General features: G+C 71.9%; 106 protein-coding genes, 4 pseudogenes and 1 riboswitch (1 of these 111 cut by a window edge). Of the genes and pseudogenes, 64 read left to right on the forward strand and 46 right to left on the reverse strand.

Annotated features, from left to right (window positions below; genetic code table 11):
- Nucleotides 1-50: 50 nt before the first annotated feature.
- Together yaaA and eda are read left to right on the forward strand one after the other, a co-directional pair.
- Complete coding sequence (yaaA, locus tag ACT2CW_RS40040; RefSeq protein WP_445520144.1) at nt 51-854, forward strand: peroxide stress protein YaaA; 804 nt, start codon at nt 51-53, stop codon at nt 852-854.
- A gap of 119 nt (nt 855-973) precedes the next feature.
- The gene (eda, locus tag ACT2CW_RS40045; RefSeq protein ID WP_445520145.1) at nt 974-1,678 is read left to right on the forward strand and encodes a bifunctional 4-hydroxy-2-oxoglutarate aldolase/2-dehydro-3-deoxy-phosphogluconate aldolase; all 705 of its coding nucleotides are present in this window, start codon (nt 974-976) and stop codon (nt 1,676-1,678) included.
- A gap of 31 nt (nt 1,679-1,709) precedes the next feature.
- On the opposite strand, the gene ACT2CW_RS40050 is transcribed toward eda, so the two are convergent.
- From ACT2CW_RS40050 to ACT2CW_RS40065, 4 genes are all read right to left on the reverse strand, one after another.
- The gene (locus ACT2CW_RS40050; protein ID WP_445520146.1) at nt 1,710-2,888 is read right to left on the reverse strand and encodes a bifunctional RNase H/acid phosphatase; all 1,179 of its coding nucleotides are present in this window, start codon (nt 2,886-2,888) and stop codon (nt 1,710-1,712) included.
- A gap of 4 nt (nt 2,889-2,892) precedes the next feature.
- Nucleotides 2,893-3,636 carry a zinc ribbon domain-containing protein gene (locus ACT2CW_RS40055; RefSeq protein ID WP_445520267.1) on the reverse strand — a complete coding sequence of 248 codons (744 nt, stop codon included), beginning with the start codon at nt 3,634-3,636 and terminating at the stop codon, nt 2,893-2,895.
- A 40-nt stretch (nt 3,637-3,676) separates the two neighbouring features.
- Nucleotides 3,677-4,525 (reverse strand): Nif3-like dinuclear metal center hexameric protein, encoded by an 849-nt coding sequence (locus ACT2CW_RS40060; protein ID WP_445520147.1) that lies wholly within the window; start codon nt 4,523-4,525, stop codon nt 3,677-3,679.
- Nucleotides 4,526-4,676: 151 nt separating this feature from the next.
- Nucleotides 4,677-5,711 carry an ABC transporter substrate-binding protein gene (locus tag ACT2CW_RS40065; protein WP_445520148.1) on the reverse strand — a complete coding sequence of 345 codons (1,035 nt, stop codon included), beginning with the start codon at nt 5,709-5,711 and terminating at the stop codon, nt 4,677-4,679.
- A gap of 241 nt (nt 5,712-5,952) precedes the next feature.
- Between ACT2CW_RS40065 and ACT2CW_RS40070 the strand changes: the two genes are divergently transcribed.
- Nucleotides 5,953-8,091, forward strand: coding sequence for a hypothetical protein (locus ACT2CW_RS40070; protein WP_445520149.1), 2,139 nt, complete (start codon nt 5,953-5,955; stop codon nt 8,089-8,091).
- A 133-nt stretch (nt 8,092-8,224) separates the two neighbouring features.
- On the forward strand, nt 8,225-8,386 hold the full coding sequence (locus tag ACT2CW_RS40075; protein ID WP_445520150.1) for a hypothetical protein: 162 nt from the start codon (nt 8,225-8,227) through the stop codon (nt 8,384-8,386).
- 98 nt (nt 8,387-8,484) lie between these two features.
- Here ACT2CW_RS40075 and ACT2CW_RS40080 read toward each other — a convergent pair whose 3' ends face one another.
- The 3 genes from ACT2CW_RS40080 to ACT2CW_RS40090 all read right to left on the reverse strand — a co-directional run bounded on the left by ACT2CW_RS40080 (nt 8,485) and on the right by ACT2CW_RS40090 (nt 11,540).
- On the reverse strand, nt 8,485-9,426 hold the full coding sequence (locus ACT2CW_RS40080) for a 3-oxoacyl-ACP reductase (protein WP_445520268.1): 942 nt from the start codon (nt 9,424-9,426) through the stop codon (nt 8,485-8,487).
- A complete protein-coding gene (locus ACT2CW_RS40085) occupies nt 9,423-10,508 on the reverse strand; it encodes a Zn-dependent alcohol dehydrogenase (protein ID WP_445520151.1) in 1,086 nt (361 codons plus the stop codon). Before ACT2CW_RS40085 ends, ACT2CW_RS40080 begins: the two co-directional genes overlap by 4 nt.
- Before the next feature lie 177 nt (nt 10,509-10,685).
- The gene (locus ACT2CW_RS40090) at nt 10,686-11,540 is read right to left on the reverse strand and encodes a MaoC/PaaZ C-terminal domain-containing protein (protein ID WP_210947432.1); all 855 of its coding nucleotides are present in this window, start codon (nt 11,538-11,540) and stop codon (nt 10,686-10,688) included.
- A 318-nt stretch (nt 11,541-11,858) separates the two neighbouring features.
- On the opposite strand from ACT2CW_RS40090, the gene ACT2CW_RS40095 reads away from it, so the two are divergent.
- Together ACT2CW_RS40095 and ACT2CW_RS40100 are read left to right on the forward strand one after the other, a co-directional pair.
- Nucleotides 11,859-13,094 carry a sensor histidine kinase gene (locus ACT2CW_RS40095; RefSeq protein ID WP_445520152.1) on the forward strand — a complete coding sequence of 412 codons (1,236 nt, stop codon included), beginning with the start codon at nt 11,859-11,861 and terminating at the stop codon, nt 13,092-13,094.
- Between the two features lie 68 nt (nt 13,095-13,162).
- The gene (locus tag ACT2CW_RS40100) at nt 13,163-13,768 is read left to right on the forward strand and encodes a response regulator transcription factor (protein WP_044582015.1); all 606 of its coding nucleotides are present in this window, start codon (nt 13,163-13,165) and stop codon (nt 13,766-13,768) included.
- Between the two features lie 5 nt (nt 13,769-13,773).
- Here ACT2CW_RS40100 and ACT2CW_RS40105 read toward each other — a convergent pair whose 3' ends face one another.
- Nucleotides 13,774-15,234 carry an MFS transporter gene (locus ACT2CW_RS40105; protein WP_414085186.1) on the reverse strand — a complete coding sequence of 487 codons (1,461 nt, stop codon included), beginning with the start codon at nt 15,232-15,234 and terminating at the stop codon, nt 13,774-13,776.
- 404 nt (nt 15,235-15,638) lie between these two features.
- Here ACT2CW_RS40105 and ACT2CW_RS40110 point away from each other — a divergent pair, with 404 nt between their 5' ends.
- The 5 genes from ACT2CW_RS40110 (at nt 15,639) to ACT2CW_RS40130 (ending at nt 20,216) form a co-directional block, all read left to right on the forward strand.
- A complete protein-coding gene (locus tag ACT2CW_RS40110; RefSeq protein ID WP_182470617.1) occupies nt 15,639-16,313 on the forward strand; it encodes a class I SAM-dependent methyltransferase in 675 nt (224 codons plus the stop codon).
- Between the two features lie 348 nt (nt 16,314-16,661).
- Complete coding sequence (locus tag ACT2CW_RS40115) at nt 16,662-17,615, forward strand: N-acetylmuramoyl-L-alanine amidase (RefSeq protein WP_445520153.1); 954 nt, start codon at nt 16,662-16,664, stop codon at nt 17,613-17,615.
- Nucleotides 17,616-17,777: 162 nt separating this feature from the next.
- Complete coding sequence (locus ACT2CW_RS40120; RefSeq protein WP_166483690.1) at nt 17,778-18,623, forward strand: DUF5336 domain-containing protein; 846 nt, start codon at nt 17,778-17,780, stop codon at nt 18,621-18,623.
- Between the two features lie 188 nt (nt 18,624-18,811).
- Nucleotides 18,812-19,822, forward strand: a complete 1,011-nt coding sequence (locus ACT2CW_RS40125) for an LLM class F420-dependent oxidoreductase (RefSeq protein WP_445520154.1) — start codon at nt 18,812-18,814, stop codon at nt 19,820-19,822.
- A 100-nt stretch (nt 19,823-19,922) separates the two neighbouring features.
- Nucleotides 19,923-20,216, forward strand: coding sequence for a hypothetical protein (locus tag ACT2CW_RS40130; RefSeq protein ID WP_037947102.1), 294 nt, complete (start codon nt 19,923-19,925; stop codon nt 20,214-20,216).
- Between the two features lie 236 nt (nt 20,217-20,452).
- Here ACT2CW_RS40130 and ACT2CW_RS40135 read toward each other — a convergent pair whose 3' ends face one another.
- The 3 genes from ACT2CW_RS40135 to ACT2CW_RS40145 form a co-directional block, all read right to left on the reverse strand.
- Nucleotides 20,453-21,565: a prenyltransferase gene (locus ACT2CW_RS40135; protein WP_432045307.1), complete on the reverse strand. Its 1,113-nt coding sequence runs from the start codon at nt 21,563-21,565 to the stop codon at nt 20,453-20,455.
- Nucleotides 21,562-22,296 (reverse strand): methyltransferase domain-containing protein, encoded by a 735-nt coding sequence (locus tag ACT2CW_RS40140; protein ID WP_445520155.1) that lies wholly within the window; start codon nt 22,294-22,296, stop codon nt 21,562-21,564. Before ACT2CW_RS40140 ends, ACT2CW_RS40135 begins: the two co-directional genes overlap by 4 nt.
- Before the next feature lie 91 nt (nt 22,297-22,387).
- Entirely contained in the window at nt 22,388-23,740 is a 1,353-nt protein-coding gene (locus ACT2CW_RS40145; protein ID WP_445520156.1) for a glycosyltransferase family 4 protein, read from the reverse strand.
- Between the two features lie 392 nt (nt 23,741-24,132).
- Between ACT2CW_RS40145 and ACT2CW_RS40150 the strand changes: the two genes are divergently transcribed.
- A complete protein-coding gene (locus ACT2CW_RS40150; protein ID WP_445520157.1) occupies nt 24,133-24,747 on the forward strand; it encodes a TetR family transcriptional regulator in 615 nt (204 codons plus the stop codon).
- Nucleotides 24,748-25,010: 263 nt separating this feature from the next.
- Complete coding sequence (locus ACT2CW_RS40155; RefSeq protein WP_182470612.1) at nt 25,011-25,631, forward strand: response regulator transcription factor; 621 nt, start codon at nt 25,011-25,013, stop codon at nt 25,629-25,631.
- A gap of 69 nt (nt 25,632-25,700) precedes the next feature.
- Here ACT2CW_RS40155 and ACT2CW_RS40160 read toward each other — a convergent pair whose 3' ends face one another.
- Nucleotides 25,701-25,934 (reverse strand): ferredoxin, encoded by a 234-nt coding sequence (locus tag ACT2CW_RS40160; RefSeq protein WP_164430484.1) that lies wholly within the window; start codon nt 25,932-25,934, stop codon nt 25,701-25,703.
- Complete coding sequence (locus tag ACT2CW_RS40165; RefSeq protein WP_445520158.1) at nt 25,934-27,400, reverse strand: aldehyde dehydrogenase; 1,467 nt, start codon at nt 27,398-27,400, stop codon at nt 25,934-25,936. The genes ACT2CW_RS40160 and ACT2CW_RS40165 overlap by 1 nt, the downstream gene beginning before the upstream one ends.
- 115 nt (nt 27,401-27,515) lie before the next feature.
- On the opposite strand from ACT2CW_RS40165, the gene ACT2CW_RS40170 reads away from it, so the two are divergent.
- From ACT2CW_RS40170 to ACT2CW_RS40205, 8 genes are all read left to right on the forward strand, one after another.
- Nucleotides 27,516-28,586, forward strand: a complete 1,071-nt coding sequence (locus ACT2CW_RS40170) for an MBL fold metallo-hydrolase (RefSeq protein WP_445520159.1) — start codon at nt 27,516-27,518, stop codon at nt 28,584-28,586.
- A gap of 102 nt (nt 28,587-28,688) precedes the next feature.
- The gene (locus ACT2CW_RS40175; RefSeq protein WP_445520160.1) at nt 28,689-30,203 is read left to right on the forward strand and encodes a cytochrome P450; all 1,515 of its coding nucleotides are present in this window, start codon (nt 28,689-28,691) and stop codon (nt 30,201-30,203) included.
- Nucleotides 30,204-30,268: 65 nt separating this feature from the next.
- Nucleotides 30,269-30,820 (forward strand): GNAT family N-acetyltransferase, encoded by a 552-nt coding sequence (locus ACT2CW_RS40180; protein ID WP_445520161.1) that lies wholly within the window; start codon nt 30,269-30,271, stop codon nt 30,818-30,820.
- Between the two features lie 56 nt (nt 30,821-30,876).
- Nucleotides 30,877-30,951, forward strand: a riboswitch (cobalamin riboswitch).
- A gap of 173 nt (nt 30,952-31,124) precedes the next feature.
- Nucleotides 31,125-32,444, forward strand: a complete 1,320-nt coding sequence (locus tag ACT2CW_RS40185; RefSeq protein WP_445520162.1) for a prenyltransferase/squalene oxidase repeat-containing protein — start codon at nt 31,125-31,127, stop codon at nt 32,442-32,444.
- Nucleotides 32,445-32,791: 347 nt separating this feature from the next.
- Complete coding sequence (locus tag ACT2CW_RS40190) at nt 32,792-33,403, forward strand: SCO2322 family protein (protein WP_445520269.1); 612 nt, start codon at nt 32,792-32,794, stop codon at nt 33,401-33,403.
- Between the two features lie 17 nt (nt 33,404-33,420).
- Nucleotides 33,421-34,821 carry a CbiQ family ECF transporter T component gene (locus ACT2CW_RS40195; RefSeq protein ID WP_445520163.1) on the forward strand — a complete coding sequence of 467 codons (1,401 nt, stop codon included), beginning with the start codon at nt 33,421-33,423 and terminating at the stop codon, nt 34,819-34,821.
- Entirely contained in the window at nt 34,818-36,446 is a 1,629-nt protein-coding gene (locus ACT2CW_RS40200) for an ABC transporter ATP-binding protein (RefSeq protein WP_445520164.1), read from the forward strand. Before ACT2CW_RS40195 ends, ACT2CW_RS40200 begins: the two co-directional genes overlap by 4 nt.
- Nucleotides 36,443-37,360: an ECF transporter S component gene (locus ACT2CW_RS40205; protein ID WP_445520165.1), complete on the forward strand. Its 918-nt coding sequence runs from the start codon at nt 36,443-36,445 to the stop codon at nt 37,358-37,360. Before ACT2CW_RS40200 ends, ACT2CW_RS40205 begins: the two co-directional genes overlap by 4 nt.
- Before the next feature lie 62 nt (nt 37,361-37,422).
- Here the strand turns inward: ACT2CW_RS40205 and ACT2CW_RS40210 are convergent, their stop codons facing one another.
- Nucleotides 37,423-37,989, reverse strand: coding sequence for a hypothetical protein (locus tag ACT2CW_RS40210; RefSeq protein WP_445520166.1), 567 nt, complete (start codon nt 37,987-37,989; stop codon nt 37,423-37,425).
- A 296-nt stretch (nt 37,990-38,285) separates the two neighbouring features.
- Nucleotides 38,286-39,455: a steroid 3-ketoacyl-CoA thiolase gene (locus tag ACT2CW_RS40215; protein ID WP_445520167.1), complete on the reverse strand. Its 1,170-nt coding sequence runs from the start codon at nt 39,453-39,455 to the stop codon at nt 38,286-38,288.
- Between the two features lie 250 nt (nt 39,456-39,705).
- Here ACT2CW_RS40215 and ACT2CW_RS40220 point away from each other — a divergent pair, with 250 nt between their 5' ends.
- Together ACT2CW_RS40220 and ACT2CW_RS40225 are read left to right on the forward strand one after the other, a co-directional pair.
- Nucleotides 39,706-40,938, forward strand: coding sequence for a cytochrome P450 (locus ACT2CW_RS40220; protein ID WP_037947136.1), 1,233 nt, complete (start codon nt 39,706-39,708; stop codon nt 40,936-40,938).
- An 83-nt stretch (nt 40,939-41,021) separates the two neighbouring features.
- Entirely contained in the window at nt 41,022-41,621 is a 600-nt protein-coding gene (locus ACT2CW_RS40225) for an HD domain-containing protein (protein ID WP_164430506.1), read from the forward strand.
- 47 nt (nt 41,622-41,668) lie between these two features.
- Here ACT2CW_RS40225 and ACT2CW_RS40230 read toward each other — a convergent pair whose 3' ends face one another.
- From ACT2CW_RS40230 to ACT2CW_RS40240, 3 genes are all read right to left on the reverse strand, one after another.
- Nucleotides 41,669-42,301 carry a superoxide dismutase family protein gene (locus ACT2CW_RS40230; RefSeq protein WP_445520168.1) on the reverse strand — a complete coding sequence of 211 codons (633 nt, stop codon included), beginning with the start codon at nt 42,299-42,301 and terminating at the stop codon, nt 41,669-41,671.
- Between the two features lie 99 nt (nt 42,302-42,400).
- Nucleotides 42,401-44,485 (reverse strand): bifunctional glycosyltransferase 87/phosphatase PAP2 family protein, encoded by a 2,085-nt coding sequence (locus ACT2CW_RS40235; protein WP_445520169.1) that lies wholly within the window; start codon nt 44,483-44,485, stop codon nt 42,401-42,403.
- Nucleotides 44,486-44,759: 274 nt separating this feature from the next.
- Nucleotides 44,760-45,572: an AraC family transcriptional regulator gene (locus ACT2CW_RS40240; protein WP_445520270.1), complete on the reverse strand. Its 813-nt coding sequence runs from the start codon at nt 45,570-45,572 to the stop codon at nt 44,760-44,762.
- A gap of 148 nt (nt 45,573-45,720) precedes the next feature.
- Here ACT2CW_RS40240 and ACT2CW_RS40245 point away from each other — a divergent pair, with 148 nt between their 5' ends.
- Nucleotides 45,721-46,131 (forward strand): DUF2000 family protein, encoded by a 411-nt coding sequence (locus tag ACT2CW_RS40245; protein WP_445520170.1) that lies wholly within the window; start codon nt 45,721-45,723, stop codon nt 46,129-46,131.
- Nucleotides 46,132-46,177: 46 nt separating this feature from the next.
- Here the strand turns inward: ACT2CW_RS40245 and ACT2CW_RS40250 are convergent, their stop codons facing one another.
- Complete coding sequence (locus tag ACT2CW_RS40250; RefSeq protein WP_445520171.1) at nt 46,178-47,098, reverse strand: AraC family transcriptional regulator; 921 nt, start codon at nt 47,096-47,098, stop codon at nt 46,178-46,180.
- Nucleotides 47,099-47,217: 119 nt separating this feature from the next.
- On the opposite strand from ACT2CW_RS40250, the gene ACT2CW_RS40255 reads away from it, so the two are divergent.
- Together ACT2CW_RS40255 and ACT2CW_RS40260 are read left to right on the forward strand one after the other, a co-directional pair.
- On the forward strand, nt 47,218-48,201 hold the full coding sequence (locus tag ACT2CW_RS40255) for a zinc-dependent alcohol dehydrogenase family protein (protein WP_445520172.1): 984 nt from the start codon (nt 47,218-47,220) through the stop codon (nt 48,199-48,201).
- Nucleotides 48,202-48,309: 108 nt separating this feature from the next.
- Complete coding sequence (locus ACT2CW_RS40260) at nt 48,310-48,639, forward strand: antibiotic biosynthesis monooxygenase family protein (RefSeq protein WP_164430520.1); 330 nt, start codon at nt 48,310-48,312, stop codon at nt 48,637-48,639.
- A gap of 120 nt (nt 48,640-48,759) precedes the next feature.
- Here the strand turns inward: ACT2CW_RS40260 and ACT2CW_RS40265 are convergent, their stop codons facing one another.
- Nucleotides 48,760-49,323: a flavoprotein gene (locus tag ACT2CW_RS40265; RefSeq protein WP_445520173.1), complete on the reverse strand. Its 564-nt coding sequence runs from the start codon at nt 49,321-49,323 to the stop codon at nt 48,760-48,762.
- A gap of 133 nt (nt 49,324-49,456) precedes the next feature.
- Between ACT2CW_RS40265 and ACT2CW_RS40270 the strand changes: the two genes are divergently transcribed.
- Entirely contained in the window at nt 49,457-50,641 is a 1,185-nt protein-coding gene (locus ACT2CW_RS40270; protein ID WP_445520174.1) for a helix-turn-helix domain-containing protein, read from the forward strand.
- A 282-nt stretch (nt 50,642-50,923) separates the two neighbouring features.
- Entirely contained in the window at nt 50,924-51,256 is a 333-nt protein-coding gene (locus ACT2CW_RS40275) for a hypothetical protein (RefSeq protein WP_445520175.1), read from the forward strand.
- 523 nt (nt 51,257-51,779) lie between these two features.
- On the opposite strand, the gene ACT2CW_RS40280 is transcribed toward ACT2CW_RS40275, so the two are convergent.
- The gene (locus tag ACT2CW_RS40280) at nt 51,780-52,802 is read right to left on the reverse strand and encodes an ArsR/SmtB family transcription factor (protein WP_445520176.1); all 1,023 of its coding nucleotides are present in this window, start codon (nt 52,800-52,802) and stop codon (nt 51,780-51,782) included.
- Between the two features lie 163 nt (nt 52,803-52,965).
- Between ACT2CW_RS40280 and ACT2CW_RS40285 the strand changes: the two genes are divergently transcribed.
- The 3 genes from ACT2CW_RS40285 (at nt 52,966) to ACT2CW_RS40295 (ending at nt 56,414) form a co-directional block, all read left to right on the forward strand.
- Entirely contained in the window at nt 52,966-53,340 is a 375-nt protein-coding gene (locus ACT2CW_RS40285) for a hypothetical protein (RefSeq protein ID WP_445520177.1), read from the forward strand.
- 1,176 nt (nt 53,341-54,516) lie between these two features.
- The gene (locus ACT2CW_RS40290; protein WP_445520178.1) at nt 54,517-55,425 is read left to right on the forward strand and encodes a zinc-binding dehydrogenase; all 909 of its coding nucleotides are present in this window, start codon (nt 54,517-54,519) and stop codon (nt 55,423-55,425) included.
- A 71-nt stretch (nt 55,426-55,496) separates the two neighbouring features.
- Entirely contained in the window at nt 55,497-56,414 is a 918-nt protein-coding gene (locus ACT2CW_RS40295) for a cupin domain-containing protein (protein WP_445520179.1), read from the forward strand.
- 72 nt (nt 56,415-56,486) lie between these two features.
- On the opposite strand, the gene ACT2CW_RS40300 is transcribed toward ACT2CW_RS40295, so the two are convergent.
- The 6 genes from ACT2CW_RS40300 to ACT2CW_RS40325 form a co-directional block, all read right to left on the reverse strand.
- Nucleotides 56,487-57,038 carry a GNAT family N-acetyltransferase gene (locus ACT2CW_RS40300; RefSeq protein WP_445520180.1) on the reverse strand — a complete coding sequence of 184 codons (552 nt, stop codon included), beginning with the start codon at nt 57,036-57,038 and terminating at the stop codon, nt 56,487-56,489.
- A complete protein-coding gene (locus tag ACT2CW_RS40305) occupies nt 57,035-57,592 on the reverse strand; it encodes a YciI family protein (RefSeq protein ID WP_445520181.1) in 558 nt (185 codons plus the stop codon). The genes ACT2CW_RS40300 and ACT2CW_RS40305 overlap by 4 nt, the downstream gene beginning before the upstream one ends.
- A gap of 68 nt (nt 57,593-57,660) precedes the next feature.
- The gene (locus tag ACT2CW_RS40310; protein ID WP_445520182.1) at nt 57,661-58,962 is read right to left on the reverse strand and encodes a sialidase family protein; all 1,302 of its coding nucleotides are present in this window, start codon (nt 58,960-58,962) and stop codon (nt 57,661-57,663) included.
- 179 nt (nt 58,963-59,141) lie between these two features.
- The gene (locus ACT2CW_RS40315; protein ID WP_445520183.1) at nt 59,142-60,497 is read right to left on the reverse strand and encodes a phosphatase PAP2 family protein; all 1,356 of its coding nucleotides are present in this window, start codon (nt 60,495-60,497) and stop codon (nt 59,142-59,144) included.
- 258 nt (nt 60,498-60,755) lie between these two features.
- Entirely contained in the window at nt 60,756-61,655 is a 900-nt protein-coding gene (locus ACT2CW_RS40320; protein WP_445520184.1) for a helix-turn-helix domain-containing protein, read from the reverse strand.
- Nucleotides 61,652-62,659, reverse strand: coding sequence for a hypothetical protein (locus ACT2CW_RS40325; protein WP_445520185.1), 1,008 nt, complete (start codon nt 62,657-62,659; stop codon nt 61,652-61,654). Before ACT2CW_RS40325 ends, ACT2CW_RS40320 begins: the two co-directional genes overlap by 4 nt.
- A 221-nt stretch (nt 62,660-62,880) precedes the next feature.
- Here ACT2CW_RS40325 and ACT2CW_RS40330 point away from each other — a divergent pair, with 221 nt between their 5' ends.
- From ACT2CW_RS40330 to thrS, 6 genes are all read left to right on the forward strand, one after another.
- The gene (locus tag ACT2CW_RS40330; protein WP_445520186.1) at nt 62,881-63,618 is read left to right on the forward strand and encodes a response regulator transcription factor; all 738 of its coding nucleotides are present in this window, start codon (nt 62,881-62,883) and stop codon (nt 63,616-63,618) included.
- On the forward strand, nt 63,615-64,394 hold the full coding sequence (locus ACT2CW_RS40335; protein ID WP_445520187.1) for a sensor histidine kinase: 780 nt from the start codon (nt 63,615-63,617) through the stop codon (nt 64,392-64,394). Before ACT2CW_RS40330 ends, ACT2CW_RS40335 begins: the two co-directional genes overlap by 4 nt.
- Before the next feature lie 170 nt (nt 64,395-64,564).
- Complete coding sequence (locus ACT2CW_RS40340; protein WP_445520188.1) at nt 64,565-65,809, forward strand: cytochrome P450; 1,245 nt, start codon at nt 64,565-64,567, stop codon at nt 65,807-65,809.
- A gap of 74 nt (nt 65,810-65,883) precedes the next feature.
- Nucleotides 65,884-66,081, forward strand: a complete 198-nt coding sequence (locus tag ACT2CW_RS40345; RefSeq protein ID WP_037947342.1) for a ferredoxin — start codon at nt 65,884-65,886, stop codon at nt 66,079-66,081.
- Nucleotides 66,078-67,268, forward strand: a complete 1,191-nt coding sequence (locus ACT2CW_RS40350; protein ID WP_445520189.1) for an NAD(P)/FAD-dependent oxidoreductase — start codon at nt 66,078-66,080, stop codon at nt 67,266-67,268. The genes ACT2CW_RS40345 and ACT2CW_RS40350 overlap by 4 nt, the downstream gene beginning before the upstream one ends.
- 221 nt (nt 67,269-67,489) lie before the next feature.
- Entirely contained in the window at nt 67,490-68,767 is a 1,278-nt protein-coding gene (gene thrS / locus ACT2CW_RS40355) for a threonine--tRNA ligase (RefSeq protein WP_445520190.1), read from the forward strand.
- A gap of 805 nt (nt 68,768-69,572) precedes the next feature.
- Here the strand turns inward: thrS and ACT2CW_RS40360 are convergent.
- The 3 genes from ACT2CW_RS40360 to ACT2CW_RS40370 all read right to left on the reverse strand — a co-directional run bounded on the left by ACT2CW_RS40360 (nt 69,573) and on the right by ACT2CW_RS40370 (nt 72,122).
- Nucleotides 69,573-70,718, reverse strand: coding sequence for a serine hydrolase domain-containing protein (locus ACT2CW_RS40360; RefSeq protein ID WP_445520191.1), 1,146 nt, complete (start codon nt 70,716-70,718; stop codon nt 69,573-69,575).
- 130 nt (nt 70,719-70,848) lie between these two features.
- Nucleotides 70,849-71,412 carry a hypothetical protein gene (locus tag ACT2CW_RS40365; protein ID WP_445520192.1) on the reverse strand — a complete coding sequence of 188 codons (564 nt, stop codon included), beginning with the start codon at nt 71,410-71,412 and terminating at the stop codon, nt 70,849-70,851.
- Nucleotides 71,406-72,122, reverse strand: coding sequence for a hypothetical protein (locus ACT2CW_RS40370; RefSeq protein WP_445520193.1), 717 nt, complete (start codon nt 72,120-72,122; stop codon nt 71,406-71,408). Before ACT2CW_RS40370 ends, ACT2CW_RS40365 begins: the two co-directional genes overlap by 7 nt.
- Nucleotides 72,123-72,248: 126 nt before the next feature.
- Here ACT2CW_RS40370 and ACT2CW_RS40375 point away from each other — a divergent pair, with 126 nt between their 5' ends.
- The gene (locus ACT2CW_RS40375) at nt 72,249-72,821 is read left to right on the forward strand and encodes a GNAT family N-acetyltransferase (RefSeq protein ID WP_445520194.1); all 573 of its coding nucleotides are present in this window, start codon (nt 72,249-72,251) and stop codon (nt 72,819-72,821) included.
- 21 nt (nt 72,822-72,842) lie between these two features.
- On the opposite strand, the gene ACT2CW_RS40380 is transcribed toward ACT2CW_RS40375, so the two are convergent.
- Nucleotides 72,843-74,981 (reverse strand): DHA2 family efflux MFS transporter permease subunit, encoded by a 2,139-nt coding sequence (locus tag ACT2CW_RS40380; RefSeq protein WP_445520195.1) that lies wholly within the window; start codon nt 74,979-74,981, stop codon nt 72,843-72,845.
- Nucleotides 74,982-75,145: 164 nt separating this feature from the next.
- Between ACT2CW_RS40380 and ACT2CW_RS40385 the strand changes: the two genes are divergently transcribed.
- Nucleotides 75,146-76,162 (forward strand): peptidoglycan-binding domain-containing protein, encoded by a 1,017-nt coding sequence (locus tag ACT2CW_RS40385; RefSeq protein WP_445520196.1) that lies wholly within the window; start codon nt 75,146-75,148, stop codon nt 76,160-76,162.
- Between the two features lie 156 nt (nt 76,163-76,318).
- Complete coding sequence (locus ACT2CW_RS40390) at nt 76,319-76,969, forward strand: HAD-IA family hydrolase (protein WP_445520197.1); 651 nt, start codon at nt 76,319-76,321, stop codon at nt 76,967-76,969.
- A 94-nt stretch (nt 76,970-77,063) separates the two neighbouring features.
- Here the strand turns inward: ACT2CW_RS40390 and ACT2CW_RS40395 are convergent, their stop codons facing one another.
- A complete protein-coding gene (locus ACT2CW_RS40395) occupies nt 77,064-77,645 on the reverse strand; it encodes a TMEM165/GDT1 family protein (RefSeq protein WP_037947190.1) in 582 nt (193 codons plus the stop codon).
- 1,276 nt (nt 77,646-78,921) lie between these two features.
- Between ACT2CW_RS40395 and ACT2CW_RS40400 the strand changes: the two genes are divergently transcribed.
- From ACT2CW_RS40400 to ACT2CW_RS40425, 6 genes are all read left to right on the forward strand, one after another.
- Nucleotides 78,922-79,581, forward strand: coding sequence for an HNH endonuclease family protein (locus ACT2CW_RS40400; RefSeq protein WP_445520198.1), 660 nt, complete (start codon nt 78,922-78,924; stop codon nt 79,579-79,581).
- A gap of 117 nt (nt 79,582-79,698) precedes the next feature.
- Nucleotides 79,699-81,459 (forward strand): alkaline phosphatase D family protein, encoded by a 1,761-nt coding sequence (locus ACT2CW_RS40405; RefSeq protein WP_445520199.1) that lies wholly within the window; start codon nt 79,699-79,701, stop codon nt 81,457-81,459.
- Between the two features lie 337 nt (nt 81,460-81,796).
- Complete coding sequence (locus tag ACT2CW_RS40410) at nt 81,797-83,863, forward strand: FAD/NAD(P)-binding protein (protein ID WP_445520200.1); 2,067 nt, start codon at nt 81,797-81,799, stop codon at nt 83,861-83,863.
- Nucleotides 83,864-84,003: 140 nt separating this feature from the next.
- The gene (locus ACT2CW_RS40415; RefSeq protein ID WP_445520201.1) at nt 84,004-84,483 is read left to right on the forward strand and encodes a DoxX family protein; all 480 of its coding nucleotides are present in this window, start codon (nt 84,004-84,006) and stop codon (nt 84,481-84,483) included.
- Between the two features lie 237 nt (nt 84,484-84,720).
- Nucleotides 84,721-85,410 carry a DedA family protein gene (locus ACT2CW_RS40420; protein ID WP_164430570.1) on the forward strand — a complete coding sequence of 230 codons (690 nt, stop codon included), beginning with the start codon at nt 84,721-84,723 and terminating at the stop codon, nt 85,408-85,410.
- Between the two features lie 84 nt (nt 85,411-85,494).
- Nucleotides 85,495-86,193, forward strand: coding sequence for a lytic transglycosylase domain-containing protein (locus tag ACT2CW_RS40425; RefSeq protein ID WP_164430572.1), 699 nt, complete (start codon nt 85,495-85,497; stop codon nt 86,191-86,193).
- Here the strand turns inward: ACT2CW_RS40425 and ACT2CW_RS40430 are convergent.
- Entirely contained in the window at nt 86,177-86,959 is a 783-nt protein-coding gene (locus ACT2CW_RS40430) for an alpha/beta fold hydrolase (RefSeq protein WP_445520202.1), read from the reverse strand. The genes ACT2CW_RS40425 and ACT2CW_RS40430 overlap by 17 nt on opposite strands.
- Nucleotides 86,960-87,127: 168 nt before the next feature.
- Nucleotides 87,128-87,403, reverse strand: a pseudogene (locus tag ACT2CW_RS40435) (coagulation factor 5/8 type domain-containing protein); the annotation flags it as partial.
- A 133-nt stretch (nt 87,404-87,536) separates the two neighbouring features.
- Between ACT2CW_RS40435 and ACT2CW_RS40440 the strand changes: the two are divergent.
- The 3 genes from ACT2CW_RS40440 to ACT2CW_RS40450 all read left to right on the forward strand — a co-directional run bounded on the left by ACT2CW_RS40440 (nt 87,537) and on the right by ACT2CW_RS40450 (nt 90,205).
- The gene (locus tag ACT2CW_RS40440) at nt 87,537-88,550 is read left to right on the forward strand and encodes an MASE1 domain-containing protein (RefSeq protein WP_445520203.1); all 1,014 of its coding nucleotides are present in this window, start codon (nt 87,537-87,539) and stop codon (nt 88,548-88,550) included.
- A gap of 118 nt (nt 88,551-88,668) precedes the next feature.
- On the forward strand, nt 88,669-89,343 hold the full coding sequence (locus ACT2CW_RS40445) for a histidine phosphatase family protein (protein ID WP_445520204.1): 675 nt from the start codon (nt 88,669-88,671) through the stop codon (nt 89,341-89,343).
- A 286-nt stretch (nt 89,344-89,629) separates the two neighbouring features.
- Entirely contained in the window at nt 89,630-90,205 is a 576-nt protein-coding gene (locus tag ACT2CW_RS40450; protein WP_445520205.1) for a helix-turn-helix domain-containing protein, read from the forward strand.
- Nucleotides 90,206-90,275: 70 nt separating this feature from the next.
- Here the strand turns inward: ACT2CW_RS40450 and ACT2CW_RS40455 are convergent, their stop codons facing one another.
- Nucleotides 90,276-90,881: a ClpP family protease gene (locus ACT2CW_RS40455; protein ID WP_138915896.1), complete on the reverse strand. Its 606-nt coding sequence runs from the start codon at nt 90,879-90,881 to the stop codon at nt 90,276-90,278.
- 1 nt (nt 90,882) lies between these two features.
- Nucleotides 90,883-91,536: a ClpP family protease gene (locus ACT2CW_RS40460; RefSeq protein WP_182470573.1), complete on the reverse strand. Its 654-nt coding sequence runs from the start codon at nt 91,534-91,536 to the stop codon at nt 90,883-90,885.
- A 335-nt stretch (nt 91,537-91,871) separates the two neighbouring features.
- Between ACT2CW_RS40460 and ACT2CW_RS40465 the strand changes: the two genes are divergently transcribed.
- A complete protein-coding gene (locus ACT2CW_RS40465; protein WP_445520206.1) occupies nt 91,872-92,480 on the forward strand; it encodes a restriction endonuclease in 609 nt (202 codons plus the stop codon).
- Complete coding sequence (locus ACT2CW_RS40470; RefSeq protein ID WP_445520271.1) at nt 92,477-92,590, forward strand: BBE domain-containing protein; 114 nt, start codon at nt 92,477-92,479, stop codon at nt 92,588-92,590. The genes ACT2CW_RS40465 and ACT2CW_RS40470 overlap by 4 nt, the downstream gene beginning before the upstream one ends.
- Nucleotides 92,591-92,644: 54 nt before the next feature.
- Here ACT2CW_RS40470 and ACT2CW_RS40475 read toward each other — a convergent pair whose 3' ends face one another.
- Nucleotides 92,645-93,373 (reverse strand): SDR family oxidoreductase, encoded by a 729-nt coding sequence (locus tag ACT2CW_RS40475; RefSeq protein ID WP_445520207.1) that lies wholly within the window; start codon nt 93,371-93,373, stop codon nt 92,645-92,647.
- 179 nt (nt 93,374-93,552) lie between these two features.
- On the opposite strand from ACT2CW_RS40475, the gene ACT2CW_RS40480 reads away from it, so the two are divergent.
- Nucleotides 93,553-94,029, forward strand: coding sequence for an RrF2 family transcriptional regulator (locus tag ACT2CW_RS40480; RefSeq protein WP_445520272.1), 477 nt, complete (start codon nt 93,553-93,555; stop codon nt 94,027-94,029).
- Nucleotides 94,030-94,040: 11 nt separating this feature from the next.
- Here the strand turns inward: ACT2CW_RS40480 and ACT2CW_RS40485 are convergent.
- A pseudogene (locus ACT2CW_RS40485) lies at nt 94,041-94,716 on the reverse strand (nitroreductase).
- A 144-nt stretch (nt 94,717-94,860) separates the two neighbouring features.
- On the opposite strand from ACT2CW_RS40485, the pseudogene ACT2CW_RS40490 reads away from it, so the two are divergent.
- Nucleotides 94,861-95,115 (forward strand): annotated as a pseudogene (locus tag ACT2CW_RS40490) (NAD(P)H-dependent oxidoreductase); the annotation flags it as partial.
- On the opposite strand, the gene ACT2CW_RS40495 reads toward ACT2CW_RS40490, so the two are convergent.
- Nucleotides 95,094-95,579 (reverse strand): MarR family winged helix-turn-helix transcriptional regulator, encoded by a 486-nt coding sequence (locus ACT2CW_RS40495; protein WP_445520208.1) that lies wholly within the window; start codon nt 95,577-95,579, stop codon nt 95,094-95,096. The pseudogene ACT2CW_RS40490 and the gene ACT2CW_RS40495 overlap by 22 nt on opposite strands.
- Nucleotides 95,580-95,844: 265 nt before the next feature.
- Entirely contained in the window at nt 95,845-96,690 is an 846-nt protein-coding gene (locus ACT2CW_RS40500) for a TetR/AcrR family transcriptional regulator (protein ID WP_445520209.1), read from the reverse strand.
- 109 nt (nt 96,691-96,799) lie between these two features.
- On the opposite strand from ACT2CW_RS40500, the gene ACT2CW_RS40505 reads away from it, so the two are divergent.
- From ACT2CW_RS40505 to ACT2CW_RS40515, 3 genes and pseudogenes are all read left to right on the forward strand, one after another.
- Nucleotides 96,800-97,942, forward strand: coding sequence for an FAD-dependent oxidoreductase (locus ACT2CW_RS40505; RefSeq protein WP_445520210.1), 1,143 nt, complete (start codon nt 96,800-96,802; stop codon nt 97,940-97,942).
- 174 nt (nt 97,943-98,116) lie between these two features.
- Nucleotides 98,117-98,200: pseudogene (locus ACT2CW_RS40510) on the forward strand (methionine biosynthesis protein MetW); the annotation flags it as partial.
- 71 nt (nt 98,201-98,271) lie between these two features.
- Nucleotides 98,272-98,700, forward strand: coding sequence for a hypothetical protein (locus tag ACT2CW_RS40515; RefSeq protein WP_445520275.1), 429 nt, complete (start codon nt 98,272-98,274; stop codon nt 98,698-98,700).
- On the opposite strand, the gene ACT2CW_RS40520 is transcribed toward ACT2CW_RS40515, so the two are convergent.
- Nucleotides 98,664-99,185 (reverse strand): cupin domain-containing protein, encoded by a 522-nt coding sequence (locus ACT2CW_RS40520; protein WP_445520273.1) that lies wholly within the window; start codon nt 99,183-99,185, stop codon nt 98,664-98,666. The two genes, ACT2CW_RS40515 and ACT2CW_RS40520, sit on opposite strands and share 37 nt — an antisense overlap.
- Nucleotides 99,186-99,437: 252 nt before the next feature.
- On the opposite strand from ACT2CW_RS40520, the gene ACT2CW_RS40525 reads away from it, so the two are divergent.
- Nucleotides 99,438-99,668 carry a cold-shock protein gene (locus ACT2CW_RS40525; RefSeq protein ID WP_164430594.1) on the forward strand — a complete coding sequence of 77 codons (231 nt, stop codon included), beginning with the start codon at nt 99,438-99,440 and terminating at the stop codon, nt 99,666-99,668.
- Between the two features lie 56 nt (nt 99,669-99,724).
- On the opposite strand, the gene ACT2CW_RS40530 is transcribed toward ACT2CW_RS40525, so the two are convergent.
- Complete coding sequence (locus ACT2CW_RS40530) at nt 99,725-100,789, reverse strand: aldo/keto reductase (protein ID WP_445520211.1); 1,065 nt, start codon at nt 100,787-100,789, stop codon at nt 99,725-99,727.
- A 156-nt stretch (nt 100,790-100,945) separates the two neighbouring features.
- On the opposite strand from ACT2CW_RS40530, the gene ACT2CW_RS40535 reads away from it, so the two are divergent.
- On the forward strand, nt 100,946-101,782 hold the full coding sequence (locus ACT2CW_RS40535) for a helix-turn-helix transcriptional regulator (protein ID WP_445520212.1): 837 nt from the start codon (nt 100,946-100,948) through the stop codon (nt 101,780-101,782).
- Nucleotides 101,783-101,859: 77 nt separating this feature from the next.
- Here ACT2CW_RS40535 and ACT2CW_RS40540 read toward each other — a convergent pair whose 3' ends face one another.
- Nucleotides 101,860-102,801 carry an AraC family transcriptional regulator gene (locus ACT2CW_RS40540; protein WP_445520213.1) on the reverse strand — a complete coding sequence of 314 codons (942 nt, stop codon included), beginning with the start codon at nt 102,799-102,801 and terminating at the stop codon, nt 101,860-101,862.
- Between the two features lie 82 nt (nt 102,802-102,883).
- Here ACT2CW_RS40540 and ACT2CW_RS40545 point away from each other — a divergent pair, with 82 nt between their 5' ends.
- The 3 genes from ACT2CW_RS40545 (at nt 102,884) to ACT2CW_RS40555 (ending at nt 105,181) form a co-directional block, all read left to right on the forward strand.
- Complete coding sequence (locus tag ACT2CW_RS40545) at nt 102,884-103,312, forward strand: pyridoxamine 5'-phosphate oxidase family protein (RefSeq protein WP_445520214.1); 429 nt, start codon at nt 102,884-102,886, stop codon at nt 103,310-103,312.
- 124 nt (nt 103,313-103,436) lie between these two features.
- A complete protein-coding gene (locus ACT2CW_RS40550; RefSeq protein ID WP_445520215.1) occupies nt 103,437-104,420 on the forward strand; it encodes an ATP-binding cassette domain-containing protein in 984 nt (327 codons plus the stop codon).
- Entirely contained in the window at nt 104,417-105,181 is a 765-nt protein-coding gene (locus ACT2CW_RS40555; RefSeq protein WP_445520216.1) for an ABC transporter permease, read from the forward strand. Before ACT2CW_RS40550 ends, ACT2CW_RS40555 begins: the two co-directional genes overlap by 4 nt.
- Before the next feature lie 29 nt (nt 105,182-105,210).
- Here ACT2CW_RS40555 and ACT2CW_RS40560 read toward each other — a convergent pair whose 3' ends face one another.
- Nucleotides 105,211-108,450 carry a BTAD domain-containing putative transcriptional regulator gene (locus ACT2CW_RS40560; RefSeq protein ID WP_445520217.1) on the reverse strand — a complete coding sequence of 1,080 codons (3,240 nt, stop codon included), beginning with the start codon at nt 108,448-108,450 and terminating at the stop codon, nt 105,211-105,213.
- A 149-nt stretch (nt 108,451-108,599) separates the two neighbouring features.
- Nucleotides 108,600-109,193: a TetR/AcrR family transcriptional regulator gene (locus ACT2CW_RS40565; protein ID WP_164430609.1), complete on the reverse strand. Its 594-nt coding sequence runs from the start codon at nt 109,191-109,193 to the stop codon at nt 108,600-108,602.
- Between the two features lie 128 nt (nt 109,194-109,321).
- Between ACT2CW_RS40565 and ACT2CW_RS40570 the strand changes: the two genes are divergently transcribed.
- Entirely contained in the window at nt 109,322-109,609 is a 288-nt protein-coding gene (locus ACT2CW_RS40570) for an antibiotic biosynthesis monooxygenase family protein (protein ID WP_445520218.1), read from the forward strand.
- 31 nt (nt 109,610-109,640) lie between these two features.
- The gene (locus ACT2CW_RS40575; RefSeq protein ID WP_445520219.1) at nt 109,641-110,039 is read left to right on the forward strand and encodes a hypothetical protein; all 399 of its coding nucleotides are present in this window, start codon (nt 109,641-109,643) and stop codon (nt 110,037-110,039) included.
- A gap of 225 nt (nt 110,040-110,264) precedes the next feature.
- Here ACT2CW_RS40575 and ACT2CW_RS40580 read toward each other — a convergent pair whose 3' ends face one another.
- Nucleotides 110,265-111,116, reverse strand: a complete 852-nt coding sequence (locus ACT2CW_RS40580) for a helix-turn-helix transcriptional regulator (RefSeq protein ID WP_445520220.1) — start codon at nt 111,114-111,116, stop codon at nt 110,265-110,267.
- 89 nt (nt 111,117-111,205) lie between these two features.
- On the opposite strand from ACT2CW_RS40580, the gene ACT2CW_RS40585 reads away from it, so the two are divergent.
- Nucleotides 111,206-111,508 carry the beginning of an SDR family NAD(P)-dependent oxidoreductase gene (locus ACT2CW_RS40585; protein WP_445520221.1) on the forward strand. 504 nt of this gene lie beyond the right edge of the window, so only the first 303 of its 807 coding nucleotides appear in the window; it begins with the start codon at nt 111,206-111,208; the stop codon falls past the right edge of the window.

Here is a 111,508-nt window from a genome sequence, read left to right on the forward strand (position 1 = left end):
CCCCCCCCGCGCCCCGTCGCCGACGACCATTCGACCTTCGAGGAGAGACCGTGCTCGTGCTGCTGCCCCCGTCCGAGGGAAAGGCCACAGGAGGCTCCGGGTCCCCGCTGGACCCGGGATCGCTGTCGCTTCCGGGCCTGGGCGAGGCACGGGCGGAGGTGCTGGACACGCTGGTGTCGCTCTGCTCGGGCGACGAGGGGAAGGCCGCGGAGGCGCTGGGGCTCAGCGAGGGGCTGCGCGGCGAGATCGCCAAGAACGCGGCGCTGCGGGAGGCCGCGGCGCGGCCCGCCGGGGAGATCTACACCGGTGTGCTGTACGACGCGCTCGGCCTGGCCACGCTGCCTGCCCCCGCCCGCCGCCGGGCCAAGCGGTCGCTGCTGGTGTTCTCCGGGCTGTGGGGTGCCGTACGGATCGACGACCGCATCCCCTCCTACCGCTGCTCGATGGGCGTGAAGCTCCCGGGGCTCGGCGCCCTCGGCACGTACTGGCGGACCCGGACCCCGATGGCCGAGGTGCTTCCGGAGGCCGCCGGGGACGGGCTGGTGCTGGACCTGCGCTCGGCGGCGTACGCGGCGGCGTGGAAGCCCAAGGGGGCGCTGGCCGAGCGGACGGCGACGGTGCGGGTGCTCCAGTCGAAGATCGTGAACGGGGTCGAGAAGCGGTCCGTCGTCAGCCACTTCAACAAGGCCACGAAGGGCCGGATGGTACGGGACCTGCTGACCGCGGGCGCCGAACCGGACGGCCCCGGCGAGCTGGTGGAGGCGCTGCGCGGGCTCGGGTACGTGGTGGAGGCCGCGCCACCGGAGCGGGCCGGCCGGGCGTGGGGGGTGGATGTGGTGGTGACGGAGCTGTAGGTGGGTACTTGGGCGCGGGCTCGGGCTGGGACTCGGGCTCGGGCTCGAGCCCGGTGGGGGTCGGCCCGCGTTGCGACATGCGCAACCACCATTGCGTACTGCGCCGCACCGCAGGCAGGATGGGCGTCGTGACTAGCACCCCGCCCTCCCCCGGTTCCCCGGACTCCCCGGACTCTCCGGACTCCCCGGACTCCCCGGACTCTCCGGATTCCTCGCTGCTCGACCTCGCCCCCGTCATCCCCGTGGTCATCGTCCACGACGTGGCCGACGCGGTGCCGATGGCCCGTGCGCTGGTGGCGGGCGGGCTGCCCGCGATCGAGGTGACGTTCCGGACGCCCGCCGCCGCGGACGCGATCCGGGCGATCGCCGACGAGGTCCCGGGCGCCGTCGTCGGCGCCGGCACGGTCCTGACCCCGGAGCAGGTGGAGACGGCCGTCGCCGCCGGGTCGCGCTTCCTGGTCACGCCCGGCTGGACGGACCGGCTGCTGGGGGCGCTGGACGCGTCCGGGCTGCCGTATCTGCCGGGGGTCTCGACCACCTCGGAGGTCGTGGCGCTGCTGGAGCGCGGGGTCGAGGAGATGAAGTTCTTCCCGGCGGAGGCCGCCGGGGGCACCGCGTATCTGAAGGCGCTCGCCTCGCCGCTCCCCCGGGCCCGCTTCTGCCCGACGGGCGGGGTCAACGCCTCGAACGCCCTCGGGTATCTCTCCCTCCCCAACGTCGGCTGCGTGGGCGGCACTTGGATGCTGCCGCCGGACGCGCTGGAAGCGGGCGACTGGGCCCGGGTCGAGTCCCTGGCCCGGGAGGCGGCGGCGCTGCGGCGGTGACGCGGTCAGCCCCTACCGCAGTCGGCAGGCCCTACCGCAGATGCGCCGTCTCGTTCAGCAGCCGCAACGACGCGTTCCCGTCCCCGTAGTACGCCACCGCCGTCAGCGAGGCCGCCGAGAGCTCCATGCGGAACAGGGACTCCGGCGGGGCGCCCAGGGCCAGCCGGACCAGGGTCTTGATCGGGGTCACATGCGTGACCAGCAGCACCGTACGGCCCGGGTAGCGGGCGATCAGCTTGTCGCGGGCGAGCGCGACCCGGTGGGTGACCGCCGCGAAGCTCTCGCCGCCGCCGGTGGGGGCCACCTCCGTGGAGGCCAGCCATGCGTCCAGGTCGTCCGGGTAGCGCTCCTTGACCTCCGCGAAGGTCAGGCCCTCCCAGTCGCCGAAGTCCGTCTCCCGCAGCCCCTCTTCTACGCGGACGTCCAGGCCCAGGCGCCGGGCCACCACCTCGGCGGTCTCCCGGCAGCGCCGCAACGGTGAGGCGACGACGGCCTGGATGGTGCCGCGTGCGGCGAGCGCCGCCGCCACCCGCTCGGCCTGGTGGCGGCCCACGTCGGAGAGTGCGGGGTCGGTGCCGCCGCTGCCGGAGAAGCGCTTCTCGGGGGTGAGCGGGGTCTCGCCGTGCCGGAGCAGGACGAACGTGGCGGGGGTGCCCAGATCCGCCGAGCCCCAGCCCACCGCCGGGGCGGCCCCCGTGGCGGCGGGCTCGGCGAGGGTGTCGGCGGCGGGCGCGGCGGCCTCCGGCGCGCCCGGCGCCAGCGTGCCGCCGGGCGGCACCTTCGGCTGCCACCGCTCGCCCCGCTTGCCCGCGTCCATGGCCTCGTTGGCGAGCCGGTCCGCGTGCTTGTTGTTCTCGCGCGGGATCCACTCGTACGTCACCCGGCCGGGCGGGGCGAGCCCCTTGGCCTCGGCGGCGAGCGGCCGCATATCGGGGTGCTTGATCTTCCAGCGGCCCGACATCTGCTCGATGACCAGCTTGGAGTCCATCCGCACCCGGACCTCGGCCGCCGGGTCCAGGGCGTACGCCGCCCGCAACCCGGCGATCAGGCCCTTGTACTCGGCCACGTTGTTGGTCGCGGTGCCGAGGTACTCGGCCACCTCGGCGAGCGTCTCACCGGTCTCGGCGTCGCGCACGAGGGCGCCGTAGCCGGCCGGCCCGGGGTTGCCCCGGGACCCGCCGTCCGCCTCGACGATGAAGCGCCGCGCCATCGGGCTACAGCCCCGACTCGGGCGTACGGACCAGGATCCGGCGGCAGTTCTCGCAGCGCAGCACCGTGTCGGGGGCGGCCGAGCGCACCTCGTTGAGCTCGGTGATGGCGAGCTCCTGGCGGCAGCCGTCGCAGCTGCGCTGGTAGAGCCGGGCCGCGCCGACGCCGCCCTGCTGCTCGCGCAGCTTGTCGTAGAGCTTCAGCAGATCGGCGGGGATGGTCCCGGCGATCACCTCGCGCTCCTTGGTGACGGTCGCGATCTCGGCGTCGATCCCCTCGGCCGCCGCGTCCCGGCGCGAGGTGGCGTCAGCGATCTTGGACTGGAGGGACTCCACCCGCTCGGTCAGCTCGGCGGCCCGCTCCTGAATGGACTCCCGCCGCTCCATGACCTCCAGGACGACGTCCTCCAGGTCGCCCTGGCGCTTGGCGAGGGAGGCGATCTCGTGCTGGAGGTTCTCCAGGTCCTTCGGCGAGGTGACGGCCCCGGAGTCCAGGCGCTTCTGGTCGCGGGCGGCGCGCTGGCGCACCTGCTCCACGTCCTGCTCCGCCTTGGTCTGTTCGCGGGCGGTGTCGCTCTCCTCGGTCTGCGCGGCGATCAGCAGGTCGCGCAGCTGGGTGTGATCGGCGTTCAGCCTCTCGATCTCGGCGTGCTCGGGCAGCGTCTTGCGCTTGTGCGCGAGCTGCGACAGCCGGACGTCGAGCGCCTGGACGTCGAGGAGGCGGATCTGATCGGCGGGCGCGGCATTCAGCGTGGGGCTCCAGGGGAGTCGAGTTGGGGAGGAAACGAGGTCAGGGAGTCGAGCGAGGGGCGGCGGGGGCCGCGGCGTGGGCCGTCCAGGGGTCGGTCACGATACGGGAGACATGCGTCCGCAGACCCCATCCGTGCCGGTCGGAAATCTCGTCCAGCTGGGCCGCGGCCTGCTCGGTCCAGGGCCATTCGGTGGCCCAGTGCGCGGCGTCCAGCAGGGCGAGATCGCTGTGCTCCCGCGCCTCCGACGACGGGTGGTGGCGCAGATCGGCGGTGAGGAACGCGTCGACCCCGGCCGCGCGCACCGCGTCGAAGAGGCTGTCGCCTGAGCCGCCGCTGACGGCCACCCGGCGGACGGTGCGGTCCGGGTCGCCCGCAGCGCGGACGCCCTGCGCGGTGGCGGGCAGCCGGGCGGCGGCGCGCCCGGCGAACTCCCGCAGCGTCTCGGGGTGGTCGAGCTCGCAGATCCGGCCCAGTCCGCGGCGGCCCTCGGGGTCGGTGGCGTCGGGCACCAGCGGACCGACGATCCGCAGGTCGAGCGCGCCGGCGAGGGCGTCGGAGACGCCGGGGTCGGCGGTGTCGGCGTTGGTGTGCGCGACATGCAGGGCGATGTCGTTCTTGATCAGCGTGTGCACCACCCGGCCCTTGAAGGTGGAAGCGGCGACCGTGGTGGTCCCCCGCAGATAGAGCGGATGGTGGGTGATCAGCAGATCGGCGCCGAGGTCCACCGCCTCGTCGGCCACTTCCTGGACCGGGTCGACGGCGAACAGCACGCGGGTGACCTGGGCATCGGGGTCACCGCACACCGTGCCGACGGCGTCCCACTGCTCCGCCCGCTCGGGCGGCCAGAGGGCGTCGAGCGCGGTGAGGACGTCGTTGAGTGCGGGCACGGGGCAAGGCTACCTCCCGGATCACGGGTGAGCCCTGCCCCGGCCTTCACTCAGCGCGACCTCCGCGACGCCCGGCCGCCGTGGCCGCGGACCAGTGGACGAAGTAGCGGAGCAGTCGCCGTCGTCGCGGATCGGTCGCCGTGGCCGCGGATCAGTGGACGAGGTAGCCGCGCAGGTCGTCCAGGACCCGGTCGGCTGCGGTGACGCCGAGACCCAGGTACCAGGTCTCCTCATCGACATTCTTCGCCCGGCCCGCCTTGACCGCCGTCAGCTTCTTCCACAGCGGATTGGACTGCGCCTGGTCGCGCTTGGTGGCCTTGGGGTCGCCGTAGACACCGGTGAAGATCCAGTCGGCGTCGGCCTCGTTGATCCGCTCCGGGCCGATCTCCGCGGCGAGATCGTTGACCTGCTGGTTCTTCGGGCGCGGCAGACCGACGTCCTGGAGGATGGTGCCGATGAAGGACGCCTTGGCGTAGAGCCGGGTGGCCTGCGGCATGAAGCGGAGCATGGTGATCGTCGGCTTGTCGGCGCCGATGTCCTCGCCCAGCTTCTCGGCCTTCTTCTCGTACGCGTCGAGGGAGCGCTCGGCCTCGGCGGTGCGGTCCAGGGCCGCGGCGTTGAGGCGGTAGTTCTCCTTCCAGGTGAAGCCGGGGCGGATGGAGAAGACGGTCGGGGCGATCTGCTTCAGCTCGTCGTAGAGCGGCTCGGCGCGCAGCTTGCTGCCGAGGATCAGATCGGGGTGGAGGGCGTTGATGGCCTCGAGGTTGAGGTTGTTGATGGTGCCGACGTTCTTCGGGTTCCCGGCGTCCTTCTTGAGGTAGTCGGGTATGGCCTGGTCGCCCTCGGAGGGGGCGTAGCCGACCGGCTTCAGCCCCAGCGAGACCACGTTGTCGAGCTCTCCGACGTCGAGCACCACGACCCGCTTCGGCTTGCTCTTGAGCTCGGTCTTGCCCATCGCGTGGGTGATGGTGCGGGGGAACGCGCCGGGCTTCGCGTCCGTGCCCAGCTTCGCGGTCTCCTCGGCCGCCTTGCCGAAGTCCTTGCCGCCCTGGGCGACGGACTTCCCGCCCCCGCCGTTGCGCTCGCCGCCGTCCGCGCCGTCGTCCGACGCTCCACAGGCGGTGAGGGAGAGCGCCCCGGCCAGGGCGAGGGCGAGGGCGGCACTGCCGCGGACGCGCAGGGACATGACGGAGCTCCAGGGATAGCTGGGCGCGCCCGTTGTCCCGGGCGCGCCGATCGCACTTAGGTGTGCCTTACTTTAATCACAGAACTTTCATCACCAACCATCCCCGCGTCGCTTACAGCACATTCACCCCCGACCTCTCAGGCGAATCGGGCGAGAGCCACACTTACGGGTGGAGCGCGCCCATTACGGCCTTCGGCAGGAAGTGCGAAAACTACGTTCAGTGGCCGGAGGTGAGTGACCGATGACTGCCTGTGCCTTCGACACCGCCCTCACCGGGGGCGTCGGCGACCGGCCACGAGGGGGTTTCACCATCGCCTCGGACCGCTCGTACGGCGCGCGGCTCGCGCTCGGCGGGGAGGCGGGCTGCTGGTACCCCGAGCGCTGGACGCTGGACGGCCCGGAGCCCTACGCCGTACCGCTGCCCGCCGCCCAGCCCGAGGAGCCGGACAGCGAGTTGCTGCCGCTGGCCGACGGGCAGGTGCTCATCCACCGCCGGGTGGCCGGCCACCACGCCTTCTCGCTGCTCTACCCGACCGGCCCCGGCACCGGCGAGCGCCCGCTCGGCGGCATCGACCGCGCCGAGGTCTCGCTGCTGCCGCCCCCGCCCGGCGGCCTGTGCGCGTTCGCGCTGGGGCGCGGGGCGCGGTCCACCTCCGTCTGGCTGCTGTTCGGCGGCGGCGTCCTCGCCCCCCAGCACCTGGCCGAGGTGCCCGGCCGGTGTACGGGCGGCAGTTGGCTGGACCGTACGGGCCGGCTGCTCGCTCTGGACCGCGAACTCGACGGTCGTACGAAGACCGTCGTGGTCGATCTGCGGCGCGGCGGCGAGACCAGCCCGCTGCTCCAGATCACCGAGCGCAGCGACGACCGGCTGCTGCTCGCCGACCCCGACAGCGGTCTGCTGCTCGTACGGTCCGACGCGCCCGGTGAGCAGCGGCTGGGCTGGGGCGTGCTGGGCAGCACCCGGCCGGTGCGGTTCCCGGACTGTCTGCGGCCCGCGGGGTGGTCGGAGGCCACGCCGTTCGCGGTGCAGCCGGGGCAGGTGCTGACGCCCGAGGTGTGCGCGGTGGCCTTCCGCATCGACGGACGGGGCGGATCCGGGGCCGGGGCCGGGGCCGGGCGGCCGTGGGTGGGCGTATGGCGCCCGGCGGAGCGGCGGCTGCGCGAGTTCCCGGCCCCGGAGGGCTGGCTCCCGGGCGCGGGCCTGTGGACGAGGGACGGCGAACTGCGCCTGCCGTACGTCACCTCCCAGGTGCCCTGCGGGCTGGCCCGGGTGCGCCCGTCCGGGGCGGCGGGGGCCACTGGCTCGGCGCCGAGGCTGTCGGGCGGCTTGTGGACGAGCGGTGCCACGAGCCACGCGGCGCCGGAGCCGTCAGGGGTGGGGTCGTTCGGGACGGGGTCGTTGGGGACGGCGGAGGCGCGATGGAGACCCGACGCCCCGACGGGGTCGTGGCGGCGGGACGACACGGCGGGGCCGTGGGGGCCGGACGACACGGCGGGGCCGTGGGGGCCGGACGAGGCGGCGGGGCCGTGGGGGCCGGACGACGCGACCGGGGCACGGCGGACCGCGCGGGTGACACCGGTGCCCCAGCCGTCCGGCCAGATGGCGGAGGTATCCGGCCCGACCCCGGCCCGGACGCCGGAGGCCCTGTGGCGGCGGGACGACACGGCGGGGGCCCGGCGGACCGCGCCGGTGGCGAGGGTATCCGAGCCCTCAGGCCCGGTGGCGGAGCCGTCCGGCCCGGCCACGGCCGGGACGGCGGAGGCACTGTGGCGGCCGGACGAGGCGGCGGCGCCGTGGGGGCCGGACGACGCGGCCGGGGCGCGGCCGATCGCGGGGGTGACACGGGCGTCCGGCCCGGTTCCGGCCGAGGCACGGGGCGTTCAGGCGTCGCGGGCGACGGCGCCCGCGGCCGGGATCGCGACCAGGATCACACCGTGGACCCGGGTCGGCGGGCCCGGCGCGTCCGCCCCCGTGCGAGCGTTCGGGCCGACGCCAGAGCCAGCGCCGGCGCCGATGCCGTCCCGGGCGCCCGAGCCGACGCCGCTACGGGCGCGGGCGCCGATGCCCGTACACCAGCCGGTGCCGCTGCCCGCACACGAGCCGACGCCACCGCCCGTACACGAAATGCCCGCACACGAGCCGACGCCGCTGCCCGTGCATGAGCGGGTGCCCGAGCCCGAGTGCGGGTCCGGGGTCGAGCCGTGGGGTGGGACCGGGTCGTGGGCCGGGGTCGAGCAGGAGATGGGGCCCGAGCCGGAGCCCGCTCCCGGGGCCGGTCTGACCCCCGCCCTGCGGCCCGTACCGCTACAGCAGGCGCCGCTCGCTCGGCCACCCCGGCCGCGGCCACCCCGATGGGTCCGAGATCACCCACTTGGTTAGACTGAGTCAGGGGCTGCGCATCCCTGCGTTCACACGTGGGACGCCTCGGGTGATGCGCATGGCACGTCGTGCGACATCGTGGTCAGCCCCTTTCGCACAGTACAAAGCGATCTGACGGGGTGACGTACCCACCATGTCCGAAACCCACATCGACACGACCCACGCGCGCCCGCAGGACGCCGCCGCGGCCCAGACCGATGGCGCTCAGGGCAAGCACCGGGGGCAGGCCGCGTCCGAGGAGACCCAGGCACCGGTCCACGGCCGCCACCGTCGCCCGAACGAGAACGGCTCCTGACGACCGTCAAGACCCCAAGGCCCCAAGACCCCAAGACCGTAGGTACCCCGGCCCCGGGGGCGTCCCGCGATCGCGGGATGCCCCCGGTCGGCGGCACCTCACCCCCGCTTGAGCCCCAGCACCTCCACCGCCGCGAAGCCCTCCCCTCCCCGCTCCGCGAAGTACGGCGTCAGCGCCGCGTCCAGCTCCTCGAAGCCGAAGGCGTCCCCCTTCGCGTCCACCTTCGCCGCCACCTTCGGCCGCTCCAGGATCGCCAGCATGCCGCCGTGCACCACGAACACCTGGCCGTTCACCTTCGCCGCGGCCGGTGAGGCGAGATAGCCGACCAGCGGGGCCACGTGTTCGGGGGCGAGTGCGTCGAGGCGGCCGTCCTCCGGGACCTCGAAGTCGGCGAAGACGTCCTCGGTCATCCGGGTGCGGGCGCGCGGGCAGATGGCGTTGGCCGTCACCCCGTACTTGGCGAGGGCCGCCGCCGTGGAGGTGGTGAGCCCGACGATGCCGCCCTTGGCCGCCGCGTAGTTCGGCTGGCCCGGCGAACCGGCGAGGAACGCCTCGGAGGAGGTGTTGACGATCCGGCCGTGCACCGAGCCGCCGTCCGCCGCCTTGGACCGCTCGCGCCAGTGCGCGGCGGCGAAGCGGATGGTGTTGAAGTGGCCCTTGAGATGGACCCGGATCACCGAGTCCCACTCGTCCTCGCTCATCGAGAAGACCATCCGGTCGCGCAGGATGCCCGCATTGTTGACCAGGATGTCCAGCGCGCCGTAGGTGTCGATCGCGAGCCGGACCAGCTCGCCCGCCTGCGCGAAGTCGGCCACGTCGCCCGCGTGGGCGGTGGCCCGGCCACCGGCCGCGCGGATCTCCTCGGCGACCTGTTCGGCGGGGCCCGCCGATGCCTCGCCGCTGCCGTCGCGTCCGCCCTGCCCGTAGTCGTTGACGACGACACTGGCGCCCAGCCGCGCCAGCTCCAGGGCCTCGGCACGGCCGAGGCCGCGCCCGGCGCCGGTGACGATCGCGGTCTTCCCGGTCAGCGGGCCGGTCACATCTCGATGCATGTGCGCAGCGCCTCCCCGGTCCGCATCTGGCCGATCGCGTCGTTGATCTCGCCGAGCCGCACCCGGTGGGTGATCAGCCCTTCGAGGTCGATCCGGCCCGCCCGCCACAGGTCGATGGTGCGCCGGTAGGAGCGGAGCACATCGCCGCCGCCGTACAGCGAGGGCAGGATCCGCTTCTCGTCGAAGAACAGCTCGAACATGTTGAGCTGGAGGAAGTCGTCCAGCGCCCCGGCGCCGACCACGCACAGCGTGCCGCCGCGCCGGGTGATCTCGTACGCCCGGCGGGCGGTGGCGGAGCGGCCCACGACCTCGAAGACGTAGTCGAAGCCCTCGCCCGCCGTGACGCTGTTCTTGGCGGTGTCGAGACCGTCCGGGGCCACCGCCTCGGTGGCGCCGAAGCGCAGCGCGGCCTCGCGCCGCGACTCCACGGGGTCGACGGCGACGATCTGCGCCGCGCCCGACGCCCTCGCCCCCTGGATGACGCTGATGCCCACCCCGCCGCAGCCGATGACCGCGACCGAGGAACCGGCCTCCACCCGGGCGGTGTTGAAGACGGCCCCGAGCCCGGTGGTCACCCCGCAGCCGATGAGCGCCGCGATGTCGTACGGGACGTCGTCGGGGATCGGCACGGCGCAGGGCGCGGCCAGGACGATCTCCTCGGCGAAGGTGCCGGTCCCGGACATGCCGAAGACGTCCTCCGGACTGCCGCCCGGGCGGCGGAAGTTGGGGGTTCCGGCGTTCATGAACCCGGTCAGGCACAGCTCGGTCTGACCGCGCTGACAGGCCGGACAGCCGCCGCACGCGGGCAGCCAGCACACCAGCACCCGGTCGCCGGCGCTCAGCCCGGTCACCCCGTCGCCCACGTCGAGGATCTCGCCCGCGCCCTCGTGGCCGGGGACGAACGGCGCGGGCTGCGGCAGCACCCCGGCCATCGCGGAGAGGTCGGAGTGGCACAGCCCGGTGGCCTTCAGCCGCAGCCGGACCTTGCCGGGGCCGAAGCCCACCGCCTCGATGTCGTCGAGGACTTCGAGCTTGTCCTGTCCCGTCTCGTGCAGTACGGCTGCGCGCACAGCGGCTCCTCGTGATGTCGAGCGTGCGTGTTCTCGAGGGTGCGTTGTCTCGAGCGTGCGTTGTCTCAGGTGTCCGTGGTCTCAGGTGTCCGTGGTCTCAGGTGTCCGTGGTCTCAGGTGTCCGTGGTCTCAGGTGTCCGTGGTCTCAGGTGTGCGTGGTCTCAGGTGTGCGTGGTCTCAGGTGTGTTCGACGATGGTGTCGGTGAGGACCGGTGCGTCGTCCCGCTCGACGGCGGTCGCCGTCACCTGGACGCGCCCCTCGTCCTGCCACATCCGGACGCGCAGGGTCTCGCCCGGATACGCGACCCCGGCGAAGCGGGTGGTGTACGAGCGCACCCGGGCCACCTCCCCGTCCAGCGCCGTGTCCACGACCGCCTTGAGCACCATCCCGTACGAGCACAGCCCGTGCAGGATGGGCTTCTCGAACCCCGCCAGCTTGGCGAACTCGGGGTCGGCGTGGAGCGGGTTCCAGTCCCCGGAGAGCCGGTAGAGCAGCGCCTGGTCCTCGCGGATGGCCCGCTCCACGGTGCGGTCCGGTTCGCGGGCCGGGGGCTCCAGGCGGTCGGAGGGGCCGCGCTCACCGCCGAAGCCGCCCTCGCCCCGGACGAAGATCCGGGTGTCGCAGGTCCACAGCGGGCCGTCCGCGTCGGCCACGTCGGAGCGCAGCACGATGACCGCCGCCTTGCCCTTGTCGTAGACGGCGGCGACCTTGGAGGTCTGGGTGGCGTCCCCGCCGAGCGGGATGGGCCGGTGCAGTTCGACGGTCTGGCCGCCGTGCAGGACGGCGGCGAGGTCGACGTCGATGCCGGGTGCGGCCATGCCCCCGGCGACCGCCATCCCGCCGCCCGCGACGGTCGCGAAGCTGGGCAGCACATGGAGCTTGCTCTCCAGGGTGTAGCGGAGCTCCTGGGGGTCGGTGGCGGGGATTCCGGCGCCGATGCCCAGGTGGTAGAGCTGGATGTCCTTCTGTCCCCAGATGAGAGCCGTGCTCCGGGGTTCGGCCGAGACGGCCTTCGCGACATCGATGGGCATGGGGCGACACCACTCCTTGGTCCGCTCGCTGGGCCACGGTCCGAAGACCCCGGCCCGCCCGTCCGCACCGTCGGCCGTGCCGGGGTCGTCGCTGGTCGGCAGGGTCACGTCGTCCGTGTGGACATGTAGAACGCGTTCTAGCCGATGGCACCCTGTATAGCCCAATCGCCCCGAAGGGGGAAGGGTGTGGACGACGCGTGCTGACGGGCCGTCAGGTGACGGTTGGCCGGGGCGCCGTAGGCCCCGGGACAAATGTCACGGCCATCCCCCGACATCCGCATCTGCCCAGCTCATACGGGGATCCGTAAGGTCGGACGCATGTATGCCACCGCCGAGCGCATCGAGCGCCTCAAGCCACCGGGCCGCCGGGCCTTCGTGCCCTGGCTCTTCATGCTCACGGGGGACGTACAGGCGCTCTTCAAGGGGAAGACGCCGTTGCCCTGGCTCGGCGGCGCGGGGGTGGCGGCCTTCATGGCGCTCTACCTCACCACCGTCTTCACCGCCCTCGACGAGCGCCGCCGCCACACCAGGACCCCGCTCCTGGCGCTCGCCGGGCTGGCGGCGGTCACCTATGCGCTGGGCATCGGCTACGCCGGGAACTGGCTGCTGTGCTTCCCGCTGCTGTCGCTGGCCTCCGGGATCGTGCTGCGCGGGGGGAGGCGGAAGCTGGGGCCCGTCATCATCACCCTGTCCGTCTCCGCGGGAGTCATCGCCGGGCTCCGCGGCGGCCCCTCGGACTCGCTCACGGTCTCCTACGGCACCATGCTGTCCGGCCTGGTGACGGCGGCCATCCTGTCGCTCTTCGAGACCGTGGCCCAGCTCCGCGCGACGCGCCAGGAGCTGGCCCGTACGGCGGTGGAGAAGGAGCGGCTGCGGTTCTCCCGCGATCTGCACGATCTGCTCGGCCACACCATGTCGGTCGTCGTGGTCAAGGCGGAGGCGGTGCGCCGGCTCGCCCCCAAGAACCTGGAGGCCGCGCTGGGGCAGGCCGCGGACATCGAGGCGGTGGGACGGCAGGCGCTCACCGAGATCCGCGAGGCCGTGACCGGCTATCGCGAGGGCAGCCTGGCCACCGAGCTGGACCGGGCCCGCTCGGCGCTGGACGCCGCCGGTATCGAGGCCGTCGTGCGGCGCGAGGGGCCACCGCTGGCCCCGCAGACCGAGGCGCTGCTGGGGTGGGTGGTCCGCGAGGGCGTCACCAATGTGGTGCGGCACAGCGGGGCGGTCCGGTGCGAGATCCAGGTGCGGAGCGGCATGGACCGGGTACGGCTGGAGATCACGGACGACGGGGGCGGCGGCGTAGGCTCCCGTGCCACCGGTACGAACGCGGACGGCGGTCCCAAGACCGGCAGCCCGAAGACTGGCAGCCCGAGGACCGGCGGTACGGCGATCGGCGGTACGGGGCTCAAGGGGCTGGCAGAGCGGCTGGCCACGGCGGGCGGCTCGCTGGAGTCCGGCCCCGCCGGGCGCCGGGGCTTCCGGCTCGTCGCCGAACTGCCGGTGGATACGGAGGACGTGGTGGAGGCCGAGGTCGAGGGGGCCCGGACGGCGTGAACGAGGCGGAGGACGCGAAGGATGTGAAGGGCGCGAAGGGCGTGCAGGGCGTGCGGGATGCGACAGGCATGATCAAGCTCCTGCTCGCCGAGGACCAGGGGATGATGCGCGGCGCGCTCGCCCTGCTGCTCGGGCTGGAGGACGACTTCGAGATCGTCGCGCAGCTCGGGAACGGGGACGAGATCGTCCCCCGGGCCCTGGAGACCCGGCCCGATGTCGCGCTGCTCGACATCGAACTGCCCGGCCGCAGCGGTCTGGACGCGGCCGCCGCGCTGCGCGAGGCACTGCCGGAGTGCCAGGTGCTGATCCTCACCACCTTCGGCCGCCCCGGCTATCTGCGCCGGGCGATGGAGGCGGGGGCGGCCGGGTTCCTGGTCAAGGACGGCCCGGTGGAGGAGTTGGCCGTGGCGATCCGCCGGGTGCTGGCAGGTGAGCGCGTGATCGACCCGGGCCTGGCCGCCGCCGCCCTCAGCGCGGGCCCCAACCCGCTGACCCAGCGCGAGCGCGATGTGCTCTCGGCGGCGGTGGACGGGGCGACGGTCGCGGACATCGCGGCCAAGGTGCACCTCTCCCCCGCCACCGTGCGCAACTATCTCTCCTCGGCCATCGGCAAGACCCAGACCCGCAACCGCATGGAGGCCGTCCGCGCCGCCCGCCAGAACGGCTGGCTGTAAGGCGGTTACGAGGAGCCGCGGGCGACCGCGACCGCGGGCGTACGCGGCAGCAGCACGGCCATCAGCACCACCGCCGTCGCGATGATCCCGGTGGCCACGACGAAGGCGCGGCCGTACCCGGCCGCGAGCGCCTCCGGCCCGCCCCCGCCGTGCGCCGTGATCCGCTCGGCCGCGACCGTGGCCAGCACGGTCAGGCCGAGCGCGCCGCCGAGCTGCCGTGAGGTGTTGACCAGCCCGGACACCAGCCCCGCCTCGGAGGGGGCGGCGCCGGAGGTGGCGGAGGCGGCGAGCGGGGTCATCATCAGCCCGCTCCCGAGCGACATGATGATCGCGGGGCCCAGGACCGTCCCCACATAGGTGCCGTCGGCGCCCATCCGGCTCTGCCACGCGTAGCCGACGACGGCCAGCGAACCGCCCGCGATCGCGAGCAGCTTTCCGTCCACCCGGGCCATCAGCCGGGGCGCGAGCTTCGAGCCGAGGACGATCGACAGGCTGTGCGGGAGGAAGGCGAGACCGGCCTTGACCGGGCTGTAGTGGAGCACGTTCTGGAGGTAGAGCGTCATGAAGTACCACATGGCGAACATGCCGCCGCCGCACACCACCATCACCGCGTTCGCCGCCGACACCGCCCGGATGCGGAACAGCCGCAGCGGCATCAGCGGCTCCTCGGTCCGCGCCTCGACGGCCAGGAACACCGCGAGCAGCACGAGCCCGGCGAGCAGGGGGCCGAGCGAGGCGGCGGCGGTCCAGCCGTGCGGTTCGGTCTGCACGATGCCGTACGCGAGCGCCGCGACGCCCGCCGTGACCAGCACAGCGCCCGGTGCGTCGAGCCGCCGCGCCGTCCCGGAGCGGCCCTCGGCCAGCCACACCGCCGCGGCCACCAGCACCACGATGCCCACCGGCACATTGACCAGCAGCACCCAGCGCCAGGACAGGTACTCGGTGAGCACACCGCCGACCAGCGCACCCGCCGCGCCCCCGCCGGCGCCGACCGCGGTCCAGGTGCCGATGGCCCGGTTGCGGGCCGAGCCGGTCGGGAAGGTGGTGGTGAGGATGGTGAGGGTGGCCGGGGAGAGCACGGCCGCGCCGATGCCCTGAAGGGCGCGGGCGGCGATCAGCTGCCAGGGCTGCTGGGCGACGCCACCGGCGAGGCTGGCCGCGGTGAACAGCCCGAGCCCGGCGAGGAAGACCCGTTTGCGCCCGAAGAGGTCGGCCGCGCGCCCTCCGAGCATCAGGAACCCGGCGAAGGTGAGCGCGTAGGCGTTCACCACCCATTGCAGCGCGGTCTCGCCGAGTCCCAGGTCGTTACGCATCGACGGCAGCGCGACGTTCACCACCGATATGTCGAGCACCACCAGGAACTGTCCGGCGCAGGCGGCCAGCAGGACCGCCCACATGGGGGGCGAGGTGCGCGGGGCCCGGGCGGCGGCCGCGGTTTCCGAGGGGAGGGGCGCTGGGGTGGACATGACGGCGATGCTCGCATCCGGAACCCGTCATACGCATCGGCATTTCCGCGCATTTGGGTAGGGCGCGAGACCTAGGCGCTCCGCGGGAAGTGCCACGAGATGCCGTCGTGCGTCTGCGGCCGCATCGTGGCTGGTCGCGCCCGCGCGGCGGAGCCGCATATCGACACAGCCCCGCGCCCCTTCGGGGCGCTGCCCGAACCGTAGTGGACTTCCTCCGACCTGCTTAGGCACTCCGCTGGAGGTGTCGCGTGGGTGTGTCGCGATGCGTCGTCGGCCGACCGCGGCGCCGTCGTGGCTGCCTCCGACTCGCCTGGTACCTCCCGGTGGGCACCCGTCACGGGGCCGTGGCCGCGGGCCGTGGCCCCGGGCGCCGCGGGCCGGTGGCGGTGCGGCAGGATGAGCGGGTGACTCAGCCTGCTGCCGCCGCCGCGCCCGCGGCCCCCGATCGCACCGTGCTCGACGCCTTCGAGGCGGCGAAGGGCTTCATGCCGCTGGACGAGGGGCTCGCCCTGTACGCCGCGGCCGTGCGGGCGGCGGCGCCGGGGCTGCCGCTGGTGGAGGTCGGCACGTACTGCGGGCGCTCCACGATCCTGCTGGCCGACGCCGCCCGCGCGGCCGGGACGGTCGCCGTGACCGTCGACCACCACCGGGGCTCCGAGGAGCAGCAGCCGGGCTGGGAGTACCACGACCCGGAGGTGGTCGACCCCGAGGTGGGGCGGATGGACACGCTGCCCACGTTCCGCCGCACCCTCCACCGGGCGGGCCTCGAGGACCACGTCATCGCCGTGGTCGGGCGGTCCCCGCGGGTCGCGGCGGTGTGGGGGAAGCCGGTCGGGCTGGTGTTCATCGACGGCGGCCACACCGACGAGCACGCGAGCGCCGACTACGAGGGCTGGGCGCCGCATATCGCGCCGGACGGGCTGCTGGTGATCCACGACGTCTTCCCCGACCCGGCCGACGGCGGCCAGGCGCCGTACCGGATCTACCGCCGCGCGCTCGCCTCCGGCGCATTCACCGAGGTCTCCGCCACCCGCTCACTCCGCGTCCTGCGCCGCACAGCGGGTTCCCCGCCTGCCTGATCGCGAGGGCGCCCCGCCTGATCGCGACCACGCGACCGGGGCGCCCGGCTTGTCCCGCCGCCGCCCGTCTCCGGTGGCAGGCGGCGCCCGACGCCCCGTCCCCGCTGAGGCATCCGCGGCGAGCGCGCCCGCGCGGCCGGGGCCTGCCGGAAGGCCGGCGGCCGCCATGCCCGGTGACAAAGTGCGGCGCCCGCCCCGGCCGAGGCGACCCGGACGAGGCGGCGCGGCGGCGCGTCGAGGCGACCCGGATGAGGCGGCGCGGCCGCCGAGGGCTGGGCGGCCGGGCCCGCCGGGTCGCGACCCGCCCGGCGCCCGAGGGGCAGCGGGCGGGCCGCTACCATCGCCCGCGTGTCCTACGGCAGCTTTCCTCCAGAGCCCGGTCGTCGCCGCGGCACCCTCGCCATCGTCCTGGTGGCGCTGATACCGACCTGCTTCGTCGGCTGGCTGCTGTGGAGTTCCCTGGGCGGTTCGAAGGACGACGGGGCGGGCGGGGCGGGCGGGATGGGCGGGCCCACGACCTCCTCCACGTCCTCGCCGCCGCCCCCGTCGTCCGGCACGTCCGCCCCGCCCGCCCCGTCCGCCTCATCCGGGGAGCCCGGAAAGCCCGGAAAGCCCGGAGCGCCCGGGAAGCCCCTCGAGGGCAAGGTCGTGGTGATCGACCCCGGCCACAATCCGCACAACCGCGACCACCCCTCGCGGATCGCCCGGCTCGTGGACATCGGCACCGAGAAGAAGGAGTGCGACACCACGGGCACGGCCACCAACTCCGGCTACCCCGAGGCCTCCTTCACCCTCGATGTGGCGCGCCGCGCCCGTACCCTGCTCGAAGCGCGCGGCGCCACGGTGCGGTTCACCCAGGACGGCGACCGGCCGTACGGCCCGTGCGTGGACGAGCGCGCCGAGATCGGCAACAAGGCCCACGCCGACGCCGTGGTCTCCGTGCACGCGGACGGCGCGGCCGCCGGGGAGCGCGGCTTCCATGTGATCCTGCCCAAGTCCGTACGCGGCGGCGGCGCGGACACCTCCGCCATCACCGCGCCCTCCCGCCGGCTCGGCGAGCGGCTGCGCGGCGATTTCGCCAAGGCCACCGGCAGCGAGCCCGCGCAGTACATCGGCGACGGCAGCGGGTTGGACGTCCGGGGCGACCTGGGCGGGCTCAACCTCTCCACCGTTCCCAAGGTGTTCATCGAGTGCGGCAATATGCGCGACTCCCAGGACGCCGCCGAACTCACCGATACGGCGTGGCGGGAGCGCGCGGCGCGCGGTATCGCGCAGGGCATTACGGACTTCTTGAACGAGTAGGGCTTCCACAACCGAACGGGAGGTCACGACCGGGATACCGATGGGACACCCCCGGCCTCCGCGGCTGGATTCACCCGTACGATGGGGCCCACCCCCGACGCCTTCGCGCTATCGCGCCTGGCGGCAGCGCTCGTACAGACGAAACCGACAAAGGACCTCACGTTGAACATCCGCTCGCTCACTCGAGGCGACGGCGTGGTGATCGGAGCAGCGGTGTTGCTGTTCATCGCCTCCTTCCTCGACTTCTACACCGTCGACTGCGGCGGTAGCAGCTTCTGCAAGGACGCCGGTGAGAACGGATGGAAGTCCGACTTCTTCCCCGTACTGCCGTCGATCTTCCTGGCCGGTCTGATCGCCGCGGCGCTCATCGTCTCCGCTCGTTTCCAGCCCGCGGGCCGCAACCTCTTCGGGCTCTCGCTCGACCAGTGGGGCTCGGCGCTCGCGGTCTTCGCGGCCTGGAGCTCGCTGTGGACGATCATCGGTGGCCCGGACGGAGTCGACAAGGGCGTCGGGCAGATCCTCGGCCTGATCGCCACCCTGGCGATGGCGGCCGTCGCGCTGCTCACGCAGCGCGTCCCGGCTCTCAAGGCCCCGCTGATGAACGCCTCCGCCCCGGCCCCGACCCCGTACGGCGCCCAGGGCCCGCAGCCGGGGTACGGCTACCCCGGTCCGGGCGGTGCCCAGCCCGGCGCCCCCGCGCCGTACGGCACCCCGCAGCCGGGCCAGCCCGGCCCCGGTCAGCCGCAGCCCGGCCAGTCCTTCGGCGGCCAGCAGGCTCCGGCCCCCACCCCGCCGGCCGCGGGTGGCGGGGACTTCGCCCCGTTCTGGTTCGCGGTCCCGGTGGCCCGTCCGCTGTACGCGGAGGACGGCTCGTCGAGCACCATCGCCGAACTGGCCCCCGGCACCTGGTACCTCGCGGTGGAGCAGCGCGGTCAGGCGCTGGTCGCCCAGACGCAGGACGGCCGCCGCGGTGTGCTCCAGGACACCACGGGGATCCAGCGCGGCTGACCCGCACGTGCGCGTCGCATGACGTGACCGTGCGCGTCGCATGACGCACCCACGGCCCCTCGCCCGTAACGCTCGGGCGAGGGGCCGTTGCCATGTGCGGCCCCGGCCCGTACAGTCCGGCCGGTGTGCGGCTGACGTGCCGTCAGCCGCCGTTCTCCACCCTGTCCGGCGGAACGAGGGGGCTCGACATGCGGCTCGGTCTGGCGCTCGGCTACTGGGGCCGCGGCCCCGACCCCCACCATCTGGAACTCGCCCAGGAGGCGGAGCGGCTGGGCTATCACTCGGTGTGGACCGCCGAGTCCTGGGGCTCGGACGCCTTCACCCCGCTCACCTGGCTCGCCGCCCACACCACCCGGATCGCGCTCGGCACGGCGGTCGCGCAGATGGCCGCCCGCACCCCCACCGCCACCGCGATGCAGGCGCTCACCCTGGACCATCTCTCCGGCGGCCGGATGATGCTGGGGCTGGGGCTGTCCGGACCGCAGGTGGTCGAGGGCTGGTACGGACGCCCGTTCCCCAAGAGCCCGCTGACGGCGACCCGGGAGTATGTCGAGGTCATCCGGCAGGTGCTGAACCGCGAGGCACCGGTGCGGCTGGACGGGCGCTACCACCCGCACCCCTACGCCGGACCGGACGCCACCGGCCTCGGCAAACCCCTCAAGCCCATCGTCCATCCGCTGCGCGCCGACCTCCCGGTGCTGCTCGGGGCGGAGGGACCCAAGAACATCGCCCAGACCGTGCGCATCGCCGACGGCTGGCTGCCGCTGTACTGGTCGCCGTCGCGTACGGAGCTCTACCAGGCGACGCTGGCCGACGCCCGGGACGGCTTCATGGTGGCGCCGATGACACAGGTGCGGGTGTGCGCCGATGTGGCGGAGGGGCTGAAGCCGGTGAAGGCGATGCTCGGCTTCTACATCGGCGGGATGGGCCACGCGGCCCGGAACTTCCACGCCGATCTGATGGCCCGCTTCGGCTACGAGGCCGAGGCGCGCCGGGTGCAGGAGCTGTTCCTGGCGGGCCGGCGCGCGGAGGCGATCGAGGCGGTGCCGGACGCCTTCGCCGATGAGATCTCGCTGGTCGGGCCGCGGGAGCGGATCGCGGAGCGGCTGGAGTTGTGGCGCAAGGGGCCGATCACGGATCTGCTGGCGGTGGCGCCGGATGTGGAGACGTTGCGGGTGTTGGCGGAGCTGGGGGGCTGAAGCGGGGGCCGAAGCGCGGGCTGAGCACGGACTGAAGCGCTTCGTACGGGTGTGCGGTCGGGCTGGGTTTGGCCTCGCTTCGTAGGGCAACACGTGAGGCATGTCACGAAGTTATCGCCACGGAAGCAACCAGGCGGCGACCGTCGTGGCGGTCGTCGCGGACGTCATGGCCGTCATCCTCGGCCTCTGGATCCTGTTCGCCCTGCTCGACGCCAATCGGGCCAATGACCTCGTCACGGTGGTCCATGACGCGGCGAGCTGGCTTGCGGGCTGGTCCCATGACCTCTTCACGATGGACACGGACTGGCTCCGCACCGTCCTCAACTACGGCCTCCCGGCCGTGGTGTACCTCTTCATCGGCCACGCCATCGCGGGGCGGCTCCGCCGCGGCTAGGCGCTGTCCGGCGGGTCTTTCCCCTCCCCGCCCCTTCCCGAAACTGGGGCTCCGCCCCAGACCCCGGGGGCGCCCCGAAGGGGCGCGGGGAACTGTGCGATCAGCCACGACGGCGTCGCGGACGACCGACGGCAGGTCGGGGCACTACCCCGGGGTCTGGGGCGGAGCCCCAGTCGTGGGAAGGGGCGGGGAGGGGAACAGCCCGCCGCAGGCGTCACCCCACCCGGACAGCACACCTACGCACAGCAGTCCGAGTCCAACCCCCGCGGCAGCCCCTCCCCGCCGAAGACGGCCGTCGTCGCCTCGTCACCACCCAGCGCCGCCACGGCGAGCAGCAGCGACCCGGCCGTCCACGTCGTCCGCTCCTCCGGCCACACCGCGTCGTCCTCGAAGACGTAGCCGGTCCAGTACATGCCGTCCTCGGCGCGCAGCGTCGGCTGGATCCACCGCAGGATGTCCACCGCGCGGTCGGACTCCCCCATCGCCCAGAGCGCGAGCGCCAGTTCGCAGCTCTCGCCGCCGGTGACCCAGGGGTTGGGCGAGACACAGCGCACCCCGAGCCCGGGGACCACGAAGCGGTCCCAGCCCTCCTCGATGCGCTCCTTGGCGGCGGCGCCGGTGACCGCGCCGCCGAGGACCGGGTAGTACCAGTCCATCGAGTAGCGGTGCTTGTCCAGGAACCGCTCGGGGTGGTGGCGTATGGCGTGGCCGAGCAGCCCGGCCGACAGCTCCCAGTCGGGCTGGGGCTCCTCGCGGTGCTCCGCGATGGCCAGCGCGCAGCGCAGCGCCTGGTAGACGGAGGAGGAGCCGGTCAGCAGGGCGTCGGAGTCCACGGTGCCGTCGGCGCGGTGCCGCCAGCCGATCTGGCCGCCGCTCTGCTGGAGCCCGAGCACGAACTCGACGGCGGCGAAGACGGTGGGCCAGATCTGGTCGAGGAAGGCGTCGTCGCCCGTGGAGAGGTAGTGGTGCCAGGCGCCGACCGCCACGTAGGCGCAGAAGTTGGACTCCCGGCCGCGGTCGGTGGGGTCGGTGGCGGCCACGCCGTCCGGGGTGTCGGGGTAGGCCGCGTACCAGGAGCCGTCGGGGTTCTGGTGCCGGGCCAGCCAGCGGTAGGCGGCCGTGGCGCGCTCGTGCTCGCCCGCCGCGTCCAGCGCCATCGCGGACTCGATGTGGTCCCAGGGGTCGAGGTGGTGGCCGCGGAACCACGGTATGGCGCCGTCCGCGCGCTGCACGGCGGCGATGCCCTCCACCGTGCGCAGCACCTGCTCGGGGCTGAGCACCCCGGGCAGCGCGAGCCGTTCGGTGCGGGGGCCGGGGCGGGGGCCGGGGCGCGGTCCGAGCGCCGTCACGCCCGGTCCTCACGCGGGGCGTGGGGCTTGGTCGCGTACGCCACGAAACTCTTGCCGATGACGGGGTTCAGGGCGCGCTCGGCGAGCCGCGTGGCCAGCGGCTTCTTCATGATGTCCCACACCAGCAGCCGGTGGTACGCGCGCACCGGCAGCGCCTTGTCGTTGTCCACCCCGAAGGCGCACTTGAGCCACCAGTAGGGGCTGTGCAGCGCATGGGCGTGGTGGGTGCCGTACGGCCGCAGTCCGGCCTCGCGCATCCGCTCCAGCAGCTCATCGGCGCGGTAGATGCGGATATGGCCGCCCTCGACCTCGTGGTAGGCGTCCGACAGCGCCCAGCAGACCTTCTCCGGGCCGTAGCGCGGCACGGTGACGGCGATCCGGCCGCCGGCCTTAAGCACCCGCACCATCTCGGCGAGCACGCCCTTGTCGTCGGGTATGTGCTCCATCACCTCGGAGATGATGACCACGTCGAAGCTGTCGTCGGGGAACGGCAGGGCGAGGGCGTCGCCCTCCATGGCGGTGGCCGTGGCGCCCGCCGGGGCCTCACCGGCCTCCTTCATGGCGGCGAACCACTTGGCCACCTCGCGTATCTCCGCGCCGTTGCGGTCGAGCGCCACGACCTGGGCGCCGCGCCGGTAGCACTCGAAGGCGTGCCGTCCGGCGCCACAGCCGAGGTCGAGGACGCGATCGCCGGGGGCGAGGGGGAAGCGGGAGAAATCGACGGTCAGCACGGGGGGTCTGCTTTCGTCCGGCGGATTCGTGAGGCGGGAGAGGTCGGGGGGAGTCGGGGGGAGAGGCAGGAGTCGGGCACGGGGCGGGGGCTCAGCGGCGGGCGGCGGTCCGCGCGGCGGCTCCGATCGCCTGGCGGTACTGCTCGACGGTGCCGCGCGCGGCCTGCTCCCAGGTGAAGCGCCGCAGCACCCGTTCCCGGCCCGCCGCGCCCAGCCGCCGTCTGAGGTCGGCGTCGCCCAGCAGCCGGGTCAGGGCCGCGGCGAGCGCGTCGGCGTCGCCGGGCGGTACGGCCAGACAGGTCTCGCCGTCGGCCCCCGCGACCTCGGGGATCGCGCCGCCGGTGGTGGCGACCAGCGGGGTGCCGGTGGCCATGGCCTCGGCGGCGGGCAGCGAGAACCCCTCGTACAGCGAGGGCACACAGGCGATCTGGGCGCCGCGCACCAGGTCCACCAGTTCGGCGTCGCTGATGCCCTTGACGAACTCGACGGCGTCCTCGAGCCCGTGGCGCGCCATGGTGGCGGCCACCGGCCCCTCCTCCGGCCGCTTGCCGACGACGACCAGATGCGCCTCGGGGTTCTTGGTGCGGACCTTGGCGAGCGCCTCGATCAGATACACCAGGCCCTTGAGCGGCACATCGGCGCTGGAGGTGGTGACGATGCGGCCGGGGGTCTCCGGGACGGCGGGGTCGGGCGAGAACAGGCCGGTGTCCGCGCCGATGTGCACCACATGGATCCGGTCCGGCCGCACCCCGAGGTCCTCCACGATCTCCCGGCGGGAGGAGCCGGAGACGGTGAGCACCGAGGGCAGCCGCCGGGCCACCCGCTTCTGCATCCGGGTGAAGCCGTACCAGCGGCGTACGGAGAACCGGCGCTTCCAGCCCTCGGCGGCATCCAGCTCCAGCTGCCGGTCGACGGTGATCGGGTGGTGGATGGTGGTCACCAGCGGGAAGCCGAGCTTCTCCAGGCCCAGCAGCCCGTAGCCCAGCGTCTGATTGTCGTGGACGACGTCGAACTGGCCGGGGCGCGCCGCGAGATGGCGGCGGGCGCGCAGGCTGAAGGTGAGCGGCTCGGGGAAGCCGCCGGTCCACATGGTGGAGACCTCCAGGGCGTCGATCCAGTCCCGGTACTCCTCCCGCCGGGGGGTGCGGAACGGGTCGGGCTGGCGGTAGAGGTCCAGGCTGGGCAGCTCGGTGAGGGTGACGCCCTCCCCGGCGTCGAGCACCGGGTACGGCTGGGCGCCGATGACCTCGACGGTGTGGCCGAGCCGGGCGAGTTCGCGGGAGAGGTGGCGCACATAGACGCCCTGGCCCCCGCAGAACGGATTCCCCTTGTAGCTGAGCAGCGCGATGCGCAGCGGCCGTTCCTCGGTGGGTTCCTCGGTGGCGGTGGGGGGTGCTGCTCGAAGCGGGTCGGCCCCGGTCTCCTGCGCGGCCTCTGCGGTCACTCGCGCCCCCTCCTTGGTGCAGTTCAGCGGGAGCGTATCCGCTTCCGTTTATCTAGAACAAGTTTCACTACGCATCCCCTGAGGAGTCACGAAGATACCTGCCCCCGGTGACCTCTCCAGGGCCGGGGCAGGTGATCCCTACCACTCGGTAGCCGGGACCTGAGGAGAAGTTGACGGCCGGGGTGCGCACCGGGCGCAAGCCCCCGCCGACGCGACCGCGGGCGCCGCGCGGCAGCAACCTGTCTCAACTGCGCGGACACGGGCGCTTCACGAGGGACCCGCGCTAGCCTAGAACGAGTTCCAGTGACTCGCAGGCCCGGGACGGTCCTGCCATCATGCACGATGTCCGCTTGTCGCCGACCCGCAGACGCAACACATTCGAAGTGGGACAAATGACCGCAGAAGTCAAGCCGGCCGCCCTCCAGCTGACCGAGCGGCAGGAGGCGCGCCGCCGGCGCATCCTGCACGCCAGCGCCCGGCTGGCCAGCCGGGGCGGCTTCGACGCGGTCCAGATGCGCGAGGTCGCGGAGAACTCCGGGGTGGCGCTCGGCACCCTCTACCGCTACTTCCCCTCCAAGGTCCATCTGCTGGTCGCCACGATGCAGGATCAGCTCCAGCACATGCACGAGACGCTGCGCAAGCGGCCGCCGACCGAGGAGGAACCGGCCGCCCGGGTCGCCCAGACGCTGATGCGCGCCTTCCGCGCGCTCCAGCGCGAACCCCATCTGGCCGATGCGATGGTGCGCGCGCTCACCTTCGCCGACCGGTCGGTCAGCCCGGAGGTGGACACGGTCTCCCGGCTCACCACCGCGATCATCCTCGACGCGATGGGCTTGGACGAGGCTCCGACGGCCGAGCAGCTCTCGGCGGTCCGCGTCATCGAGCACACCTGGCACTCGGCGCTGATCACCTGGCTCTCCGGGCGTGCCTCGATCGCCCAGGTGAAGATCGACATCGAGACCGTCTGCCGTCTGATCGACCTCACCGCCCCGCCCCCGGCCCGCTAGCCGCCCCGACCCCGCCCCACTAGCCGGACAGACGGCGGCCCGCTAGCCGGACGGACGGCGCAACCGGACGGCACAACAAGGGGCGCGCGCGCCAATTCTTGCGCCCCTTCGAGCTCCTGGACGGGGTTTATGCGCCCTCGCGCCCCCCATTGGCTCAAATTCCGCGTTCAGCCCCTGCCCAATCCCGGTATTCATGAACGGCGCGCGACAGAGCGACAACGGCGCGCGACGAGAGAAACGCATCGTGGGGGGTGGAGAAGTTCGTGATCCGGTTACTTCTGGTACACGAGTCAGGATTGCTGAGATCGGCCCTGGCATCCGTGATAGGGGCCGAACCAGACATCGAGGCGGCAGCGTGCTCCTGGCGCGACGCGCGTAGCAGGGCCCGTTCCTTGCAGCCGCAGGTGTGCGTGGTGGACACGGACAGCCCGGCGGCCGACAAGGCGGCACGGAAGGGCGAGTGGGGGAAGTTCGTGGCCGCCGCCTCTCGGGAGGGCGGGGACTGCGGGCTGCTGGTACTGGTCAACTCGGAGCGGCCGGGCCCACTGCGCCGCGCGCATGAGGCCCGGGCGCTCGGCTACGTGGACAAGGACGCACCGCCGCAACGGCTGGTCGAGGCCATACGGCAGGTGGCGAAGAAGGAGCGGTACGTGGACGACGCGCTCGGCTACGGCTTCCTCCAGGCGGCCAAGATCCCGCTGACCGAGCGGGAGTTGGGCGTGCTGTCGCTGGCCGCCGACGGCGCCTCCATACCGGAGATCGCCCGTACGCTGCATCTGTCCACCGGGACGATCCGCAACTACCTGGCCGCGATCACCCGGAAGACCGGGGCGCGCAACCGCGTGGACGCCATACGGATATCGCAGTGCGAGGGCTGGGTCTGAGATCGCGGTACGGGGGCCGCCGGCCCGGCGGCCGGCGGGGTCAGGCCCCGCCAACGGCGGCCAGGAGAGCTACTCGTCGGGGGGAAAGACCTGTTCACCGGTTTCCGACAGCCGGATGGCGATCGCCTCGACCGGGCAGCCCTCGGCCGCCGCCAGCACCGCCTCGGAGGCGTCGGTCTCCGTCTCGACCGGATGCGACTGCCGCGCCCCGTCGAGCCGGAAGCCGCCGGGGGCGGTGCTCACGCACATCCCCGAGCCGATGCACACGCCGCGGTCCACCTCGATCCGCCAGCGGTCCCCCATCAGCTCGGCTCCCCGTCCCAGCCCTGGGGCAGGTGGATCATCTTGTGCTCCAGGTACGCGGAGAACCCCTCCGGGCCGAACTCCCTGCCCAGACCGGAGTTCTTGTAGCCGCCGAACGGCCCGAGCATGTCGAGGCTGAAGGTGTTGACCGAGTAGGTGCCGGTGCGGACGCGCCGCGCGAAGTCGATGCCGTGCCCGACGTCCGCCGTCCAGACGGAGCCGGACAGCCCGTACTCGGAGTCATTGGCGATCCGGGCCGCCTCCTCCTCGTCCCCGTACGGCAGCAGACAGATCACCGGGCCGAAGATCTCCTCACGGGCGATCCGCATGTCGTTGCCGACGTCGCCGAAGAGCGTGGGCTCCACGTACCAGCCGGTCTCCTGGGCCTCCGGACGGCCGCCGCCGGTCAGCACCTTGGCGCCCTCCCGCTGGCCCAGCGCGATGTAGTCCAGCGACCGCTTCTGCTGCCGCCGCGCCACCAGGGGCCCCACCTGGGTGGCCGGATCCAGCGGGTCGCCGACGACCAGGGCGGAGGCGGCGGCGGCGAACCGCTCGGCGATCTCGTCGTAGCGGGCGCGCGGCGCGAGGATCCGGGTCTGGGCCACACACGCCTGACCGTTGTTCATCCAGGCGTTGGGCACGATCCCGGCGACGGCCGCCTCCAGGTCCGCGTCCGGCAGGATCACCGCGGCCGACTTGCCGCCCAGCTCCAGCGTGACCCGGGTCAGCTGGCGCGAGGCCACCTCCATCACCCGCTTGCCGGCCGCGACCGAGCCGGTGAACGACACCTTGTCCACGCCCGGGTGGCCGACCAGGTACTCGCTGACCTCGCGGTCGGCCGGAAGGATCGACAGCACCCCCTCGGGCAGCCCCGCCTCGGCCGCGATCTCCGCCAGGATGTAGGAGTCCAGCGGTGTCTCGGGCGACGGCTTGAGGATCACCGCGCACCCCGCGAGCAGCGCGGGCGCCAGCTTCGCGGCGGCCACGAACTGCGGTACGTTCCACGGCACCACGGCCGCGACCACCCCGACCGGCTCCCGCCGCACCAGCAGCGGGCCGAGCACCCCGGCCCGCCGCTCCTCGAAGACGAAGTCGCGGGCCACGGTGATGGCCGCGTCCCACACCATCATCGCGCCGAGCGCCTGGGCGAGGACGCTCCAGGAGTACGGGGAGCCGTTCTGCGCGCTGATGACCCGGGCGATCTCCTCATGGCGTACGGCGATGGCGTCCTTGATCCGGGTGACCACCGCGATCCGCTCGTCCAGGCTCGTCCGGGCCCAGGGGCCCTCGTCGAACGCCGTACGCGCCGCCGCGACCGCCCGCTCCACATCGGCGCGGGAGGCGTGCGGCACCCGGCCGATGATCTGCTCGGTGTGCGGCGAGACGACCTCGATGGTGTCCTCGCCCGCCGGATCGGCCAGCGCGCCGCCGATGAAGAGCTGCCCGTGCTCGATGAGGTCGTTCATCGCTGATGCCTTCCGGCCGACGCCATGGGAGGCAGCGAATATCTGACGCTGCATCAGAACTGATACCAGTTCTAGCTATAGTGGGCAATCCTTGTGTCGAGGAGAGGGGGAGCCGATGGCGCAGGTGACGCGGGCGACGCGGGTGACACGGGTGACCGACCATGGCGGTGGAGTGTGGAGCATCCCGGTCCCGATCCCCGACAACCCGCTCGGGCACACCCTGGTCCACCTCCTCGACACCGATCGCGGCCCGGTCCTGATCGACACCGGCTGGGACGACCCCACGGCCTGGGACACCCTCACCGCCGGGCTCGCCGCGTGCGGCGCCTCCGTCTCCGACGTCCACGGCGTCCTCGTCACCCATCACCATCCCGACCACCACGGGCTGTCCGGCCAGGTGCGGGAGGCGTCCGGGGCGTGGATCGCCATGCACACCGCCGACGCCCAGGTCGTCCGGCGCACCCGGGAGGCCGAGCCCTCCCGCTGGCTGGACTATCTGGAGGAGAAGCTCGCCGCGGCCGGGGCGCCCGAGGAGCATCTGGCCCCGCTGCGCGCCACCCGCGCGTCCGGCCGTACGAACCTCCCGGGGCAGCGGGCCGCGCTCCCCGACCGCGAGATCGTCCCCGGTGAGCTCCTCGATCTGGCGGGCCGCCGGCTGCGGGCGATCTGGACCCCCGGCCACACCCCCGGCCATGTCTGCCTCCACCTCGAAGAGGCCCATCCGGCGGCCGGGGAGGGCCCGCCCGGCCATGGCCGTCTGTTCTCCGGTGACCATCTGCTGCCCGAGATCACCCCCCATATCGGGCTCTACGAGGACCCCGACGACATGACCGTCACCGACCCCCTCGGCGACTACCTCGACTCCCTCGAACGCGTCGCCGCGCTCGCCCCGGCCGAGGTGCTCCCCGCCCATCAGTACGCCTTCACCGACGCCCCGGCGCGGGTGCGCGCGCTGCTGGACCACCATGAGGAGCGGCTGGCCGGGCTGCTGGCGCTGCTCACCACTCCGCTCACCCCGTGGCGGCTCGCCGAGGCCATGGAGTGGAACCGCCCGTGGGAGCAGATCCCCTTCGGCTCCCGCAATATCGCGGTCTCGGAGGCGGAGGCGCACGTGCGCCGGCTGGTGAAGCTGGGCAGGGCGGAGGCGGTGCCGGGTAGCAATCCGGTGATGTACCAAGCGATTTGAGTGACGTATGGGGTGCCGGTCCGACGAACCGGAAGCTAGCCTTACCCGGCCTGGCGCACACCCGCGCACACCCCCGTGACAGCCGTATCAGCAGGAGCATGCGTGACGAGCCCCACCCGCGATTCCGACCCGACTCCAGGTCCGACGGCCGCCCCGGCGCCGCCCCCGGGCTGCCCCGCGCACTCCGGCCAGGCCCCGACCGGGGCAGGGCTCGAGTCGCTGCACGGCCCCGAGTTCGCCGCCGACCCGTCCGCCACCTACGCCCGGCTGCGGGCACACGGGCGGATCGCGCCGGTGGAGCTGGCGCCCGGCGTCCCCGTCTCGCTCGTCACCAGCTATCAGACCGCGCTGGACATCCTGCGCGGCCCCGAGACGTTCTCCAAGGACGCGCGCCACTGGCAGGCGCTCACCGATGGCACCATCCCCATGGACAACCCCGTGGTGCCGATGATGATGTACCGGCCGAACGCGCTGTGCAGCGACGGCGAGGAGCATCACCGGCTGCGCGCGGCGATCTCCGACACCCTCGACCGCCTGGACATCCACGCGCTGCGCCGCTACGTGGAGCGGAGCGCCGACTTCCTGATCGACCTCTTCGGCCCCAGGGGCGAGGCCGATCTGCTCAAGGAGTACTCCGCCCGGCTCCCCCTGCTCGTCTTCAACCAGCTCTTCGGCTGCCCGCCCGAGCTGAGCGACAAGCTGGTCCGGGCGCTCTCGGCGCTCTTCGACGTCACCGAGGACTCCGAGCAGGCCAACGCGCTCCTCGCGGAGACCCTCTTCCAGCTCATCGCCCTCAAACGGGAGAATCCGGGCCCGGACATGACGTCCTGGCTGATCGCCCACCCCGCCGAGCTCACCGACGAGGAACTGATCCACCAGATCGTCGTCCTCGTCGGCGCGGGCACCCAGCCCCAGCAGAACCTGATCTGCAACGGGCTGTTGCTCCTGCTCTCCGACGAACGGTTCCGGGGCGATCTCGCGGGCGGCACCATGCTGATCGAGGACGCGCTCAACGAGGTCCTGTGGAAGGACCCGCCGCTGGCCAACTTCTGCGTCCACTACCCGCGCCATGACGTCACGGTCGACGGACACCGGCTGCCCAAGGGCGACCCCGTCGTCATCAGCCTGGCCGCCGCCAACAACGACCCGTACCTGCTGTCCAACCGGCGCGGCAACCGGGCCCATCTGGCGTGGAGCGCGGGCCCGCACACCTGCCCCGCGAAGGACCCGGCCCAGCTGATCGCCTCCGTCGCCATCGAGAAACTGCTCGACCGCCTGCCCGATCTCGAACTCGCCGTCCCCGCCGAGAAGCTGGAGTGGCGCCCCGGCCCCTTCCACCGGGCCCTGGCCGCCCTGCCGGTGCGCTTCCCCCGGACCGCCGCCAAGTCCGACGAGGCACTGGCCGAGATGGCGGCGGCGGCGACCGCGGCCATCTCGGGCGCCGTGGGCCGCACACCCACGGTCACCCGCGCGGACACCCCGAACGACGGCTCCGGCGAAACCCCGGCCACCGCGTCCACCACCACGGAGCCGCGACCGGCGCCCGATTCCGGCGCCGAGCACGAGGCCCGACGCCGCTGGTGGAAGTCCCTGGCCCAGTGGTGGCGCCGCGGATAGCGGAAGCTGTCGGGCCCGAGTTGTCGGATTGCCGGGTGGTGCCCGGCCGCGTAGCGTCGCGGCGCATGACCCCGACGCTGCGCACCGCGCGCCTGCTGCTCGAGCCGTACCGGCCCGAGGACGAGGACGCCTTCGTGGCCCTGTTCCAGGACCGGCGGGTGTGCCGCTGGCTGGGGGACGGGAGGCTCACCCCGGAGGCCGAGGACCGGGCGCTGTTCGGACGGATCTTCACCAAGGTCTACGCCCGGCGGCTGTTCGACGTATGGGCCGTCCGCGAGGACGGCCGGTACGTCGGCCATGCCGAGATCAAGCCGACCGAGGTCGTCGGCGGCCACGAGATCGTCTACGCGCTGGCGCCGGAGGCGTGGGGGCGCGGCCTGGGGACCGAGCTGACCGGGGCGATCGTCGGCCACGGCTTCGGCACGCTCGGGCTGAGCGAGGTGCACGCCACCGTGATGGCGGCCAACGAGGCGTCGCTGACCCTGCTCACCCGGCTCGGTTTCACACACCGACGTGATATCGAGGAGGAGGACGGCACGACGACGCGCTGTCTCGCGGTCGTCCGGGGTGACGGCCGTTTCGGCGACAGTGAGCGGTGGGCGGCTGAGGGCGGCTGAGGGCGGCCGACAAGTCGGCGGATAAGCTGTCCGTAAACTTCATACGCGTCCGATCGGGGGAAGCCGGTGTGATTCCGGCGCTGACCCGCAACCGTGAGCGCGCCCCGTGGGGCGCAGGAGCCGGAACACCCGGGCGGGCGCGACGACGCAGGCTCCCGCCGCCGGACGACCGGTGGCGGCACCGTCGAGGTATGCGGAGCTGAGCCGGGTGCCAGGCGTGCCGCGGAGCGTTCCGCGTGCGGCGCGGCTGGACGGCCGTGCGCGGCTGCGTGCGCCCGTCCACCGACCGAGAGGCACCACAGCCATGAACATTCGCCGCAGCGTGGCGGCTCTTTCCCTCTGCGCCGCACTGGGCGCGGCCGCCGCGCCTGCCGCCGTGGCCGACGACGGCCAGGGCGGACGGGCCGAGGGGCTCTACGGCGCCAAGGACCCGAAGTTCGACGGGGTGTGGCGGCAGTCGCTGGCGCTGCTGGCCCAGGACGCGGTGGGCGTCACCCCGGCGAAGTCGGCCGTCGACTGGCTGGCGGGACAGGGGTGCGCGGACGGCGGCTTCGCGGCGTACCGCGCGGATACGTCCAAGGCGTGCGACCCGGAGAAGGGCGAGTTCACGGACGCGACGGCGGCGGCGGTCCAGGCGCTGGCCGCGGTGGGCGGCCGTTCCGGCACCGTGGAGAAGGGCATCGGCTGGCTGAAGCGCCACCAGAACGCGGACGGCGGCTGGGGCATGAACCCGGGCGGCCCGAGCGACGCCAACTCCACGGCGGCGGCGATCGGCGCCTTCGCCGCCACCGGCCAGGACCCGGCGAAGGTGACGTCGGCCGCGGGCAAGGGAGCCGCGGGCGAGGGGGCTGTGGACAAGGGGGCCGCGGGCGAGGGCGGCAAGACCCCGTACGACGCGCTGCTCGGCCTGCAACTGGACTGCTCGGCGAAGGCCGAGGAGCGCGGGGCATTCGCGTACACCGCCGCCAAGGGCAAGCCCGTCGCCAATGAACTGGCCACCGCGAGCGCCGCGCTGGCCGCGCAGGGCAAGGGGTTCGTCTTCGAGACCGTCGGCAAGGACGGCGGCGCCGAGCCGAAGCCGCTGCGCTGTGAGAAGGGGAAGGACGGGGCCGACGCCCCGAAGGACGCCGCCGAGGCCGCCCTGGCCCACCTCACCCGCGTCATGTCCGACACCGATGCGCACCTGAAGTCCGCGATGCCCGGTGCCAAGGACCAGCCCGACTTCGGCGGCACGGCCGACGCGGTGGTGGCGCTCGCCGCCGGGGAGCACAGCGCGGCCGCGGGCAAGCCCCTCCAGTGGCTCCAGAGCAAGGACAGCGGCGCGGCGGCCTGGGCCAAGGGCGACCCCGGCGCCCTCGCCAAACTGATCCTCGCGGCCCACGCGGCCGGCGCCGACCCCCGCGACTTCGGCGGCGCCGACCTCGTCAAGCAGCTCAACGCCACCGGCCCGAAGCCCGAGGCGGCGGCCCCGGGCGCGGAGTCGGACGGGAACGGCAAGAGCGAGGAGAAGAAGGACGACGACGGCGGCGGGGTCGGCGGCGTCTGGTGGACGGTCGGCGTCTGCGCGGTCGCCGGCATGGGCATCGGCTTCCTGCTGAGCGGCCGGAAGAGGCGACAGCTTTGAGCCCGCGTGCATATGTGGCACCGGTCCGCACCGGCGCGGCTTCGGCCCCGCGCACCGGCGCGGCCTCGGTCCCGCGCACCCGCGCGGCACGGGTCCGGTATGCCTCCTCGGCACCGGTACCGCCCGCCCGCACGGCCCAGGCCCGGCGCGCGGACGCGGCTCCCCCCACGCACGCCCAGGCAGCGTCGCCCCTGCACGCGCCGGCGGCCACGGCCCCGCACACGGACGCGGCTTCGGTCCCGCACACCCGCACCCGCACCCGCGCGCGTTTCGCCCGGTGCGGCCGCGCGGCCCGGTTCTCGCTGTCCGCCGTCGCCTCGGTGCTGCCCGTCGTGGCCCTTCTCGCGATGGCCTGCGCGGCGCCCGCGCAGGCCGCGGACGGGTACCGCTACTGGTCGTTCTGGCAGCGGGGCGGGGACGGCGGCAGTTGGAGCTATGCCACGCAGGGGCCCTCCTCGGCGCGGCCCGGCGATGGCGACATGATCGGCTTCCGCTTCGCGGTCAGCGAGGACTCCGACGACGCCACCCGGCCGCGCGGCATGGCCGATTTCGCCGCCGTCTGCGCCGACACCCCGGCCACGGACGGCACCAAACGGGTCGCGGTGGTCATCGACTTCGGTACGGCCACCGACGCACCCGACCGCCGGACGCCGCCCGCGCCCCGTACCGAGTGCGCACGGGTCGGCGAGGACGTGTCCGCCGGGGAGGCACTCGCCGCCGTCGCGAAGCCGCTGCGCTACAACTCCGCCGCGCTGCTCTGCGCCATCTCCGGCTATCCGGAGACGGGCTGCGGGGACAAGGTGAGCACCTCCGTGGACGCCCACGCCGCCCCGAAGGGGGACGGCGGCAAGGCGGGCGACGGCGGCTCGGGCCCCTCGGCCGGGCTGATCGGCGGGCTCGCCGCCGTCGTGCTGCTCGGCGCCGCGGCGGTCTGGCAGGCGCGCCGCCGTCGCGGATGAGCGCACGGAAGACCGCCATGGCACCGCGCACCACGCCCGAGGCCACCGCCCCGCGCCACCGGGGCGTCGGGTTCCGCGCCCGGCCAACTGGCGGTACCCCGCGCGGCGGAAGCGCCCTACACGCCGGGGCCTGGTGGCTGTGGGCGCTCGGGCTGGCCACGGCCGCGTCCCGGACCACCAACCCGCTGCTGCTCGGGCTGCTGATCGCGGTCGCGGGCTATGTGGTGGCCGTACGGCGCACGGACGCGCCATGGGCCCGCTCGTACACCGCGTTCCTCAAGCTCGGTCTCGTCGTGCTGGCCATCCGGCTGTTCTTCGCGGTCTTCTTCGGCTCGCCGATCCCCGGGACGCGGGTGCTCTTCACGCTCCCCGAAGTCCCGCTGCCCCACTGGGCACAGGGGGTCCGCATCGGCGGCCGGGTGTCGGCCGAGGGGCTGGTGTTCGCGCTGTACGACGGGCTGCGGCTGGCCACCCTGCTGATCTGCGTCGGCGCCGCGAACGCCCTCGCCAGCCCGGCGCGGCTGCTCAAGTCGCTGCCCGGCGCGCTCTACGAGGCCGGGGTCGCGGTCGTCGTGGCGATGACCTTCGCGCCCCATCTGGTGGCGGACGTGCAGCGGCTGCGCTCCGCCCGCAGGCTGCGCGGCCGCCCCGACCGCGGGGTGAAGGCGCTGCTCCAGGTCGGACTGCCGGTGCTGGAAGGCGCGTTGGAACGCTCGGTGGCCCTGGCGGCGGCCATGGACGCGCGTGGCTACGGCCGCACCGCCCAGGTCCCGCCCGCCGTCGCCCGTACCACCACCGCGCTGACGCTGGGCGGGCTGCTCGGCGTGTGCTGCGGCACGTACGGCCTGCTCGCCGCCGAGGGCGCAGGCTACGGTCTGCCGCTGCTGCTCGCCGGACTCGCCGCCGCGCTCGGCGGGCTGTGGCTGGGCGGCCGCCGCTCGGTGCGCAGCCGCTACCGCCCGGACCGCTGGGGCGTACGGGCGTGGCTGGTGGCGGGGTCGGGGGCGGCGGTCGCGGCACTGATGATCCGGGCCGCCTCCTACGCCCCGGAGGCCCTCCAGCCATCGGTCGTCCCGCTCGCCACCCCGACCCTGCCGCTGTGGCCCGCGGCGGCGGTGCTCCTGGGCCTGCTCCCGGCCGTCGCGTCCCCGGCACCGACAGCGACACCGGCCCGCGAACCAGCCCGCGAACCGGCCCCGCCGGAAGACGCCCCCACCAAACCGGCCCACGCCCGGGACCGGCAGCGCCCGGAATCCCCCGGCCCCGACACCCGGTCCCCGGCCAAGCGGCACCCGCGCCCCGACGACGCGGCCACGGATCCGTCCCCAAACCCCGAGACTCACCCCACCGCACACACCCCGCCCCGCGCCCAAGGCGATGCGCGAGCCGAGGCGGGGCCCGAGGAGGCCACGCAGTGATCCGCTTCGAGCAGGTGTCGGTCCACTACGACGGCGCGGCGCGGCCCGCCCTCGCGGGGGTGGAGCTGACCGTCCCCGAGGGCGAGCTGTGTCTGCTCGTGGGCCCGTCCGGGGTCGGTAAGTCGACACTCCTCGGGGCCGTCTCCGGTCTCGTACCGCATTTCACCGGTGGCACCCTGCGCGGCCGCGTCACCGTCGCGGGCCGGGACACCCGTACCCACAAGCCGCGTGAACTCGCCGACGTCGTCGGCACCGTGGGCCAGGATCCGCTCGCGCACTTCGTCACCGACACCGTCGAGGACGAGCTGGCGTACGGCATGGAGTCGCTCGGCATCGCCCCGGACACCATGCGCCGCCGGGTCGAGGAGACGCTGGACCTGCTGGGACTCGCCGAGCTGCGGGACCGTCCCATCGCCACGCTCTCCGGTGGGCAGCGGCAGCGCGTGGCGATCGGCTCGGTGCTCACCACCCACCCCCGCGTCCTCGTGCTCGACGAGCCGACCTCCGCGCTGGACCCGGCCGCGGCCGAGGAGGTGCTGGCCGTGCTTCAGCGGCTGGTGCACGACCTGGGCACCACGGTCCTGATGGCCGAACACCGCCTCGAACGCGTGGCGCAGTACGCGGACCAGATGATCCTGCTCCCCTCCCCCGGCGCCGCCCCGCTGACCGGCGCACCCGCCGAGCTGCTGCCGGTGTCGCCCGTCCAGCCGCCCGTGGTGGCGCTGGGCGCCCTCGCGGGGTGGCCGGCGCCGGTGCCGCTGTCCGTACGGGACGCCCGCCGCAAGGCGGGACCGCTGCGCGAGCGACTGGCGCCGCTCGCCCCGCGCCTGGTGGCAGACCCGCCGCCGGGCGGGCCTGTGGTCGAGGTGGCGCGGCTGTCCGTACGCCACGGCCGGGTGGAGGCGCTGCGCGGGGTGGACCTGACGGTGCGGCCGGGCGAGACGGTGGCGCTGATGGGGCGCAACGGCGCGGGCAAGTCCACGCTTCTGGCCAGCCTGGTCGGGCTGCACGAACCCGCCTCGGGCTCGGTGCGGGTCGGCCCGGACCGGGTCGTACCGCACCGCACTCGCCCCGCCCAACTGCTGCGCCAGGTCGGCCTCGTACCGCAGGAGCCGCGCGATCTGCTCTACGCGGACACGGTCGCCGCCGAGTGCGCGGCGGCCGACCAGGACGCGGGCGCGGCGCCCGGCACCTGCCGTGACCTGGTCGGCCGGCTGCTGCCGGAGGTGGCGGACACCGCCCATCCGCGCGATCTGTCGGAGGGGCAGCGGCTGGCGCTCGCCCTGTCCGTCATCCTCACCGCCCGGCCGCCCCTGCTGCTGCTCGACGAGCCCACGCGCGGGCTCGACTACGCGGCGAAGGCGCGCCTGGTGGAGGTGGTGCGCGGGCTGGCCGCGGACGGCCACGCGACCGTACTGGCCACCCACGACGTGGAGCTCGCCGCCGAACTCGCCCACCGCGTCGTCATCCTGGCCGAGGGCGAGGTGGTCGCGGACGGCCCCACGGCGGAGGTGGTGGTCTCCTCCCCCGCCTTCGCCCCCCAGGTGGCCAAGGTGCTGGCCCCACTGCCGTGGCTGACGGTGCCGCAGGTACGCGAGGCACTGGCCCCGGAGGAAGCACGATGAGCGGGACAACACCGAACGGGACAACACCGAGCGGGACAACACCGAGCGAGACGGCACCGAGCGGGACAGCCCCAAACGGACCGCACCGGACGGAGCCGGAACGCGGCGCCAGGACGAAGGCCATACGCCTCGGCCCGCGCTCGGTGGCGGCGCTCGCGCTCGTCTCCGCGATCGGAGCCGTCGCCTTCGGCTGGCCGCTGTTCGCACCGGGCGACTCCGGGATCACCACCCACGCCGCCGACGCGCCCTGGCTGTTCGCCGCGCTGCTCCCGCTCCTGCTGGCCGTGGTCGTGGCGACCATCGCGGACACCGGTCTGGACGCCAAGGCCGTCGCGATGCTCGGGGTGCTGGCGGCGGCGGGGGCGGCCCTGCGGCCGCTGGGCGCAGGGACGGCCGGGATCGAGCCGATGTTCTTCCTGATGGTGCTGTCGGGACGGGTGCTGGGCCCCGGTTTCGGCTTCGTCCTCGGCGCCGTCTCGATGTTCGCGTCCGCGCTGCTCACGGGCGGGGTGGGCCCGTGGATGCCGTTCCAGATGCTGGCGATGGGGTGGGTGGCGATGGGCGCGGGGCTGCTCCCCGGCGCCGCCCGGCCGCCCGGCCGGGCGGAGTCGCTGCTGCTCGCGGGGTACGGGGCGGTGGCGTCCGTGGCGTACGGAACGGTCATGAACCTCCAGGGCTGGACCCTGATGCAGGGCATGGCCTCGGGGATCTCCTACGTCCCCGGCGACCCACTCGGCGAGAACCTCGCCCGCTTCGTGGCGTACTGCCTGGCCACCTCGCTGGGCTGGGACCTGCCGCGCGCCCTGGTCACGATGGTGCTCACCCTCACCCTCGGCACCCCCATCCTCAAGGCCCTCCGCCGCGCCACCCGCCGTGCGGCCTTCGAGGCCCCGGTGGCGTTCGAGGACGGCTAACGTCGCGCGGGCCCGGCGCGTTGACCCGCACCGGGCCCTCGATCACTCCTGCTGGTGGAGCGTCAGTTCTGGTGGAAGACGCCGGCGTCCCACTGCGCGACCCACCCGCCGTCGCCGAACCGCAGGTTGGCCGTGCACTTGTAGGTGTCACCGTCGCAGTTCAGGGCCGTCACCGGCACCGGGGCGGCGGCTTCCCGCGGAGCCTTGACCGTCTTCGCCGACGCGGCGGGCACGGCACTGGCCATGGCCTGGTGGAACACATTGGCGTTCCACTGGGCGACCCACCTGCCGTCACCGAACTGAAGCCCGGCGGTGCACTTGTAGGTGTCCCCGTCACAGGTGAGGGTCGTCACCGGGACCGGGGCCGCGGCGCCGCGCGGGGCGTCCGCCGACCGGGCGGCCCGCTGATGGCTCGCCGCGCTCTGATGGAATACGTTCACATTCCACTGCGCGACCCACCTGCCGTCACCGAACCGCAGGTTGGCCGTGCACTTGTAGGTATCGCCATCGCAGTTGAGGCCGGTCACGGGGACGGGCGCGGCGTTGGCCGCCGGGGCGACCGCCGTGGCGGCCAGGGCCAGGGCTCCCAGCCCCAGGAACGTACCGGTGAGCATTCGGCGAGCTGACATGTCGTCGCTTCCCTTCGACTCTGGCCACACAAAGGGGGATCCACTGCAATTCACCGCAAACCACCCCAAGTGGCCAATCCGATGACATCCCAGAGATTAGCGGCCCTTAAAGGCTTTTCATGTGCTCGTACTATATGAACTCATATGCGACACAGCCCCCGTTACGGCGAGGGCGGTCACCGTGGATTGACGATTCCAGGCATACGAAAACGGCGGCGCCCCAAGGGACACCGCCGAGGAATCGATACCGCCGAAATCCAAGCCCCGGATTCCGGTCGATCAGCGCTCGACCATCACTACAGCCGCTGAATGATCGTGCCCGTGGCCAGCGCCCCGCCCGCGCACATCGTGATCAGCGCGAACTCCTTGTCCGCGCGTTCCAGTTCATGCAGCGCCGTCGTGATCAGGCGGGCCCCCGTGGCCCCCACGGGGTGCCCCAGGGCGATCGCGCCGCCGTTCACGTTGACCTTCTCCAGGTCCTGCTCGAAGACCTGCGCCCACGACAGCACCACCGAGGCGAACGCCTCGTTGATCTCGATCAGGTCGATGTTCTTCAGGGTCATCCCGGCCTTGCCCAGGACCGCCTTCGTGGCGTCGATCGGCCCGTCCAGGTGGAAGTGCGGATCGGTGCCGACCAGGGCCTGGGCCACGATGCGGGCGCGGGGGCGGAGTTTGAGGGCGCGGGCCATGCGTTTGGAGGCCCATAGGACCGCGCAGGCGCCGTCGGAGATCTGGGAGGAGTTGCCCGCGGTGTGCACGGCGGTGGGCATGATGGGCTTGAGTCCGGCCAGCGCCTCCATGCTGGTGTCGCGCAGCCCCTCGTCCCGGTCGACGGCGCGCCACATGCCCTCGCCGGCCGTCTGCTCCTCCTCCGTCGTGGGCACCTGCACCGCGAAGGTCTCGCGCTTGAACCGCTCCTCGGCCCAGGCCCGCGCCGCCCGCTCCTGGGAGATCAGCCCGAGGGCGTCGACGTTCTCGCGGGTCAGGCCGCGGTTGCGGGCGATGCGTTCGGCGGCCTGGAACTGGTTGGGCAGATCCACGTTCCACTCCTCGGGGAACGGTTTGCCCGGGCCGTGTTTGGAGCCGCTGCCCAGCGGCACCCGCGACATGGCCTCGACGCCGCAGCCGATGCCGATGTCGATGACACCGGTCGCGACCATGTTGGCCACCATATGATTGGCTTGCTGTGAAGAGCCGCACTGACAGTCCACCGTCGTCGCCGCGGTCTCGTACGGCAGCCCCATCGTCAGCCAGGCCGTGCGTGCGGGGTTCATCGACTGCTCCCCGGCGTGGGTGACCGTGCCGCCGACGATCTGCTCGACGCAGTCGGGCTGAATGCCGGTGCGGGCGAGGAGTTCGCGGTAGGTCTCGCCGAGCAGATAGGCGGGGTGGAGGTTGGCGAGCGCGCCTCCGCGCTTGCCGATGGGCGTGCGGACTGCTTCGACGATGACGGGTTCGGCGGCCATGGCTGTCTCGTCCTCTCATCGCATCCGCGGGGCTCCCGGCAGCACCCGCGGCAGAACTAGTACGCGTTCTAGTTCTTCGACTCAGTCTGCTGAGGCCCGGCCCGGCGGCGCAAGGGTTGTGCAGGGGTTGAGCGGACCTTGAGGGACATCGGCCCACCGAAACAATGGCCGCGATTTCTCTTGCTACTTGTAGAACCCGTTACTACCTTGCGGACACTTCTGATAGGCCGTCAGATCTCTGGAGTGGCCGATGTCCTGCCCAGCGCTCCCCGAAGGCTTTGACCTCACCGACCCCGACCTCCATCAGCATCGGGTGCCACTCCCGGAGCTCGCCCAGCTGCGGCAGACGGCCCCGGTGTGCTGGATCCCCCAGCCACATGGCGTGGCCGGCTTCGACGACGACGGCTACTGGGCCGTCACCCGCCATGCCGATGTCAAGGAGGTCTCCACCCGGCCGGAGATCTTCTCCTCCCACGCCAACACCGCGATCATCCGGTTCAACGAACACATCCAGCGCGATCAGATCGACGTCCAGAAGCTGATCATGCTGAACATGGACCCGCCCGAGCACACCCGGGTCCGCCAGATCGTCCAGCGCGGCTTCACCCCGCGCGCCATCCGCGCCCTCGAGGACGCCCTGCGCGACCGCGCCACCCGCATCGTAGCCGGGGCCAGGGAGAGCGGCAGCGGGGACTTCGTCACCGATGTGGCCTGCGAGCTGCCGCTTCAGGCGATCGCCGAGCTGATCGGCATCCCCCAGCAGGACCGGTCCAAGATCTTCGACTGGTCCAACAAGATGGTCGCGTACGACGACCCCGAACTGGCCATCACCGAGGAGATCGGCGCCGAGTCGGCCATGGAGCTGATCTCGTACTCCATGAACCTCGCGGCCGACCGCAAGGCGTGCCCGGCCAAGGACATCGTCAGCCGGCTGGTGGCCGCCGAGGACGAGGGCAATCTGGGCTCGGACGAGTTCGGCTTCTTCGTACTGCTGCTCGCCGTCGCCGGCAACGAGACCACGCGCAACGCCATCAGCCACGGGATGCACGCCTTCCTCACCCACCCCGACCAGTGGGAGCTGTTCAAGGCCGAGCGCCCCGCCACCGCCGCCGACGAGATCGTGCGCTGGGCCACCCCCGTGATGTCCTTCCAGCGCACCGCCACCCAGGACACCGAACTCGGCGGGCAGCGCGTCGCGGCGGGGCAGCGGGTCGGCGTGTTCTACTCGTCCGCCAACAACGACCCCGAGGTCTTCGACGGCCCCGAGGTCTTCGACATCACCCGCGACCCCAACCCCCACCTCGGCTTCGGCGGCGGCGGACCGCACTTCTGCCTCGGCAAGAGCCTGGCGGAGCTGGAGATCCGGCTGATTTTCAACGCCATCGCGGACACCCTGCCGGACATCCGGCTCGCGGGTGAGCCCCGGCGGCTGCGCTCGGCCTGGCTGAACGGGATCAAGGAGCTCAGGGTGACCTACACGTAAGGGGCTCGGGGTGACCTACACGTAAGCTGTTCGTGCCGCGCCAGGAGTCCCACAACCCACCGGGCGGGGGCACACTGACCGCCATGAGCGAGATGTACGGCCCGCACGGCGCGGCGGGCGACCGTCGAAGACTCTTCGACTTCATAGCCCTCACCGCCCGCCTCCGTGAGACCGAGCGCGCCAACAACGCCACCCCGGAGCGCAAGGAGAGCGTCGCGGAGCACTCCTGGCACCTGGCGATGGTGAGCTGGATCCTGCACGCCGAGTTCGAGCGCGAGGCCGGGCGGCGGCTCGACCTCACCAAGATGCTCAAGCTCTGCCTGATGCACGACCTCGTCGAGATGGACGCGGTGGAGCGGGGCGCCGCGGGCGGTGAACCGCCGCGCTTCGCCTCGCTCCCCGCACCGCTGGGGGCCGAACTCCTCGCCCTGTGGCGGGAGTACGAGGAGGGCCGTACGCCCGAGGCGTGCCTGGTGCGCGGGGTGGACCGGCTCAACCCCACCCTGATGCGCTGTCTGACCGGCCAGGGCTGGGGCGATATGGCCACCGACAGCCACGCCCCCGTGGACGCCGAGGCGCTGGACGGGCTGAATCTGCCGCGGGTGGCCGTGAGCGAGACGCTGCGCGCGCTGTACGAGGAGATCAGGGACGCCTCGGTGGAGGGCGGACTGCTGCCGCCGTGAGGCCCGCCCGCCCCCACCGAGACCGAGCGCCGTGGACGCCGACGGACCTACTTGAACGGCACGTTCACACACGCCACCCGGGCGCCCGCCTGCCCCGCCTTGCCCGACGTGGTGTCCGTCGCATGCTTGTGGATCACCACGGAACGAGCCTCATCGGGCCGGAAGTTCCACTTCACCCAGGACTTGGCCCAGCCCTTGCCGGAGCCGCTGGTGGTGAGGTCCAGCCACACCTCGTTGCGCGGGTTGGCGTAGTCCGGGTTGGTCGAGGGCTGCTTGGGGTCCTGCTTGTTCTGGTAGTGCGGCCCCGACGAGTCGGGCTTGGTGCCACACGGCTTCGTATGGACATGGATCCCGAAGTGGTGGTCGGCCGCGAGGCCACGCACGCTGATGAACACGAACGTGCCCTTGTGCATCCTGTACTGGCCGTGGTCTTCCCCACCCTCGTGGTGGTCCATCATGCCCTTGCCGCTCAGCCGCGCCTCCGCGATGAACACCGACGCGGACGTGGGCACCAGCGACTTGTCGTACGTCACCGCACCGGCGTGCTTCGCCTCCGACGCCGGCTGGAACCTGTCGTGGACGAAGACGAAGGGGTGCGGCGGCGCGGCGGCCGCGGGTGTCGCGATCGCCATTGAGGCGCCCATCGCGACCGCCGCGGTTACTGCCTTCACCAGGGACATCCTTGATCCCTCCTCGGTCGGGGTCCCCGCTCCCCGTCTCGATTCCCGGATCCCCCCGTTCAACGCGTTTTCACGCCTTTCCGCCCCCTTCTCACCACGCTAGACCCGCTGGTCATGCCGCTCAACGCGAGCCCCAGCCCCCTTTTCGGGGGACTCACCGCCCCCTGACCGGTCCTTCGCCACGGGTTCGGCGTCGTCGTGCTGTCCGTCGCGCTGCCGTACCAGCCCCGGGACCAGCCCCCTGGCCCGGGCGACCGCGGCGCCCATCGTCGCCGACAGCGGTGGCGCCTCCTCGTGCGGGCGCCGGCCCACGCCGAGGAACACGTACTGGAGCGCGAACCCGGCCGTGACGATGACCGCGCCGCCGATCGCGTCCAGCACATAGTGGTTGGCGGTGCCCACGATGACCGCCGTGGTCAGCAGCGGGTACAGGATGCCGAGCACCTTCGCCCAGACGTACGGCGCCACGATCGCGATGACCACCCCGCACCACAGCGACCACCCCACATGCAGCGACGGCATGGCCGCGTACTGGTTGGACAGCTTGGTGAGCGCGCCGAAGTCCGGGTTGTTCAGGTCCTGCGGGCCGTGCGCGGTGTCCACGTAGCCGAGCCCCATCAGCCGCGGCGGGGCCAGCGGGTAGAGCCAGAAGCCGACGAGGGCGAGCAGCGTGGCGAAGGCCAGCGGGGTGCGGGCCCAGCGGTACGTCGCGGGGCGGCGCAGATACAGCCAGCCCAGCAGGGACAGCGGAATCAGGAAGTGGAAGGTGCTGTAGTACCAGTTCATGAAGTCTTTGAGCCATCCGGTGTCGGCCACGATGGCGTTGAACCAGTGCTCGATGTCGATGTGCAGCCAGCCCTCGAGGGTGAGCACCTGGTCTCCGTGGCCCTCGGCCAGGCTGCGCTCGTCCGGGGCGTGGCCGCGGATCCAGGAGTAGGCGAAGTAGCCGACGCGGATCAGCATCAGCTCGAGCATCAGGTTCGGGCGGGACAGCGGCCGCTTGAGGACACGCAGCAGCGGCACCCAGGCGAAGCGGCTCCTGGCCGGTTCGGCGACCGGCGTCGGCTCGGGGTCGTCCCACCGCGGCGAGGTGCGGGAGAGGAACGGCACCAGACAGGCGGCGGCGAGCGCGGCGAGCAGCGGCGCATTGTAGCCGATATGTCCGAGGATCTCGATGTCGGGCAGCAGCGCGGTGCGGTTGAGCGACATCGCCAGTACGACCAGAACCGGCCACACCAGCCGGTCGGAGCCGCGCCGCCCCACCCGGCCGACCGCGGCCAGCAGGATCCACAGCTGCTGGTGCTGCCAGGAGGTGGGCGAGACCGCGAGCGCCACGCTGCCGGTGATGGCGGCGGCGAGCAGCAGCTGCCCGTCCCGGGCGTAGCGCACCGCGCGCCGCAGGCCGATCACCGCGACCGCGACCGCGAGCACGGTCAGCAGCGCGAGCTCCACCGGGCCCTCGAGGCCGATGCGCAGCAGCAGCCCGTGCAGCGACTGGTTGGCCAGGCTGTCGGCGGGGGCGCCGAGCCCGAAGCCGCCGATGTGATGCCCCCAGTACGTCCACGAGTCGCGCGGCATGGCCGCCCAGGCGAGCGCGGTGCACACGGCGAACGTGGCACCCGCGAGCGCGGCGGCCCGGCGCCGTCCGATCAGCCACAGCACGACGGCGAACAGCAGCAGCGCGGGCTGGAGCGCCGCGGCCACCCCGATGAGCACACCGGCCTGCCGTCCGGAGGTGCTGGGCAGCACGGTGAGGACGACCAGGAGCACCGGGATGATGCTGGTCTGGCCGAGGGTGAAGGTGTTGCGCACCGGAAGCGACAGCACCAGCAGGCTGATGGCCAGCGGTGCGGCGATCAGCGAGGTGCGGCGGGAGACCGGGCCGGGCAGCGACCGGGCCACGACCAGCCCGAGGACCACGACCAGCAGCAGGGTGCCGAAGGTCCAGGCGACCCCGAGGCTCTGCTCGGCGGCCCGGGTCAGCGGTTTGAGGACGAGCCCGGAGAACGGGGTGCCGGTGAAGGAGTCCCCGTCGTACAGCGACCCGCTGACATGCAGCACCCCCTGGTCGCCGATCCAGGTCTCCAGATCGGTCAGCCGCTCATCGGGCGGCAGCCGCAGCACCGCAGCCGCCTGACGGACCGCCAGCACCCCCGCCAGGAGCCACAGGGCCACCAGCCCCATTCTGGTCCGCGACGTCCGCGCCCCTACGGCGCCGGGGGCCGGCCCCGTGTCCGGGCTTCTCCCCAGTCCGCTCCGCTCCACGTTCGCCACGCCGTGCCGCTCCCCCACTCGCCCTCTTCATCTGTCCCGGATGTTTGGAACCCTACTGAGCCCACTACTCAGACGCCGAACACCCCCACTTCACCTGACTGTCGTCCAGGGTTGTCCGAAAGATGTCAGGCTTTGGCAGGGTCCTTGCGCTCCGCGAGGGTCCGTATGGTCCGGGCCAATTTCATCAGGGCCGCGGGGTGCGCCGCGAATCGGCACTCGCCGCGCGCTGAAATGTTCCCGGCGTCACACCGAAGCACCGTACGAACCAGCGGTGGAAGTGGGCCTGGTCGGCGAAGCCCGCCTGGACCGCGGCCTCCGCCGCGCTGCTGCCCGCCACCAGCAGCCCGCGCGCCCGGCGCAGCCGGAGCTGCCGCTGGAAGTCGCTCGGCGCCATCCCGTACGCGGCGCGGAACGCCCGGTAGAGCGCGAAGCGGCTGCATCCGGCGGCCTCCGCGAGCCGCGCCGCCGGGATCTCCTCCGCGTACGCCTCCTCCAGCAGGGCCCTGGCCCGCCGCGCGGCCCGGACCTGCTCACCGCTCCCGTCCGGAAGCTCCCGGGCCCACAGCGGCCCGGTGGCCCCGCGCCGCACCATCGCCCCGACGGCCGCGGTCAGCCGCTCGTCCCGCACCAGCGGCCCGGCGCCGCCCACCAGGGCGGTGTGCAGCCGCAGCAGGGCGCGGGGCAGCAGCGGATCGGAGACCACGGGCCGGTCGAACAGCGGCAGCGCCGCCCGGCCGTCCGCGCTGTCGGCCACATCGGCGAGGACGTTCCGCACCACATCGGGACCTATGTGGACGATGCGGTACTTGTAGCCCAGCTCGGCGGCCGCCTCCCCGTCATGCGGATCGTCGGGATTGAAGACCATCACCATCCCCGCCCCGCTGGTGCGCAGCGCCCCCCGGCACCGGAAGCGCTGGGCGCCGACCTCGGTCACGGCGAAGGAGTAGGTGTCATGGCTGTGGGGATGGAAACGATGGCTGAAAAAGTGCGCGTGCATGGCCTCCACGGGCCGGTCGGGATCGCGCCAGTACCGGGCCCAGTCCTCCCGGCCCCGCTCCCCTTCTCCGACGGCAACCACGGATCCATTGTGCCGTGGCGCACGAGCGTTCAAGACCGCAGGTCGCCGCGGTGGCGAGAGTGACGGCATGCGCTTCGACACCAAGATCGCCGTCATTGTCCGCACCGACCTCGCCGACTGGCAGAAGCTGAACGTGACCGCCTTCCTCTCCAGCGGCCTGGCGCACGCCTCGGACGAGATCGTCGGCAAGCCGTACGAGGACGCCTCGGGCAATGTCTACCTGCCGATGTTCCGCGAACCGGTCCTCGTCTACGCCGCCGACGCCCCCGCCCTCACCCGCACCCACGCCCGCGCCCTCTCCCGCGACCTGCCGATGTCCCTCTACACCGAGGACCTCTTCGCCACCGACAACGAGGACGACAACCGCGCCTCGGTCCGCGCCGTCGATGCCGACGCGCTCAACCTGGTGGGCCTCGCGGTCTACGGGCCGCGCGGCCAGGTGGACAAGGTCACGAAGGGCTTGCGGCTGCACGGCTGAGGGACGGCCGGGGATATGACACAGGTTCTGAGCCGCCGCCGACGGCTCAATGGGCCGTCAGCTTCCGCCAGGCGCCGGGGGTGACGCCCTCCCTGCCCGAAAAGGCACGGCTCAACGCGCTGCCGGTGTCGTATCCGACTCGGACAGCGATCTCCTGGACACTCAGCTGCGTCTCGCGGAGCAGGACCTTGACCCGGTACATGCGCCATGCCGTGAGGTAGCCCAGCGGGGTGTCCCCCGTCCTCTCCTTGAACAGGGCGGCGAACGCCGAGCGTGACATCCCCGCCGTGCGGGCGAGTTCCTCGACCGTCCACGGATGGGCCAGGTCCGCGTGCAACTCCTCCATGGCGACCGCCAGTCGCGGATCTCGCAGCGCGGCGATCCAGCCGACGGTCCCGCCGCCGACATCCGCACAACAGGTCCGCAGCGCCTGGACGAAGAGCACATCGGACAGACGGCTCATGATGAAGCCACCACCGAGCCCGCCCGCCGCGCTCTCCCGCGCGATGAGGTCGAACGTGGTGCGCAGGAGTTGACTGGACGCGTCGTCCAGATTCAGCCGGAACACCGGCGGCAGGAGCGCGAAGAGCGGTTCTGCCGCCACGGCGTCGAAGGCGAACCGGGTGGAGACGATCTGCGTGAGCTCACCGTCGCCCCCGACCCGCGCCGAGTCGCCGGGGACCTGGGAGACCAGTCCGTCGCAGTCCACGACCTCGCTGCCCGCCTCGTCCTGAAGCGTGAATCTCACCCCCGCCCGGACCAGGAAGCAGTCGTTCGTCTCCAGCCGCTGCGGCCCGGCGAGCGTGTCCGCGACGAGCCGGCACCCACCACGGGAGATCAGGACCAGCCGGGCGAGGTGCCGGGGAGGGAACGAGATTCCCCAGGGCGCACGGGCGTCCACCCGCACATACCGCGCGTCCTCGATCTTCATCGTGGCGAGAAGGTCGTCGATCGGATCCCTCTCCACTCCCTTGGGTCTCCCCTGACCTCTCATGGACGATCTGCGCCAAACCATGGACGCCAAGATACAGATCGTCCAGCCGAGCGCGCCTATCGTGGAGGCGACATACCAACGAAGGGTGGCAAATGCGTACATTCCAGATGGGATCTGGCGGTGGTCTGATCGCCTCGGCGGAGCGCCCGGTGCCGAGCCCGTCAGCGGGCGAAGTGCTCGTACGAGTGAAGGCCAGCTCCCTCAACGCACGCGATCTGCTCATCGTCACCGGCCGGTACGCCGTCGACGTGCCGCCCGGACGCATCCCGCTCTCCGACGGCGCGGGCGTCGTGGAGGCGGTCGGGGAGGGAGTCTCGCGCTTCCGCGTCGGGGACCGCGTCGTGGGCACCTTCCACCCGACCTGGCTGTACGGCCCGTTCCCCGAGTGGGGGCAGCTGCGCGGCACCCACCGCGACGGCTGGCTCACCGAATACCTCGCCCTCGACGAGCAGAGCCTGGTCGCCGTGCCGGACCAGCTGTCCTTCGAGGAAGCCGCCACGCTTCCGTGCGCCGCGCTCACCGCCTGGTCGGCCGTAAGCGGCGTCGGCCCCGGGGACGCTCTCCTGGTCCAGGGCTCGGGCGGGGTATCGGTCTTCGCGCTCCAGTTCGCCCGCCTGGCCGGCGCACGCGTCCTGGCCACGACATCCAGCGACACCAAGGCCCAACGCCTCAGCGCTCTTGGCGCATCCGATGTCATCGACTACAGCAGCACACCGGAGTGGGGCGCGCGGGTACGGGAACTCACCGGCGGCGGCGCCGACCGCGTCGTCGAGATCGGCGGCGCCGGAACGCTCTCCCAGTCCATCGACGCCGTCGCCCAAGGCGGCCAGATCGCCCTTGTCGGCAACCTGGCGGCGGGCGGCGGCATGGACGTGACGCGGTTCTTCCGTCGCGCGGCGACCCTCCGGTCGATCAGCGTCGGCAGCCGGAGCGACTTCGAACGGATGAACAAGGCCATCGGCCAGCACCGGCTCCGGCCCGTCATCGACCGCGTCTTCCCCTTCGAGGATGCCCTGGAGGCGTTCGCGCACTTCGAGAAGGGCCCACGTTTCGGCAAGGTCGTCATCAGCCACTGAGCGCCACCGAGCGCCGTCTTCACACGTCCTTGACCGCCGGATGTAGCAGACTGCGCACAGAGTCGAGACCAGGGCGCCGACCGGCGTCCGCCGCGTGAGAGGTGTCTAGTGCCCAGCGTTGTAAAGATCAATGTGCTGACCGTGCCGGAGGAACAGCGCGAGGTGCTGGAGAAGCGCTTCGCGTCGCGCGCCGGGTCCGTGGAGGGCTCCGACGGCTTCGAGTGGTTCGAGCTGCTGCGCCCGGTCGAGGGGACCGACCAGTACCTCGTCTATACGCGCTGGCGCAGCGAGGAGGACTTCCAGGCGTGGATGGAGGGCCCGATGAAGGCGGCCCACCAGCGCGGCGGCGAGGACGCCCCGCAGCAGAAGCCCGCCGCGTCCGGCTCCACGCTGTGGTCCTTCGAGGTCGTCCAGCAGGCCGCGCCCAAGCAAGGCTGACCCGGGCTCTTGGAACCAGCGCTAGCCCCCTGACCAGGCCAGGGGGCTAGTGGTTTCGTGCTGTGCCCGTCAGGCGGCTGTGAACTCGCCTGCCCATTGGCTGCACCGTCCGGGGGCGGCTCATGCACCGCGGGGATCGCGCCCGCTGACGGCTGAAGCGACGGCTTCGAGGGCCAGGTGCCACGGATAGCTTCCCGGTCGACCTTGGCCCGGCTTGTTGGGTACGAAACCGCCTTCCCCGTACAGCACACGCACCCCCATCGCGCGGAGCGTGGCAACGCTGACGTCGAATTGGGTGTGCTGGACGTAGGCGGCGTTGACGCACGGCATGGTCACAGTGGGGATGCCCTTGCCGATGGCCTCGGCCACGAATCCCACGATGAACTTCTCGGTGATCCCCAGGGCCCACTGGTTGATCGTGTTGAAGGTGGCGGGTGCCAGGACAGCGACATCCGCGGGAGGCCAGACGTCCGGCTCCCAGGGCAGCTTGTACTGGCTGCGCACCGGGCGTCTGGTCAGCTCCTCCAACGCTGGCAACTGGTCGTCAAGCCAGCGTGCTGCCGTGGGGGTCAATCCAAGGCACACGTCCCAGCCGTCGGCCTGTGCCCGTGCGATCACGCCGGCGATGTTCAGCACGGGCGGGGCGGCGCTTCCGAACAGGTAGAGGACACGGTTCGCGGTCATGCGGGCAGTCCACCGTTCGGCACCCTCCCTCCGCAAACCCTGCCCGCTCAGGGTTGAGATCGCCGTTCACCGTCTTCCGCCGTGACCGGGTGGGTAGCGTTTCCGTTGATTGAGTCACGGAAGGGAGGCATGCATGCCGCTCCCCGACGACGAGCACACGGGCGCTCGGATCGCACATCACCGGAAACGGACTGGACTGACTCAGCGTGGGCTGTCTCAGAAGATTCCCTACTCCTACAGCCTGCTCACCCAAGTCGAATCCGGGCACAAGCCGGCCAGCCCCGACCTGGTGGCCGCTGTTGCGAAAGCGCTGTGCATCGACGTCACGGCGCTGACCGGCCAGCCCTACGTGACCGAGCTACAGCAGGACCGGTTGGCCGCGCTGGTCCGCCCGATCCGGGAAGCCCTCGATCTTTACGACCTGGGGGCCGATCCGGCCATCACACCGCGCCCTGATTCTCAGCTCATCACCGCTGCCCACACTCTGTGTCAGCAGGTCCGGGCCACGAAGCTCTATGACGCTGCTCTCGATCTCCCAGGAACGATGGCGGAGATCACCACAGCCGCGTATCGGACGCCGTCGTCCGAGCTGTGGGGCGCCCTGTCGAGTACCTACCGCACCGCGCACGACCTGGCCGTGAAGCTGGGCTACTACGACTTGTCCACGGTGGCTCTGGACCGTATGGAGTGGGCCGCCTCGCGGGCCTCCGATCCGCTGCTGTCCGCAGTGCGCCAGTACATGCGGGCCCTCGTCTACTTCCGAGTGGGCGAGTACACCATCGGTCAGCGGCTCGTAGCCTCCGGGCAGGGGCTGCTGGCCCAGTCTCCGCAGACGCGAGAGCGGCATGCCGTCGCCGGACAGCTTCACCTCGGAGCAAGCATCATCGCTGCCCGCGCTCATGACGAAGACGGGGTCAAGAACCACCTCACCGAGGCCCGGTCTTACGCGGACCGGACAGGCGAAGCAACGGACGTGCACTGGCTGTCCTTCGGCCCCACGAATGTCACCGTGCACGCGGTGTCGGCTCATGTCGAGATGCGGCACTACGACGAAGCCTTGCAAGAGGCCGCGAAGGTGCGGATACCGAAGGACTGGGCAGTCTCCCGCGCCGCGCACTTCTACGTGGACCAGGCACGCGCCCAGATGGAAGCGGGGCGCTCTGAAGCGGCCTTGAAATCGATCGTGACCGCGCGGAAGCTGGCGCCGCAGCAGACCAGGTACCACGCGGGCGCTCGCGAGACCATCCGCGGCCTGATCCACTTGTCCCGTCGCACCCCGGACAGCCTGGATCACCTGGCCGCTTGGGTGGGCCTCTGACACTTTCACCGCAGTAGCCCCCCGCTTTCACTCAACTGTGAAAGTTGGGGACTTCGCATGTCACCAGCATGAATACTCAGCCGGTTTTTCATCCGCCACAGGACCCCGGCGACGCGGGCGTGCGCCCCGGGGCGTGGCCACCCTGAGGAAGCAGGTCGACATGCGGAACTGTATCGGCAGGGTCTTCGAACCGTTGGCGAGAGTGCTACGGCCCGGTTGGGGACGTCAGAGCGTGCCTCGTGTGGGGCTGCTGTGCGCGCCGCACGGGATGGTGGTGGTCAGGTGAGTGCGCAACCGCGATTGCTGCCGTGGCCCGGCCCTGCCGGGAAACCGTGCTACCTGGTGTCGGACGCGGGCAACACGGGATATCTGTCGCGCCTAGCCGACGAGATGGAAGCAGTCCAGCTCCAGATGGGCGCCGAACTCATCGGTCACGCCCGCTTACTGCTCCGCGACCGAAAAGCGGGAACCGGGGAGCTCCGCTACCTCTCGAACCGCCTGATCGAGGCACTGCAAGACGCCCTCCAAGTCGCCGAGAGCCGCGGCGGGCGTCTGCGGGTGCCCGACGAGCGCGAGATGGACGGACCGACTCAAGCGAGCGAGGGGGACGGATGAGTCGGGCGTCAGAGGGCTGACAGGTCGGCCCCGCACCGGGGCGTGGTCTGCGTCCCGGGAACGACGGTCTGCTTGAACTGCCCCTTCACATTCTCCGTCCCGGCCGCGCATCCCTGGCATCACTGGTGCTGACGGTGGTGGAAGCGGAGCAGTTGCACGCCGCCTTGTGTTACGCGCTCGGCGACAAGCCTGCGCCTGAGGACACGCCGGAGTGCCGAAAGCCGGTGCGCTACCCGGGTGGCCGACAGAAGTACTGAGGCTGCTTAGCTCGGGCCCCGGGGGGAATATCGCGCCCCCGGGCGACCCGACCTCAGTAGCCATGGACCTGGCAGTGCGCTCGGTGCTGGAGGACTACTCACCACCTGCGCCTGAGAAACTGCTGTCGGCGCGTCGAGCCCCCTCGGTGATGAGCCGGGAGCTGTGGCTGGGTAGCCAGTGACCGGTCAGCCATACGCGGTCGAGCCATCACCGTCTTGACGAATTCCGCGCCGAACAGCCTGTTCTCACGGACGTCGGTTCGTTCTCATGCGCAGCCTCGTGGGGAAGCGGTTGAAGCATTGAGCAGTGTGATTCCGGCGGGCGTGAGGGCATGGAGCACCGCATTGCGGTGGCGGCTGGTGGTCGTCAGGCCTGCGGTGCGCAAAACGGTGGCGTGTTCGCTGGCGCTAGCTGGAGCGACTCCTGCGTGGCGGGCCAGTTCGGTGGTGGTGCAGCCGGGGTGATCGGCGATCGCGCAGAGCACGGTTGCGCGGGTGCGGCCGAGAAGCGCGGTCAGGGACCGCCGAGCGCTGGTCAGCGTCGCGGCGATGGCCGGAGATGGGATGCGCATATGCTCGCCGTGGCGCATCGGGAAGATAATCCAGGGTTGAGAGCCTTCCCTGTCATCCATGGCGGGGAAGGATCCCTCGAAGAACGATGGGATCAGCAGCAGCCCGCGGCCGTTGAGGTGGACGTCACGGCTGGGTCCCGAGGCCAGGGTGAGTTCCAGCACGGGTGGGTTCCACCGAATAAAGCGGGGATTGAGGCTGTTCAGAAGTCCTTCGACCCCGTCTTCGGCCAAGTGCCGTATGCGGACGGCACGATCGGCGAGGGCCATACGGGCGATCTGTGGCCAGTATGGCGAAACCAGCTCGTCATAGGCGTGTCCCAGCATGTCGACCAGACCTTGTAGTGCTTGAGGTTCCTTGCCGAGTCGATGGATCCATGCTGGAACCTTCGGTTGGTGCTCCGCCCACCCCTGTAGGTCGTCACGCAGATTGGCCGGAGCAGTGCGGCGCACCTCCTCAAGAAGCACCACGGGACTGCCGGCGTCTGCGGGGGTGAGAAAAGGGGCGGAATACCCGTTCTTTGGGATCAGGTCGAAGAGCATGCGCACGCGTGGGTTCAGGCTGATGGATGCCCGATGCCTCCAGGCATCCAAGCCGACCGGCTGGGTCGTTTTCTGGAGCAACCGGACGGCGCTGCCCAGTTCCAGCAGGGGGCGGGGGCCCTCCGCCAAGCGGGTGCGGGCCAGGTCATCGGAGGTGAAGTGCACACGCAAAGCCACAGGGAGATTTTTCCGGTCCGTCGTCATTCGGGCCAGGCCGAATCACGTCGACTGGGTTGCGGCTGAGCAGCAGCATGGGGTCCGGGCCACCGGGTTTCTACGGTCTGCTCGATTTTTGCCGTTCGGCCCGCATCACCTTTCGAGAGATGACAAGGGGAGTCACATGCGCAAGAAGATTGCCGCGCTGGCCGTGGCCGGGGGCGCCGCCCTGGCACTCACGGCCCCCCTGGCCACCACCGCCCAGGCGGCCCCGGCCAGCAGCATCACCCGCACGAGCGCCTGCGCCCAGTTCATCGGCACCTACACCTACTGGAGCGACAACACCGGCTGGTACGGCTACAGACTGGCCGGCAGCATGACACGAACCTGCTCGGGCAGCGGATGGCACACGCTCGAGGTAACCGGCGACCACAAGGTCACCGGCTCCTACGAGAGGTCGCAGAGTGACCTCTTGAGTAAGGGCCAGTGGGTGGCAGTCACAGGGTTCTCCGCGGACAGTAGCGTCAAGAACATTCGCATCGCACTCATCGACGGCTGACAGTGCCGCGCCTCTTGCGCGGCTGGCCGCACCGCCCATGTGGTGTGGCGCGACTGGCCGCGCCTGCACCACTTCAGCCGCCTGTTCCGGGTCACCTACGGGATATCACCGTGGGACCACTACTGCTGTCGCGCCCGATAGGTAAAACATCCAGGAATGAGGAGTATAAATTCATGCGTATTCGCTCTGCCATTGCGAGTGTGGCGCTCGGAACCGCACTCACTGTGGGCGCTCTCGCGGTCCCGGCTCAGGCGACTGAACCGGTAACCCATGAGACGGCTCCCACCCAGGCCATGGCCAGCTGGCACACAATCGACACGTTCTTCCTCTACGAGTCCTGCTACAACGCGAAGCTCAGCCTCGAGTACAGCACCGGCTGGGTATTGAGATGCTGGGGTGGGGATTGGCTCAACGACTGGCAGCTCCAGAGGTGGTACTGATCGTCGGCTGACCTCTGCCCGCCAGGGGCCGGGCCGACCACAGACGCGCCGGCCCTGCCCCTGCAAGACAGCGGATGCCGCGAGAGCATGACGTTCGGTCGCCCCACACACATCGCAGTCGTGGATCGTTCGAGGGTGAGGCAGCTGTCCTTAGTTCCGACACGTGCGTTGTCGCTTCAACGCGCCCGGTCACTCGTCGAGGACGGTAACGACGTCGGCGAACCGGACTGGTCATGGTGGTTGACCGACAGGGAAATTGACGGCCATTGGGGTCACACACTTCAGATCGCAGGTGACGTAAAGAAAGCCATCGAGCGGCTACCGCAATCCGCGCAACCAGGGTGTGGCGTCGGGACCGGCTACGCGAGTATGTCATCCGCACGGCTCGCACAATGCCTACTGGACGTCCATGCCTGGCGCGACGCGGAAGACGTCATCAGGTCCCTGGTCACCGCCGCACCCGGAATCTCCTCGGGGCGGACCCTCCGCCTCATCGGTCACGTCGCCAAGCGGCACGAAACGCTGACCGGTGCGCCGACAAGCCTTACGGACACTCTTGAGCACCTGGCGGAAAAGCTCGATGAGGACCCATTCACGCTGCGATACGCGAGTCGTGCTGACACAGATCGTCAACTGATTGATTCTCACGGGACTGGTCGCCGTCCTGGCCGTGCGTAAGGGTTTTGCGTACCGCGCCGAGTGTTCAGGCGCATCCACGAGAGAAGGAACCACACCCATGCGCGCCCTTGTGGTCGATCACGGCGAGGCCGGACCCGTCCGGTTCGCCGATGTCGATGAGCCCGTGCCGTCCAGCGACGAGGCGTTGGTCGAGATACGGCACATCGGTCTCAACTTCGGAGAGCTGAATTACGTGCACCAGTGGCCGGCCGGCGCTGTGCACGGTCACGACGCGGCCGGCGTCGTGGTGCGCGCCGCGTCTGACGGCTCGGGGCCGCGCGAAGGTGCGCGCGTCGCACTGGGAATGGCTCCCCACGCGTGGGCGGAGCGGGTGGCAGTCAGCCCCGCCTCGCTCGGCACCGTCCCCGAGGGCGTGGACCTGGCCGACGCCGCCGCGCTGGGGATCGCCGGAGTCACCGCGTTGCGGGTGCTGCGCAAGCGTTCCCTGCTGGCGCGCGACGTCCTGGTCACCGGCGCCAGCGGGGGCGTGGGGCACTTCGCCGTCCAGCTGGCGGCGCTGGCGGGCGCCCGGGTGACGGCACTGGTCGGTTCGCCGGACCGGGCCGCCGGACTCCGCGAACTCGGCGCCGACGAGGTCCTGACCGACCTGGCCGAGACCGAGGACCGGTTCGACCTCGTCCTGGACACGGTCGGCGGGCCGCTGGTGGGCCAGGCGTGGAGTTCCCTCGCCGAGGGCGGCACCATCCACCTGGTCGGTTACTCCTCGGGGCAGGAAACCACGTTCCCGTCAGGGGCCTTGTTCGGCTTCGGCGAACCCCGCTCCATCGCCACCTACGGCGACATGACGCCGACCAGCGGGGAGCTGACGGACCTGCTGGGCCTCATGGCCGCCGGAAGGCTCTCCGCACCGGTCGGACTGCGAGGCGACTGGCAGGACGTGGACGACGCCGTCCGGGCGCTGTTCGCGCGGAAGGTGCACGGAAAGGTCGTTCTCGACGTGGCCTGAAGCTGTGCACGAGGGCACCTGCGCCGTCGCCCGCCGGTGGGCGGTTCGCGGCGGTGGACGAGAATGGACCCATGGACGTGCTGGCGGAGGTCTTGCGTGTTTCGGGTGCGCGTGGGGCGCTCGGGGTCAGGCTGAAGGCCGGAGGAACCTGGGGCCTGTGGCTGGACTCCTATCCAGGAGCGGCGCTCCACGTGGTGTCCCGTGGCACGATGTGGCTCCACGTCACAGGCGAGAAACCTCTTCAGGTGCAGGCCGGAGACGCCGTCCTGGTGTCGCCGGGCACCGCACACGGGATAGCGGGCGGCGCCAGCGTGACGATGGGTTCCTGCGACCGTGAGGCGGCGGCCCGGGCTTTTGGCGATGGCCGAGCCCTGCGGCTGGGCTCGGCGCCGGTGCAGACGGAAGTGATCGTCCTGCACTATGAGCAGGACCCGGAGGTGAGCACGCCGGTGCTCACCTCCCTCGCCCGGCCGATGCACGTCACAGCCCGCCAGAACGCGCAGCTCAGAAGGACCGTCGAACTCCTCGCCGCAGAGCTCGCACAGCCGCAGATCGGCACCACCGCCGCCATCAACAGCATCGTCGACCTTCTGCTCGTCCAGTTCGTACGCGCCTGGCTGGCCCGCCACCCGGAGGAGCGGTCAGGCTCATGGCTGGGCGCGATGCGTGACCCGGTCGTGCGCGACGCCCTGGCATGTGTCCACGACCAACCGGAACGCCCCTGGACCACGGAGACCCTGGCCGCCGCGACGAGCGTCTCCCGGGCGACGCTGTCCAGGCACTTCCGGTCCGCCCTCGGTCAGACGCCGGGCGCGTACATGACGCAGTGGCGCATCGACCTGGCGTCCGTCCGGCTCCGCGATACCGATGAGCCGGTCGAGTCGATCTCCGGCGCGGTCGGCTACGCCTCTCCGCACGCTTTCAGCCGTGCCTTCCGACGTGCCCGGGGCATGGCCCCGGGCGAGTACCGTTCCCGACTTCGCACGTGATCGCGGGCCCCCCTGAAGGCGGCCCCCAGCACGGCGGCGAGGGTGCTCCTCTCGAACCGCCTGGAAGACCGCTCAACCGGACGGCGTGACCGGGGACCACACGCCGAACCACTGCTCGGCGTCGTAGGCCTCGTACCGTTCCACCTCGGTGAACCCCAGCTTTGCCGCAAGGCGCATCGAGCGCTCGTTGGCGGTCTGGGTGCGCAGCACCACCGACTCGCCGGGAAGCGCGTCGGCGAACCAGTCGAGCGCCGCCGCGCACGCCTCGGCGGCGTATCCGCGTCCCCACGCCTCCGGCAGGAACAGGTAGCCGATCTCGGCCCCTCCGATATCCGGACGGGTATGCCCCGGACTCTCCGCGTCGTGCCGATCGAGCTTGACCATGCCGATCATCGCACCATCGAAATCGATCACGAAGAGGCCGGGCTGCCGCCCTGGTATCTCGGGCACCGCGCGGTCGAGCTCAGCACGCGGTCGAGGGCCACCGAGGTAGATATGCACCTCCGGTGAGGCGAGCAGCTCGATGAACGTGGCACGGTCCCGGGCCTCGGACGCGCGGAGCACGAGGCGTTCGGTCCTTATCGGGGCGGGGGGCCAGGCGACGGGTCCGAGTGCGCGGGTCATGACGGTCGCCCGCCGAACTGCCAGTGGTGGACCTCGATGTCCGCGTACCGGTCCGGGGTCAGGACGGCGCGGGCCGTCTCCGGGTCGGGTGCTCGGACCAGTGCCGCCGTACCCAGCCAGGTGCTTTCGTCGTCGGACAGCAGTGGTCCGTAGGCGATCAGCTCGTCCCGGTCGGCGGGCGGGGCGACGTCGGCGGGGTCGCGCGAGCCCCAGCCCAGGCCGAGCACCAGGAATCGGGTGCCCCCGGTCCGGCCCCCGGGGAACTCCCACATCGTGCGTCCCAGCACGTTGCGCCACCGCCGCAGCAGTACGTCCCGGTACACACCGGCCTGGTAGCCCGGCTCGTCGAAGGCGAAGGAGCGGGCGGCGGGCGGGTCGGGCAGGTCGACGATGTGGACGCTGCCGGTCGGGGTTCCGTCGGCGGCGGAGAGGGTCGGTCCTCGGGCGATCATCTCCGCCGCGTACCGATCCATGTAGGACCAGTGCTGTTCGACCAGTTCTTGGCGCAGAGCGAGCGAGCCGATCCGGTCGCGGTGGTAGCAGAAGAACTCCATGCCCGGCAGTCTTTCGCCGCGTGGGCGGCCGGTACAGCGGATATCGGCGGGAGCGGTCGGCGGCCGGGTCATATGCCGTCCGTGGCGTGGTAGGGGCGGCACACTCCGCCGTCGTAGTCGGTCGCGATCTCCAGCAGTTGGTGCCCGTCGGCCGACGGCAGCAGGCTGGAGCTGTAGTTGGGGCAGAAGTCGATCTTGTCGGACTTCACGGCGACGGGGGCCGGGATCTCCTTCCAGGCGCCCTCTCCGCCCTTGCTGTTGGTCCAGACCGTGCGCCCGCTGCCCTCGGCCTTGCTGCCGTCCGCGTTGTACATCACCTGTCCGACCATCAACAGCTTGCCCTGCGGATTCCCCGCCTCCGGCGCCCAGGCCAGGGTTGGCGCGTGCTTGAAGTACTTGCCGTCCGCCGTCTGGGGCCGGGTGCCGAGGTTGGCGGGGTCGCCCCAGTCCCAGCCGTCGGAGGAGGTGCGGTAGTGCACGACGCACGAGAACTTGGGGTCGTCGGAGCAGATCTCGTACGTCATGACGTACGTGCCGTTCGGCAGCTTACGTACGACCGCCATGCCGGGGCGGTCGGAGACCGGGGCGCTGGCGACGGTGTCATGCGGGCCGTCCCAGGAGACGCCGTCCCGTGAGCGTACGGCGACGAGCTTCTGGCTGTGGCGCGGATCGGTCTCGTCGGAGTAGTGGCAGACCAGGTTGCCGTCGGCGTCGATGGAGAACTCCGGCTCCCACAGCCCGTTGGCGTTCGGCGCGGAGGCGACCGTGGAGAGATAGGTCCAGCTGCGTCCCACGTCGGTGCTCTTGAACACGCGTATCGACATATGGCGGTCGGCTTTGGGTACGTCCTGGCCGAAGGAGGCCGCCCACAGCAGCGTGCCGGCCGGCATGTCACCGACCTGTTGCGGCAGTTCGTAGAGGACCGAGCAGCACAGCCCCTTGCCGTCGGCGGACGCGGGGTCGGCGATGGTGCCCACCTGGTTGAAGTTCGCTCCGCCGTCGGTGCTCTCCTGAATGGCGCCGATGCCGTTGCCGCCGCCCGGGACGACGGTCGAGGCGAGCACGCGGCCGTTGTTCTTCCCGCTGTGCTCCAGACGGATCGCCCGGGGGTAGAGGCCCGCGCCGTCGCGCAGCGGCTTGGGGTCCGTCTTCCGCAGGGCCGCCGCGCCGCCCTCGCCGTTCTTCGCCTCGGCGTCGGGGGAGCCGCCGGAGCCCTGGGAGCCGGAGTCCCGGGAGTCGGCTGCGGTGGAGGTCCCGGCTTTGGTGGCGCCGTTGCCCTGGCAGGCGGTCAGCCCGAACGCGGCGACGGCGGCCACCGCCGCGGCGGCGACCTTACGAGCGTGGTGATGTCCAGTGCGGCGGCGTGACATGAGACTCCCCCCTGTGTCGCGGGTGGCCCCCGTCCCTGTCCTTCGGGGGGCCCGTGACACCCAGGCTGTCCGCCGCCGCTGATGATCCCCTGCCGATCGGCTAACGCGTCGCTAACCGCCTCGGTCGCCTCATGGCCGCCTTCATGGCCGCCTTACGGTCAACAGGCGGTCAACGCGGCTCACACCATTTCCGGCTGCGGTTCCGGTTGCAGCGCCGGTGCGGCCTTCGGCTCCCACAGCCTGGTGGTCCGTACATAGCCGTGGATCACCGAGCCCATCGCCAGCAGGAGAAGGGGGCCGAACACCCACGGATGCCTGGCCATCTCCACCGGCAGATAGCGATAGGCCACCAGGAGCGCGGCGAAGACCACCGTGCCATGGGCGACCAGTTGGGTCCCCGAACGGTCCCAGCCACGTGCGAGCGACCGCAGCGCCGCCTCGATGGTGAGCGCGAACACCACACCCGCGACGAGATCCACGCCGTAGTGGTAGCCGAATCCCAGCGTCGCGCCGAGCGTGGCGACCAGCCAGAACGTGCCCGCGAACCGCAGGATCCGCGGGCCCTGGCGGGAGTGGATGAAGATCGCGGTGGCCCACGCCGTGTGCAGGCTGGGCATGCAGTTGCGTGGCGTGACGTCGTCGAAGGTCATCGAGTGCGGGGCGCTGATGGGCGGCGGCGTGTGCGGCCACAGGTTGGCCAGCGCCCAGTGCTCGCCGCCGGTGCCGAAGGCGCCGCCGCCGTAGGCGAAGATCGGTCCGACCACCGGGAAGACCATGTAGATGGCCGGGCCGAGGAGGCCGATGGCCAGAAAGGTGCGCACCAGATGGTGGCGCGGGAAGCCGCGCTCGTCCGCCACCTTGCGCAGTTGATAGATCGAGACGATGACCGCGGCCACCGGAAGCTGAATGTAGACGTAGTCGAGAACATGGGCGCCGATCGGGCCCATGGCCTCGACGACCCGGCCTGCCAGCCACGACGGGTTGCCCAGCGCGTGATCGGCGGTCGCCAGGTACGGGTCGAGCACCGTCGGGCGGGACTTCGCCGTGATGAGCAGCCAGGTGTCGCCGGTCTTACGGCCGGCCACCAGCAGCAGCCCCAGCCCCACGCCCTTCAGCAGCAGGGCGCGTTCGCGGCCGGTGCGGCGCGTGACCGCGATGACCACACAGCCCAGCATCACCCACAGCGCGCCGTTGCCGAAGGGGTGCCCTTCTGTCACCTTCGCGTCGGCCACCCACCGCACCAGGAAGATGACGATGTCGATGCCGATGGCGACAGCGGCCGCGATGAGCCGCTCCCGCCAGGTGAGCACCACCATCATCAAGCCCATACCGGCGTACAGCAGAAAGCCCGATTTGGGCGCAAAAATAATCTCTTGCACCTGGTTGGTCATCGGCCCTGGCAGGCCGTACCGTCGGGCGGCGATCTCCAGCGCGACCAGGAACCCGAGGACCGCCACACCAGCCGTGGCCCACAGCACCGCCCGTGGTCGACGCCACGCGGCGAACGGTATTCTGCTGTTTATTCGCGAAAACACCCGCGATGCTATAGGTATCAATTGTTTGGCCGATTTGGTCGATGTGGGCTGTAAGTCACTCTTCACACCGGATAGCACGGTTTTCACGGTATTCCGGTGAAGGGCGGGCGATGGGGGCGCTCGTCGTGAGTTCGGATCATGCTATCCGAGCGCCGCGGGTGGAGCTCCGCCCAGGACGAACAGCGGCTCTTGGCGCGGGCGTGGGCGCGGGCGCGTGCGCGGGTGTCGTGTCGTCGCCCGGCTCAGCCGGGCGACGACTCAGCCGGGCGACAGCGGTAGCGCGGGCTGGGCGGCCGCGGTGACTCGCAAGTACTCCAGTTTCTCCTCATCCGGAGTACCCGGCTCTGCCGTATAGGTCACGATCCGCACATCGTGATCAGGCACCTTCAGCACATCGTTGTCGAGGCGTATCTCCCCCACCAGCGGATGCCGCAGGCGTTTGCGGCCACCCAGGCGTGAGCCGAGCGCCGGGGCACTCCACAGACCCCGGAACTCCTCACTGCTGCTCATGGCCTCACCCACCAGAGCCCTGAATTCCTCATCATGGGGATACGCTCCATGTGTGATCCGAAGGTCTGCGACAAGAGCGGCCTTGAATTCGGCGGTGCTCTGCTCGACAGGGAAGAGCGAATGGCCCGTGTCCGAGGGCTCCTTGTCCGACGGCTCCGTGTCCGACGGCTCCTTGAACACCGCGCGTACCAGGTTTCGTTCCTCTGGCGGTCGCAGGGCCGGGTCACCCAGCAAGACCGCCCACATCGACGTCCAACTCAGCAAGGTCCATGAGGCGGAGAACACTCCCACCGGAATGTTCCCCCAGCGGCTGACGAGCCGTTCCACACCGGGCGGCAGCTGCTGCGGAATGCCTTGGGGCGTCGGCGGAAGAAGCCCGGCCACCAGATGGAAGTGGCAGGTTTCATTCGTGCTCAGTCGCAGCGCGCGGGCAAGCGCGGCCACGACGTCCCGGGATGGGCGCAGGGCCCGGCCCTGTTCAAGACGGAGAAGGTAGTCCGTGGATATTCCGGCCAGCAGAGCAAGCTCTTCGCGGCGCAAACCGGCGGTGCGTCGCCGTCGGGTGGCGGGCAGTCCAACGTCCTCAGTCGTGATGCGGGCACGCCATGCGCGCAGCGTGTTACCCAGCGAGCTCTCTGGACGACTCATGTTCCCATTGTCACCGACCTTTCGGTCGATACCATGGGACTGCCGTTCCTGGGATAAACGGGACGGCCGAGGCGGCCGAGATGGGCCGTCAGAAGATTCGCGTCCCCGCCGGTGGTGAGCGCGCCGCTGGCGACGTAGACCGTATCGCCGTCGACCGCCAATGATGTGGTGTTCTGTAGACCATCGCGCTCATCGAGGACGATACGGTCAGCCTTGCCCGGAGTGATGAGGACCACCTGACTCGGGATATTGAGCGCGGCCAGCAGCTGATCGCCGCGACCGGTGAAGGCGAAATCATCCACGCTGTCGAGTCCGGATGCCTTGACCTGATGGGGACCGGCCGTTCCGTCGCGGCCCGTCAGCGGTATACGAAGGATCGTTCCCCGATCGATATTGGAGACCCATACGGCTCCGTTGTGCACCTTCACGCCATTGGCGCCGAAGAAGTGAACCGGGGCGAGATCCTCCCCCGCGGCCCACAGCTCGGCGGTTCCGCCGTGCGGTCCGACCCGCCAGATCCTGCCCAGTGTCGAGTCGGTGAGGTAGAAGTCCCCCGTACGGTCGTCCCTGGCAAGTCCGTTGAGGAAGCTCGCGGCCGGCAGAGCGGCGACGCGTTCCGGCTTGCCTCCCGGGCGCAGTTTCCACAGGCCGGTGAGGTGTTCGTCGCCTGCCGAGTAGAGGAAGTAGAGGGTTCCGTCTCCGGTCCGTTCGATCCCCGTCACGGAAGCGGCCCCGGGGCCGGGGGTGTGCACGCCCCCATCCGCGGGGAGCGGCATGGTCGCCAATACCTCGACACGTCCGCCGAGCGTGACGTGGGCCACCTGCCGCGACAGGATGAGGCCGACATCCGCCGACCCGTTCGGCCGCACGACGACGCTCTCCGCCACCTGACCGGCCGGACGGTCGAAGTGAGCGACGATCCGCGGGTGCGAGAGGGGCGGTACGGCCGCTTCGGCCGTTGACGAGGCCGCGGTGAGTCCGATCACCGCGCTCGCGGTGGTCACCGCCAGGCGGAAGACAAGGTGTTTCGGCATGGTCGCCTCCGGGAGTGAACTGGGCTGCGGAGAGCAGCTTCAGCGCATCCGCGCGGCCCAGCCAGTACCCGGCTCATCCCTGGAACCGCAGGACCACGCTGACCATGCCGCTGCCCCGCCCTGTCCGGATCTCATCGGTCGCGGTCAAGGCCCCCGTGCCCCGGAACCGTCGGTTCACGTAGTGTCATGGCGTGTACGGGAGTGTCAGCGAGAAACCAGCGCCGGCCCGTGGCAACGGGCAGCGCATCCTGGTCGTCGACGATGAATCGAGAATCGCCGAACTGCTCTCGACCACCCTTGAGCTGGCCGGTTACCGGGTCGGCACCGCGGCCACCGGCGGGGAGGCGCTCGACCGGGTCGGGCGGGACCGGCCCGATCTGGTGATCCTCGATGTGATGCTGCCGGATCTGGACGGCTTCACGGTGTGCCGGCGCCTGGTGGCGGCCGACGAGAACCATCCGCCGGTGCTCTTCCTCACCGCCCGCGACTCGCTCGACTCGCTGGTCACCGGCCTCGGTATCGGCGGCAACGACTACGTCACCAAGCCGTTCCGGATCGCCGAGGTGCTGGCCCGGGTGCAGGCCCTGCTGCGCACCCGCAACCGGCGGCGGGAGGAGGAGCCCCCGCCGCACTACGCCGATCTGGTGCTGGACGAGACGACCCGTCAGGCGCGGCGTGGGCGACGGGCGCTGGAGCTGACCCCGGCGGAGTTCAGACTGCTGCGCTATCTGCTGGTCAACGCCGGGCAGGTGCTGTCCAAGGAGCAGATCGGCGAGCATCTGTGGGTGGCGGAGCACCGGCGTTACGGGGACAACGCCATCGAGAAGCTGGTCTCCCGCCTCCGTCACAAGGTGGACGAGGCCGGGCCCGCCCTGATCCACACCCGCCGTGGCTTCGGCTACTGGCTCGGCGGACTCGCCTCCGGATGAGCATGCACGAGCGCCAGCAGCGGCTGGAGGTCCTGCTGCACGAGCTGCGCACCTCCCTCACCACCATCCGCGGCTGGGCCGAACTCCCGCTCCAGGGGCTCAGCGACGACCCCGAGCTGATGGTCCGCGCCCTGCGCCGGATCCAGGACGAGGCCGACCATATGCACCAGGCGGTCCAGCAGGTGTTCCCCCGCGCGGACGCCTCCTGGGTACGGCCGCTGGAGATGGAGCCGGTGGATCTGCGGGGCGTGGCGGACGAGGCGGTGGCGGATCTGGGGCTGCTCGACCCCGAACGTCCCATCGCCCGCGAGAACTCCGGCCGGGCGACCGTCGTCGCCGACCACCGCATGCTGCGGCACGCCGTACGCAATCTGCTGGACAACGCGCTGCGCCACACCCCCGCCGGGTCCCCGGTGACGGTGGCGGTACGCGGCCCGGTGGACGGGGCCGGAACCGGGGCCGGGCCCGGGGCCGGAACCGGGGCCGGGCCCGGGGCCGGAACCGGGGCCGGGCCCGGGGCCGGAACCGGCGCAACGCCGCGCGTCGAGCTCTCCGTCAGCGACCACGGACCCGGCATGGGCGCGCGGGACGTCGCCCGGCTCACCTCCCCGCACGACGAGGACGGCCGGATCGAGCCGGGCGTCGGCATCGGCCTCACCATCGTGCGGCGGGTGGTCGAGCGGCACGACGGGGAGGTGAGCGTCAGCAGCGCACCGGGCCACGGCACCACGGTCACCGTGGCCTTCCCCACTGTCAGCGTTTCGTCAGGAAACTGACCGGGGGGCGTCAGGTCGAGCGGGTTCGCTGGTCATCACGTCCCCGGAACGCGAACGTCCGCGTCCCCCGTAACGCGAAGGTCCGCGTCCCCGTAACGCCAAGACAGCCGTCCCCACCCACCCGAAGGTTCACGCTCCGCTCCCGTCGGAACCCCCACCCGAGGAGAGACATGACCGAGACGCTGGCAGAGACCGCGCCCGAGGCGGAAGAGCCGCTTCCGGAGTTTCCGATGCCGCGGGCGACCGGCTGCCCCTTCGACCCTCCCCCGACCGCACGGGCGCTGCTCACCGAACGGCCGGTCGCGCGCGTACGGCTGTGGGACGGAAGCGCCCCCTGGCTGGTGACCCGGTACGCCGACCAGCGGGCCCTGCTCGCCGATCCGCGGGTCAGCGCCGAGAACACGCGGCCCGGGTATCCGCACGCGAGCGCCGGTTTCCGCGAGAACGCCGGGCGGCGGCGGTCCTTCGTCACCATGGACGACCCCGAGCACGCCCGGATCCGCCGGATGGTCACCGGACCGTTCGCCATCAAGCGGATCGAGGCGATGCGCCCCGAGATCCAGAAGATCACCGACGAGCTGATCGACACCATGCTGGCCGGGCCGACCCCGGTGGACCTGGTGCGGGCGCTCGCGCTGCCGCTGCCGTCACTGGTGATCTGCAAGCTGCTCGGGGTGCCGTACGAGGACCACGACTTCTTCCAGCGGAACAGCTCGAAACTGATCAACCGGCACTCGTCGGCCGAGGAGGTGGTCGGGGCCAACGACGCGCTGACCGACTATCTGGACGGGCTGGTCGCCGCCAAACTCGCCGACCCGGCCGACGACATGCTCTCCGAGCTGGCCGCCCGGGTCACGGCCGGTGAGCTGACCCAGCGCGACGCCGCCAACATGGGCGTACTGCTGCTGGTCGCGGGCCATGAGACCACCGCCAACATGATCGCCCTCGGCACCGTGGCCCTGCTGGAGAACCCCGACCAGCTCGCCGTCCTGCGGGAGACCGAGGACCCGAAGGTGATCGCCCGAGCCGTCGAGGAGCTGCTGCGCTATCTGACGATCGTGCACAACGGCCGCCGCCGGGTCGCCCTCGAGGACATCGAGATCGGCGGTGAGACCATCCGCGCCGGTGAGGGAATCATCATCTACACCGGCACCGGGAACTGGGACGCGGAGGTCTTCGCCGAGCCCGAGCGGCTGGACATCGGCCGCGACGCCCGCCGCCACATGGCGTTCGGCTTCGGTGTCCACCAGTGCCTGGGCCAGCCGCTGGCCCGGATGGAGCTCCAGGTGGTCTACGGCACGCTCTACCGCCGTATCCCCACCCTGCGGCTGGCCACCGGAATCGACCAACTACCGTTCAAACACGACGGTTTGGTCTACGGCGTCTACGAACTGCCCGTCACCTGGACGTCATGAGCGGCGAAGGCGACGAAGGCGAAGAAGGCGAAGAAGGCGCCGGGGACGGCAGCGGCGAAGGCAAGGGAGTCACCATGCGAGTGGAAGTCGATGTGCCCAAGTGTGTGGCGTCGGGGCAGTGCGTGATGATCGCACCCGATGTGTTCGACCAGCGGGAGGAGGACGGCATCGTGGTCCTGCTGGACGAACAGCCCGCGCCCGAACTCCACGCCGATGTGCGGGAGTCCGCGGTGGTCTGCCCGGCGGCGGCGATACGGGTGATCGAGAAGTGAAGCAGGTGGTGGTGGTCGGTGGCTCAGCCGCCGGTCTGGCGGCGGCGGAGACGCTGCGCCGGGAGGGCTACGAGGGCACGCTCACGCTCATCGGCGATGAGCCGTACCACCCGTACGACCGGCCACCGCTGTCCAAGCAGATCCTCGGCGGGCAGTGGGAGCCGGATCGGGTGCCGCTGCGCGCCCCCGCCGATCTGGACGCGCTCGGCCTGGAGCTGCGTCTCGGCGTCGCCGCGACCGGGCTCGACCTCGCGGGCCGTACGGTCGCGCTGGCCGATGGGGCGCGGGTGCCGTACGACGGCCTGGTCATCGCCACCGGCGTCCGCCCGCGCCGACTGCCCGGCGACGGCGGGGAGCGCGCGCATGTGCTGCGCACCCTGGACGACGCCCTGGCCCTGCGGGACCGGCTGGGCCCGGGGCGGCGGCTGGCGGTGGTCGGCGCCGGGTTCCTCGGCGCCGAGGCGGCCGCGGTCGCGCGGGGGCTGGGCGTGGAGGTGACGCTGCTGGAACCTGCCCCGGTGCCGCTGGCCCCGGCGGTCGGCGAGCGGGTCGGCCGGATGCTCGCCCAGGCCCACCACGACCACGGCGTGGATCTGCGCACCGGGGTCGCGGTGGCCGAGGTGGCCGACGGCGGGGTACGGCTGACGGACGGCACGCTCGTCGAGGCCGACGAGGTGCTGGTCGCGATCGGCTCGGTGCCCAACACCGACTGGCTGGAGGGCAGTGGGCTCACCCTGGGCGACGGCCTGGAGTGCGATGAGTACAGCGCCGCCGCGCCGGGTGTGTACGGCGCGGGGGATGTGGCCCGCTGGCACAATCCGCTGTTCGGCACGGCGATGCGGATCGAGCACCGGACCAACGCCACCGAGCAGGGCATGGCCGTGGCCCGCAACCTCCTCCGCCCGGAGGAGCGGCGGCCGTTCGCCCCGGTGCCGTACTTCTGGTCCGACCAGTACGACTTCCGGATCCAGGCGCACGGGTATCTGCGCGGCCATGAGGAGGTCGCAGTGGTGGAGGGCGAGCTGGAGGAGCGGAAGTTCCTGGCCGTCTACCGCTCCGGGGACCGGGTGGCCGGTGTGCTGGCCGTCGGGATGCCGCCGAAGGCGGTGCGTACGTGGCGGCAAGCGGTCGCGACGCGGGCGGCGTGGCGGGACGCGGTGGGGGAACTGCTGCCGGAGGGGGCGTAGGGGGTAGCGCGTGCCGCGTGTGCGTTGCGCGTTGTGCGTTGTGGTCCGGCGTGGCGTACGCCCGGAAAATCACCGGGCGGGCCGCGCCGGGCCTTGCTACGTTGAGCGGCATGAAGCGCGCCGCGATGGCAATTGCGATGACGACGACGCCGGAGAGTGTCCCGGCGCGCTGATCGATGTTCTGATCCGAAGCCCCGGGGCGAGTGCCTCGGGGCTTCGCCGTGCGGTCACTCGCCCGATGTCCACCGACGTCCACCGACGTTGATGAGGAGACCGCGATGGCCGACCACCGCAAGCTGGGCCGTGAACTGGGCCTGTTCGACACCGACCCGCTGATCGGCGCGGGCCTGCCGTACTGGCTGCCCGACGGCGCGACCGTACGGCACACCCTGGAGGAGTACATCCGCGCCGCCGAACGGCGGGCGGGCTACCGGCATGTGTACTCGCCGGTGCTCGGCAAACGGGAGCTGTACGAGCTCTCGGGGCACTGGGAGCACTACAGCGACGACATGTTCCCGCCGATGGACCTGGGCGCGGAGCAGGTCGTACTGCGCCCGAGCCTGTGCCCCCACCACGCGGCCATCTACCGCTCCCGCGGCCACAGCTACCGCGAACTTCCTCTGCGGATGGCCGAGTTGGGCGGGATGTACCGCTCGGAGCTGTCCGGGGTGCTCGGCGGGCTGACCCGGGTGCGGGCCATCCAGCTGAACGACGCCCATGTCTTCTGCACCCTGGACCAGGTCGCCGACGAGGCGTCGGCCGCCCTGGAGATGATCCGCCGGGCGTACGAGGCACTCGGCATCACCCCGGCCCGCTATCGGCTCTCCCTCCCCGGCCCCGGCGGCAAGTACGTCGCCGCGCCCGAGATGTGGCGCCGCTCGACCGCCCTGCTGACCGACGTCCTGGACCGCTCCGGGCTGCCGTACGAGGCGGTGGAGGGCGAGGCCGCGTTCTACGGCCCGAAGATCGACGTACAGGTCGCCGACGGCGCGGGGCGGGAGTCCACCCTGTCCACCGTGCAGGTGGACTTCCACCAGCCCGAGCGGTTCGATCTGCACTACATCGGCCCGGACGGCGCCCGGCACCGCCCGGTCATGGTCCACCGCAGCATCATCGGCAGTGTGGAGCGGGCCGTGGCCCATCTCATCGAGCGGCACGGCGGGGCCTTCCCCGCCTGGCTGGCCCCCACCCAGCTGGTGGTCCTGCCGGTCTCCGAGGCCGAGCTGGGGCGGGCCGAGGAGCTCGTCCGGCGGTGCGATGAACTCGGCCTGCGCGCGGAACTCACCGGCCCGGACCGCGGCACCCTGGGCGCCCGCATCCGGGCGGCCCGCCTCGTCCCGTACCAGGCCGTACTGGGCGCCCGGGAGGCCGCGGACGGCCGGGTGGCCCTACGCCTACGGGACGGCCGCCGGCTGGACCCGCTGCTGGTCGACGAGGCCCTGGCCCGGATCGACGCACTGGTGAAGTCGCACAGCCCCGCCCTGTGGAACGCGGCGTAGAGGGTGGAAGCTCGTGCCGCCTCCGGCGGGCTGCTTCCCCCTCCCCGCCCCTTCCCACAACTGGGGCTCCGCCCCAGCCCCCGCCGGGAGCTCCGCCCCGAACCCCGCAGAAGCTCCGCCCCTGGCCCCCGCACGTGCTGCACCCCGAACCCCGAAGGAGCTCCGCCCCTGGACCCCGGCAGGGCCTCGCCCCGAACTCCGGCGGGGCTCCGGCCCCGGGCCCCCACCGGAGCTCTGCCCCGGACCTCGCTGGGACCCCGCCCCAGCCCCCACCGGAACTCCACCGCTGGGGCTCCGCCCCCCGGACCCGCTGGAGCCTCAACCCGGACCCCGCAGGGGCTCCGCCCCCGGCCCCGCCGGGAACTTCGCCCCGGACCCCGCGGGACCTCGTCCCGGACTCCGCTGGAGCACCGCCCCGGACCCCGCTGGAGCTCCGCCCGGAATCCCGCCGGAACGCGCCACCCCGGACTCCGCAGGGGCCTCGCCCCCGGGCCCCGCCGGGGCTCCGCCCTCAACCCCACCAGGGCTTCGCCCCCGATCCCGGGGCGGCCGGGGGCGAAGCCCCTGCCCCGCGGCGGAGGGGCATATCAATGCTGCGGCGGTACCCATCCCAGCCCCTCCGGCGATTGAGGAGCGGGGTTCGGGGCGGAGCCCCGCCGGGGTTCGGGGCGGAGCCCCGCCGGGGTTCGGGGCGGAGCCCCGCCGGGGTTCGGGGCGGAGCCCCGCCGGGGTTCGGGGCGGAGCCCCGCCGGGGTTCGGGGCGGAGCCCCGGGATTGGGGAGGGGCGGGGTGGGGTGGGGAACAGTCAGCCGCCCAGACAGCCCCGCACCGCGGCGACAAGCCGCGACGCCCGCGCATCGCCGTGGCCGATCATCCGGTTGGCCACATACGCGAAGCCCACCCCGAACTCATCATCGCCGAAGGCGAACTGCCCGCCCGCCCCGTCATTGCCGAAGCTCCGCTCCCCCAACATCGGCCGGAACGACGGCGAGTCCAGCAGAAAGCCCGAACCCCAGCGCGCGCCCATGTCGAACCCCAGCCAGCCCTTGCCCGACGAGACCTCGCGGACCGCGTCCGCGACGGTCTCGGGGGCCAGCAGCCGCCGGCGTCCCTCGAGGCCGGTCACGGCCGCCGCGTACAGCCCGGCGAGTCCGCTCGCCGACGCGGTGGCGCCCGCGCCGGGCAGTTCCATGCCGAGCAGCGCCGGGTCGTTCCAGCCGTGCGGCTCGTCGAGGCCGGGGAAGACCAGCGCGCCGTTCATGGTCACGATGCGGGTCAGCAGATGTTCGGGCCCCGGCATCCCGGGCCGCCCCTCGGCCTCGACCAGCCGGGCCCGCCCGTCCATCTCCGCCGCGGGCAGCCCGATCCAGGCCCGCAGCCCCAGCGGATCCCCCACGGCCCGGCGGAAGTACGCGCCCGGGGTGTGCCCGGTGATCCGCCGGATGACCTCACCGATGAGGAAGCCGAAGACATGGCCGTGGTACTCGTACGACGTGTCCGGCTCCCACAGCGGCGTCTGCTCCTCGACGGCGCGGATCACCGGCGCCCAGCCGGCGATCTCCTCGAACGTCAGCACCCCGTCGAGCACGGGGACCCCCGCCCGGTGCCCGAGGACCATCCGGGAGGTGATGGCCTCCTTGCCGTACCGGCCGAACTCCGGCCAGTACCGGCTCACCGGAGCGTCCAGGTCCAGCCGCCCCTCCTGCGCGAGGAGGTGGGCGCAGACGCTCACCAGGCCCTTGGCGCAGGAGAACACCGGTACGACGGTGTCCCGCTGCCACCCCCGCCCAGTCCCCTCGTCCGCGACCCCGCCCCACAGCTCCACGACCTTGCGTCCGCCGACGAAAACGGTGACGGCCGCCCCGAGTTCGGGAAACTCCTCGAAGTTCCGCGCGAACACATCGGCGACGCCACCGAATCCCTCGTCGACCCACCCGCTGTACGCCCTCATTGCCCCCGGCCCTTCATGGACTCCGCGTGATCACAACCGCGTCACGGTAGGCCGTACCCCGCCCCCACCACGAGCGATTTACGCGGGCCCCTGGCCGATACGCCCCCGGCCAAAGGGGCGGCTGGGGCGGTCAGATGCTGATCAGGCGCTCCAGCACATTGCGATAGCCCCGCATCGCCAGACGCAGCTCCTCCGTCTCCGAACTGACCGCGTCGTCCTCGTGCCAGGCGGCACGAAGGGTGGCGCGGCGTTCGGCGAGGAGGTCGGTGAGGCGGTTGGCCACCTCCACGAGCAGGGCGTCGGCCTCCTCCACGGCGCCGCGTGGGGAGTCCACGAAGCCGCTGACCGCGTACCGCAGCCGCTGGGTCAGCTTGTCGTGCTCGCTCGTGGGCAGCACGGGGAAGCTGGGGCCGTTCGGGGTGTTCGACGGCTCGCCCGCCGACTGGGCGGAGGCCCCGGAGGCCCCGTGTGTCGGCGTGGGCCCGCTTCCGTTCGTCGGCGTCGACCGGCTTCCGTTCGTCGGCTCGTGCTGCGGCATCGTCGCGTGCCAGGACGTCATCGGTTCCGCCGCCTCCGTGTTGCCCGGCCGCTGGGACAGCGGAGCCACTTCATGCTTCTCCAGGCCATGGCGCCGCTGCCCGTCGTTCTCCGTCCGGTCCGTCGGGTCGGTCGGGTCGGTCGGGTCCGTCACCACGCGCCGCCCTTCCTGGTGTGGCCGAACCGCGTATGACCGTGGCCCGCCCCCGTCCCCGTCCCGGTCCCGGCCCCTGGCAGCCACCTCCGGAGGCCGCTCTCGCTCCGCCGCTCGCCGTGGTGGTGGTGCTGTCGCCCGGTCTCGGAGCCGGTCGGGGCGCCGTGGTGCGGCGGCCTGACCAGATCCTCGAAGAACGGCCGGGCGTGCACCACGGCCTCGCGCAGTTCCTCGGTGTCCGCGCGCCCCTCGCGGGCGCGGGCGGCCGTGTCATGGATCTGCCGGTAGCCCTGGACGTGCTCGGCGTGGTGCACGGACAGTGCCGCCACCTGCTCCTCGTAACGGCCCGACGGGTAGCCACGGTCGTGGGCGAGCCGGGCCAGGAGCTGATCGGCGCCGGTCACCGCGTGTTCCGGAGACTCGATGAACATCTCCTGCATACCGGCCCACTCGGCAACGTACCGCTCGCGCAGCTCACCTGACAGGGGCTCGGTCCGCAGATCGCCGTACAGCCGCAGCCGTTCCTCGAGTTCCCGCTCCGCCGCCTTGGTGTCGCCCGCGTGCTGGGCGACGTTCAGTTCGTACTCGGGCCCGAAGCGGCGTCGCAGAACGCGTTCCCTACGGCCTGCGCCCGCGCGGACGACGCGGATGATGAGCGCGGCCGCGAGGACGACCGCGACGACAACCACGATGCTGATCGCACCAGTTGACATGGTCTGCTTCTGCCTTCCCGCTGGCTTCCCCCTCCGCGTTCGGGGGGCTCCTCTCATCGGGTAGCCCGGTCTCCGGCCCTCAAACTGCGGTGCGTCACAGGTGTGCTGGGTGCCAGGATGCGGACCATGACGAGTACGCCCCATATCCACCAAGCCGGTTCGCGCGCCGACGCCTCCCCCGCGCGGACCGTCGCCGCGCGGACCGTCGCCGCGTGGACCGTCGCCCCGCGGCCCGTCGGCGACCCCGTCTCCCTCACGCTGCTGCGCGAGTACCTCGTCGATGTCGCCGACCGCTACTACCGGCTCCACGAGCAGCGGGACTCGACCCCGGAGGAGATCGAGCAGGCCCTCGCCGAGATGCCCAGCGACGATCTCGCCCCGCCGCACGGGGTGTTCCTGCTGGCGCACCACGAGGGCGAACTCGCCGGATGCGCGGGGCTGCGGCTGATGGACGCGCGCACGGCGGAGCTGAAGCGGGTGTACGTACGGCCCGCCAAGCGGGGGCTTGGCGGGGGCGCCGCACTGCTCGCGGCCGTCGAGGCGGCGGCGGGCGAACTGGGCGCCGGGCGGATCGTGCTCGACACCCGCCTCGATCTGGTCGAGGCCCGTGGGCTCTACGCGCGCCACGGCTACCGGGAGGTTCCGGCCTTCACGGACGGGCCGTACGCCGAGGTCTGGATGGCCAAGGAGCTGGGCTGAGCGCGGTGAACCCGAAGGGCCCTACCCGCGCGGCGGCGGCGGTCTGCGGTGGTCCGGGCGGGGCGTGCCTTCCCTCGGCTGTTCCGCGTCCGAGCCGCACAGCTCGCGCGTCAGCTCGTCCACCAGCTCGGTCAGATCGGTCGGACGGTCGGGTGACCACCAGTCGCCCAGGAGCCCCGCGAGGGACGCCTCGCGGGCCCGGTAGAGCCGGGTCGCGATCCGGCGGCCGTCGTCCGTGAGGAACAGCTCAAGACCGTAGCGGCGGCCCAGGCCCCGCGCCTCGATCTGGCGGACCGCCTCGGTGATGGCCCGCAGCGGTACGGGCGTGCGCTCGGCGAGCAGGGCGGGCTCGACCGAGCCGTAGTGCTGGATGCGCAGCAGCATCCAGCTCGCGGCGGGTCCGAGGTCGAGACCGGCGCGCCGGGTGATGTCCACGTAGACCTGCCGACGGCCCTCCCGGCTGCCCAGCAGGGACAGCGCGCGGGCGCATTCGTCGCGCGAGGTGCGCTGCACGGGGTTGCTGGCGAGTATCTCGCTGCCGTCGGGCGCGGTGACGCTGGCGCGCAGCGGCTCCTCGCGGAGGTACCAGGCGAGGAGGAAGGCGAGCAGCACGACCGGCACCGCGTAGAGGAAGACGTCGGTGATGGAGACGGAGAACGCGTGCCGAACGGCGGCCTGGTCCGCGGGCGGCAGCCGGCCGAGGGTGCGGGGGTCGGAGGTGAGGGCGCCGGGGGTGACACCGGGTGGCAGGCGCCGTCCGGCGAGGGCGTCGGCGATGTGCGGACCGAGGTTGTTGGCGAAGATCGTGCCGAAGACGGAGACACCGAACGAGGCGCCGATCGAGCGGAAGAAGGTCGCGCCGGAGGTGGCGACGCCCAGGTCCTGATAGCGGACGGAGTTCTGCACGATCAGCACCAGCACCTGGATGACCAGGCCGAGACCGCAGCCGAAGACGAAGAAGTACGCGCTCATCTCGGCCACCCCGCTGGACTCCCGCAGCTGGTGCATCAGCAGCAGCCCGACGGCGGTGACCGCGGTGCCCAGGACCGGGAAGACCTTGTAGCGGCCGGTGCGGCTGACCAGATGGCCGGAGACGGTGGAGGAGACCAGCGTGCCGAGGACCAGCGGCAGCAGATGGAGGCCGGACGTGGTCGGCGAGACGCCCTGCACGATCTGGAGGAAGGTCGGCAGATACGTCATGCTGCCGAACATCGCGAAGCCGACGATGAAGCCGATGACCGCGCAGAGGGTGAAGGTGCGGCTGCGGAAGAGGGTGAGCGGCAGCACCGGTTCGGCCGCGCGGGTCTCCACCCGTACGAAGGCCGCCAGCAGCACCATGCCGGCCACCGCGAGCCCGACGATCTGCCAGGAGCCCCAGCCGTAGGTGACCCCGCCGAGTGAGGTCATCAGCACCAGGGCGGCGGCCACCACGGCGATCAGGAAGGTGCCGAGGTAGTCGATGGTGTGCGAGGTGCGGCGCACCGGGATGTGCAGGACGGAGGCGACGACGAGGAGGGCGACGACGCCGAGGGGCAGGTTGACGTAGAACACCCAGCGCCAGCTGAGGCGGTCCACGAACACTCCGCCCAGCAGCGGCCCCAGCACACTGGCGGCGCTGAAGACGGCGCCGAAGAGGCCCTGGTAGCGGCCGCGGTCGCGGGGCGGGACGATATCGCCGACGATGGCCATCGACAGCACCATGAGGCCGCCGCCGCCCAGCCCCTGAAGCGCGCGGAAGGCGATGAGTTCGGCCATGTTCCCGGCGAGTCCGCACAGCGCGGAGCCGATCAGGAAGATGACGATGGCGGTCTGGAAGAGCCTCTTGCGGCCGTACTGGTCGCCGAGCTTGCCCCACAGCGGGGTGGCCGCGGTCGAGGCGAGGAGATACGCGGTGACCACCCAGGACAGATGCTCCAGGCCGCCGAGGTCGCTGACGATCGTGGGCAGCGCGGTGGAGACGATCGTCTGATCGAGCGCGGCGAGCAGCATGCCGAGCAGCAGCGCGCCGATGGCCACCATGACCGTGCGCCGCGGGCGGCCCTCTCCGGGGCCGGGGGCCACACCGGGGGCCACGGCGCCGGATTCTCCCGGGCCTCCTGGGCCTCCCGGGCCACCGGGGCCTCCTGGGGCCGGAGCCGGGCTGCCGGCGTCCCGCGCCATGGCGACTCCTCCTCGCTCCCCTCCGCCCCCTCCTCATCCTCATCCCATCCTCACCTTTATGCCCTGTTACGGCCCGCCGGACCGGTCCGCACGGCGGGCGAACACCTGCGCGGAGGGCGTTCGGATGCGCATAATCGCTGCGAACTCCAGGGAGGGAAAGTTCCGTGACGGCAGAGTCCTGCCCGCACTGCTTCGCACCGGCGCGCGCCAACGGCCGCCCCGGCTGCACGTGCGCCGAACGCGCCGCCGCGTCCACCGCGACGGCAGGTGCGACCGATGACCAGACCCGGCCGAATCCCCAGGTGACGCTTCCGGAGGAGCGTCCGGCCGGCCCCGATCCGCGCGATCTGCGGCTCTTCGAGGAGGCGGAGGGGGAGAACCCCGGGAACGCCGAGCCCCCCGGCCTGCTCGGGAAGGGGGACGGTGAGGAGACGCGGGTGATCGACCGCGTCGAGGGGAGACCCGGCGGGGACGAGGGGAACGAGGGGGACGCGGCCGACGCCGCCACCGACGCCCCCGGCCCCGGCCCCGGCCGCCACCGTAAGAGCAAGCGCAAGGTCGTGGCGGCCGTCCTCGCGGGCGCGGCGGCCGTGGCGGTGGCCGGTTCGCTGGCGATCGGCACCGGTCTGCTCGGTGACCACAAGGAGGACGGCAGCGGCGGTGGCGGCGCGAGCGACCACACGCTCGCCGACAGCACCGTCAGCCCACCGGCCGAGGAGGAGCTGCCGGCCGAAGGGCCCGGCGCGTCGTCCGGCTCCCCGTCGTCGAGCGCGACGCCCCACCCCTCCGCGTCCGGTTCGGCGCGGGCCGACGCGACCCCGAAGAGCGAGGGCGGCCTCTCGGGCTCGGCCCGTCCCTCGGAGTCGGCCTCCGCGACCGGCTCACCGACGAAGCCCGGGCCGAGCGCGTCCGACGCGCCGACCTCCGCCCCGTCCGACACCCCCGAGCCGCCCGGCCCGCCGGTGCTGCGCGAGGGCGACAGCGGGCCCGAGGTGGTCGAGCTCCAGAAGCGGCTGACCCAGCTGTTGCAGTACATCGGTGTGGCGGACGGGAAGTACGACGAGGGGCTGCGGAGGATCGTCTCCAGCTACCAGGACCAGCACGACATCACGGGCGACCCTGACGGCGTCTACGGCGAGAACACCCGCCGGGACCTCGAATCGAGAACCGACGAGCCATAGGGCCCACCCCCCTGGCGCAGAGCGGCCCTGCTTTGTATCGTGAAGGAACAAAGTGGTTCCGCCCGTTTTCCCTGACCGGCGGGCGGAGCCGCCTTGTTTCCCTTTCCGGTGCGTCCATCCGCGGTCCGCACTCCGCGCTCGCGACCAGGAGTCCCGATGTCCCTCACCGCCCGCGCACTCCTCCTCGACATGGACGGCACCCTGGTGAACTCGGACGCCGTGGTCGAGCGCTACTGGCGGATCTGGGCCGCCGAGCAGGGGCTCGACCCCGAGCAGGTCCTCAAGGTCGTCCACGGGCGGCAGGCGCACGCGACCATGGCCGTGCTGCTCCCGGACCGCCCGATGGAGCGGAACCTGGCGGACAACCGCTGGATGCTGGAGCGCGAGACCACCGATCTCGACGGTGTCGTGCCGGTACCCGGCGCGCCCGCCTTCATGGCCGCGCTGGCCGCGCTCCCGCACGCCCTTGTGACCTCCGCCGACGAGGCCCTCGCCCGCGCCCGCATGGGCGCCGCCGGGCTGCCGATGCCGGAGGTACGGGTCACCGCGGAGCGCGTCGGCGCGAGCAAGCCGGACCCGGAGGGCTTCCTGAAGGGCGCGGCCGAGCTGGGCTTCGCCCCGGCGGACTGCGTCGTCTTCGAGGACTCGGAGGCCGGCATCGCGGCGGGCCGGGCGGCCGGGATGCGCGTGGTCGGCATCGGCCCGCGCGCCGGGGCCCACGCCCCGGACGCGCATGTGCGGGACCTGGAGCAGGTGCGGATCGAGGCGCTGCCCGACGGCACGATGCGGCTGCACTTCTCGGACTGAGCGCCGGGACGCCGCCGGATGCCCGGTGCCCACCCGTCCGGGCACCCGTGCACCCGGGCACCCGGGCACCCGGGTCCGGCTCACCCCCCGCCCGTCAGGCCGCGATGGCCTCGTACAGGCTGAACCCCGCCAGCGCCAGCATCACCAGGGCCGCGATCCTGGTGATCAGCCGCAGCGGTACGTACCGCATCAGGGTGCGGCCGCCCACGATGCCCAGACCCGCGACGGCCCACAGGGCCAGCAGCGCGCCGACGCCGACCGACAGCGGGTCGTCGTAGCGGGCCGCGAGGTTCGCGGTCATGATCTGGGTCAGATCGCCGAACTCGGCGATCAGGATCAGCGTGAAGCCCGCCCCGGAGACCTTCCAGAAGCTCTGGTCGGCGGGCTTGCGGATCTCTTCCTCGTCATCGTCCTTCTTGAAGAGCAGCATCGCCGCTCCCCCGAGGAAGAGCACCCCGACGATCGCCTGGAGCAGGCGGTGCGGCAGCAGGGTGAGCACACTGCCCGCCGCGATCGCGAGCCCCACGTGGAGGGCGAAGGCGGCGGCCACTCCGACGAAGACGTACGACGCGCGGTAGCGGGTGCCGAGCATCAGCCCGGCCAGGGCGGTCTTGTCGGGCAGCTCGGCGAGGAAGACGACGCCGAAGACCACGGCGGCGACGGTGATGCTGAACACGGAATGGATACCTCGTAGATCGGGCCGCACCAAGGGCCCCGGGGAGGGATCACTTCGGCACGGCAGCGTCGGACACTGCGGCCGAAGGTCTCGCTGGCGCACGGCCTCCGCGGTACGCGGGTGATCCGTACGCTCCGGGCGCCGGCCCGCACCTCGAGGGGCGGGCAGTATGTCGACGGTCCGGCGAGGAGCTACTCCCCTTCTGCTCCCGCCAAGAATACGGGACCCCCCGCCACACCCAGCCGCCGGGATATGTGACCAACCCCACAAGCCCGGAGTCCGGCCGAGCCCCGTCGGCAGCACGCCCCGGGGGTGCCCGGCGGACCACGCTGCGGGCCGCATACCGAGGCTTCCCCCTCCCCGCCCCTTCCCGAATCTGGGGCTCCGCCCCAGCCCCCACCGGGGCTCCGCCCCGGACCCCGCTGGGGCTGCGCCCCTGGACCCCGCTAGGGCGGACGCCCCTGGACCCCGGGGTCTGGGGCGGAGCCCCGTTTCGGAGGTCTGGGGCGCAATCCCGTTGAGGGCTGGGGCGGAGCCCCCATCGGGCTCCGGGGGCGGCAGCCCCACGGGGGGCCGGAGGCGCAACCCCACCGGGGCCTGGGGCGGAGTCCCGTCGGGGTCCGGGGCGGAGCCCCACCGGGGCCTGGGGCGCAGCCCCACCGGGGTCCGGGGGCGCAGCCCCATCGGGGGCCGGCGGCGCAACCCCATCGGGGGCCGGAGGCGCAACCCCATCGGGGGCCGGAGGCGCAACCCCACCGGGGCCTGGGGCGCAGCCCCACCGGGGCCCGGCGGCGCAACCCCACCGGGGCCTGGGGCGCAGCCCCACCGGGGCCCGGCGGCGCAACCCCACCGGGGCCTGGGGCGGAGTCCCGTCGGGGTCCGGGGCGGAGCCCCGTTTCGGGAAGGGGCGGGGAGGGGAACGACCCGGCGACGGCGACCCGGGCCGTCCGGAGCGTCGTTGGCGGGCGCGCGCCCGGCTTGCGGGTGGCTTGTGGGCGCGTCGGGCGGCGGAGCCGTGGGGGGCGCCCCGGGCGTGGCGTTGACCGGCGGCGACGCCGGCGCCCCGGGGGCGGGCGCGCGCGGTACGCGGTCGTATCGCGCACGCACCACGGCCGCGCCGGGGCGGACGCGCGGCGCCAACTGCCGCCCGGAACCCCTTGCGTTGACATGACCGCGTCGTCACTCTGTTACCTGGCGCCCACCCCACAGCAACCCGGCGCCGCGACCATGGCCGGGCATCAGAGGCCAACACCCCCCCACCCTCAAGGGAGTTCGCATGTCGGACACGTCCTCTCGTCGTCGCATCTACGCGCGTCGCGCATCCGTCTTCGGCGGGTTCGTCGCCCTGCTGGGCACGCTCGTGCTGAGCGGGCCCGCCGCCGAGGCTTCTCCGCCCACCCCGCCCAGCGCCGCCACCGCACGCACCCAGCTGGCCTCGCTGACCGTCAAGGCCGAGGGCTCGTCCGACGGTTACAGCCGCGACAAGTTCCCGCACTGGATCACCCAGAGCGGCGCCTGCAACACCCGCGAGGAAGTCCTCAAGCGCGACGGCAAGAACGTCCAGACCGACTCCAGCTGCGCGGCCACCAGCGGCACCTGGTACTCCGAGTACGACGGCGAGACCTGGTCCGCCTCCGGCGACGTGGACATCGACCACGTCGTGCCGCTCTCCGAGGCGTGGAAGTCCGGCGCCAACAGCTGGACCACCGCCCAGCGCCAGGCGTTCGCCAACGACCTGACCCACTCCCAGCTCATCGCCGTGACGGACAACGTCAACCAGTCCAAGGGCGACCAGGACCCCGCCGAGTGGCTGCCGCCCCGGAGCGCCTACCACTGCATGTACGCCCGCATGTGGGTCTCGGTGAAGTACACCTACAAGCTCACCCTCGACTCGGCCGAGAAGTCCGCGCTCAGCGGCATCCTCAACGGCTGCTGAGACACCGCACTACCGGACACGTCCCCCGGCGCACCGCCGGAGGAACCGCCGCACCTCCTCCGTCGTTCCGTACCGTACGCATGACGAGCACATCGAAGAACGACGGAGGAGGTCCGGATGGCCGGGCTGCGCCTGGGACCACTGCTGCGCCATGTCGACTGGGAGACCGGTACCGGCGCGACCGTCTGGGTCGAGGCCGACCGGGCCTGTGCGGCCGAGGTGCGGTGCGCCGACGGTGCGGGCGGCACTGCCCGCACCTGGCAGATCGCCGGCCACCACTACGCCCTGATCCCGGTCACCGGGCTGCGCCCGGGCGCCGAGACCGCCTACCGGGTGCTGCTCGACGGTGAGCAGGTCTGGCCGCTGCCGGACTCCCCGTTCCCCGACAGCACCATCCGCACCCCCACCCCGGGGACGGACGCGCCCGTGCGCGTGGCCTTCGGCTCCTGCCGGTGGGCCGCGCCGCCCTCCGACGCCTCGCACGATCCCGTAGGGCCCGACGCGCTCGACACCCTCGCGCAGACGCTCGCCCGCGCCCCGGAGGCCCCGCGCCCCGATGTGCTGGTGCTGCTGGGCGACCAGGTGTACGCGGACGAGACCTCCGCCGAGACCCGCCGCTGGCTGGCCGAACGCCGCGATCTGAGCGAGCCGCCGGGTGAGCAGGTGGCGGACTACGAGGAGTACACCCGGCTCTACTACGAGTCCTGGCTGGACCCCGAGGTGCGGTGGCTGCTCTCCACCGTCCCCAGCTGCATGATCTTCGACGACCACGATGTCATCGACGACTGGAACACCAGCGAGGCGTGGCAGCGCAGGATGCGCGCCACCCCGTGGTGGCGGGAGCGGATACTGAGCGGGCTGATGTCCTACTGGGTCCATCAGCACCTGGGCAACCTCTCCCCCGCCGAACTGGCCGCCGACCCGCTCTACGCGGAGGTGCGCGCGGCGGAGGACGGCACCGAGGCGCTGCGGGAGTTCGCCGCCCGCGCCGACGCCGATCCGGGGTACACCCGCTGGAGCTACCGCCGCGACTTCGGCCGCACCCGGCTGCTGATGGTCGACACCCGCGCGGCGCGGGTGCTCGAGGAGGGCCGGCGGGCGATGCTGACCGACAAGGAGTTCGCCTGGGTGCGCGAGCAGGCCATGGACGGGGTGGGCGGCGCCCCCGGCGCCCCGGGCGCCCCCGGCTTCCCCAGCTCCCCCGGCGCCCCTGGCTTCCCCGCCGGCCCGGGGGAGTCCGGCACCTCCGGCAGCTACGACCATCTGCTGCTCGGCACCTCGCTGCCCTGGCTGCTGCCCCACTTCGTGCATGACGTGGAGGCCTGGAACGCCTCGGTGTGCGGCGGCAGACGCGGTGGGCGCTGGGCGCGGATCGCCGAGGACCTGCGGCAGCGCGGCGACCTGGAGCACTGGGCCGCGTTCCCCGAGTCCTTCGACGCGCTCACCGACACCATCGCCGCGGTGGGCGGCGCGCCGGGGGCGCCCGCCACGATCAGCGTGCTCTCCGGCGATGTGCACCACGCCTATGTGGCCACCCCGGACTGGTCGCGGTGGCCGTCCCCGCCGCCCCGCAGCCAGGTGCGCCAGTTGACCTGCTCTCCGGTCCACAACAGCATCTACGCCTCGATACGGCTCGGCTTCCGCTTCGGCTGGAGCGCGGCGGGCCGCGCCCTGGGCCGGGCGTTCCGGCGCCATGGGCGGGTGCCGCACCCCCGCTTGAGCTGGCATAAGACGGGTGGGCCCTGGTTCGGCAACCAGCTGATGACGCTGACCCTCCGGGGCCGTGGCGCGCATCTGCGGCTGGACCAGGCGCAGTCGGACCCCGCGGGCGGCGGCGCCCGGTTGGTGACGGCGCTGGAGACGGACTGGACGGGCTAACGGGTGCCCGACCCCGCTCCTCAATCTCCCCCGGCTACCGCTGGGAGATGCCCCCCGAGGGGCCGGAAGACGGGGCTCCGCCCCAGACCCCGGGGTCCAGGGGCGAAGCCCCTGGTAGCGGGAAGGGGCGGGGAGGGGAAAGATCCGCCCCCCCTTGAGCCCCCGTGAGCGCCGCCCCTTGAGCACCGTTCCGCGCCATACATCACGCGATGGCACCGTACGTCCGTGATACAGGCCACAACGGACCGGTACGTTCCGGAGACCGGGGAGATTCGCGTTGAGCGGGCGGCATGATGGGCGCGCCCCCTGCGTCACATCTGCCCCGGGAGACATTGCCTTGGCCGGAGACCCCCACGCGATAGCCGTCGTCGGCGCCGGGCCGCGCGGCACCAGCGTGCTGGAGCGCCTGTGCGCCTCGGCCCCGGAGCTGGCGCCCGGCACCCCGCTGACCGTGCACATGGTGGACCCCTCCCCGCCCGGCGCGGGACGGGTCTGGCGCACCGCCCAGCCGGACGAGTTGCTGATGAACACCGTGGCCTCGCAGGTCACCCTGTTCACCGACGCGAGCGTCGAATGCGGCGGACCGGTGCGGACCGGGCCGAGCCTGTACGAATGGGTCAGCGCACACGGCCTGGCGCCCGGTCTCGGCCCGGACGACTACCCCAGCCGCGCGCTCTACGGCCGCTATCTGGAGTGGGTGTTCGGCGAGGTGGTGCGGGGCGCGCCGGACACTGTGACCGTCCGGACGCACCGGGCCCGCGCCGTACGGCTGGAGGAACGGGCCGACGGCACGCAGGCGCTGACGCTGGATGACGGGAGCCGTCTGGAGGGGCTGCGCGCGGTCGTCCTGGCGCAGGGCCATCTGCCGGCGGCCACCGACGCCACGGAGCGGCGGTACGCGGCCCACGCGGAGCGGTACGGGCTGCGCTACTACCCGCCCGCCAACCCCGCCGATGTGGACTTGTCGCTCATCGCGCCGGGCGAGCCGGTGCTGCTGCGCGGCCTCGGCCTCAACTTCTTCGACCACATGGCGCTGCTGACGGCGGGCCGGGGCGGCACGTTCGTCCCGAACGAGCACGGCGGCGGTCTGGTCTACCGGCCCTCGGGGCTCGAGCCACGGCTGTACGCGGGGTCGCGGCGCGGCATCCCGTACCACGCGCGGGGCGACAACGCGAAGGGGCCGTGCGGCCGCCACACCCCGCTGCTGCTGACCCCCGATGTGCTCGGCCGCTTCCGCAAGCGCGCGGACGCCGGCGATCCGCCGGACTTCCTGACCGAGATATGGCCACTCGTGGCCAAGGAGGCCGAGACGGTCTACTACGAGACGCTGTTGGCCCTCCGCGCCCCCGACACCCACGCCCCGGCCGCTCCGGCCGGTCCGGAAGCCCCGGAGGCGCCGGAAGCGCCGGAAGCCCCGGAGGCGCCGGAAGCGCCGGAAGCCCCGGAAGCGCCGGAAGCCCCGGAGACCCCCGCGCCCGGCTCCGGAACCGCCGCCCCGTTCACCCCAGCACGCTTCAGGCGTCACTTTTTGGCCACCGAGCACGGCAGCCCCGAAGAGGCCACCGTGCTCGCGGAGTACGGCATTCCGCAGGCGCAGCGCTGGTCCTGGGAAGCGGTGGCCGAGCCGCACCGCGGACGCCGGTTCACAGGGCGTGACGACTTCCGGCGGTGGCTGCTGGCCTACGCCCACCAGGACGCGGCGCACGCGCGGCTGGGCAATGTCGAGGGCCCGGTCAAGGCCGCCCTCGACGTGTTGCGCGACCTCCGCAACGAGGTGCGTCTGATCGTCGATCACGGCGGGCTGACGGGGGCGTCCCGCCGCGCCCATCTGGACCGCTGGTACACCCCGCTCAACGCCTTCCTCTCGATCGGCCCGCCGCGCCGCCGGATCGAGGAGATGGCCGCGCTGATCGAGGCGGGGGTCCTGGACGTCCTCGGCCCGCGGCTTGAAGTGACCTTGGAAAGTCCAGACCAAGGGGCCGAGAAGGCCGGTTTCGCCGCCCGGTCGGCCGAGGTCCCGGGTCCGCCGGTGACGGCCACGACCCTGATCGAGGCGCGGCTGCCGGAGCCCGATGTGCGCCGGACCGCCGATGAGTTGCTGATCCAGCTGCTGGAGACCGGGCAGTGCCGCCCGCACCGGGTGGAGGACTACGAGACCGGCGGCATCGATGTCACCACCGCCCCCTACCGGCTGGTGGACGCCCAGGGCCGCCCTCATCCACGGCGGTTCGCCCTCGGGGTGCCGACCGAGGGGGTCCACTGGGTGACGGCCGCGGGCGCGCGGCCGGGCGTGAACTCCGTCACCCTCTGCGACACGGACGCGGTAGCACGAGCGGCGCTGCGCGTGGCGACCGCGCCCGAACCCCGTCAGGAAGGTGCCCCGATGTGCGCCGTGGGGCTCTGAGGAGCGGGTTCGGACCGTAAGGGAAAGGGCTTCCGGGGCACCCACATTGGCAGGAACTTGAACTTGCAACAAAAGGTGAGGGGAACCTAACCTGGCGTTTCCGCTGTTCCCCGTCCCCAGGAGCAAGGAGCTCCCCTCTCATGTCTTCTTCCCCCACCCCCCGCGCCCTCGGCGAGGCGCTCGACAGCGCCAAGCCGTATGTCCTCTCCCTCTTCCGCATCGTGGTCGGGCTGCTGTTCTTCTGCCACGGCGCCTCGTCGCTGCTCGGCTGGTTCGGCGGCATGATGGGCACCGGCAAGACCGTCGAGGCCGGCACCTGGCCCGGCTGGTACGCGGCCGTCATCCAGCTCGTCGGCGGCGCACTGGTGATGCTCGGCGTCGGCAGCCGCAGCGCGGCCTTCATCTCCTCCGGCTCGATGGCCTACGCGTACTTCCACGAGCACCAGCCCGAGAAGCTGTGGCCCATTCAGAACGGCGGCGAACCCGCCGCGATGTTCTGCTGGGCCCTGCTGCTGATCGTCTTCACCGGCCCCGGACCCTGGGCGCTGGACCGGATATTCGGCTCGACCCGCGCGAGCGAGTCGGCGCCGGAAGCGCGGCGCGAGCCGTCCCGGGTCTGATGGAACGGCGGCCGGACGTCATCTCGTCCGGCCGCCGGTTCCACGCATTCGACATCACGTCACCCATCACGCCATGCGGGGTCGAACGCCCCGCATGGCGTGATTCGAACAACATCATCACACCCCTTACCGTTATCCTCTTCATGCACAGGCGTACGCTGTATGGCTGTTACAGGCTGACGCCTGCCGCTTCCCGGCGACATGCGCAGCGGGGGGACCGGGATCGGGAGTAGAACGTTGTTGGAACATTTGGGGTCGCTGACCAACACCCCATGGATCTACGCGGTGATCGGGGCATCCGTACTGCTCGACGTCTTTCTGCCCGTTCTGCCCAGCGGAGTTCTGGTCATCACCGCCGCCACCGCGGCCGCCGGCACCACCGTTGACGCCGTCGGTGTGGTGCGCCAGGCCGGCGCGGCCGACTTCCCCGCCATGTTCGGGCTGGTGCTGTGCGCCGCGACCGCCTCCGTCCTCGGGGACATGGTGGCCTACCGGCTGGCCTGGCGCGGCAGCGACCGGCTCGACCGCGCCATCGCCCGCTCCCGCCGACTCACCTCCGCCCAGGAGAAGTTGGGCACCGCGCTGGTGCGCGGCGGCGGCCCGCTCGTGGTGATAGCCCGCTTCGCGCCCGCGGGACGCTCGGTCGTCAGCCTGAGCGCGGGCGCGGCCCACCGCAGGGTGAAGGAATTCCTGCCGTGGTCGGCGGTGGCCGGGCTCGCCTGGGCGGCGTACGGCGTGGCCCTCGGCTATGTCGGCGGCCAGTGGCTCGGCGCCACCTGGCTCGGCACGGCGGTCTCGGTGCTCGCGCTGTTCGCGGCGGGCGCCGGTGCGGCGTATGTGATGAAGCGCCCGGGTGAGCGGGAGACGGGTCCGCTCCCCGCGGGTCCGGCGGGACAGCCGCTGCCCGGCGTCCACCAGGCGCGGTAGGGCCGTGTCGGCGACCGATTACGGATCGGCCCGCGATTGCCGCTACGGTCCCTGCATGCGTACCCCCATCGTGCCGGTTCCGGCATGCTGACCCGCGCCGCCGGGATGGCCGCCGCGTTCCTCGCCGGCCTCGCCCTGGTCGTCGCCGCGGTCCTGGTCGTACGGCATCTCACCGAGCCCTCGGAGCCCGAGCTGCCGGTGATCCCCGATGCCAGGCGCCCCGTCGTGGAGGCCGCGGTCCGCACCTGCTCCCCGCTGAGCGTGCCGCTGCTGGCCGCCCAGATCGACGCGGAGAGCGGCTGGCGCCGGGACGCGGACTCCGGGCACGCCCAGGGCATTTCGCAGTTCTCCCCGGTCACCTGGAAGGAGTGGGGCCAGGACGGCGACGGCGACGGCAAGGCCGATGTCTGGGAGCCGCGCGACGCCATCCCCTCACAGGCCCGCTACATGTGCCATCTGTACGACGTGGTCAAGGTGGTCCCGGGCGGCAAGGCCGGGCTCGGCGCGACCCGGCTCGCGCTCGCGGCGTACAACGCGGGGCCCAACGCGGTGCTCCGGGCGCGCGGCATCCCGAAGATCCTCGAGACTCGGGAGTACGTCGACAAGATCTTGAACGAGCTGCTGCCCAAGTACCGGAAGAGCGAGAAGAGGTACCAGGAGAGCGAGGCGAAGCACACCAGCAGTGCCTCCGCCTCACCCTCCACACCGGCCTCCCCCTCGCCCTCCGGCGATCCGTCCGGGCCCGCCTCCGGCTCCTCACCGGCGGCTACGCGTCGGCCGTGATGAAGTCCTCCACGGCCCGTACGAGTTCCTGCGGTGTCTCATCGGCGGGGTAGTGCCCGGCGTACTCCAGCTCCACCAGCTCGGCGTTGACGTACCAGCGCAGCCAGGTCTGCCGCATCACCTCCGCCGTGAGCGCGGGGTCGTGGGCGCCGACCACGATCCGGACCGGCACCTGGGCACCGGCGATGTCCTCGTGGAAGTCCTCCAGCGCCCAGGAGTCCAGCCATGCGCGCACTGCCTTGGGGTCGCTGTGCTCCACCGAGTGCCGCACCATCAGATCCAGCCAGGCCGCGGGGTGGCGGCCGCCGGTGGTGCGGTCGATGATCTCCCGGCGGTTCTCCGGGCGGTCGGCGGCGGCCGCGAACAGCTGCCACTGCTCGCCCTCCATCGGCACCCCGCTGGCCGGCACCGGCGCGACCCCGACCAGCCGGCGGACCCGGTCCGGGGCGGCCGCCAGGACGCGCTGGACGACGGCCGCGCCCATCGAGTGGCCGATGAGCGAGAACCGCTCCCAGCCGAGGTGATCGGCGAGCGCGAGCAGATCGCCCCCGGCCTCGCCGGTGGTGTAAGCGCCGGGTATGTCGCGCGCCTCTCCGTAGCCGCGCAGATCGGGCAGCACATAGGTGAACCCGCGCCGGTCGACATGCGGCAGCATCGCGGCGTACGCGGCCCGGTCCGAGAGCCAGCCGTGCACCGCCATCACATGGTGCGGCCCGTCGCCGACGGTTTCGTACGGTGGAACGAGGGGTGGAACGATCGGTCCCATGGCACCTCCGGTCCCAGTCGAATACGGGCGCGCGGCGCGTGCCCGTGGGGGACAACGGTGACGTCTCCCGCTTCGGGTGGGCAAGCCCGATGCGCATATGCGTGCCCGCGATACGCCCCGCGAAGGGGCCGTATCGCGGGCACGGGGTCGTCCGTGTGACGGAGGAGGCTACGGGTAGTTCACGAGGTTCGCCACGTTGTTTCCGGAATTGGACGGCCCGCCCGTGTTGTTGATGACATGGCGGATGGTGCCGGTGCCGCCGAGCGAGACGGTGACCATGTGGTGGAAGCGGACGCCCGGGGTGTCGGGGACCTCGAAGGAGCGGGCCGCGACAACACCGGGATTCACATTGAAGTAGCAGTAACTGCCAAGGCCCCACGCCTCATGGCTGGTGACGTTCGAGCCCACCTTGTAGACGGCGTAGCCCCGGGTGTTTCCGTTCATCAAGTTCCTCCGTGAACGGCGGAGTACCCACGGAGGAACCTGATGAAATCGAGCGCGTGCTGTGCTGCGTACGGGCGAGCCCGGCCCCGGTGGCCGCGTGTCAGCCGCGGCGTCCGGAGGCGCCCGTAGTCTCATGGCGGCTGTGGCGCGCGATACGGGGATCCGGCGGAACAGCGGCCTCCGGCGGCACGGCGCCACCGCGCTGCGGCTCGCGGCCGTCGCCGCCCTCTACTACGCGGGCGCCAGGATCGGACTGCTCCAGGAGCTGGTACGCGGTCAGGTCACCCCGCTGTGGCCGCCGACCGGAATCGCCCTGGCCTGTCTGCTGACGCTGGGCCCGATGGCCTGGCCGGGCATCGCCCTCGGCGCCGTCGCGGTCAACGCCCCCATCGGCCCGTCGCCCCCGGCGGTCCTCGCGATCGTGGCGGGCAACACCCTGGCCCCGGTCTGCTCGTATCTGCTGCTGCGGCGCGTGGGGTTCAGGCCCGCCGTGGACCGGCTGCGGGACGCGCTGGTCCTGGTCTTCCTCGGCGCCCTGGCGGGCATGCTGATCAGCGCCACGGTGGGCACCGCCGCGCTGCTGCTGTCGGGCGCGCTCGCGGCGGGTGACTTCTGGACCGCCTGGTCGGTGTGGTGGACGGGCGACGCGATGGGCGTCCTGGTGATCACCCCCGTACTGCTGGTGCTCCGCCGCCCCCGGTTCCCGCGCGGCGTCGGCCCGTACCGCCTGCTGGAGGCGGTGGCCCTGCCGCTGGGCACGGCGGCCGTCACGCTGGTGGCCACGCGGACGGAGGTCAGCCTGCTCTTCCTCGTCTTCCCGTTCCTGATCTGGGCCGCCCTGCGCTTCCAGCTCGCGGGCGCCGCCCCGTGCTCGCTCATCGTCACGGTCCTCGCGGTCGCCTCGACGGCGGAGGGCACCGGTCCGTTCTCCAATCACTCGCTCGCGGCCCGGATGGTCACCCTCCAGGCGTTCAACGGCTCGACGGCGCTGACGGCCCTGCTGCTGTCCGCGATCATCACCGAACGCAACGCCACCCGCCGCCAGATCGAACGCGTCTGCGCCCAGCTGGCAGACGTGGTCTTCCGCCTGACCCCGGACGAGCCCCGCCCGCCCGAGGGCGACCGGAGGTCCCCGGACAGGCGATAGCGGACCGTACCGCGGCGCCTCCGGAACGGGCGGGTTACCGCCGGAACGGGCGGGACGCCGCCGGAACCTGCCGCCCTCACCGGCCGTCCCTTCCAGCGACTCTCGACGGACAGGGACCATGACCGCGACCCACACACACCACACGCCCCACCCGACCGACACACCCCACGCCGCCACCCGCTATCTCTATCTGACCCGCCACGGCGAGGCCACGCCGGACGAAGGCGCGCTCACGCCCACCGGCCGCCGCCAGGCAACGCTGCTCGGCGAGCGGCTCCGGGCCGTTCCGCTGTCGGCGATCCACCACGGCCCGCTGCCCCGCGCGGCCGAGACCGCCCGGCTGATCGGCGACCAACTCGACGGCGTACCGGCCCATGTCTGCGAACCGGCCGGGGACTATGTGCCGTACACGCCCCGGCGGGACGAACTGCCCGCCGATTCCGCCGACTTCCTGCTCGAATTCGTCCACCGCTTTCCCCCCGAGGAGCGCGCCCGCGGCCCGCTGCTGGCCCGTGCCGCCGAGGAGCGCTTCACGGGTCCGGTGGACGGGCCCGAGGACCGCCATGAGCTGGTCGTGACGCACAACTTCCTCATCGGCTGGCTGGTCCGGGCCGTGCTCGACGCCCCGAAGTGGCGCTGGCTCGGCCTCAACCAGTGCAACGCCGCGCTGACCGTCATCCGCTGTCCCCCGCCCGGTCGGCCGCCCTCGGTGCTCTTCTCCAACGACATGGCGCACCTGCCCGCGCCACTGCGCTGGACCGGCTATCCGCCGGAGCTGCGGATCACCTCCTGACGCTGGCCATCAAACGGTCTTTCCGCCGGGGGCCAGACCCGCGCTGTTGGGCCCGGCCCCCGCCGTGTCCGAGTTACGCAAGCAGCCCAGCAAGCGTGAATAAGGACAGCCATACGCTAGGGCCCGGCACTGACAACGGGGCTGACAACTGGGCTTCTCGCCGGGGATGCGCGGGGTGTGCGCGGTCCGTTCACGCCATCCGGCCCCATGCCGAACGCCTGAGCGATTCGCCAAGGGCAGAACGTTGTCCCCTTCCCGTCGGGCGCGACGCTCCTACCCTGAGGGGGTGAGCAGCCACGCGACGAACCGAGCCCGCGTCATTCCCCTGCGTCCGGCGACCGCGGACCCGGCACCCCGGGCGGGAGCCACCGCCGGGGCCGGAGCCCCCGCGACCACCCCCGCCCCGGCGACCCCCGCCGTTCCGGCCGCCCCGGGTGGGCCCGGCGGACCGGAGCAGCCCGGCCGGGAGCCGGTGAAGGAGCCCTTGTGGCGGGATGTCGTCGGTGGCGTGCTGCGGCGCGAGCGCCTCGCCCAGCAGCGCACGCTCAAGGACGTGGCCGAGGCGGCGCGGATCTCGATGCCGTACCTCTCCGAGCTCGAACGGGGCCGCAAGGAGGCGTCGTCCGAGGTCCTCGCGGCCGCCGCCCGCGCGCTCGGCCTGCGCCTGGCCGACCTCCTCGCGATGGCCCAGGGCGAGCTGATCCGGGTCGTCTCCGGCCCGCGGCGGCGCGACGGCGCGGCGATGTCGGTCACGTCGCTCACGTCGGTCACCTCCACCACGTCCGTCGCGGACCGCGCGGCCCGGGGGGCCCTGGGGAGCCGGAACGCGGGGCGGCGGGGCGACGTACGCCTGGCCGCCTGAAGCACCGCCCCCCCTGGCCCCGAGCCCTGGTCCCGAGCCCTCAAAGAGCGCGCCCTCAGAAAGCCCGCCCTCAGAAAGCCCGGGCCATCCGCCGGCTCAGCACCTCGTCGGCGAGCCCGTACGCCACCGCCTCCTCCGCCGTGAAGACCTTGTCGCGGTCCATATCGGCGCGGAGCGTGGCGGCGTCGTGGGGCGTATGGCGGCCGAGCACCTCCTCGACCTGCGAGCGGATCCGGAGCATCTCCTTGGCCTGGAGGCTGAGGTCAGAGACCGTCCCCTGCGCACCACCGCTCACCGGCTGCCCCAGCAGCACCCGTGAGTGCTCCAGTACGAACCGCCGCCCGGGGTCTCCCCCGGCCAGCAGCACCGCCGCGGTCGAGGCCGCCTGCCCCACGCAGAACGTGGAGATGGGCGCGGACACGAACGTCATCGTGTCGTAGATGGCCATCAGCGAGGTGAACGAGCCGCCAGGTGAGTTGATGTAGATCGCGACCTCCTGCTCCGGGCTCGACGACTCGAGGTGGAGCAGCTGCGCGATGACGACGTTGGCCACGCCGTCGTCGATCTCCGTACCGAGGAAGATGATCCGCTCGGACAGCAGCCTGCTGTAGATGTCGTAGGCCCGCTCCCCCTGCGTGGTGCGTTCGACGACCGTCGGAATCGTGTACTGCCCCATGTCAGATCCCCATCCTGCGCCGCGTACCGGCGGGCCGTACGTCCGCGAGCGACTCCACCACCCGGTCGACCATTCCGTACTCCTTCGCCTGCTCCGGTGTGAACCACCGGTCGCGGTCACCGTCGCGCGAAATGGTCTCCACGCTCTGTCCGGTGTGCTCCGCCGTGATCCGCTCGATCGACCGCTTCATGAATTCCAGATTCTCGGCCTGAATCGCGATATCGGCCGCGCTCCCCCCGATACCGGCGGACGGCTGGTGCATCATGATGCGGGAATTGGGCAGTGCGTAGCGCTTTCCCGTCGTGCCGACGGTGAGCAGAAACTGCCCCATGCTCGCGGCGAATCCCATGACGAGCGTGGAGACGTCGTTCGGAATCAGCCGCATCGTGTCGTAGATCGCCAGCCCCGCCGTCACCGAACCGCCCGGGCTGTTGACGTAGAGGCTGATGTCCGACCGCGGATCCTCGGCCGAGAGCAGCAGCATCTGCGCGCACACCCGGTTCGCGGACACCTCGTCCACCTGTGTGCCGAGAAAGACGATGCGCTGGGTCAGCAGCTGTGCGGCCAGATGATCGTCGAACCGCGTGGGTGCCGTATCCCCCTCCGCGGCTCGCGGATTCATTGCCGGCTCCCAGCCGGTGGCGAATGTTCCCATCGGACCTCCCTGTGAATACCGCGACCCACACCGCCGCGGTCCTTTCACCATCGCCTCAATTCGCCTGCTGCGTAAGGAATCTCGGCCCGCAGCAGATTCGCCCACGGCAGATCCCGCCACCGCGCGAGGGGCGGTCTTGCGGGGGCGTCCCGCCGCTCCCGACACTGCGGGGGGGAGGGGCGGAAAACGAGCCGACAAGGGGGGCGCAAACAATGACTGCGCGAGGGCGACAGCGAGGGCGACGGCCACGGCCACGGCCGCGGCCGCGGCGACGTAAAGCGGCATTACGGCGGGCGAAGGCACAACTGCGCCGCACGGCCTGGAGCGGCGGCGCGGTGGCGGCCCTCGCGCTGGCCCTGGCCTGGAAGACCGTATGGCCGTACGTCGTCGGCGTGGTCCTCGTCGGTCTGCTCGGCGCCATCGGCTGGTGGCTGCGCACGACGCATCTGCGCACCGTCGCACAACACCGGGCCTGGCAGACCGAGCAGGAGAACGCGGCGCGTGAGCGGTCCATGGCCGAGGTGGACGCCATGACCTGGCAGCGGTTCGAACACTACGTCGCGGAGCTGTGCCGCCGGGACGGCTGCACCCAGGTCGTCGTCTCCGGGAGGTCGGGCGACCTGGGCGCGGACGTCATCGGCCGCATGCCGGACGGGCGCCTGCTGGTGATCCAGTGCAAGCACTACGCACCCCATCGCACCGTCCCGAGCGGCGATATGCAGAAGTTCCTCGGCACCGCGAAGGCCGAACACGGCGCGGACGTCGCGGTGTTCGTCGCCACCTGCGCCTTCACACGGGAGGCGGAGAAGCTCGCGATGAAACACGACATCCTCGCCCTGCACCGGAACCTCCTCGGCGCCTGGGTGCGGGGCGCCACCCTGGAGTCCCTGTTCCCCCTCAACGGCACAGGCAACGGCACAGGCAACACGGGCCGTAGGCGCTGAGCGCCGTCCTCGGCGCGCCCCGGACCGGGCCGCTCCTTAAGGCCCAGTACGACCCGGACAACGTCTTCCGGCTCAACCACAACATCGAGCCCCGCCCGCCGGGGCCGTAACGCCGGGGCGGGCCGGGGCTCGGCTCTCCGCGCGGCCCGCCGAGGCCGCGCGCGTCAGGAGAGCCAGTCGACGTAGCGGGTGGGGGCCGGCTGGGCACCCGTGTCCGTGAGGACGTCGCCCCGGACGACGGCGAACATCCCGGCGTCCGGGTCGGTGACGACGGTGCGGGGGTCGCCCTTATGGGCCAGGGTGATCCGGCCCAGCTCGTCCAGCGGGAAGACCTCAGGCCCGGCGACATTGCGAATACCCCGCAGCGGGGCGCCCACGGCGGCCTCCGTCACCGCGGCGGCCACGTCCTTGGCGGCGATCGGCTGGATCGGCGTGGCGGGCAGCCGGACGGTGTCGCCGTCGGCGGTCCAGGACAGTACGGCGTCCATGAACTCCATGAACTGCGTCGCCCGGACGATCGAGTACGGGATCGGCCCGGCCGCGAGGATCTCCTCCTGGAGCACCTTGGCCCGGTAGTAGTCCAGCTCCGGCACCTGGTCCACACCGACGATCGAGAGGATCACGAAGTGGCCGACGCCGCCCTTCCGGGCCGCGGCCAGCAGGTTGTCCATCGAGGTCTTGAAGAAGGCAGGGGAGGCTTCGTCGAAGGTCGGGGAGTTCGTCAGGTTGACGACGACGTCGGCTCCCGCGACCGCCTCGTCCAGCCCCTGCCCGCTGATGATGTCGACGCCGGTGGACAGCGCGTGCGGTACCGCCTCGTGCCCGGCGGCGTTCAGATTCTTGACGACCTGGGACCCGATCAGCCCGGTACCGCCGATGACCGCGAACTTCATGACATTCCTTTCGTCGGGGTGGTGCGCATGTGGCCGCGCCGTCCATCAAACTCGGACACATCTTGTCCGAGAAAATACCCGGACACAAGTTGTCCGAGTAAGCGGGGGCTCATCGGCGGCTCATCAGTGGACTCATCGGTGGACTGATCAGCGGGCTGATTAAAGTGGGACGGGTGAAGATGTCCGGCGGAGTCGAGTGGGCCCTGCACTGCTGCGTCGTGCTCACATCCGTCGAGGAGCCCGTCCCCGCGACCAAACTGGCGGAACTGCACGACGTCTCGGCGAGCTACCTGGCCAAACAGCTACAGGCACTCTCCCGGGCCGGGCTCATCCGCTCGGTCCAGGGCAAGGCGGGCGGCTACGTCCTCACCCGGGAGCCCGCCTCGATCACCGTGCTCGACGTGGTCGAGGCGGTCGACGGCCCCAGCCCGGCGTTCACCTGCACGGAGATCCGCCAGCGGGGCCCGCTGGCCACCCCCGCCGAGGCATGCACCACCCCGTGCCCGATCGCCCGCGTGATGGGCGGCGCGGACGCGGCCTGGCGGGAGGCGCTGCGCACGGTCACGATCGCCGACCTGGCCCAGGACGTCGCCTCCGCCTCGGGCCCCACCGCGCTGGCCCGCGTCGGCGCATGGCTGACCACACCGCAAGCCTGAGGCCCGGTTTGTCAGCGGCCGTCGACGAACCTGACCGTCTCACCGAGCGGCGCCCGCCCCGTACGCGGGTGGTTCACGGCGATGTCGACGTCCTCGTACCCGATCGACATACCGCAGAACAGAATGAGCCCCTCCGGCGGTGACACGATCTCCGCGACGGTCTTGTGGTACTTCGCCCACGCCATCTGCGTACAGCTGTGCAGCCCCTCGGCGCGGAGCAGCACCATGACGGTCTGGAGAAACATGCCGACGTCGGACCACTGAGGTCCGCCCAGGTCCGCGGTCGATGTAGCAGAACAGGGCGGCGGGCGCGCCGAAACACCGCCAGTTCGCGGAGGCGGCCCGCTGCCGCCCCTCCAGGTCCTCGCGCGGAATGCCGAGCGCACCGTAGCGCTGCTCACCGAAGGCGGCCCGGCGCTCGCGGTACGGGGACTTCAGCGTGGACGGGTACTGCTCGTACTCCGGCTCGTCCCAGGCGTCACCCGAGTCCAGCCGCTCACCGGCACGCTTCTTGAGCTCGGCCAGCGGCCCGCCGGCCAGCACGTAGGCGTGCCACGGCTGGAGGTTCGACGCGGACGGCGCCCAAGCCGCGGCGGACAGCACCCGCTCCAGCACCTCCCGCGGGACCTGCCGGTCGGTGAACCCGCGCACCGCCCGTCGGCTCGTGACGGCCTCGTAGACGTCCAAGATCGCCCATCTCCCCTTTACCCAAGGCTTCGATGCAATCGCGACAGTATCATTCGATACCATCTTACTCTGAACCATCACCGAGCACCCTTGGGAGAAAGTCCATGGTCACGCTGTTGCACATCGACTCGTCCGTACTTCCGGGCCGAGCGCACCCCGGAGCAGTCGGCGGCGTTCGCGGCGCGCGAGAGGCTCATCGAGGAGCTGGAGCAGGCGGACGCGATCCTGATCGGCGCCCCCATGCACAACTTCTCGGTCCCGTCGACCCTCAAGACATGGCTGGACAACGTGCTCCTGCTGGGCCGCACTGCGGGGGAGTCCCCCTCCGCCCAGTCCCCCCCGACCGTCGTCGTCGCCAGCCGCGGCGGCTCCTACCCCTACGCCCCACCCTCCACAGGATGGGCGAACCGGGTCAGCAGATCCTTCAGCCGCTCGGCATCATCGGCCCCCAGCTCGCCGACCAGCCGCTCGGCCAGCGGCTCCGCCGCCACATGGGCCGCGTCGAAGAGCTCAAGCCCCTGAGGCGTGATCTCCACCGCCCGCACCCGCCGATCCCCCGGCACGGCCTTGCGCACGACCAGCCCCTTGCGCTCCAGGTCGTCCACCACGCGCATGATCCCCGCCTTGTCCGACCCCGTAGCCGCCACCAGGTCCCGCTGCACCGTGGGCCCGCAGTCGACCAGCACGATCAGCACCGCAAAGTGCCGCAACTCAATGCCGAGCGGCCGAAGCGCCTCCGCCATCACCGCCGCCGCCCGCCAGTGCGCCCGACGCAGCAGCAACCCGAGCGCGAACGGCGAGGCATCCCCGGCCCGGCCGGTCGCCCGCGGGGCGGTGGTGTGGTGAGGGAGATCGGCGCTCATGGGGCCACATTACAGCCATTCATTCGTTCGATACCGTATCAATCGAAACCAAATCCGGTGGGCGCGGAATGACAACTGCTGCCGGGACAACGCCAGCAGGTTCTTAGCGACGGATCAAGCAGACCTGAAGCTGTTCTACGACAAGGTCCCGGACCCCCTGATTCGTTTCGAGTACGTTCGACGCAGTCGTTGCTCATGCGACGTGAAGTGATCGCGGCCCGTCTGCGGATGCGGATCCCGTAGTCCACGCTGGACCGCACCCCGCTCAGGGGGCAGGTGATGGGGTGCTTCCCCGTTCGCCGGGCAGGTGGAGAGCCGTGATGCCGGTGAGGACGAGGTCGATCCCGGCGAGGAACTGCTCGCGGTCGTCGTGGTCGCGCATCTGGGCCGCGACGGCGCGGGTGAACGGGTAGTCGTCCGGGTCGAGCTCTTTCCAGGCCTTTGACGCGGCGTCGAGGAACTCGGCGCGGTCCACGTCGGGCACGCGGGTGCGGGCCGTCGCGCTGTTCGCGGCGTTCTGGCCGGCGGCGCCGAGGATGTAGTGCACCAGCGCCGAGGTGGCCGTGAACCAGTGGCCCTCGGGCACGCCCAGCGCGCGTACCTGACGGCCGATGCTTTCGAAGATCTGCGGCGTCACCGAACCCCAGGGGCTACGGGAGAGCTGGAGAGCGAGCTGCGTGGGGAGCCACGGGTGGTCCTCCATCGCGTCGAACAGGCCGAACGCGATGGCGCGGATCTTGTCCTGCGGCGAGTTCGGGGGCGCGGCGGGCTCGGTCGGCTCGGCGGGCCCGGTCGGCTCGGCGGGCCCGGTCGACTCAGCTGCCCCGGCGGCCCCGGCTGACCCAACCGACCCGGCTCGCCCGGCCGACTCGGCGCGCTCCGCGGCCAGCGCGGTGGCGACTACCGCGTCGGTCGCGGCGTCGAGCAGTTCGTCCTTGTTGGCCACATGCCAATAGATCGCCCCGGGCCCGGTGGCGAGGCGCTCGGTCAGGGCCCGGAAGGTCAGACCGCCCTCGCCGGCCGTGTCGAGCAGTTCGACGGCGGCCTCGACGATGCGCTCGCGGGAGAGCGCCTCTGTGCGCCGCTGGGTCCGGCGTGTCCGTGTTGCCATGCTGCCATTTTGACATGACTGGAATGTTGTTCCAGCATGGAGTGCCGTTCCACTATGGAGCGACGTTCCAGTACAGGGAACGACATACGGTTTGCGAGGAGCAGTCACTATGCGCACTCCCGTCACGATCATCGGCGCCGGGCTCGGCGGCCTCACGCTCGCCCGCGTCCTGCACGTCCACGGCATCCCGGCCACCGTCTACGAGGCGGAGGCCTCCCCGACGGCGCGCGCTCAGGGCGGGATGCTGGACATCCACGACTACAACGGCCAACTGGCCGTGCGGGCGGCCGATCTGATGGAGGAGTTCCGCGGCCTCGTCCTGGAGGGCCGCCAGGCGATGCGGGTCCTCGACCGGGAAGGGACCGTCCTGTTCGAGAAGGCCGACGACGGCACGGGTGGACGTCCCGAGGTGCAACGCGGTGAGCTGCGGCAGCTGCTGCTCGACTCGCTCCCGGCCGGCACCGTCCGGTGGGGGCACAAGGTCAGCGGTACGCGCGCCCTCGGCGAGGGCCGCCATGAGGTGACGTTCGCCGACGGCAGCACCGTCGTCACGAGCCTGCTGGTCGGCGCGGACGGCGCGTGGTCACGGGTCCGGCCGCTGCTGTCCACCGACATACCCGAGTACACCGGCCTGTCGTTCGTCGAGACGTACCTGTACGACGCCGACACCCGGCACCCCGCCGCCGCCAAAGCGGTCGGCGGCGGGTCGATGATGGCGCACGCGCCGGGCCGGGCGATCCACGCGCACCGGGAGAGCGGCGACACCCTGCACACCTACGTATTGCTCCCCAGGCCGCTGGACTGGTTCGCCGAGATCGACTTCACCGATGCCGCCGCGGCCACCGCGCGGATCGCGCGGGAGTTCGACGGCTGGGCGCCGGAGCTCACCGCGCTGATCAGTGACGGCGACACCCCGCCGGTCCTGCGCCCCCACTACGCCCTGCCGATCGAGCACCGGTGGGAGCGGGTGCCGGGGGTGACCCTGGTCGGCGACGCCGCCCACCTCGCCGCCCCGAACGGCGAAGGCGCCAACCTGGCCATGCTCGACGGTGCCGAACTCGGCAAGGCCCTCGCCGCGCACCCCGACGACGTCGAGGCCGCGCTCGCCGAGTACGAGCAGGCCCTGTTCCCCCGCAGCGCCGAGGTCGCGGCCGAAGGCGTCGGCAGCGACGAGATCATGTTCGGCGACAACGCGCCCCACGGCCTGGTCAGCATGTTCACCGAGTTCATCGGACAGGAGCACGCCCAATGACCGCGTGACCGCGCGGCCGCGTGACCGCCGTAGGTTGAGTGAGTGACGACTACCGCATCGCACGAGGCATTCCTCCAGGCGTTCCACGCCGAACGTCCGGCGGTGACCGCGGAAGCGTTCGGCCGCGGTCGCGCTCCGGACGGCCGGTCCAGCTACGAGCTCCTGTGCGATCGGGTGGCCGGAAGCAGTCGCGTACTGGACCTCGGCTGCGGTGATGGCCTGCTGCTGGAGTTCCTGGCCCGGGAGGACGGGAGGCGGCTGGCGGGGGTGGATCTGTCTCCGCAATCGCTGGCGCTGGCACGACGTCGGCCGGAGGGGTTCTGGCGTGCGTGGTGGGGGGCGGGGCGGTGGGCGGCGAGTCGTACGAACGGTTCCTCGGGCTGTTGCGGAGGACGATCGAGGAGGTGCCCGCCGCGCGGCGCATCCCCGCGCTGGGCGACAGAAGGACGCGCAGCCGCGATGGGCTCGACGAAGTGCTCGGGCCGGCGGGCTTCGGCCCGGTGAGCTGGGAGACCGTACCCATCGATCTGAGCGGCCCGGTGGAGGAGGTATGGGCCGCCGTCTCCGGCCTGTACGACCTCGGCCCGCTCGATGGGGGGACGGTGGAGCGGCTGCGCGAGGCCTTCGTCGCCGAGGTGCGCGCTATGACGACGCCGGAGGGGATCGTCCCCTGCGCGTTCACGATCCATCTGGCGACGGCGCGGCTGGGTGGCAGGCTCCCCTACTCCCCCTCGGGCTCGAAATCCTCCACGAAATAGCTGTCGTGCCGGATCCGAAACCGCTTGAGCTCCTCGCCACCGCGCTGCGACATCTCCGCGACCCGCTCGAAGTACTCCTCACGCGGGGCACCCGGGGAGAAGAGCAGGAGCATGGACATGGGCTCGTCGGTCACGTTCTTGAAGGCGTGCAGCCCGCCGACCGGTACATACAGGAAATCGCCCTCGCGGCCCGTGACCCACCTCTCGCCGTTGTAGAGCTCCAGCTCGCCGGAGAGGATGTAGAACGATTCCGACATCGCCTTGTGGAAGTGGGTCTTCGCTCCGGCGGCCCGCGCATCCAACTCCACCTTGTACAGGCCGAATTCGCCGCCCGTCGACTCATTGGTGGCGAGGTAGTGCGTAGCGCCGCCGCCGGGCGAGGAAATGTCGGGCGGGGTATCGGCCGGACGAAAGGCCGCGTTCACCTCGCCCTTGTCGCCGTGGTAGCGGGGCTCGGGGTATTCGAGGAATTCCGGGTACGACATGATGCGCTCCTCTTCGTGGGTCTCCACCAGCATGGTGGCTCCCGCCGCTGGAGCGCGGCATCGGGCCCGCGGACGATCTCGGGTCCGCCCGAGCGGAGGGCCGGGGACCTAAGCGCTCCGCTGGAAGTGCCCTGACCTGTCGTCGATCGTCCGCGGCGCCGTCGTGGCTGGTCGCGCAGTTCCCCGCGCCCCTTCGGGGCGCGGTTCGAAAACAATGAGACGAGACCGGACCGAGCCCATAGGGTTCGTCCCATGGTGATGGCGACTGTCCGCGAGTGGAGCGACGGCGACGGGTGGGGCGTGCTCGATTCCCCCGAGACTCCGGGCGGCTGCTTCGGTCACTACTCCGACATCCAGATGACCGGCTTCCGCACGCTGTCGCCCGGACAGCAGGTGGACCTCACCTGGGAAGCCCCCGGCTTCAAACAGGACGGGTACGACTACCGCGCGGTGAGCATCGTGCCTCGGCCCGCCGACCAATGACCACTGACCACTGACCGCTGATCGCTGATCGCTGATCGCTGATCGCTGACCCGCCGTCAGCGGCGGGTTTCGATCTTCAGGTCGCCCTTGGTCACATTGCGGATGTGGTCACTGGCGAGCATGCGGTGCGGGAAGCCGAGTTCGATCGCGCTGGCGTCGTCGAGGCGGGCCAGTTGGGAGGCGGTGAAGTCGACCTCCAGGGCACCCAGATTGCTCTCCAGCTGCGCGGGGGTACGTGCGCCGATGATCGGTGCCGTCACGCTCGGGTTCCGCAGGGTCCAGGCCAGCCCGACCTGGGCGGGGGTGCGGCCCAGTTCCGTGGCGACCTCCTTCAGGACATCGGCGATGGCGAGGTTGCGTTCGGTGAGCGTGCCCAAGGCGAGGTTGAAGTTCCTACGGGTGCCGTCGTCGGATCCGACGTTCGTCGCGGCCAGGTCGTCGCGGCTGTACTTGCCGGTGAGCACCCCGCCGGCCAGCGGTGAATACGGGACCACACCCAGCCCCATCTCGCGCGCCATGGGGATCAGGTCACGTTCCCCCGTGCGTTCGATCAGGTTGTATTCGATCTGGAGGGCGACCAGCGGTGACCAGCCGCGCAGGTCGGCGATCGCCTGCATGCGCGACACCTGCCAGGCCGGGGCGTTGGAGATCGCCACGTACAGGACCTTGCCCTGCCGGACCAGATCGTCCATGCCGCGCAGGATCTCCTCGACCGGCGTCGTGAAGTCCCACACGTGCAGATAGAGCAGATCGATGTAGTCCGTATTCAGCTGTCGCAGGCTCGCTTCCACCGACGCGAACAGGCTCTTGCGGTGTGAGCCCCCGGAATTCGGATCGCCGGGCCGGCGCAGTGTCGTGTATTTCGTTGCCAGCACCAGGCTTTCGCGGTTGTCTCGGGTGAATTCGCCCAGCAGCCGCTCGGAGCTGCCATTGGTGTAGGTGTTGGCGGTGTCGATGAAATTGCCGCCGCGCTCGACGTAGAGGTCGAACAGCTTGCGCGCCTCGTCCTGCTCTGCGCCCCAGCCCCACTCGGTGCCGAAGGTCGCCGCGCCCAGCGCCAGCGGTGAGACCCGTAGCCCGGAGCGGCCCAGCAGCCGATAGGTGTCGAGGGTGAGCGACATCGTGTCCTCCTGTGTTTGTGATCCGTCGTGCTTGTGATCCGTTGATCCGTTGACCGTTGATCCGTTGCCGAAAACAAGCCTGTGACCACCGCGAGCCGGGGATAAGGGAAGGAAGTTCCTGGGAACACCAGTCCTACCTTGGCTGTTGCATCGAACATGACGACCACCACCGTGGACGCGACACAGGAGCTGGCCGCGTTCCTGCGGACCCGACGCGAACGCCTGAACCCGGACGATTTCGGCCTGCCGTCGCGTCGGCGGTCCCGGCGGACCCCGGGGTTGCGCCGCGAGGAGGTCGCCGAGCTGGCCGGGGTCAGCATCGACTACATCGTGCGGCTGGAGCAGGGCCGCGGGCTGCGGCCCTCGGCGGACGTGGTGGAGGCGCTGTCCCGGGCGCTGCGCCTGGGCCCCGACGAACGCGGCTACCTCTTCGACCTGGCCCAGCAGCGCCGCCCCCGCAACGCCGACAGCCCCGCCACCACCGCGGTGCCGCCGCTGGCCCGGCTGGTCGCCGACCTGTCACCGCTGCCGGCCATGCTGATGAACCACCGCTACGACATCCTGGCCTGGAACGAGGAAATGGCGAGGCTGCTCCTGGATTTCGACACCCTGCCGCCGGCGCGGCGCAATGCGATGTGGCTGTGTCTGATGCATCCGCGGATACGTGAGTTCTATGTCGACCGCGAACGCGTCGTGCGGGAGGGAATCGCCCATCTGCGCACCGCGTGGGCCGCACATCCGGAGGACAAGGCGTTGACCGGCCTCATCACCGAATTCACCACTCATGACGAGGAATTCGCGCGCTTGTGGGCCGAGCGGGACGTCAAGGTCAACGGCCGCGGGAGCAAGGTGATACGGCATCCTGACGTCGGTGTGCTCGCCCTGCAATTCGAAGTGCTGGTGCCGCTTGAAGATCCGGACCAGCGGTTGTTGATCTACCGCGCCGCGGACGACGAGAGCCAGTCGGCATTGGACCGGTTGTGCGCACGGTGATGTCGAACCGTCGAACCGTAGATTCGTGCCCTGAGTTCATGCCCTGAGTTCGTGTCCTGAGTTCGTGCCCTGAGCTCTCAGGGGGCGGTCGCGGTGCGGCGGAAGTCGCTCGGGTTCACGCCTCGGACCCGTTTGAACGCCGCGCTGAACCCGAACGGGTCGGAGTAGCCCACGGTGCGGGCGACGTCCGCCACGGTCGCGGCCTCCCGCTCGACCAGGAGGTCCGCCGCGAGCGTCATGCGCCAGCGGGTGAGGTAGGTCAGCGGGGGTTCGCCGACCAGGTCGGCGAACCGCTTGGCCAGCGTCGAACGCGACACCCCCGTGCGCTCGGCCAGCGCGCCGACCGTCCAGGGCGCCGCCGGTTCGGCGTGCAGCAGCCGCAGCGCATGGCCGACCACCGGGTCCCGCTGGGCGGCCCACCAGGCCGGGGGCTCGCCACCGGGCCGGTCGAACCACTCGCGCAGCGTGCAGACCAGCATCCAGTCCAGCAGCCGGTCGAGGACGACCTGCTGGCCCGGCGTGTCCATGGCGACCTCGGCGGCGAGGTGGTCCAGTACGGGGTCCGACGTGCCCCCGGCGTCCACGCGCAGCACGACGGGCAGCGCGTCCAGCAGTCGGCGGCTGATCTCGCCGCGTACGGGATAGGCGCCGACGATCAGGGTCGTCGCACCGTCGCGGCTGTCTCCGCCGTCCTCGTCATGCCAGCCACGCCGGTGCCTCGTCCCGCCCTGCTCGGGCGTCGCGCAGTGCTCGCCGCAGGCGATCGGCTCGGCCCGGGTGCCGACCTCGTCGACGAAGGTGAACGTCCCAGGGCCGCGTACGACGATCGTCTCGCGGGCGCTGAGCCGCTCGGGCGGACGGTGCTCCGGCACGATCCAGCCCGACCCGGTGAGCACGGTGCACAGGGTCAGCGGCGCGCCGTCCACGAAGTGGAGTGCCCAGGGCGGGGACAGGGTCGAGCTGCCGAACAACGAGCCGTGGGCCCGCACCCCGCGGATCAGGTCACTGAACGCGTCCACCTCAGTGAGTTTAGACGAATACACAGGTGATCCGGCTCCTCACCCATGGGGTCGTCCGATCCGGCCGTGTTCAATCGGCGTCATGAGCAACGACGCCAGTTCGCTGACCGCCCAGGACCTCGAGTTCCTCCGCCGCCCCCTGCACGGGTTCCTGTCCGTGGCCGAGGGGCCGGTGCCGCCACAGCCCCGGCCGGTGTGGTTCGAGGCCACGGCCGAGGGCACGATCCAGCTGTTCACGGCCCCGGACTCGCTCAAGGTGCGGCGTCTGCGCCGCGACCCCCGCGCCTCGATCGTCGTCGCCGCCCCCGTGGGCGAACGCGAGCGCTGGCTGTCGGTCGCCGGCCGCGTCTCGGTGGAGTCCGACGGAGCACATGAGCTGTGCGCCCGCCTGGCCGCCCGCTACTGGGACCTCGACGACCCGGCCCGCGCCAATGACCTCGCCGAGATCCTGGCCACGGAGCAGCTTCGGCTCGTCATCCACCCGGAGACCGTAAGTCGCTACACCTTCTGACCTCCGTTCGACCTCCGCGTGACCTCCGCGGCGGGCCAGGGGCAAGAAGGGCACAGCGCCGTGTCAGAGGCCGTGTCAGGGCCGTGACAGGCGGGTGTCAGGCCCGGCCGGAACCGTGTTGGACATGAAGAGTTCGGCGATCGCAGTTTCCGGGCTGCGCAAGGCATATGGCGACAAAGTCGTGCTCGACGGCATCGACTTCGAGGTCGCCGCGGGATCGGTTTTTTCCATGCTCGGCCCGAACGGGGCGGGCAAGACGACAACGGTGAACGTCCTGACGACGTTGATGAAGGCCGACGCCGGGACGGTGCGCGTCGCCGGGCACGACGTGGTGACCGGGATCAAGGCCGTACGCGCGGCCATCGGCGTGACCGGTCAGTTCGCCGCCGTGGACGACCTGCTGTCGGGCCGGGAGAACCTGCGGCTGATGGCGGACCTGAAGCGCGTGCGCTCCGGTGACCAGGTGGTCGGGCGGCTGCTCGAGCGGTTCGACCTGGTGGAGTCGGCGGACAAGATGGCGGCGACCTACTCCGGCGGTATGCGCCGGAAGCTGGACCTGGCGATGACGCTGGTCGGCAGCCCGCGGATCATCTTCCTGGACGAGCCGACGACCGGTCTTGACCCGCGCAGCAGGCGCGCGATGTGGGGGATCGTCCGCGAGTTGGTGGCCGACGGCACCACCATCTTCCTCACCACCCAGTACCTCGACGAAGCCGATCAGCTCGCCGACCGGATCGCGGTGCTCGACCAGGGCCGCCTGGTCGCCCAGGGCACCTCCGAGGAGCTCAAGCGCCAGGTCCCCGGCACCCATGTCCGGCTCCGGTTCGCCGGTCTCCGCGAACTCGACGCGGCGGCGGGGGCCCTGCCCGGGTCCACGCGGGACGACCAGGAGCTGACCCTGCGGGTGCCCAGCAACGGTGACTCGAAGTCGCTGCGCGCCCTGCTGGACAAGCTCGATGAACAGGCGGTCACCGCGGAAGAGTTTTCGGTGCACACACCGGACCTCGATGACGTCTTCTTCGCCCTGACCGGTCATGCCACACAGGCCGCGGACACCACGCAGACCACACACCCCACACCCGCCACCACGGAGGCGATCGCGGAATGAGCACAGTATCGACGTCGTTCGGCGACGCGGCGATCATGCTGCGTCGCAACTTCAAGCACACGGTCAGGAATCCGGTCACGGTCTTCCAGGCGGTCCTGTTCCCCGTCGTGATGATGCTGATGTTCGTCTACGTCTTCGGCGGCGCCTTCAAGGTCACGGGCGAGTACGTCGACTACGCCGTACCCGGCCTGACCGTCATGGCCATCACCTACGGGTTGGGCCCGACCGCGGCGGCCGTGAACGGCGATATGACGAAGGGCATCAACAACCGGTTCAAGGCCATGGACGTCTCCCACGGCGCCGTGCTGGCCGGTTATGTCGTCTCCACTACGGTGCGCAGTCTGATCGCCGACGCGGTCATCATCGGCGTCGGCTTCGCGATGGGGTTCCGTCCGCATGCGAGCTTCCTCCAGTGGCTCGCCGTGATCGGCCTCATGCTGTTGCTCGCCTTCGCGACCAGCTGGCTCACGGTCGCCATGGGCCTGGCCGCGAAGACCGTGGAGTCGGCGGGCATGGCCACCGTGCCGCTGATCATGCTGCCGTTCCTGAGCAGCGCGTTCGTACCCGCGGACACGATGGGGACCGGTGTGCGGCAGTTCGCGGAGTACCAGCCCTTCACCCCGATCATCGAGACGCTGCGCGGGCTGCTGTCGGGCGGCCATCCGTCGACCGGCGACGCGTTCGCGGCCGTGGCCTGGTCCGTCGGGTTCACGGTCGTCGGGTACGTGTGGGCGATCGCCACGTTCAGGAAGCGAGCGTGACCTCGTCCAGGAAGCCAGTGTCACCTCGTTCAGGAAGCGAGCGTGACCTCGGCCAGACGGGCCCAGTTGGTGCGCGTCCCGTCCCGCGTCGCCTCGGCGAACTTCGCTTCGCCGAGGCGGCACCGCGCGGCCCGCTCGATCCGGGCCAGGTCCGGGTGGGCGCGGTCCCGCAACCCGCGTACGCCCGTGCTCGCCGCGAGCAGCCGCGCGGCCTGCTCATGCTCGCCGCGGCGCAGGGCCAGGTCCGCGACCCCGACGAGCACATGCGCGATCAGCAGCGCGTGACCCACCTCGACCGCAGCCTCGCAGGCCGCCGCGCGGTGCGCCCGGACCTCGCCGAGGTCGTCGGCGAGGTAGCCGAGCAGGTCGTGCCTCACCGCGCGGATGTCCGCCCGCTCCGCGTCGTCGCCCAGCATGCCCGTCGCGAGGCCGAGTTGCCGGTGCGCCTCCTCGGCGTCGCCGTCCCACCGGGCGAGCTCCGCCCTCGCGAATGCCAGCTCGGCCAGCGCGTCCGGCCAGGTGACCCGCTCCGCACAGCGCCGCGCCTCGGCGACGGCGGCCGCGCCGGCGTCCTTGTCGCCCAGCAGCCAGTACAGCTGCGCCTGCCGGGACCGCATCCGGATGACGTCCTCGGTGGCACCGACCTCGCTGACGACCGCGATCGCCTGCTCGTAGTGCTCGCACGCACCGGCGAAGTCGCCGCGTACGGCGAGCAGGTTCGCCAACTCGGTCAGGGCGAGCGAGATCCCGTACCGCTCGCCGAGCGCCCGGAACTCGGTGAGCGCCGCCTCCAGGTACGCCTCGGCGGTGGGGCTGCCCTGCCGGTCCTGGCTGTCGCGGCCGTCCTGGTCCTGCCGGTCCCGGACTTCCCGGCCATCTCGCCCGTCCCGTCCGTCCCTGCCGAACACGATCCGCATCTTGCCCATGTGCCACCGGGCCAGCGCGCGCACCCAGGGGTCCTCGTCGTCCAGCAGCGGTGCGAACGCGGTCAGGGCCGCTTCGGGCGCGTGCAGCATGCGTTCCAGCACCGCGATGAACTTCACCCCCGGGTGGTGGTGGCCGCGCCGGCTGAGCCGGTGCGCCTCGTGGATCCACTCCGCGGCCTGGCGCTCATCGCCCCGCCCGGAGGTCACGAAGTGCACGATCAGCGCGTACACCAGGGCCCGTACGTCGTCGGGCACCTCCCCCGGCGTCCTGGTGGCCGCGGTGAGCAGCTCCAGGCCCTCGGTCCTGCGCCCGCCGAGCCACCAATACCAGCCCGCGCCCGCCGCGAGCCGCATCGCCGCCCCCGCCTCGCCCGCCGCGAGCGCGCCGCGCATCGCCGCGCCGATGTTGTCGTGCTCGGCCTCGAGCGTGGCCAGCCACTCCACCTGCTCGGCCCGGCGCAGCCACGGTTCCGCGGTCTCGGTGAGCTCGGTGAAGTGGGCGAGATGCGCCTGGCGCGCCAGGTCCGACTCCCCCGCCTCCGCGAGCCGGTGCCCGGCGTACTCCCTGATCGTGCCGATCATGCGGTAGCGCGGGGTGCCGCCGCCCTCGGCGACCAGCAGCGACTTCTCGGTCAGCGCGGTGAGCAGCTCCAGCACCTGGTGCCGCTCGACCCCGTCGCCCGCGCAGACCCGTTCGGCGGCCTCCAGGCTCGCCCCGCCCGAGAACACCGAGAGTCTCCGCAACACCATCCGTTCGGCGTCGGTGAGCAGCTCCCAGCTCCAGTCGACCAACGCGCGCAGCGTCTTGTGCCGCGGCAGCGCGGTGCGGCTGCCGCTGGTCAGCAGGCGGAACCGGTCGTCGAGCCGGTGGGCGAGCTGATCGATGGACATGGTACGCAGCCGGGCCGCGGCCAGTTCGATCGCCAGTGGCATCCCGTCCAGCGCCCGGCAGACCCGCACCATCGTCGCCAGCGTATGGGCATCGGCCGCGAGGCCCCGGCGCACCGCCCCGGCCCGGTCCCGCAGCAGCTGAACGGCGGGCGAGGCCCCGATCTCCCCCGGGCCCGCGTCCCCCTCCGGCAGGGCCAGCGGCTCGACCGGCCACAGCGCCTCCCCGGTGATGCCGAGCGGTTCCCGGCTCGTCGCCAGGATCCGCAGCCGCCGGCACTCCCCGAGCACCCGGTGGGCGAACACCGCCGCCGACTCGATCACATGCTCGCAGTTGTCCAGGATCAGCAGCGCCTCCCGCTCGCGGACCGCGGCGATGAGCCGGTCCGTCAGCTCCGCGTTCGGGGCCGCGCCGAGCAGGGCGTCCCGCAGGCCGAGACCGGTGAGCGCCGGCTGCGCCACATCGCCGTCCGCGCCGATGGCGGCGAGCTCCACCAGCCAGGCCCCGTCCGGCGGTTCGCCCTCGCCGAGCAGCGTGCGCGCGGTCTCCGTGGCCAGCCGGGTCTTTCCCGCGCCGCCCGGCCCGATCACGGTGGTGAGCCGGTGCTCGGCGATCAGCCCGCGGACCGCGGCGACATCGGCGCCACGGCCGACGAAGCTGGTCAGCTCGGCGCGCAGGTTGCTCTTACGGTTCGCTTCCTCCCGCCCCGGTCTGCCATGCCCCAACTCGCCCCGCAACAGCGCGACATGCAACGCGGCCAGCTCCGGCGAGGGGTCGACGCCCAGCGCGTCGGCCAGCGCCTCCCGCGCGCGCTGGTACACCCGCAGCGCCTCGCTGTCCCGACCGGCCGCGACGAGGGCGCGCATCAGCGCGGCGACGAGCCGTTCCCGCACCGGGTGCGCCGCCACCAGGTCGGTCAGCTCCGCCACCAGCTCCGCGCCGCGCCCGAGGGTGACCTCCGCCTCGGCCCGCTCCTCCGTGGCGGTCAGCCGCAACCCTTCGAGCCGTACGACCGCGGCCTCGAACGCGGCGCTGTCCTGTGGACCGACGTCCTGCATGGCCGCACCGCGCCACAGTTCGAGGCCCTCGCGCAACAGCCGCACCCGCCGGGCCCCGTCCTCGGCGCGGGCCCGGCCCGCGCCGACGAGCCGTTCGAACCGCACGGCATCCACGGCATCGGGCTCCACCAGCAGCCGATAGCCGTCCGGCTGCCCCTCGATCACCCCGCCCGGCAGCGCCTTCCGCAGCCGGGAGACCAGGCGTTGCAGGGCGTTCGCCGCATCGGCGGGCGGCCGCTCCCCCCAGATCCAGTCGATGAGCGACGCCTTCGGGACCACCTGCCCCGGCCTGAGGGCGAGGGCGACCAGCAGTCCGCGCAACCGCGCCCCCGGCACGTCGGCCGAGCCGCCGTCGTCCGTGCGAACTTCGAGTGGCCCCAGCATCCCGATCTGCACCCGCTGATTTTGCCACGGGCGTGTCGCGGGCCATCCGCGTCGCGAGCCGTCCCGTATCGCGAGCCATCCCGCGCCGCGAGCCATCCCGGGCCGCGAGCCATCCCGGGCCGCCAACGGCCGAACAGCGAGGAACGGCCGAACAGCGAGGATCAGCGACGCTCGTCCTGGGGGCCATCCCCGGAGTTGCCGTGCGGGAGGCCGAGGATGATGTCGCCGGCGCGGGCGATGACCGGAGCGCGCGTGGTGCCGGGGTGGTCGGCGGCGAGGAAGTGGCTGCCGATGGCCGTGCAGAAGGCGAGCAGGGCGCGGGCCTCGACCTCCTCGGGGTCGTCGCAGAAGGTGCCGATCGCGTCGCGCGCCAGCTGAATGCGTTGGTTGTCCACGCGGCGCAGGCGCTCGGCGACGGCGTGGTCGCGGCGGGCCCAGTCGCGGATGGCCAGATCGATGGGCAGCAGGCGGTCGCTGGAGAAGGTGAGCCGCCCGGCCAGGCGGACCTTGTCCCGGGCGTCGCCGCCCTGCCGCTCGACCTGGTCGATCACATCGTCGACGCTCTCGCGCTCCCAGGTGTCCAGCATCTCGGCCAGCAGTGCGTCGCGGTCGGCGAAGTACCCGTAGAAGCCGCCCTTGGTCACCCCCAGCGCCTTGGCGAGCACCTCGACCCGCACCGCGTCCACACCGCCCGCGGCCAGCGCCCGCAGCCCCTCCTCCACCCACTTCTCGCGCGGTGTGCGCAATGCGCCCATCTGTGGTCCACCTCACCCTGTCAGGCCTGTTGTACGGCGCCGTACAACAGGTCTAGCCTCGCGTTGTACGGCATCGTATAACCCAAATCATAAAACTCGAGTCGTAGAACCCGAGAGGGGACACCGTCATGTCATTCGGTTTCGTCGCCTTCCACTACCCGGCCCCCGAGCACCGCGAGGAGTTCGTCGCCGAGTGCCACCGGGTCGCCGAGGCGATGCGACGGCAGCCGGGCTTCGTGTCCGTCGGGGTCTGGGGCACCCCGGACGGCGTTGCCGTCGTCACCACCGGCGCGTTCGAGTCCGAGGACACCTTCCGGGCGACGGCTGGCCTCGCCCGCGAGATGGGCGCGACGCCCGACGGCCTGAGCGACCTGGAGGTCAGGCCCCGCGAGGTCCACTTCCTCGTGTCGCGGTGAGCACAGGGGAGGATCGGGGCAGGATCGGGGCATGTGCGCACCGCCCCCGTTCGGGGAGAAGCTGCGGGCCGAGCTGTCCGGCACACCGGTGGTGGTCAAGGGCGTGCCCGGGGGCGTGGGTCAGGCGGTTCACGAGGTCGTCCAGCTCGGTCCGTACCGCCGATGGCACCGTGCGGCCGAGCGCCCGGGCGAGCCCGAGGAAGGAGCCGATGTCTTCTGTCGTGGGGCCGGACCAGACGGAGAGGAGGCCGACTGGCGGTGGGGCACGGCGACGGCCCGCCAGCGACTCGTCCACCGTCTCGGGATCGTCGGCCGGATGACCGTGAACGGCGGCGAGCTCGAGCATCTGGGCCGACTCGCCATGGCCATGCGCGACGCGATGCTCACCCGGTGGCCCGCGCTTCGGCCACTGCCATCGCGACGGCCCTAAGCAGGTCGGAGGAAGTCCACTACGGTTCGGGCAGCGCCCCGAAGGGGCGCGGGGCTGTGTCGATGTGCGGCTCCGCCGCGGCTGTGTCGATGTGCGGCTCCGCCGCGTGGGCGCGACCAGCCACGATGCGGCCGCAGACGCACGACGGCATCTCGTGACACTTCCCGCGGAGCGCCTAGCCCTGGCCCTCTCGACGGCCCTACCCCAAGCCCTTGCACAACGCCGTCAACCGGGTACGTCCATGCGCTGGGTGCCGATCACCGACAGCAGCCGCAGGGCCTCCTCCGCCGGGGAGCCGGGATCGGCCGTGTAGATCACGACTCGCTGGTCCCGGTCGGCGATGTCCAGGACATCGCAGTTGAGGGTGATGGGGCCGATCAGGGGGTGCCGAAAGGTCTTCCGCGGGGCGGGTTCGACCGACATCTCGTAGGCGGCCCACAGCCGGGCGAACTCCGGGCTGCCGGTGAGCAGGTCATTCACCAGCGTGGCCACTTCGGGGTCGTCGGGGTAGCGGGCGGCGGCGGCCCGCAGGTGCCGGGCCGCCGTACGGCCGAAGATTTCCATGCCGGACGGGCTGTACCACTGCCGCTCCCCCACTCGCGAGTCGAGGAAGGTACGGCGCAGGAAGTTGCGCTCGTGCCGGGGCAGGGCGGAGAAGTCCTCCAGCAGGGCGGCCGCCAGGTCGTTGTGGCCGATCACCTCATAGGCCGCGGACAGTACGAGTGCCGCAGCGTGCGGCAGCCGTCGCAGCAGGTCCAGGACGCTCGGGCGCACCTCGCGGGAGGGTCCCGACGGCGGGGCGGGCGGGGCCCCGGCGAGGTAGTGCAGATGGGCGCGCTCGGCGTCCGACAGACGCAGGGCACGGGTCAGACCGGCCAGCACCTCGCGCGAGGGGCGCGGGCCCCGGGCCTGCTCCAGCCGCGTGTAGTACTCGGTCGAGATGTACGCCAGCTGCGCCACCTCCTCGCGCCGCAGCCCCGGGGTACGACGCCGCGGCCCGGCGGGCAGCCCCACATCAGCGGGGGTGATCCGCTCGCGCCTGCTGCGCAGGAAGCCGCCCAGCTCTCGCCTGTCCATGTCCCCGAGTGTGCACGGGGCCGACGAAGCCGATCCAGGTACCGCCGGTGCCTGGTTGGGGGCGTGCGGCCGGACACAGGCTCATCGGCATGGACAACACACGGACCACCGCCCCCTCCACCCCCGCCCCGACGGCTCTGCTGACCGGCAAGGTCGCCTTCATCAGCGGCGCCGGCCGCGGCATCGGCGCCGCCGCGGCGCGGCTGTTCGCCCGCGAAGGCGCTCGCGTACTGCTCGCGGCCCGTACGGAGGACCAGCTCAAAGCGGTGGCCGACCAGATCCGCGCGGCGGGCGGCACCGCGGAGTACGCGGTGTGCGACCTGGCCGACGCGACAAGCGTGCGCGCCGCCGTCGACCGCACCGTGGAGGTGTACGGCCGGCTCGACGTCGCC

Source organism: Streptomyces sp. NEAU-174, assembly GCF_052665095.1.

Bases quoted from the DNA above. Each gene is read 5' to 3' on its own strand.
- eda (WP_445520145.1), top strand. From the start codon at position 974: ATGGGCGTCGTGACTAGCACCCCGCCCTCCCCCGGTTCCCCGGACTCC.
- ACT2CW_RS40050 (WP_445520146.1), bottom strand. From the start codon at position 2,888: ATGGCGCGGCGCTTCATCGTCGAGGCGGACGGCGGGTCCCGGGGCAAC.
- ACT2CW_RS40065 (WP_445520148.1), bottom strand. From the start codon at position 5,711: ATGTCCCTGCGCGTCCGCGGCAGTGCCGCCCTCGCCCTCGCCCTGGCC.
- ACT2CW_RS40070 (WP_445520149.1), top strand. From the start codon at position 5,953: ATGACTGCCTGTGCCTTCGACACCGCCCTCACCGGGGGCGTCGGCGAC.
- ACT2CW_RS40075 (WP_445520150.1), top strand. From the start codon at position 8,225: ATGTCCGAAACCCACATCGACACGACCCACGCGCGCCCGCAGGACGCC.
- ACT2CW_RS40090 (WP_210947432.1), bottom strand. From the start codon at position 11,540: ATGCCCATCGATGTCGCGAAGGCCGTCTCGGCCGAACCCCGGAGCACG.
- ACT2CW_RS40095 (WP_445520152.1), top strand. From the start codon at position 11,859: ATGTATGCCACCGCCGAGCGCATCGAGCGCCTCAAGCCACCGGGCCGC.
- ACT2CW_RS40100 (WP_044582015.1), top strand. From the start codon at position 13,163: ATGATCAAGCTCCTGCTCGCCGAGGACCAGGGGATGATGCGCGGCGCG.
- ACT2CW_RS40105 (WP_414085186.1), bottom strand. From the start codon at position 15,234: ATGTCCACCCCAGCGCCCCTCCCCTCGGAAACCGCGGCCGCCGCCCGG.
- ACT2CW_RS40125 (WP_445520154.1), top strand. From the start codon at position 18,812: ATGCGGCTCGGTCTGGCGCTCGGCTACTGGGGCCGCGGCCCCGACCCC.
- ACT2CW_RS40130 (WP_037947102.1), top strand. From the start codon at position 19,923: ATGTCACGAAGTTATCGCCACGGAAGCAACCAGGCGGCGACCGTCGTG.
- ACT2CW_RS40150 (WP_445520157.1), top strand. From the start codon at position 24,133: ATGACCGCAGAAGTCAAGCCGGCCGCCCTCCAGCTGACCGAGCGGCAG.
- ACT2CW_RS40160 (WP_164430484.1), bottom strand. From the start codon at position 25,934: ATGGGGGACCGCTGGCGGATCGAGGTGGACCGCGGCGTGTGCATCGGC.
- ACT2CW_RS40165 (WP_445520158.1), bottom strand. From the start codon at position 27,400: ATGAACGACCTCATCGAGCACGGGCAGCTCTTCATCGGCGGCGCGCTG.
- ACT2CW_RS40170 (WP_445520159.1), top strand. From the start codon at position 27,516: ATGGCGCAGGTGACGCGGGCGACGCGGGTGACACGGGTGACCGACCAT.
- ACT2CW_RS40180 (WP_445520161.1), top strand. From the start codon at position 30,269: ATGACCCCGACGCTGCGCACCGCGCGCCTGCTGCTCGAGCCGTACCGG.
- ACT2CW_RS40185 (WP_445520162.1), top strand. From the start codon at position 31,125: ATGAACATTCGCCGCAGCGTGGCGGCTCTTTCCCTCTGCGCCGCACTG.
- ACT2CW_RS40190 (WP_445520269.1), top strand. From the start codon at position 32,792: ATGGCCTGCGCGGCGCCCGCGCAGGCCGCGGACGGGTACCGCTACTGG.
- ACT2CW_RS40195 (WP_445520163.1), top strand. From the start codon at position 33,421: ATGGCACCGCGCACCACGCCCGAGGCCACCGCCCCGCGCCACCGGGGC.
- ACT2CW_RS40205 (WP_445520165.1), top strand. From the start codon at position 36,443: ATGAGCGGGACAACACCGAACGGGACAACACCGAGCGGGACAACACCG.
- ACT2CW_RS40210 (WP_445520166.1), bottom strand. From the start codon at position 37,989: ATGTCAGCTCGCCGAATGCTCACCGGTACGTTCCTGGGGCTGGGAGCC.
- ACT2CW_RS40215 (WP_445520167.1), bottom strand. From the start codon at position 39,455: ATGGCCGCCGAACCCGTCATCGTCGAAGCAGTCCGCACGCCCATCGGC.
- ACT2CW_RS40220 (WP_037947136.1), top strand. From the start codon at position 39,706: ATGTCCTGCCCAGCGCTCCCCGAAGGCTTTGACCTCACCGACCCCGAC.
- ACT2CW_RS40225 (WP_164430506.1), top strand. From the start codon at position 41,022: ATGAGCGAGATGTACGGCCCGCACGGCGCGGCGGGCGACCGTCGAAGA.
- ACT2CW_RS40230 (WP_445520168.1), bottom strand. From the start codon at position 42,301: ATGTCCCTGGTGAAGGCAGTAACCGCGGCGGTCGCGATGGGCGCCTCA.
- ACT2CW_RS40235 (WP_445520169.1), bottom strand. From the start codon at position 44,485: ATGGGGCTGGTGGCCCTGTGGCTCCTGGCGGGGGTGCTGGCGGTCCGT.
- ACT2CW_RS40240 (WP_445520270.1), bottom strand. From the start codon at position 45,572: ATGCACGCGCACTTTTTCAGCCATCGTTTCCATCCCCACAGCCATGAC.
- ACT2CW_RS40245 (WP_445520170.1), top strand. From the start codon at position 45,721: ATGCGCTTCGACACCAAGATCGCCGTCATTGTCCGCACCGACCTCGCC.
- ACT2CW_RS40255 (WP_445520172.1), top strand. From the start codon at position 47,218: ATGCGTACATTCCAGATGGGATCTGGCGGTGGTCTGATCGCCTCGGCG.
- ACT2CW_RS40265 (WP_445520173.1), bottom strand. From the start codon at position 49,323: ATGACCGCGAACCGTGTCCTCTACCTGTTCGGAAGCGCCGCCCCGCCC.
- ACT2CW_RS40270 (WP_445520174.1), top strand. From the start codon at position 49,457: ATGCCGCTCCCCGACGACGAGCACACGGGCGCTCGGATCGCACATCAC.
- ACT2CW_RS40285 (WP_445520177.1), top strand. From the start codon at position 52,966: ATGCGCAAGAAGATTGCCGCGCTGGCCGTGGCCGGGGGCGCCGCCCTG.
- ACT2CW_RS40290 (WP_445520178.1), top strand. From the start codon at position 54,517: ATGCGCGCCCTTGTGGTCGATCACGGCGAGGCCGGACCCGTCCGGTTC.
- ACT2CW_RS40295 (WP_445520179.1), top strand. From the start codon at position 55,497: ATGGACGTGCTGGCGGAGGTCTTGCGTGTTTCGGGTGCGCGTGGGGCG.
- ACT2CW_RS40300 (WP_445520180.1), bottom strand. From the start codon at position 57,038: ATGACCCGCGCACTCGGACCCGTCGCCTGGCCCCCCGCCCCGATAAGG.
- ACT2CW_RS40305 (WP_445520181.1), bottom strand. From the start codon at position 57,592: ATGGAGTTCTTCTGCTACCACCGCGACCGGATCGGCTCGCTCGCTCTG.
- ACT2CW_RS40310 (WP_445520182.1), bottom strand. From the start codon at position 58,962: ATGTCACGCCGCCGCACTGGACATCACCACGCTCGTAAGGTCGCCGCC.
- ACT2CW_RS40320 (WP_445520184.1), bottom strand. From the start codon at position 61,655: ATGAGTCGTCCAGAGAGCTCGCTGGGTAACACGCTGCGCGCATGGCGT.
- ACT2CW_RS40335 (WP_445520187.1), top strand. From the start codon at position 63,615: ATGAGCATGCACGAGCGCCAGCAGCGGCTGGAGGTCCTGCTGCACGAG.
- ACT2CW_RS40340 (WP_445520188.1), top strand. From the start codon at position 64,565: ATGACCGAGACGCTGGCAGAGACCGCGCCCGAGGCGGAAGAGCCGCTT.
- ACT2CW_RS40345 (WP_037947342.1), top strand. From the start codon at position 65,884: ATGCGAGTGGAAGTCGATGTGCCCAAGTGTGTGGCGTCGGGGCAGTGC.
- ACT2CW_RS40360 (WP_445520191.1), bottom strand. From the start codon at position 70,718: ATGAGGGCGTACAGCGGGTGGGTCGACGAGGGATTCGGTGGCGTCGCC.
- ACT2CW_RS40370 (WP_445520193.1), bottom strand. From the start codon at position 72,122: ATGTCAACTGGTGCGATCAGCATCGTGGTTGTCGTCGCGGTCGTCCTC.
- ACT2CW_RS40375 (WP_445520194.1), top strand. From the start codon at position 72,249: ATGACGAGTACGCCCCATATCCACCAAGCCGGTTCGCGCGCCGACGCC.
- ACT2CW_RS40380 (WP_445520195.1), bottom strand. From the start codon at position 74,981: ATGGCGCGGGACGCCGGCAGCCCGGCTCCGGCCCCAGGAGGCCCCGGT.
- ACT2CW_RS40390 (WP_445520197.1), top strand. From the start codon at position 76,319: ATGTCCCTCACCGCCCGCGCACTCCTCCTCGACATGGACGGCACCCTG.
- ACT2CW_RS40400 (WP_445520198.1), top strand. From the start codon at position 78,922: ATGTCGGACACGTCCTCTCGTCGTCGCATCTACGCGCGTCGCGCATCC.
- ACT2CW_RS40405 (WP_445520199.1), top strand. From the start codon at position 79,699: ATGGCCGGGCTGCGCCTGGGACCACTGCTGCGCCATGTCGACTGGGAG.
- ACT2CW_RS40415 (WP_445520201.1), top strand. From the start codon at position 84,004: ATGTCTTCTTCCCCCACCCCCCGCGCCCTCGGCGAGGCGCTCGACAGC.
- ACT2CW_RS40425 (WP_164430572.1), top strand. From the start codon at position 85,495: ATGCTGACCCGCGCCGCCGGGATGGCCGCCGCGTTCCTCGCCGGCCTC.
- ACT2CW_RS40430 (WP_445520202.1), bottom strand. From the start codon at position 86,959: ATGGGACCGATCGTTCCACCCCTCGTTCCACCGTACGAAACCGTCGGC.
- ACT2CW_RS40440 (WP_445520203.1), top strand. From the start codon at position 87,537: ATGGCGGCTGTGGCGCGCGATACGGGGATCCGGCGGAACAGCGGCCTC.
- ACT2CW_RS40445 (WP_445520204.1), top strand. From the start codon at position 88,669: ATGACCGCGACCCACACACACCACACGCCCCACCCGACCGACACACCC.
- ACT2CW_RS40455 (WP_138915896.1), bottom strand. From the start codon at position 90,881: ATGGGGCAGTACACGATTCCGACGGTCGTCGAACGCACCACGCAGGGG.
- ACT2CW_RS40460 (WP_182470573.1), bottom strand. From the start codon at position 91,536: ATGGGAACATTCGCCACCGGCTGGGAGCCGGCAATGAATCCGCGAGCC.
- ACT2CW_RS40475 (WP_445520207.1), bottom strand. From the start codon at position 93,373: ATGAAGTTCGCGGTCATCGGCGGTACCGGGCTGATCGGGTCCCAGGTC.
- ACT2CW_RS40480 (WP_445520272.1), top strand. From the start codon at position 93,553: ATGTCCGGCGGAGTCGAGTGGGCCCTGCACTGCTGCGTCGTGCTCACA.
- ACT2CW_RS40495 (WP_445520208.1), bottom strand. From the start codon at position 95,579: ATGAGCGCCGATCTCCCTCACCACACCACCGCCCCGCGGGCGACCGGC.
- ACT2CW_RS40500 (WP_445520209.1), bottom strand. From the start codon at position 96,690: ATGGCAACACGGACACGCCGGACCCAGCGGCGCACAGAGGCGCTCTCC.
- ACT2CW_RS40505 (WP_445520210.1), top strand. From the start codon at position 96,800: ATGCGCACTCCCGTCACGATCATCGGCGCCGGGCTCGGCGGCCTCACG.
- ACT2CW_RS40520 (WP_445520273.1), bottom strand. From the start codon at position 99,185: ATGTCGTACCCGGAATTCCTCGAATACCCCGAGCCCCGCTACCACGGC.
- ACT2CW_RS40525 (WP_164430594.1), top strand. From the start codon at position 99,438: ATGGTGATGGCGACTGTCCGCGAGTGGAGCGACGGCGACGGGTGGGGC.
- ACT2CW_RS40530 (WP_445520211.1), bottom strand. From the start codon at position 100,789: ATGTCGCTCACCCTCGACACCTATCGGCTGCTGGGCCGCTCCGGGCTA.
- ACT2CW_RS40535 (WP_445520212.1), top strand. From the start codon at position 100,946: ATGACGACCACCACCGTGGACGCGACACAGGAGCTGGCCGCGTTCCTG.
- ACT2CW_RS40545 (WP_445520214.1), top strand. From the start codon at position 102,884: ATGAGCAACGACGCCAGTTCGCTGACCGCCCAGGACCTCGAGTTCCTC.
- ACT2CW_RS40550 (WP_445520215.1), top strand. From the start codon at position 103,437: ATGAAGAGTTCGGCGATCGCAGTTTCCGGGCTGCGCAAGGCATATGGC.
- ACT2CW_RS40555 (WP_445520216.1), top strand. From the start codon at position 104,417: ATGAGCACAGTATCGACGTCGTTCGGCGACGCGGCGATCATGCTGCGT.
- ACT2CW_RS40565 (WP_164430609.1), bottom strand. From the start codon at position 109,193: ATGGGCGCATTGCGCACACCGCGCGAGAAGTGGGTGGAGGAGGGGCTG.
- ACT2CW_RS40570 (WP_445520218.1), top strand. From the start codon at position 109,322: ATGTCATTCGGTTTCGTCGCCTTCCACTACCCGGCCCCCGAGCACCGC.
- ACT2CW_RS40575 (WP_445520219.1), top strand. From the start codon at position 109,641: ATGTGCGCACCGCCCCCGTTCGGGGAGAAGCTGCGGGCCGAGCTGTCC.
- ACT2CW_RS40580 (WP_445520220.1), bottom strand. From the start codon at position 111,116: ATGGACAGGCGAGAGCTGGGCGGCTTCCTGCGCAGCAGGCGCGAGCGG.